The following is a 113,836-nucleotide window of genomic DNA, read 5'->3' as shown; positions in this document are numbered from 1 at the left end:
TCGAACCAGGTCACCCGTGCCGGCTTTCGGGTGCGCGCGAATTCTGCGAGCTGGTCGTGGGAGCTACGTTCCGCATCACTCCGCAGCTCGACGACCTCGTGCCCCTGCTCGCGCAGGCGACCGGAGAACCGGGTCATCGACGCGCGATGCAACACCAGCTTGTGGGAGTGGAACCGGTACTGGCGAAAGAGCAGGTCGTGCTCGATGAACACGAATACGGTTCCGGCGGCGACGTCGAGGTGTTGCTCGAAGAGCTGGTGCGGCAGCACGAGGCGCACACTCGGGCCGGGACTCATACCCTCACGATAGACGGACCCCAGGACCTCAGGTCGCCGGTTCGAGGACTACTACGGCCGTCTGCATCGGCCGCCGGCTGGCGTACCCGTCCAGGTCCGTGTCCAGCAGCCGCCATCGGTCCCACAGTCGCTCCCTTTCCGCCCCCTCCGCGGCGTGGGCGACGACGGCGTGCCCCGTGCGGCCGGCAAGCTGCACCCGCGCCTCCGGATGCGCCTGCAGGTTCAGCCACCACGCGGGCTCGGCCGCACCCCATCCGTTCATCGCCATGGTCACCAGATTGGGACCGTCCTCGTAATACCCGACAATCACCGATCGCTCCTGGCCGCTGCGTCGGCCGACCGTGGTCAGCCGCAGCGTGCCCCAACTCTGATCACGGGGGCGCCACAGCCCGCCGCGCCCGCCGGCGATCCGAACGAACGCCCGGTGCACCTTCCAGAAGAGCACAATGAACCATCGGGGCTGGAGGCGCGGCGTACGTCCGCTCGCTTCCGTCGAACCGCTGCTCGTCTCCACCAGGTACGCCGCCTTTCGCCGGAGTTCCCGAACACTGCTCACCAGGATCGCCAGCGTATTACCGGCGTAGGAGCCTGTCGATGGCCCAAGCTCCGGGGTCTGAGCCGGTGTCGCACGCCGCCGACACGGCACGCCGGAGAATCCGACGCACAGATTGGCTGGTGACTTGTGCGGTCGCCGATAGAATTAGTTCGCGACCTGAGGCGTCCCCCCACGCCTGGGTCACGTTGCGTCCCGCCGCGTCCCCCCACGCGGCGGGACGTTTTTGGATGGACGAATCCATCTCAAAACCGTGAAAAAAGCGCCCCGGCCCCCCAGAATCCTGTCCCCTGGTCCCGGTGCACCTCTGTCCGTGTCCCCCGTTGGACATGTCTAAGCCTACCTCTTTCGGGGCGGAAAACACCACCCGGGGGCCACCCGCTCGGCTGCGCACCCGCCGCGGTGCCGTGCAACGTGCTACCGGTCGGTCTGGTCTGAGCCGCCGGGCAACCCGTCCTCGAGAAGCTTCGTGATCTCTCGGAGAGCTTCTGGCGATGTGTCCCCGAGAGTTCGGGCCGCGAAGTTGATGACTCGCTTGACCCGGATCATCCGGACCAATTCCAGCTGAGAGTCGATGCGCTCCGGCAGGTCGTCATCGGACCCGAGCAGGTACTCCGGTGCGATCCCGAAGAAATTCGCGATCTCAGTCAGAAGCAGGGCATCACTGACCAGCGGGCCTTCGCCCCTGACCATGTACTGCCATCGCGCCCGCGAAAGCGAAACCTTCTTGGCTTTGAGACCGGCGGCGATCTCACGGTAGGTGTACGGGGTGTTTCCTTCGGCCACGACGACGTCGAGCAGCAGATTCAGCTTGCGTGCAAGCTCCATTTGTGGAGTGGGCAGCGGGGACGCTGTCCCATCCGCTTCACCGGGCATTTTGGTACTCATCGGTCCTCGAGTCGTTTGTGGTTCCGCGATATGCATCCGATGCCTGACGAATATGCTCTTCGATTCTCTGGATGAGCTTGGCCTCCCGAGCTGAGAGAGATTGGACGGGGTACAGAAGGAGACAGTCGCGAACCTCGACGTAGCGGCGGTAGAGGTGCACGGCGTGGTTCCCCTGAAGGCAGAGTGCTATGCGTGACATCGGCGCTTCGATGCTGAGCTCAGGCCGGTCGGCAAGCAGCCGCTCCCAGAGTGGCGTGACCTTCCACAGCAGCCGCCGGCTCCTGGCTGCGTCCCTCAGGTTTCGGGAAGCTCCGATCAATAGGCGGAGACCCAGGCCGACCGACAGGAGAACGGGGGCGAGGAGCGTGCATCCCACCGACAAGAAGTTGACTGTGGCGCTGACACCGATGCCGCCCGTTGCCCGGTTGATCGCTACACCCATTTGGATCACGACATAGAGCGACACCAGCACGCACCCGGCAGAGACCATCACGAGCGCGATCTTGAGCGTTGTGTCCGACTGACGCCTGAAGTCCGTCGCACACGCGACGATTGTCGAGATGGCCAGAACGATCAGAGCGATCCAGGTCGTGAAGCTGTAGACCAGCTGACTCCAGTCGCCGGCGCCGATGAACTGGACGTTGTCAATGTCCCAGTTGTTGGCGAAGAAGAGGCAAGCCTGGAGAATGATCAGTCCGGTCGCTCCCCACAAGGCGATTCGCTTTCTCGTCGGAGTGAGCCCGGATTTTGAGACAGCCGTCTGGATGAGGGAGTCGAACAACGCCACACAGATGATCGCGGTCGCGTGGAAGATGAAATACGTTATGCCGACTCCACCCAAGAGTTCATCGACGAGCGCATACGGTCCGTCGGAGATCAACGACATTGTGATGGCGAAGGCCAGCATGAACCAGAAAAGCAGACGTCGTCTTCCGCGGAGCACACTGGGGACAAGGAGCAGAGTCGTGCCCCACAGGGCCGAGAACACCGCGTATTCAACCAGTGTGAACATCAGAGGATCTGCCCGAATCCGGTCTCGGCTTCGCGCCTGCTCAGGGCTGCGTCCTTGCGAAGGATCGTCGCAAGCTCGTCCCCGATAGCTTCCGCGAGTGCTTCTTCTTCATCGGTGAAGCTGCTTCTGGACAGCGCGGAGACGATGGCGTTCATGGGGATGAGGGGGGCGAGAAGTGCGACCCGGTCCGCCGGCATGATCATCTTCTTGTGGTTGAGGATCATGTGTCCGAATTCATGATTCACGAACTGCTGCCGGTGCACGGCCGAGTCTGTTGGTGCGTAGTGGATCCGCTCGAATCCTTCACCCGACACCTCGAGCCAGAGGGCACAAATTCCTCTATCGATCATTCCCTGAGGCGCTTGCATGATGAGAATCTTCTTCTCACGGAGCCGCTCCATGTGGTGGTGAAGGAGTTCTGAATTCAGGGGGCGTGGAAGGTCTATCGCCTCGACAAGTTGTTGAGCGCGGTGTTGCCTGGATGCGTAGTCCACGTGTGTGATCCGATTTTCGTGTAGGTCCGCCGCATCCCCCTAGCCGGATGAAGTGCACCTGAGACATGCATGACTGCCGTCGGCATGTGATTGTTCAAGCTCTCCATGATAGCCACGAGCTACGTCGAGGCGACATCGTGAAGGATCCGCTCGGCCTGTTCGGTGATCGATGTGCGTTCCATGCGGAAACCGTGCCACGAACCACAGACATCGTTTCTCAAGGTCACGTGCCTGGCTGTGGCGACTCGGACACGGACTCTCGGTGGTGCGGTTAAAGAAGAACGCAGCGCAGCCGAAGTGACCGGCTACGCTGCGTTGGTGTCCAGCAAGAACTACACGTTGAAGCGGAACTCCACGACGTCGCCGTCCTGCATGACGTATTCCTTGCCCTCGATGCGGGCCTTGCCCTTGGCGCGAGCTTCGACGACTGAGCCGGCGTCGATGAGGTCCTGGAACGCGAAGACCTCGGCCTTGATGAAGCCCTTCTGGAAGTCGGTGTGGATGACTCCGGCGGCCTGCGGGGCGGTCCAGCCCTTGTGGATGGTCCAGGCCCGCGTTTCCTTGGGGCCGGCGGTGAGGTAGGTCTGCAGGCCGAGGGTGTCGAAGCCGATGCGGGCGAGCTGGTTCAACCCGCTCTCCTCCTGGCCGGTGGAGGCCAGCATCTCGGCGGCGTCTTCTTCGTCGAGTTCGGCGAGTTCGGATTCGAGCTTCGCGTCGAGGAACACGGCCTGCGCCGGGGCGACAAGGGCGGCCAGCACGGCGAGCTTCTCGGCATCCTGCAGCACGGCCTCGTCGACGTTGAAGACGTAGATGAACGGCTTGGTGGTGAGCAGGCCGAGTTCGCGGATGGGCTCGACGTCGATCTTCGACGCCGACAGCGGCTTACCGGTGTCGAGGAAGGTCTGCGCCTCGAGTGCGGTCTTGAGCACGCTCGGGTCGAGCTTGCGACCCTTGGTCTCCTTCTCGTACCGCACGATCGCCTTCTCCAGCGTCTGCAGGTCGGCGAGCACCAGCTCGGTGTTGATGGTCTCCATGTCGCCGGCCGGGTTGACCGCACCGTCGACGTGCACCACGTCGGGGTCGGCGAATCCGCGGATGACCTGCGCGATGGCGTCGGCCTCGCGGATGTTGGCGAGGAACTTGTTGCCCAGGCCCTCACCCTCGCTGGCGCCGCGCACGATGCCGGCGATGTCGACGAACGACACCGGAGCAGGCAGCAGGCGCTCGCTACCGAACACCTCAGCCAGCTTGGCGAGGCGGGAGTCCGGCAGGTTGACGATGCCAACGTTGGGCTCGATGGTGGCGAACGGGTAGTTCGCCGCGAGCACGTTGTTCTTGGTCAACGCGTTGAAGAGGGTGGACTTGCCAACATTGGGCAGTCCGACGATTGCAATAGTAAGAGCCACGAGCATCCATCGTACCGGCTCTGCCTGTGTGCCGTTCTGCCGCATGTTTTCGCGGCACAACCGGTGTGCGGATGCGCCGCCCGGCGCCGAGCGGACGGCACACGTTCCACGGCACCCCGCCCTGCCCGCCCGGCAGCGTCGGTGGCGCGTGAGAACATGAGGCGTGCCTGTCAACTTCACCGCCATCGATTTCGAAACCGCCAACTCCTCGGCCGCCTCGGCCTGCTCCGTGGGGTTGGTGAAGGTGCGCGACGGCGTCGTCGTCGACAAGATCGGCTGGTTCATCCGCCCGCCGCTGGGTCACGACGCGTTCCTGGAGTGGAACATCCGGATCCACGGCATCTACCCCGAGCAGGTCGTGGATGCGCTGAGCTGGTCGGAGCAGCTGCCCGATCTGGTGGACTTCGCCGACGGCGACGTGCTCGTGGCGCACAACGCGGGCTTCGACCTGGGCGTCATCAAGACAGCCTCGACGATCACCGGGATGACGGTGCCCGACTTCCGCTACGTGTGCAGCCTGCAGGTGGCGCGCAAGACCTACCACCTGGACTCCTACCGTTTGCCGGTCGCCGCCATGGCCGCGGGGTTCGAGGACTTCTCGCACCACAACGCGCTCGCGGACTCCGAGGCCTGCGCCGCGATCATGATCCACGCCGCCGACAGGCACGGAGCGGATACCATCGAGGACCTGGCCCGCATCTGCGGCGTCAACATGGGCGTGATCGGCCCGGTCGCCACCCAGGAGCACCGCGCCACGCACGGCCCGATGGCGCTGAACTAGCCTCACCCCGCATCCGCCACCGCACGTCGCCCGGCACGACTCACCCGGCGACGCGCGCACCGCTTCACAGCCGTGTCGGTGGCCGCTGTCAGACTGGCCGCATGGATCCCCTCGCGCTTCTCCTCGGTCTTGTCATCGGTGCGGTTGTCGGCGCCCTGGTCAGCGCCGTGCTCCTCCAGCGCCGCCGGTCGACAACCCCGACGGGCGAGGATCCCGCCGTTCTCGACGCCCGGCACCAGGTGGTGCTCGCCGAGACGCGCGCCCGGGAGGCTGCCGTGCAGTCGCTGCTCCGCGAAGAACTCGCGTCGATGCAGGCCACCGCCGACGGGCTGCGCGACCAGATCGCCGACCAGAAGCGGCAGTACCGTGACATCGTCGACCGGCAGCGCGATGATCAGGCCGCCCGCACCGAACGGGACCGGCAGGAGAGCCAGGTACTACAGGCCCTCGCCCCGGTCAAGGACAGCCTGGTGACCATGCAGCAGAAAGTCGCCGAGCTCGAGCAGCAGCGCAGCCTGCAGCACGGTGAGCTCACCGAGCAGCTGCGCTCTGCCACCGAATCCGAGGAGCGACTGCGCAGCACCGCCGAATCCCTCGCCTCCGCCCTGCGCGCCAACAACACCCGCGGCGTCTGGGGCGAGACCCAGCTGCGCAGCGTGGTCGAGGCGGCCGGGCTCATCGAGCGCGTCGACTTCGATGTGCAGTCGAGCATCCACTCGGATGCCGGCGCCGGCCGGCCCGACATGGTCGTGCACCTGCCCGGCGGCAAGAACATCGCCGTGGACGCGAAGGTGCCCTTCACCGCGTTCCTGGAGGCCAGCCAGATCCCCGCCACGGCCACGGGTTCCGATGGCGCCCAGCGGGCCGTCTTCATGAAGGCGCACGTCAAGGCCGTGCGGGACCACGTCACGGCGCTGGGCAGCAAGGCCTACTGGCAAGGCCTCGATGCCTCCCCCGAACTCGTGATCGCCTTCATTCCCAGCGAATCGCTGGTCTCGTCGGCGCTCGAGGCCGACCCGTCGCTGATGGAGTTCGCGTTCAGCAAGCGCGTCGCCCTGGCTTCCCCCGTCACGCTCTGGTCGGTGCTGAAGACCGTGGCGTTCAGCTGGCAGCAGGATGTGCTCACCCACGACGCGCAGGTGCTCTTCGACCTCAGCCGCGAGCTCTACTCGCGGCTGGCCACCACCGCCACGCACATCGAGAAGCTCGGTCGCGCCATCGAGCGCACCGTGAAGGACTACAACGGCTTCGTCGGCTCGATGGAACGCCAGGTGCTGCCCACCGCCCGCAAGCTCAACGCTCTCGACGAGTCGAAGGTGCTCGCGCCGCTCGTCGGCATCGAGGAGGCGCCCCGGGAGCTCGTGGCCTACGAGTTCGTGGCTGCGCTGGAGACCGACGCCCTGGAAGCGATCCCCACCCGGGACTGAGCCGCTCGACGTCGCGAGTTGCCTCGACGTGCCCTCTCCGCCGCCCGGAAGGGGCACCTTGCCGCGAATCGCCGAGGAACGCCCTCACGAGTCGCCACAAAGCGCCCCTTCAGAAGCCGCGAAGGGGACCTGTGCGGCAACTCGGCGCTGAGCTGTCCCTCGAACGACGGGCCCAGCCCAGAGTTGCGCCGCTACGAGGCCATCACTGGATGAGCCGCTACGGGATGGCGCGCGCGGTGCGCTCGATGTCGGAGACCGGTTGCTCGCGCTGCGTGGCGATCGCGGCGCCGGCCGCGCCGCACACCACGAGGATCGCCAGCTGCTGCTGGAACAGGAGAACCTCGCCGAGCACCAGCACACCGAAGATCGCCGCGACGACGGGACCGAAGCTCGTGATGATCGCGTACAGCCTCGGGGTGATGCGCCGGAGGATGTAGGTGTCCAGCGTGTACGGGAACGCCGACGACAGCAGCCCCACCGCGACGAGCAGCCCGATGATGCCCCAGTTGAGCTTCGCGTAGTCGACGGTGACGAGAGCCACCGGAACGAGCAGCACCAGGCTGACGAGGCTGGCGATGGTGATGCCTTCCAAGCCGGGCAGCTGGGTGGCCACCCGGCGGGTCAGCAGGATGTAGCCGGCCCAGGCCGCGGCGGCGGTGAGTGCCAGGGCGATGCCGAACGGGTCGAGCGTGCCATCCGACCAGGTGAGCAGGAACACCCCGCCGGCGGCGGCCGCGGCGCAGACGAAGTCGAGCGCCCGGCGGGAAGCGGCGAGAGCCACCGCGAACGGGCCGAGGAACTCGATGGTGGCGGCCACGCCGAGGCCGAGCCGGGCGACCGACTCGTAGAAGGTGAGGTTCATCACCGCGAGCACCACACCGAGGGCGAGCGCCGGCCAGAGCCGAGCCCAGGTGAAGGTGACGAACTTCGGCCGGTAGAACGGAAGCACGGCCACGGCCATCACGAGCTGGCGCACGGCCACGACGACCGGGGACCCGACCATGGGGATGAGCAGCCCGGCCAGGGACGAGCCGTAGTTGATGCTCACCTCGGTGACGAGTTGGGCTCCGGCGCCGGTGAGGCGGTCACGCTTGGCTGTCACAGTTCTCCCCCGCCGCCGGATGCGGCACTCTGACGAGAATACCGGCCGGTCGCCGGCACGTGACCGCGTGCCACGCCACGCCAGCAGCGGCGAAGGCCGCCCTGGAGGGGCGGCCTTCGTCGGTGCGGCGTGTCGACAGGTCGACGGCGGTGTCTACGACTCGGTCAGGCCGTGACGGCGACGACGGAACCAGACGAGCGCCCCGCCCGCAGCCAGCAACAGCGCGGCGGCTCCCATCAGCGGAGCCACCTGCGTACCGGTGGCGGCCAGAACTGCGCCGACGGCAGCGGCAACCCCGCCCACCCCACCATTCGTGGAGCCACCGGGCAGGACGGCGGCCGGGGTGGTCGTCGGGGTCGGCGTGGCCGTGGGCGTCGGTGTCGTTCCCGCTGCCGCAACCGTCAACTGGGCCGACACGGATACGCCGGTTTGCGCACCGGTTGCGGTGACGGTGTACTGCCCGGGAGTCGTCGGCGCGGTTCCCGTGATGAGGGCCTGGCCATCGATCACGTCAACCGTGCCCAGTGGGTCGGCGGAACCGGACGTGCTGATCTTGCCGGCGACCCGCCAGTCTGCGTTCAGCCCTGCGCCGGTGCCGGTGAATGCGGCGCCCGGGGCGACGGTGGGCTGGTCCAGGGTGAGTGTGGCTGCGGCGCTCAGCGATCGGAGGTCGGTGTTCAGGGCCAGGGCGTTGGACGACGTGAAGAACAGGTCGGTCTGGTCGGTCAGGCCGAGCACGTTCGCCGCTCCAGGGCCGTAGCCGGCGATCCGCACCTGGGATCCCGTGTGCTGCTGGGACTCACCGGCGTTCGCGGTGCCGTAGCTCACGAGCATGGTCGATCCTTCTTCGGTGGTCAGCGCAACGCTCAGGCCGGGCGGGGTCGATCCCACGATCTGGCTGGTGTGCGCGTGGTCGGCGGTCACCACGACCAGGGTGTTGCCGTCGGCCTTGGCGAACGCGAGGGCCGACTGCACGGCCTCGTCGAGGTCGACGGTCTCACCGATCTGGCCGCAGGCATCCGCGGCGTGGTCCTGCTTGTCGATGCTGGCGCCTTCGACCTGGAGGAAGAAACCCTGGTCGCTGTCGGCGGACAGGAGGTCGATGGCCTTGTCGGTCAGGGAGGCGAGGGAGAGCCCTGTGTTCAGTCGCGCCGGGTTCTCGGTGCACGAGACCGGGGCGAGGTTTCCGCCGCCGACTGTGGCTGCGGGGCCGACCCAGCGGGTGGGGAAGTTGCCCTTGGTGAAGAGTCCGAGCACCGGTGCGCTCTGGTCGGCGGCGGTGACCGTGTCGAGGCCGGCGGCGCTGTCTACCAGTTGGTAGCCGCGGGCGGTGGCCTGTTCGAAGAGCGTCTTGCCGGCCCAGTCGCCCGCCACGGCCTTCTCGGTGAAGGTCGCCGAGCCGCCGCCGAGAACCACATCGGGGCGCAGGTTGAGCAGTTGTTCGGAGATGGAGCCCAGTCCGCCCTTCTCGAGCGACTCGCTGGCGCAGTTCGCCGTGGTCTTCACGGGTCCGTAGCAACCACGGGCCGAGATGTGGGCGATCTGCGCGCCGGGGGTGGCATCCTGAATTTCCGCTGTCGACACGTTTCCGGTGCGGAGGCCGTTGGCCTTGGCCAGTTCGAGAAGCGTCGACTGGGGCTTACCGGAGATGTCCACCGAGAGGGCGCCGTTGCTCGTCTTCGTCCCGGTCGACCAGCCGCTGGCGGTCGACGCCGATTCCGACGCGTAGTTCGGGGTGCCGTCTTTGTTGAGGGCGTAGGTCGTGTACTGGCCGGTCAACGGCAGCGCGTCGATACCGGCGAACTCACCGGCCGCACCCTCCGCATAGTTACGGGCCACGGTGATCTCGCTGTCACCCATGCCGTCGCCGATCAGCAGGATGACGTTCTTCGCCGGCCCATCGACGATGGACTCGCGAATCGCTGAGGTCTTGTCGCCGTTGTTGCGAGCGGCTCCACCGTGATCGTCGGTGGCAGCGTATGCGCCGAGCGGCGCGAGGATGCTGGCGCCGGCGATGAGGCCGGTCGCGGCGGCCATGAGCGCGGTGCGCCCGGGCCGGTGATTGGATGACTTGGACGCACGGAACACGGCGTTTCCCCCTGGACTAGGTGTCTCAGCGTTACTTTCCGGACGGAAGCAACGCCTACAAGAGAACACGGGCGACGGGGACGGGACCTGAACCGACGGTGAACAGCACACGAAGCCCGCTCGTGCGGGAGCCCGGCGAACGACCAGACACGGGTCAGCCGAAGACCGACCGCGCGACCGCGGTCACCTGCACAGGCAGGCCGTCGGGCACGAACAGGGTGAGCACGGGCGGGCGCCACCAGGCTTGCAGGGTGATGGTGGCGCTCTGGCCGTCCACGGTGTCGGCGCGGGTCAGCGTCAAGTCTTCCAGCCCGGGGTGGCGGGCGGCGGCGAGGTATCCGGTCGCGGCAGCCCGGATCTCCGGGGTGGTCAGTGCGGCGTGCAACTGCCCGGAGTCGATCGCGACCGCGTCGAGCCGGAACGATTCAGCTGCGGCGAGCGCCGCGCCATCCGCGAGGGTGAAGAGCTGCTTGCGCTCGAGGTAGAGGCTGGTCGCGGCCACCACGATCAGCACCACCACCAGGGCGAGGAAGCCGTAGAAGATCGTCAGCAGCAGCGTGGAACCCTCGTCGCCGTGCTCACCACGGATGCGTCGTGCCCACGGTCGCCGCACCGGCCTCACCCCTCGTGCCAGAACCGGGACACGGTCTGGGTCGCCGACGACTGCAGCGGGATGCTCCCGCCGTGGGACTGGGTGAGGACCCCGGGCACGAACGGCAGGGCCACCTGCAGCCGAACGGTCACGGTCACCACGCTGCGCCGGCTCAGGCAGGCTCCCCCGCCAGCGCAGGTGATGCTCACCTCGGCGGCGTCGGCGTCAATTCCGTAGTCGGCCAAACCCACCAGGACGGCCCGCTCGGCTCGGGCCTCGGCGTCGGCGGAATTGGGCGCCAGCACGTACACGCGGGCGGCTTGCCGGGCGGCGCCCTCCACCGCGAGCGCGCCGCCCTGCAGCACCGACATGGCCAGAATCAGGTAGACCAGAGGAACGAGCAGGATCAGCCCGACGGTGATGAACTCCAGCGAGGCCGATCCGGTCTCGCCCGTCAGCATCGACCGGCGTTCAGCCCACTGACCCCTCCACGACGGCATGCCCCTCCACCTCCAGCCCGTCGGCCACACCGAACAGCCCGAACAGCGGCAGCGGGGCCACGACCCGCACCCGCACTCCTGGCTGCCCCGCCACCGCCGTGTAGTCGGCCGTCACGTCGGCAGCGTAGGCCGGGCCGAGCGCCGCCGTGATGAGGTCCCGGCTGCGCTCGGCGCCCTGGCCGAGGCCGCTGTCCGCCAGGGCGGCATACCGGGCACCCTCGGCGGCGGCATCCAGCACGGTGTTGCGGATGTGCAGCGCCAACGCCAGCTGCAGCACCGCCAGGGTGAGGCCGGTGAGGAGGGCGGCCACCATCACGAATTCGGCCACCGCCGTGCCACGCTCGGCGTCGCCCCACCGGACTCTGACGACGCTGCCCCGGATGCTGCGGCGCAGGCTCATGACGACGGTCAGATGCCGCTGACCCGGTTGATGGCCTGCTCGAAGATGCCGCTGAGCGCGGGTCCGGCCAGGCCCCAGATGATCATCACGAGGCCTGCCGTCATCAACGTGATCAAGACCCATCCGGGCACATCGCCCCGGTCATCGTGCAGCCCGGCGCGGAAACGGTTGTACAGCTGGGTGGTGAGACTCACGGTGTCCTGCTTTCTCTGGGGTGGTGCACGGTGGAACAGGATGGTTCGGGCAAAAGACCTAGAACCCGGCCTGCAGCACGAACAGGCCGGGGAAGATCGCGAACAGGATGGTCATCGGCAGGATCAGGAAGACCAGCGGCACCATCATGGCCATCTCCTTCTTCCCGGCGGCCTCGAGCAGGGTGCGCTTGGCTTCCTCGCGGCCGTCCTGGGCCTGCGCCCGCAGCACCTCGGCCAGTGGAGACCCCCGGTCGATCGCGCCGACGACCTGGTCCACGAAGCGGGTCAGCGAGGTCAGCCGCATCCGCCGGGACAGTTCGGTGAGCGCGGTCGTGACGGACGCTCCAGCGTGCACGTCGTGGATCAACCCGGCGAACTCCCGCGACAGCTCCCCCGACGTGCTGCCGGACACCCGGCGGAGAGCGTCGAGGATGCCCTCGCCGGCGGCCAGGGACAACATGAGGAACTCGAGGATGGTGGGCAGTTCGCTGTCGATGCGGTCCAGCCGCGCCGTGGCGGCCCGTTTGAGCACCGTGTCGCGCAGCACCACACCGGCCGCCGCTGCCGTGACGGGCGCGGCGACCTGCACGATGAGCGGCCACCCGCGGCCAAGGGGTGTGCCGATCACCACGAGCAGCGCGGTCGCGGCGGCGATCAACGCCCAGGCGAGTTGCTCCGAGCGGAACGCCTCGACCGTGCGGGTGGACCCGGATTGCCGCAGCCGGCGGTCCACGGCCTCGGCGCCGCCCAGCGCGCTGGCGAGGGCCTGCGCGAGCGACTCGAACACGGGCGAGAACAGCGTGCCCAGCACGGGGATGGGGTCGATGGAGCGACGGCCGACGAACACCCGGGCCTCCCCGGAGACGTCCAACAGGTATGGCGCCAACCGGTTCGCCAGCCGGGGCCGGCTCAATCGCGGGGTGAGGCTCACCAATGACCACAGCCCGATGCCGAGCACCGCGCCGAAGAACGCACCCCAGGCCAGCGCGGTCACTGGAACCACCGGCGTTCCTCGGGCAACCGGCCCAGGGCGAGCATCACCCGGTAGGCCAGCACGGAGACCGTGAGGCCGCCGAGGATCACGACGGTGCCCGCCGCGGTGTTGAACGCCTGCGCCGCCTCGGGCCGGGTGCTGATGAGCACGAGCACGATCCAGGGGGCGGCGACCCCGAGGCGGGCGGCGTTGACCACCCAGGACTGTTTGGCCTCCACCTCGGCGCGCACCGCCGCATCCTGCCGCAGCCAACTGGACAGGCTGCGCAACACCACGGTGAGGTCGCTGCCGCCCACCTCCCGCGCCATGCGGAGGGTCTCCAGCAGTCGGTCGGCGAACGGGTCGGCCAGGGAGCTCTTGAGCTTGTCGACGCTGTAACCGAAATTGCCGGTGGCGCGGTAGTCGCGTTCGAACTCGGCGAACGACACCCGGGTCAGCACCGGACCCGACTGCGCCAGGCTGCTCACCGCGTCGGGCAGAGCGAGACCCGAGCGCACGGCGGAGACCAGATGGTCCACGACGTCAGGCCACACCGTGCGATTGAGCCGACGTCGGGCGCGGGCCCGCCACAGCACGATGAGGCTGGGCAGGATCAGCCAGAGCACCCCGGCCACCACGGTCAGCGCCCGTACTCCGAGGATCGCCTCGGCGAGCGCCGCGGCCGCCACCGCCAGCACCCAGGAGACCGTTGCGAACACCGACAGCGGCAGCCCACCCATGCCGGCCTGGGCGAGGCGCGCACGCCAGCCATCCGTCAACCGGCTGCCGCGGCGGCCGGAACGGCTGGACGGCCAGAGGAACGGCGCGCTGAGCAGCACCAGCCCGGCGCCCAGGAGACTGCCCAGCACAAGCGTCATGCCGCTCCCCTCCGCAGCACGTCGGCGGGGTCAAGCCCGGCGGCGCGGAACTTGGCGAGCTTGGTGGGGAAGCCGCCGGTGTGCTCGAGGACGCCGTTGTTCATCAGGAACAGTGGACTGGCCTCGATCGTGGCGCCGGTGAGCTGGCCACTCGGCGCAATGATCTCGGTCACCCGACGCCGGCCGTGCCGATCCATCTCACAGTGCACGACGATGTCGATGCAGCCGGCCACAGTGGGCAGCACGAACGACGAGTCGATGTTGCGGCCCGCAAGCAGCGGCAATGTCGACAGCTTGGCGAGCGCGTCCCTGGCGCTGTTGGCGTGGATGGAGCACATGCCCGGCAGTCCACTGTTCAGTGCGATGAGCAGGTCCAGGCTCTCGGCCTCCCGCACCTCGCCCACCACGAGCCGGTCGGGTCGCATCCGCAGCGACTCCTTGATCAGGCGGCGCAGGGTGATCTCTCCGGTGCCCTCCAGGCTGGGCTGTCGGCACTGCATCGCCACGACGTCCCGGCCGGCCACGCTCAGCTCGAAGGTCTCCTCCACCGTGATGATGCGTTCGGTGCGCGGGGCCGCCGAGAGCAGCGCGTTGAGCAGGGTGGTCTTCCCGGTCTGCGTCGCCCCGCAGACCAGGATGTTCTGCCCGCCCCGCACGCACACCCGCAGGAAGTCGGCGGCCGGCTGGGTGAGCGCCCCGAGCGCCACAAGCTGGGTGAGATCCCGGATGCGCCGGGTGAACTTGCGGATGTTCACCGACCAGAACCGCTGGGTGATGTCGGGGATCACCACGTGCAGTCGCGACCCATCGGGCAGGGAGGCGTCGACGAACGGGGAGGACAGGTCGACACGGCGGCCGGAGGCCTGCAGCATCCGTTCGACGAGGTCGCGCACCTCGCGTTCGGTGAGCACCATGGTCGTCAGCTCCGGCACGCCGTCGCGGGCCACGAACACCCGGCTGGGCGCGTTGATCCAGATCTCCTCGATATCGGGGTCGTCCAGGAACGGCTGCAGCGCCCCGAACCCGGTGAGGGCGGCGACCACCTCGCGGGCGGCCTGGAACTCGTCGGCGAGCAGCGGCGCGGACCCGCCGAGGGCGCGTTCGCTGTACCGGCGCACCTCGTCGCGCACGTACTGGTCGGTCAGGGTGCCGTCGCCGGCCAGGTCGACGCCGTCCCGGCGCACACGCAGCCGCACCTGCTCGGTGATGATCCGCACGGCCTCGCTCATGTAGGCATCCTGCTGCAGAAGCCCCACGGCGCGTGGGAGTTATCCACAGGGGCCGTTTTCGGCACCGAAACAGCGGGCACTCTAGACTGGAGCCGCACCCGCGGGAGTGGTGAAATTGGTATACACGCAGGTTTTAGGTACCTGTGCCGGAAGGCGTGAGGGTTCAAGTCCCTTCTCCCGCACCGACGGGCGTCGGCGTCAGCACACAGAAGCTGACCGACTCCGCTGCCACAGAGAACTTCTCTCAATTCTGGCCACTGGATTCTGCTTAGGTTAGGATTGCCTTACCCGTCCCCCAGCAGATCGGTTCCCATGACCGCGACCCACGGCACCACCCCGCACACCCTGGACCAGCAGCCGAGCCTGGCCGAGTACCTTCGGGCAAGTTCCAGTGGCCAGCACCGCGACACCGAGACCCGGTCCTTCATCACCGAGTTGATGAGCGGCCACCTCTCGCTCGAGGACTACACGCGCTACCTCGGTCAGTACGCCTGGGTTTACGAGGCCCTCGAACAACTCGTCGACCGGGTGTCCCAGATCGACCATCTTGACCTCTTCGATCCCGACCTGGAGCGATTGCCCGCCATCGAGAGCGACCTCGCCGCGCTCGGCGTGCAGGACTGGCGCCACGAGCACCCGCCGCTGCCCGCCACCACCGCGTACATCGAACACCTGCAGTCGCTCACCAACGCCGACAGCGTGCGCTGCCTGGCGCACCATTACACGCGCTACCTCGGCGACCTCTCCGGCGGCCAGGCGATCGCCTCGCTCGTGGCCCGTCACTACGGTGCGGAGCCCGAGCAGCTCGGCTTCTACAGGTTCGACGCGATCAACAACATCGTGCAGTACAAGCGCGCGTACCGGGACCGGCTCAACGCCCTCTCGCTGGCACCCACCGACGTGGACACTCTCGTCGCCGAGGTCGATGCGGCATTCACCTACAACGGTGCAGTCTTCGACGGGTTGGCGAACTAGCCGATGCTGCGCACGGCGGCACTCGACGGCCAGCTCAGCGATTTCCTCGCGAGCACCGGCGTTGTGTTGTTCTACCTGCTGGTCTGGGCGCTCGTGTTCGCGGGCACCGCTCTGTTCCTGGGCGTCTTCATCCCGTTCATCACGGGCGACTCCCTGCTCTTCGGGTCCGGGCTGGTCGCCGCGTCGAGTTCGAACCTCAACATCGTCGTCCTCGCGGTCGGCATCGGCATCGCCGCCTTCCTCGGCGACCAGGTGGGATTCCTGCTCGGCCGCCGCTACGGCCGGGGCTACCTGGACCGGCGCGGCGGACGCCGCACCCAGCTGGCCATCGTGAAAACCGAGTCGTTCTACCTCAAGTACGGCTGGTGGGCCGTTGTCGTGGCCCGGTTCATGCCCTGGGCGCGGGTGTTCGTGCCCGTCGTGGCGGGCGTCGGACGGATGAACTACTACAAGTTCCTCTCCAGCAACGTGGTCGGAGCCCTGGCTTGGGGCGTGGGCATCACCCTGACCGGCTATTACGCCGCCGCGATCCCCGGCGTCAAGAGCGCGGCATACGTGATCGCCGCGTTCTTCATCACTGCGTCGATCGTCTTCGGCCTGCGCACCTGGCTGGCCGACCGCGCCCAGACCCGGCTCGAGGCGCAGACCAGCACCGGTCCTCACAACACTTTGGGGGGTTAGCCCACCCCTTGATCAGGGTTTCCGGCCCGGTTTACGCGATAACCTGTAGCGACGCACGCGATCACCGCCGACTGGCCGATCTAGCCGCCGACGACTGGAGTTTTCTTCGTGATTAACACCGCACTCATCCCGTGGCTCGACCCGGAGATCCTTATCAACGGATTCGGACCCTGGGCTCTGTTGGGCGTCTGCGCGATCGTCTTCGCCGAGACGGGCCTCCTGATCGGATTCCTGCTGCCCGGCGACACCCTGCTGGTGATCACCGGCCTGTTCGTCTTCTTCGACATCATCAAGATCGATATCTGGTGGGTCGCCCTGGCCATCGGGGCCGCCGCCTTCCTCGGCGGCGAGGTGGGCTATCTGATCGGCCACCGCCTCGGCCCGCGAGTGTTCGAACGCAAGGAATCCGGGCTTTTCAGCGTCAAGAACGTGCAACGCACCAACGCCTTCTTCGTGCGCTTCGGCGGCTTCGCCGTGATCGCCGCCCGCTTCGTGCCGATCGTGCGCACCTTCGCCCCGGTCGCCGCCGGCGTCGGGCACATGGACTACCGCAAGTACAGCCTGTACAACTTCATCGGCGCCATGATCTGGGGCGCCGGGCTCACCTTCTTCGGCTACTTCCTGGGGTACATCCCGCCGCTGGCGGACTTCGTACGCGCCTACATCGACCTGATCCTGCTCGGCGCCGTGGTGCTCACCCTGCTGCCCACCATCTACCACTACGTGCAGTCGATGGTGAAGGCCCGCCGCGAGGCCCGCGCCGGGGTCGTCGACGGCAAGAAGCTCGTGCTCGACCCCGAGACCTTTGACACCAACAAGGACGGCAAGCACGAGGCGTAAGGCCCGACGCGCGGGTCAGCGGTGCGAGTGCAGCGTGTGACCGGCATCCGCCGCATGGTCGGCCGGTTCGAGTTGGAACGTGGAGTGCTCCACGTCGAAATGATGCGACAGGCATTCAGACAGCTCACTCAGCAGCTCTCCCGCCCGGCCTGAGGCCAGCAACTCCGGCTCGACGACCACGTGAGCGCTGAAGACGTGCGAGCCCGACGTGATGGCCCAGACGTGCACGTCGTGCACGGCTACGACCCCCGGGGTGTCCTGCAGGTGCTGCCGGATCTCCTGCACGTCCGTGTCGGCGGGCGTCGACTCGCTGAACACACGCACCACGTCGCGTAGCAGGCCGATGGCCCGCGGCACGATCATCGCGGCGATCACGAGCGAGGCGATGGAGTCGGCCTGCGCGAATCCCGTGGTGAGAATGAGCACGGCCGCGACGATCACGGCCACCGAGCCCAACGCATCCCCCAGCACCTCGAGATAGGCGCCGCGCATGTTGATGGAGCCGGCGGCCGCCGGGCGCAGCAGCAGGATGCCCACCACATTGGCGAGCAGGCCGATCACGGCGACGACGAGCATCGGCATCGCCAACACCTCGGGCGGGTCTGCTTGCACCAGCCGGTTCACCGCGCCGAAGACCACGAACCCCGCCACCACGAGCAGGATGAGACCGTTCAGCATGGCCCCGAACACCTCGGCGCGCTGGTAGCCGAACGTCTGCCGGTCGGTCGCCGGGCGGGCCGCGACGACCGTGGCCGTGAGCGCGATGATGAGGCCGGCGAGGTCGGAGAACATGTGCCCGGCATCGGCCAGCAGGGCCAGGGAGCCGGTGATCCACGCGCCGATGACCTCGGCGACGAGAACCACCGCGACGATGCCGATCACGATCGACAGACGCGACCGATTGCGCGTTGACGAGGATGCGTGATCGTGGCCCATGCCTCCACGGTACGAGCCTGCCGGGGCGAAAGCGAGCCCCGCCGCTAGTTGGGAATGAGTGCCGTTCTCAGCTGGCGTGCTGCCGCCGGCACCCTTGAGCCGACTACGGTTCTGATCAGCCCAAAAGCTCCGTCAACACGGGGCCGAGCGCGGCAAACGCGATGGCTCGGTGACTCTGGGCATTCTTCACCTCGGCGGGCAGCTCGGCCGCCGAGACATCGTGCCCGTCGGGCTGGAAGATCGGGTCGTAACCGAACCCGCCGGCGCCGGCCGGGGCGTGCAGGATGCGGCCAGGCCACTCCCCCGTGACGGCGCGTTCCTCGCCGCTCGGCAGGGCCAACGCGGCCACGCAGGTGAAGTGCCCCGCGCGGTGTTCGTCGGCCATATCGCTGATCTGCCAGAGCAGTAGGCGCAGGTTTTCCTCTGAGTCCCGGGCGGGGCCGCCCCAACGCGCGGAGAAGATGCCGGGGGCGCCGCCCAGCACGTCCACGCAGATGCCCGAGTCGTCGGCGATGGCCGGCAACCCCGTGTGCGCGGCGGCGGCCCGCGCCTTGATCAGTGCGTTCTCGGTGAAGGTGGCGCCGTTCTCGACCGGCTCCGGCCCGTCGTAGGCCAGAACCTCCAGGCCCGGCAGCATGGGCGCGAGGATCCGGCGCAGCTCCTCGACCTTGTGGGCGTTGTGGGTGGCGAGAACGACGCGCATCAGCGGCCCAGCGTGGTCTTCTGCAGGTCGGTGAGCGTGATGGCTCCGCCGAGGGCGAGGTCCAGCAGGGAGTCGAGCTCGCTGCGGTCGAACGGAGCGCCCTCGGCGGTGCCCTGCACCTCGATGAACTTGCCCCGGCCGGTGACGACGACGTTCATGTCGGTCTCGGCGCGCACGTCTTCGGTGTACGCCAGGTCGAGCATCGGCACTCCGGCGATGATGCCCACCGAGACGGCGGCGACGCTGTCGGTGAGCGGCTGAGCCTTCTGGGCGATGAACTTCTTCTCGCGGCCCCATTCGAGGGCGTCGGCCAGGGCCACGTACGCTCCGGTGATCGCGGCGGTGCGGGTGCCGCCATCCGCCTGCAGCACGTCGCAGTCGATGACGATGGTGTTCTCGCCGAGGGCCTTCATGTCCACCACGGCGCGGAGGCTGCGACCGATCAGACGGCTGATCTCGTGGGTGCGGCCGCCGATGCGGCCCTTGACCGATTCGCGGTCCATGCGGGAGTTCGTGGAGCGGGGCAGCATCGAGTACTCGGCGGTCACCCAGCCCTTGCCCTTGCCGGCCATCCAGCGGGGCACACCGTTGGTGAACGAGGCCGTGGCGAGCACCTTGGTGCGGCCGAACGAGATGAGGGCGGAGCCTTCGGCTTGCTCGCTCCAGCCGCGTTCGATGGTCACGGGACGCAGCTGGTCGTTGGTACGGCCGTCGGCACGCAGGATGTCGGTCACGGGTTCTCCTTGAAAAGACGCGGGGTGGTGGACGATGCGGCCAGTCTGGCCACCTCGCTGAGACTGATGGTGCCCGTGGCAACCAGGTCGACCCGGGAGATCTCCGGGCCGAGCAGGCGATGGGCGAGCCGCAGGAAGTCGTCGGCGCTGTCGCCGGTGGCTTCGTAGCGGTAGCTGGGGGGTGCGGTTTCGACCCGTTCGAGGTGCTGGCCCACCAGGGTGCGGTAGACATCGTTCGCGGTCTCGGTGTGGCTGGAGACCAGGGTCACTGCGTCGCCCATGACGTAGGAGATCACGCCGCGCAGGAACGGGTAGTGGGTGCAGCCGAGCACGAGCGTGTCCACGTCGGCGGCCTTGAGCGGGGCGAGGTACTCCTCGGCGACCCGCAGCACCTCGGCTCCGGTGGTCACCCCGGATTCGACGAACTCGACGAAGCGCGGGCAGGCCTGCGAGAACAGCTGGATGTCGGTGGCCGCGGCGAACGCGTCGTTGTACGCGCGTGAGTTCACGGTTCCGGCGGTGCCGACCACGCCCACCCTCTTGTTGCGCGTGGTGCCGACCGCACGGCGCACCGCGGGCTGGATCACCTCGATCACGGGGACGCTGTACCGCTCCCGGGCATCGCGCAACACGGCGGCCGAAGCGGTGTTGCAGGCGATTACCAGCAACTTCACATCTTGGGCCACCAGGTCGTCGAGCACCTCGAGCGCGTACTCGCGCACGTCGGCGATCTTCTTCGGCCCGTACGGCGAATGCGCCGTGTCACCGATATACAGAATGGATTCGTTGGGCAGTTGGTCCTTGATGGCCCGGGCGACGGTGAGCCCGCCGACGCCGGAGTCGAAAATCCCAATCGGTGCATCCGTCACAACAATCAAGCCTAACCGGGTTCGGCATTTCACCTGGCGTGACACCGCCATATGCCCAGAACGCTCCAACGTACGTGGGGCTGCATATACCCGTAACTACACTCGGCATATGGGCCAGGCCAACCAGGCAGAGCCGCACCGTAAGACGTCCCTCGTGCCGTCTGAGGAGATGATCGTCATGACTGATCGCGTCGTAATCACCGGACTCGGGGCCCTCACACCGCTCGGTAATTCGTGGACCGAGACCTGGGACGGCCTCACCAACGGCCGCAGCGGAGTGGCTCGCATTACGCAGTTCGACGCCACGGACCTGCCCACTCAGATCGCCGGCGAGGTCAAGGGGTTCGACCCCGTCACCCGCATGTCGGTCAAGCAGGCCAAGCGCGCCTCCCGCGCCTCGCAGATGGCCATCGCCGCGGCCCGCGAGGCCGTCGCCGACGCCGGCTTCGGTCCGTCGATGGAGGGCATCCACACGGCCGTCATCGTCAACAGTGCGGTCTCCGGCTACGCCGAAATCCAAGATGCGACCGAGCACGTCAACGCCGGCAGCCCCCGACGTATCTCTCCCCGCTTCGTGCCGTCATCCCTGATGAACATGGCCGCCTGTGAGATCGCCATTGATCTGGGCGTGCACGGCCCGGTCAACGCGAGCGCCCTGGCCTGCGCCAGCGGCGCATACGCGCTGCTCGAGGCCCGCACCATGCTCGTGATGGGCGACGCCGACGTCGTCATCGCCGGCGGCGTCGAAGCGGCCATCACCCCGGTGATGTTCGCCGGCCTCAACGCCATGCACGCGGCGTCCACCCACAACGAGGTGCCTGCCGAGGCCAGCCGCCCGTTCGACGCCAACCGCAACGGTCTCGTCTTCGGCGAGGGCGCCGTGGTGTTCGTCATGGAGCTGCTCTCGCACGCCAAGGCCCGCGGAGCCCGTGTCTACGCCGAGGTGCTCGGCGGCGCCCTCACCAGCGACGGCTTCAGCATCGTGGCCCCCGACCCGTCCGGCCAGTACGCCAGCCAGGCGATCACCCGGGCCCTCGACCGGAGCAAGCTCAACCCGGCCGACATCGACATGATCGTGGCCCACGGCACGTCCACCCAGGCGAACGACAAGGCTGAGACGCTGGCCATCCGTCAGTCGTTGCGGCACTTCGCCGACAAGATCTCTATCACGGCGCCCAAGTCGATGACCGGGCACATGATCGGTGCGGCTGGGGCGCTGTCCGCCCTGATCGGCGCCCTGTCGATCAAGAACGGCATCGTGCCGCCCACCATCAACCTGCGCACCCCCGACCCGGAGTGCGGCCTGGACTACACGCCGCTCACCGCGCGGATCCAGCCGATCAAGCACGCCCTGGTGAACGCGTTCGGCTTCGGCGGCCAGAACTGCATCGTCGCCTTCGGCGCCCTGTAGGCCTTCCCCGAGTCACCCTGCAGCCGCCCACTCCGGGCGGCCCGGGTGACGCGCGGGCATCTCACCAAACAGTCCGGCCGACCGGCGGACAGCCCGACCGGCAGACAGCTCGGCCTGCGGACCGCGGCCGGACAGGCCGGGCGGCTAGGCTTGCCCGCGTGACCGAGTCTTCTGCGCTACGAACCGACCGCTACGAACTCACCATGGTGGATGCCGCCATCCAGAGCGGCACCGCCAACCGGGAGTGCATGTTCGAGGCCTTCGCCCGGCGGCTGCCCTCGGGCCGGCGCTACGGCATCGTGGCCGGCACCGGCCGGCTGCTCGATCTGATCCGGGACTTCCGCTTCGGCGACGCCGAGCTCGACTGGCTGCGCGCCAATGACGTGGTGCGCCCGCCCACCCTCGACTGGCTGGCGGACTACTCCTTCAGCGGCAACATCTGGGGCTACCGCGAGGGCGACGCGTACTTCCCCGGCTCCCCGCTGATCCAGGTCGACGGCACCTTCGCCGAGTGCGTGGTGCTCGAGACGCTCATCCTCAGCGTGCTCAACTACGACAGTGCCGTCGCCAGCGCCGCCGCCCGGATGGTGTCGGTGAGCCTGGGCCGCCCGCTGGCCGAGATGGGTTCGCGCCGCACCGGCGAATACTCCGCTGTGGCCGCCGCCCGCGCCGCGTACATCGCCGGATTCGCCGCCACCAGCAACCTCGAGGCGGGCCGCAGCTGGGGCATCCCCACCATGGGCACGGCCGCGCACTCCTTCACTCTGCTGCACGACAGCGAAGAGGATGCCTTCCGCGCCCAGGTGGACGCCTTCGGCACGTCCACCACCCTGCTGGTGGACACCTACAACATCGAGCGGGGTATCGAGCTCGCTGTGGCCGTGGCAGGCACCGGCCTGGGCTCGATCCGGATCGACTCCGGCGACCTGCCCACCGTCGCGGCCGCCGCGCGCGCGCAGCTGGACTCTCTGGGCGCCGTGAACACCCGCATCACCGTGACCAGCGACCTCGACGAGTACTCGATTGCCGCCCTGTCGGCGTCCCCCGTCGATGCGTTCGGGGTGGGCACCTCGCTCGTGACCGGATCCGGCGCCCCGGCGGCCGGCATGGTCTACAAGCTCGTGGCGCACAAGGACGACGCGGACCAATGGGTGTCGGTGGCCAAGACATCCGCGTCGAAGGCCTCGGTCGGCGGACGCAAGAACGCCTTGCGCCGCCTGGACGCGGCCGGCATCGCCCAGGAAGAGGTGGTGCTGGTGGACGACGACGGCCCCGCGGTCGCCGCGGCGACGGATGCCGCCGCCCAGCCCGGCAGCGCCACGGAGCGTTCGCTCCTGGTGCCGCTCATGCAGGCCGGAGTGGTGGACGAACGGTACCTGGGCCCATCCGGCACCCGGCTGGCCCGCGAGCAGAACGCTGCCGCCATGCGGGAACTGCCCGTGGACGCATTCCGGCTGGGCCGCGGCGACGCGGTGATCCCGACGGTCTTCGCCTGATCACCAGCTGAGCTGCGGAGGGTCAGTCCTGCTTCATCTTCTCGTAGATGGACTTGCAGGTCGGGCACACCGGGAACTTCTCCGGGTCGCGCCCCGGCAGCCACTTCTTGCCGCACAGCGCCTTGACCGGCTTGCCGGTCATGGCGGACTCGAGGATCTTGTCCTTGGGCACGTAGTGGGAGAACCGTTCGTGGTCACCCGGCTCGATCTGGTCCTGGTTGAGTAGTTCCTCGAGTTCACGGTCGAGGGTGGACGTTCCGCCACCGGTTCCGGGGCCCCGGCCGGGCTCAGCGATGCTCGCTCGAATGTCGTGTGTCATGCCATCAAGTGTATGCAGCTACGCGCGCAAAGCGGAGGAGAGCATCTCCGGTCCACGGCGTTCGAAGGTGCGCGAGCCGAGCCAGATGCCGCCGACGAGCACCACGAAGCCGATACCGAGACCCCAGTACAGGGCGGGCAGGTTCCAGAGCGGGTCGACGAAGATTCCCAGCACCGCGCAGACGATGGCGGGCAACGCGACGATGATCGATCCCACGAAGGTGAACGACTGGATGACCGCGGCCGCCGTGTCCGAGGACTGCGGCTGCGCGAAGGGGCTGTCGCCGGGCTTCGTGGCCGGGTACGGGAACCGGGCGGAGGTGTAGCTGGAGAAGCCAAGACCCGCTAGAAGGATGCAGGTGCTCACGCCGAGCACACCGGGCAGGACCGCCCAGTCACCGTAGACGCTGACGCTGATGGCCGAGCCGAGCCCGATCAACGGGATACCGACGAAGAAGGCGGGTACCAGCCGGCCGACCCGGTCGGCGAATCCGCGGGGTCCGGAGACCACGTGCAGCCAGATCGCGGTGTGGTCGTAGGCGACGTCGTTGTGCAATGTCCAACCGAGGAAGACGCACATGAGCGGCACCGGCACCAGGGCCAAGTACTCGATGGGCATCCCGGCTACCGCGAGCGGCAGGATCACCAGCACCGGCACTATCGGAATCATGATCAGCGACACCCAGTAGCGCGGGTCGCGTCCCCAGTAGGTGATGCTGCGGGCGGCGATGGCTCCGACCGGGTTGTGCGGCATGCGGTCGAACCAGCCCAGACCGCCGTAGGCGCGCGCCTGAGCCTCCCGGCCGGGGCTCACGAGCATCCGGGCCACCAGACCCTGCCAGGCCAGCCAAAGCAGGTACAGGGTGCCTGCGGCGATCAACAGGCGGAGGAATGACGTGCCCCAGTCTCCGGCGGCTGCGTCGCCCGGCACGGCCCAGGCGGCGCCCAGCGGCGTCCAACCCAGGATGGCCGCGAACCCGCCGAGCAGGTCGAGGCCGTACTTGCTCCAGTCCACATTGACCAGCAGCACCACGACGGGCGTGATCATGACGATCAGCAGGATGCCGACGATGCCGGTGAACTCCCGCGAGCGGCGGGTGGAGAGCAGGAAGGCGGCGATGGAGGTGCTCACCCGCGATGCAAGCATGCAGGTGCCCAGCAGCAGTGCCGCCGCGATGATCGCGAACAGGGTCTCCCCCACACCGCGTGACCAGGTGACGATGGTGCCCAGAAGCACCAGCGTCAAGGTGGCCGCGGGCACGCCGACCAGCGACGAGACGGCCAGGCCCAGGCACAGGTCCTTCGTCGGGATGCCCAGGGTGGAGAACTTGCGCGGGTCCATGCTGTCGTCGACGCCGAAGACCAGCGGCACGAGGATGAAGCCGAGCACGACGATCGAGCCCACCACGATGAGCCCGTCACGGATGGTGCCCACATCGTCGACAAAACGGAACGCGATGAGCATGGCCACCAGGGCCGCCGCCACGAGCAATCCGTAGATCAGGCCGAGCACGACCCCCACGACCTGCCACGGGCTACGCCGGAAGAGATTGGCGAGGAGCCTCAGTTTCAGTCCGAGAAATTGTGCAACCACTCCAGGCCCTCCGCAACCTTTCGTCCGCCGGCCAGGTCGACGAAGCGTTCTTCGAGCGACACGTTTCCGCGTACCTCGTCGATCGTTCCCGACGCGAGGACCGAGCCCTGCACGATGATGGCCACGTGGTCACAGACCCGCTGGATGAGGTCCATGCCGTGGCTGGAGAGGATGACCGTGCCCCCTGCGGCGACGTAGCGCTGCAGGATCTCGGTGACGTTGACCGCGGAAACCGGGTCGACCGACTCGAACGGCTCGTCGAGCACCAGCACGCGCGGCGAGTGGATCATCGCGCAGGCCAGGGCGATCTTCTTGGTCATGCCGGCCGAGTAGTCGGCCACCAGACGGTTCAGAGCGCCCTCGAGGCCGAAAGCGGCAGCTAGGTCGGCCGAGCGAGTGCGCACCGTCTCGCTCTCCAGGCCGCGGAGCACGCCGGCGTAGTAGAGCAACTGGGCGCCGGTGAGGCGGTCGAAGAGACGCAAGCGGTCGGGCAGCACGCCGATGGCGCGCTTGGCGGCGACGGGGTCGGCCCACACGTCGATGCCGTGCACGTGGATGGAGCCCGAGTCGGGCCGGAGCAGTCCGGTGATCATCGACAGGGTCGTGGTCTTGCCCGCCCCGTTGGGGCCGACGATGCCGTAGAACGAGCCCGATCGAACCTCGAGGTCGACTCCCGCCACGGCGACGTTCTGGCCGAAGCGCTTGTTGAGGCCATTGACAGCGATCTCCACCGGGGCGGAGTCGCTGACGATCGTGGCACCGGTGCGCGGCGGCAGGGGCTTACGGAGCACGGGCTCGATGCGCGGGGTGGTCGTTGCAGGCTTCGTTGCAGACTTCTCAGCAGGCGTGGTTGCGGCGTCGACCAGGCTCACCGGGGTGGCGCCGGTCGCCGGTGCAGCATCGGCGGCGGCCGAGGGGTCGGCGGCGGCTACGGCGGCGCTGTCGGCCACGGGCGCTGCGGTCGAGGCATTGGCCGCAGCTGCAGATGCCACGGCCGCGCCGGCGACCGATGACTCCGCAGCGTCTCTGCCGCCCAACCGCGGCAGTCGCCAGAACGGACGCCGCGCGGCGGGAGCCGTAGCGGCGACGGGCTTTGGTGCGGCTTCAACGGTTTCTTCGTCGGCCAGGTCGGCCGGGTCGGCCGTGACGGTGAGGACGCGAGTCGCGCCCTCGTCGCCGTCGGTTGCCGGGTCCGTCAGGTCGGAAAGCACGACCGTGGGCGGGTCGGCCTGGGCCAGGTCGGAGACCGGCGGGTCGTCCGTCACGGCCGCGTCGCGCACGGGCGCGGACTGGCCGGCAGCGGGTGCTTCGGATGCGGTGGGTTCAGTGACGACAGGTGCGGACACCTCAGCGGCGGGAACGACAGCGGCAGGCGCGTCGGTGCCTGGTGCGTCGGTGACCGGTGCGGCGGTCGAGGCCTGGCCCGGCACGGTCGGCGCCTGGCCGGAGACAGCGGGATCGGCGGATTCGGCGTCGGCACTGGCAGCGGCAACGGCGGCGGCACGCGCGGCAGCGGCCGCAGCCGTGCGAGCGGAGGTGGCAGCGGCGCGCGCCGCAGCCGACTTCGCCGCGGCGGCCTTGGTCGCCGCGGTGCGGGCAGCCCCGGCCTTGGTCGCCGACTCGGTCTTCGCTGCCGCGGCCTTGGCGGCAGCGGCCTTCGACGCCGCCGTGCGGGCGGAGGTGGTGCGAGCCGGGGTGGTCTTGGGCTTCGTGGCGGCGGACTCCCCCGCCGTGGCGCTGGACGCCGTCGCCGGGTCACCATCGGCGGCTGCGGCCGCGACCGCGACGGCCTCGGCGGTGTCGGCCGTGGACGTGGTGGTTGCCGGCAGCCGGGTGGCCTTGGCGACCGGCGACGTGCGCGCGGCCGGGGTGCGGGTCACGGAGACGCGCTCGGCCGCGGTGGCCGGTGCGGCGGAAGATGCGCCCGTTGCGGAGTCCGTAGTTGCGGAGTCGCTCGTCGTAGAGTCTGCCGTTGCAGCGGCAGGGGTCTTGGGCTGGGCTGCATCCGTCGAGGTCTTCGCGGCGGCCGAGCTGCGAGCGGCCGTGCCGGCTCGCGGGGCGGCCGGCTTACGCGGCGCGCGGGTGGTGCTCCGCACGGGCTTGGCCGGGGCTGCCTCGTCGGACGCTGAGTCGGACGTCGCCGAACCGGACGCCGCCGTCGCGGAATCGGGCGTGCTCGGCTTGCGCACGGGGGCCTTACGGGGTGGCTTCGCTGCGGTCTTCGGCGCGATTTTCGGCGCGCCGCTGGTAGCAGAAGCAGGCTGAGGGGGGCGGTCCGCTGGGGTGCCGCTTTCGACGGCGATACCCTCGCGTTCCGGCTCCGTATCGGGAACGCGCAAGACCGGAGTCTGCTCGTCTGGCTCGGAGTTCGGAGGCACAGGAGTCACCTCGCTAACCTACCAAGGACCATCCGACCTCGCTGAGGCTCACCGCCGTGGGCGGCGGATTCTCACCAAAGTTTTTTCCCCACCACGCCGGTCCGTGCGGGGTCGCCGAAACGGCACGAATCGTCACGATCCGGACACGCATGCGAACGTCCCTTCCCCCGGAACGGGGTGTTCAGCTAGTCTGAAGGTGGCATAACGAAGTGTCTATACGTGAACTTAAGGGTGAACCGCAGGCAAATTCGACTGAATTCAGTGCCACAAGCGGGGCCACCCAGATCTTTCTGAGGAGATATTCGTGACCACCCAGGTAGTAATACTTGCAGCAGGAATGGGCAGCCGACTCGGCCGCTCGCTTCCCAAACCCCTGACCGAGCTCAACGACGGCCGCACGATCATGCAGCAGCAGTTCGACAACATCGAGCACGCCTTCGGCAAGAAGACCAAGGTGACGATCGTCGTCGGTTACAAGCTCGAGCACATCATCGAGGCGTTCCCGCAGGCATCCTTCGTCTACAACGAGCAGTACGACGTGACCAACACGTCCAAGAGCCTGCTCCGCGCCCTGCGCGCCTCCGCCACCGGCGGCGTGCTGTGGATGAACGGCGATGTCGTGTTCGACCCGGCCATCCTCGACCGCGCCGCTTCGATGATGAAGCGCGACCAGTCGTTCGTGACCGTGAACACGTCCAAGGTGTCCGACGAAGAAGTCAAGTACACGACCAGCGCCGAGGGCTACATCAAGGAGCTGTCGAAGACCGTCAAGAACGGTCTCGGCGAGGCCGTCGGCATCAACTACGTGTCCGCCGCCGACAAGGCGATGCTCATCCACCACCTGAGCAAGGTCGAAGACCAGGACTACTTCGAGCGCGGCATCGAGCTCGCGATCGAGAAGAACCGCATGCTCGTCGAGCCCGTGGACATCTCGGACTTCTACGCGGTCGAGGTCGACTTCGCCGAGGACCTCGAGCGCGCGAACCTGTTCGTCTGATCCACCTTCGAGAGCGGGGCACGGTCGCCTGTGGCGCCGTGCCCCGATCTGCTCCCATACGATAGAGCGCGTGAGTAGTTACGCTCAGGTGCGTCCTGAACAGCGCACCCCGTTTGCGCGGTACCGTCATTCGCTGTGGCTGTTGACCCAGCGCGACCTGCGAGTGCGCTACTCGACATCGGTGCTCGGTTACTTCTGGTCGATCCTCGATCCGCTGGTGATGGCCGGCATCTACTGGTTCGTCTTCACGGTCGTGTTCAAGCGGTCCGTCGGCGAAGACCCGTACATCGTCTTCCTCCTCGCGGCCCTGCTGCCGTGGATGTGGTTCAACGGCGCCATCTCGGACTGCACCCGCGCGTTCCTGCGCGAGGCCAAACTCATCCGCTCCACGCGGATTCCCCGCACGATCTGGGTGAACCGGCTCGTGCTGTCCAAGGGCATCGAGTTCCTCGCCGCCATTCCCGTGCTCGTGCTCTTCGCCATTTTCTCCGGCGCAACGATCAATGCGGATGCCGTCTTCTTTCCGCTGGCCATCCTCATCCAGGCCATCCTCACGGCTGGTATCGGCCTCATCGTGGCTCCCCTGGTCGTGTTCTTCCGCGACCTCGAACGTGCCGTCAAGCTGATCCTGCGCTTCCTGTTCTACGCATCGCCCATCATCTACGCCACCAGTGACCTGCCGAAAGAACTGCACTTCTGGGCGGCGTTCAACCCGCTCAGCGGCATCTTCAGCCTGTACCGGGCCGCATTCTTCCCGGGCGAGCTGGACTGGTTCATCGTGGGTGTCGGCGCTGCCATGTCGGTGGCCTTCCTCTTGATCGGTCTCCTGGTCTTCACCCGCACCGAGCGCGCCGTGCTGAAGGAGATCTGATGAGCGAGACTGTCATCTCCCTCGACGACGTGGGCATCCGGTTCCGCCGCAACCGGCGCAGTCGCCGTAACTTCAAGGACCTGTTCGCCGGCAGCCGCCGCCGCAGCCGTCCTGGCGAGTTCTGGGCGTTGCAGCACGTGTCGTTCACGGTTCAGCGCGGCGAGGCCATCGGCGTGGTGGGGCGGAACGGCCAGGGCAAGTCCACCCTGCTCAAACTGGTGACCGGCGTTGTGCTGCCCGACGAGGGCACCGTCGACGTCATCGAGGGTGTCGCGCCGCTGATCGAGATCACCGGCGGCTTCGTCGACGACCTCACCGTTCGCGACAATGTGTACCTCACGGCCGGCCTGCACGGCATGACGCGCAAGCAGATCGACGAGCGCTTCGATGAGATCATCACCTTCGCGGAGATCGCCGACTTCGTCGACACCCCGTACAAGCACCTTTCCAGCGGCATGAAGGTGCGCATCGCGTTCGCCGTGATCTCCCGGCTCGAAGAGCCGATCATCTTGGTCGACGAGGTGCTGGCCGTGGGCGACAAGGCCTTCCGGGAGAAGTGCTACCGGCGCATCGAAGAGCTGTTGGCCGGCGGCCGCACCCTCTTCTTCGTCTCGCACAACGAACGTGACCTGCGCCGGTTCTGCGCCCGGGGGCTCTACCTGGACAAGGGCGCGCTGGTGCTCGATGGTCCCATCGACGAGGTCCTCGACCGGTACAACGCCGAATACGGCGTCAAACCGGCCTGATTCGTGACGTCACCCGACCCCGTTTCGTCACGCCCCGTGGTCTCCGTTCTGCTGGGAATTCCTTCGAGGATGCCCAGTTTCGGCCCGTAAACTCGTGCTTTGCGCACCCGAGGAGGATTGCATCATGGCTAAGAAGAAGCCCACACCGTTGCTCTCACCCACCGGCGGCATGCCACGAGGCGGCCAGCTGCCGCCCAGCGTGGCCACAGGGTTCGACCGGGTCATGGCGATCCACCGCCCCGCGGTGCTCGCGCACATCCGCAGCATCCGCCACCGTCACCCGGAGGCCACCCCCGACCAGATCGTACGCATCCTGGAGCGCCGCTACCTGGCCGCTGTCACGGGCGGCGGCGCGGCGGTCGGCGCCACCGCGGTGATCCCCGGCGTCGGCACCGGAATTACCCTCGCACTCTCCGGCGTGGAAACGGCCGGGTTCCTCGAGGCGACGGCGTTGTTCTCGCAATCCGTGAGCGAGGTGCACGGCATCACGGTCGACGATCCCGAACGGGCCCGCGCGCTGGTGATGACCATGATGCTCGGACACGAGGGTTCCGACCTCGTACGCCAGCTTGCCGGCCAGGTCACCGGCGGCGGCGTCGCCCGCACCGCATACTGGGGCGAGCTCGTGACCACCAGCCTTCCCCGCGCCATCATGGGGCCGCTGACCGACAAGCTCAAGCGGTCGTTCATCAGGCAGTTCGCCGCGAAGGGCGGGGCCAGCCTGATCGGCAAGGCAGTGCCGTTCGGTATCGGCGCCGTGATCGGCGGCATGGGCAACCACATCCTGGGCAAGCGTGTCGTCGGGTCGTCCCGGCTCGCGTTCGGCCAAGCTCCCGCCCAGTTCCGGCCTGAGCTCGACCCGCGGGCCCACACCATCACCCTGCGCGACGGCGCGATCGTTCCGGCCAATCGCCTGACCCAGCTGGGCCACGGCGCACTGCGGGCCCTCCCCCGGCCGCTGCGTCGCCGGCCGGCCAGTGGTGCTGCAGAACCAGAAGTGGTCACACCGGCAGGCGAGTAGACCGCGGGTCGCGCCGTCGAGATCGGCTCACCTGGTCTCGACAGGCTCGACCAACGTATGGGGCACAACACATACACCTAGCTCACGAGGGTCTCGACAGGCTCGACCGTCGGGCGCCTGCGGCCGATCAGACCTCGTCGATCTCGCTGACGTCCTCGAACTCGGCCAGGCCCGCGTCGTCGTCGGCGTGCAACGCGGCGAACCGGTCCCATTCCTCCAGCAGATGACCGATCGCGCCGTGGAAACGGGCCGTGGCCGCTCCGGGGGTGGGATCACCGAAGTACTGCTCGACCCAGCCGCGCAGGCGCACCTCGGCCGTGTCGTCGCTCATGAGCTCGTCGAGGGTCTCCACGATGCCGGCGGTGTCGCCGGTGGCGAGCCACTCGCAATCGGACAGGTAGCCGCTGGTGTCGATGGCAGCCAGGGGGTTCTGCGGACGGGTGACCATGAGCGGTCGGCCCGAGGCGAGCCGGTCGTAGACCATCGCTGAGATGTCGACGATCGCCACATCGGCGGCCGACAGCTGCCAGCCCAGGTCTGCGCCGGTGTCGATGATGTGCTGGGCGCCGGCGTCGCGCTCGTTCGCTGCCGTGATGGCGGCCATGATCTGCTTGTTGGCTTGGCCGTACGCGTGGTCGACCACGCCGCTGCGCGGGTGCGGACGGTAGATCACCCGGTGCCGCGGGCTCTGCAGCAGCGCGGTGACCAGGGAAACTCCGTGGGTGGCGACGGACCCGTAGGCGGCGGCCGCCCGGTCGCCCTCCCAGGTGGGGGCGTAGAGCACGACGGTGCGTTCGTCGGGGGTGTACGGCAGCTGGCCCGAGTAATGGTCGGCCTGAGGCCGGCCGATCGTGATCGCCCGCTTGTCGAAGTCGTAGTCCCAGAGCACCTTGCCCAGCCGGGCCACGGCCGCCCGTCCGGCTACGAACGAGTAGTCGTAGGCCTTGAACTGGTTGGTCGTCATGTACATCTTGTCGCTCTCACCATGGTTGATGAAAACATGCCAGCGGCGCCCGTAGCGCATCATCTGGAAGTTGCGGGAGTTCTGGTTGACGTAGAGGACGATGCGGATGTCCTGCTCGGCGATCAACCGCTCGAGGTCGACGATCTTGCGCACGTAGGCCACCGGCACGGGGCTCTCGTCGAGAAGCTTGAGGGTGCCGCCGGCGGTGCGGCTGAGGACCACGACGGGCCAGGTCTCCGCCAGCTTGGCCAGGGGCTTGTACCACTGGCGCATCTGGTAGAGGTTGACCGGCCCATCCGCGAAGTACACGGCGATCTTGAAACGATGGGCCGGCAGGGGGCCACGCGCCGAGAGGCGCTCGGTCAGTAGGCGCTGGGCCTTGCGAGAGCCGAGCACATCCTTGACCAGCTTTGCTGCGAGTCGGATGTCTTTGCTGCTTACCACTGTTCCAGCCTACCTACCGAGATCGGGGCCACGCCCTGCAGGCGCCATCGAGGTACGCAACGGTAGCCAATCGTTAGGCGCTCAGATGACGGGCGGCCGGCCGGCGAGGGTCATCCGCCAGATGGTGCGGGCGTGCAGGCGGCGTCGTTCACCCGGATCGGTGGCCCAGCCTTCCCGCCAACCCCGGAACCAGGCGGCTAGTGCGGGCCGGTTGCGGGCGCCGCGCAGCACCTGGATGGCCGTCCAGGAGCCGACATAGAACGGCATCAGAACCGCGGGAAGGTTGCGCCGGGCGATCCAGACCCGGTTACGGGCGTTGAGCCGGTAGAAGTCCGCGTGCCTGGTGGGCAGGATCACCGGATGGTTGGCCACCAGGTTGCCCGCGTACCAGGTGCGCAGGCCCTGGTCCCAGACCCGCCAGGCGAGTTCGATACCTTCGTGGGCATAGAAGAACGGTTCGGCCCAGCCGCCGGTGGCGTCGAACACGCGGCGCGGCAGCAGCACGGCGCCCTCCCACACCGAGAAGACGGCGCTGGAGTGCGTGGCTTCGCCCTTGCGGATGCGAGGGATCCAGCGGCGCGGGGCGGTGAGGCCGGCGGGGTCGACGACCTGCGGCTGCAGCAGGCCGATGCTCGGGTCGGCGCGCAGCATGCCGACGGCCTCGATGAGGAAGCGCGGGTCGGGCAGGCTGGCGTCGTCGTCGAGGAAGAAGAGGTAGTCCCCGGTGACATGCTCGACCCCGCGGTTGCGGCCGGCGGGGATGCCCAGGTTCTCGGGCAGCGCGAGCGCGGCGACGCCGTCGGGCAGGCCCGTTGGCTGCCAGCCGTTGCCGACGCAGACGATGTCGAGCCGCACGTCCTGTTGGGCGAGCAGGCTGCGGATGCCGCGGTCGAGGTCGTCGGGACGGCGGCCCTGGGTGAGCACGACGACGCCGATCGTGGGCGGCGTCGAGGCGGATGCTGCGGGCATCGGGCTGTCCGGGCTCAGGAGCGCACGCGCTTCGAGGCCATGATCGCCAGGAAGTGGCCGATGAGCGCGAGGAAGGCCAGCGGCACGAGCACGGCCAGGAAGACCCGGTCGGTGGCGGGCTGGCCGGCGATGAGGCCGATCACCGCGGCGACGAAGATCACCATGGTCATCTCCACCGAGTGGTACAGGCGGTGGAACGGCAGGAACCGGGCGAGGCGGCGCAGGGTGGCGATCAAGCCGGCCTGCGGAACCTTCTCGCCCTTGTTGTCGGCCAGTTTGGGCAGGCCAGCGTTGGCCCGGGCCACGTGCACCATGTCGTTGAGGGCCTTGTTGAGCACGATCAGTAGCGCCAGCGCCAGTCCGAGGGTGGTGAACAGGAAGTCGGCGGGGGCCTCGAACGGGTAGGCGGCCGCACGGATGCCCAGGGCGATCGGGATCAGGGCTTCGGTCGAGTAGTGCCCGACCTTGTCGAGGAACACACCGGCCGGGGAGGAGGTCTTGCGCCACCTGGCGACCTCGCCGTCGCAGCAGTCCACGAGCATCTGCAGCTGGCCGAGGATCAGGGCCAGCAGGGCGCCCCAGATCCCGGGGATCAGCAGGGCGGCGGCCGTGGACCAGCCGACGAGGATCATCAGGCCGGTGACGCCGTTGGCCGAGATCCGGGTCTTCAGGAGCATCCAGGTGAGGTACGGCGACAGGTCGCGCAGGTACAGCGACGCCGTCCAGTGCTCGGCGTTGGCGCGCATCCGCACCTCGGGAGGTTGCGCGACGGCACGAAGCTCGGCGATCGAAGAGGGCCGAGCCGTGTTGGGCGAACCTGACGTCATTGATGTCTTCCCGTGTGTGCCGAGATGTTGGTGGTGAGCTTGAGGTACCCGAGCAGGAAACCAACACCCCAGCAGAAGTGAATGCAGGGCAAGACTACGAGAAACCAGAGCGAGACACGTAACCCGTCGGGCCGCGTCGCCGTCGCGGCGGCAACCAGGACGATCAGCAGGTAGGCCGCCGGGGCGACAAAGCCCAGCAGCAGCCAGCTCGGGGCGCCGAGCAGGGTCTGCACCAGACCGACCAGGCCGAGCAGCGTGCCCACCGTGACGCCGAGCACCATCACCGGCGGTGCGAAGTACCGCAGGCCGTTGGCCGCCGGGTACCGACGGGCGAGCTCGCCGCGCCACAACCCGGTGGAGGTCATCTGCCGGGCCAGCCGGGACAAGCTCGGGCGCGGCCGGTAGATCACCTTGAGCCGGGGCGTGAACCACACCGAACCCCCGCTGTCGCGCAGACGCCGGTTGAGTTCCCAGTCCTGGCCGCGCTTGATGCCCTCGTCGAACATGCCCACGCGCAACAGGCTGTCGCGGCGGAAGCAGCCGAGGTACACGGTCTCGGCCTCGCCCTCGGCGCCACCCACGTGCAGCGGGGTGCCGCCCAGGCCGATCTTGCTGCCATAGGCGCGGGCAACGGCCTGCTGGAACGGGGCGGTGCCCTGCGCATCCATGATGCCGCCGACGTTGTCGGCGCCGGTGCGCTGCAGGGTCTCCACGGCGATGCGGGCGTAGTCGCGGGGCAGCACAGAGTGCGCGTCGACGCGGATCACGACGGGGTAGCGGGAGGCCCGGATGGCGATATTGAGGCCCGCGGGTGTCGACCCGACCTCGTTGGCGACGACGCGGATGCGCGGGTCGACCGCTGCCATCTCTTCCACAAGCTCGGTGGTGCCGTCGATGCTCGGGCCGAGGGCCAGGGTCACCTCGAACGGGCCGTCGTAGTCCTGCTCCAGCAGGCTGTGCACCGCTGCCCGCACATGGCTGGCTTCGTTGAGCACCGGCATGATGTACGAGACACCGATCAGCTCTGTGTCTGCGCTCTCCTGCACTGGGCTGGCCATCTTTCCACTCATTCGGACAATCGCCTGAGCCTAGCAGCCGAGCCTTTTCACCCGGTTCCCGCCCGGCGCTCCCCGGCGTTAAACGACACTGCGCCGCCGGTCTGACAACCGGCGGCGCAGCGGGAAGGAGCAGCGGAGGGCTAGCTGGTGAGCTCGCCGACCGTGACGGACACGGTGACCGACTGGCCGTCGCGCACGTAGGTGAGGTCGGCGGTGTCGCCGGCCGCGAGGGTGCGCACCTGGGCGGTGAGATCGGTGGCGTCGGTGATCGGCACGCCGTTGAAGTTGGTGACGACGTCACCGGCCTTCAGTCCGGCCTTCTGGGCGGCTCCCCCAGAGGAGACCTCGCTGATCAGGGCGCCGACGGTGGCGCTGTCGGTGCTGGTCGCGCTGGTGACGCTGGCGCCGAGCAGGCCGTGTGACGCAGAGCCGCTGTCGATGATCTCGGTGGAGACACGCTTGGCCAGGTTGGCCGGGATCGAGAAGCCGACCCCGATGCTGCCCGCCGCGCTCGACGAGGAACTGCCGCCGGCGTTGGCGATGGCGACGTTGATGCCGATCAGCTCGCCCTTGCTGTTGAGCAGGGCACCGCCGGAGTTGCCGGGGTTGATGGCGGCATCCGTCTGGATCACCGAGAGCGAGATGCTGCTCTTAGCGGCCTGGCTGTCGGGGGTGTTGCCCGGCAGGTCGTAGTTGAAGTAGTTGCCGTCGCCGCCCTCAGGGGTGGTCTCATCGGGCGTCGTGGGCGCCGCGGAGGACGCCACGGTGATGCTGCGGTTGAGGGCGCTGACGATGCCGTTGGTGACGGTGCCGGACAGGCCGAGCGGCGCGCCGATGGCGATGGCGGTGTCGCCGACGTTGAGGTCGCTGGAGTCGGCCCAGGCGATGGGCGTGAGGTCCTGTGCGTCGTCGAGCTTGATCACGGCGAGGTCGGAGACCGGGTCGGTGCCGATCAGCGTGGCAGTGTAGAGCTTGCCGTCGCTGGACTTGACCTGGATCTTTGCGTCGGCCGCAGCACCGTCGAGGGTGACGACGTGGGTGTTGGTGAGGACGTAGCCGTCCTTGCTCAGGATGACACCGGAGCCGGTTCCGCCGGACTCGCCCGAGGCGACCTCGATGGTGACAACGCTGGGCGAGGCCTTGGCGGCCACCGCGGTGATCTCGTTGACGCTGTCTTTGTTGTTGACGACGACGGTGCTCGGACCCTGAGCCTGGCTGGCGGGGGTGCCGTTGTTCTGCGTCGAGTAGAAGTAGGCCGAGGCGCCCGCACCGGATGCGCCGCCGACCAGTGCGCCGATGGCCAGAGCAGCCACCAAGGCCATGCTGCCCTTGCGGCGGTTCGGGTCCTTGGGCGGCTTGGCGCCGCTGATGGGCTGCGCGGGGTAGCCGGCGCCGTTGGCGTAGGCCTGCTGCTGAGCGGGAGTGGGGGCGTAAATCGGGGTGGATCCGTCGGGGCCCGGAATGGGGCGGCCGAAGGCATCCGTGGGGTAGGCCGGGTAGGCGGCGGGCTGACCGTAAGGCTGGGTCGGCTGCGTCTGCTGGGCCTGGTGCGGCTGCTGGGCCTGGTGCGCGGCAGCGGGGTGCGTGGCAGCGCTGTGAGCGGCTGCGCTCGCGGCGGCAGCGCTGTGAGCGGAGTTGTCGGCGGTGCCGGCGGCCACGTTGTGGGCGGTGGTGTCAGCAGCGGGTGCCGGCGGCAGCGGTGCCGTGGCTTCCGGAGCCGAGTTGTCGGTAGGGACGGTGGGGTGCCCGGTCACGGCCTCACCAGTCGAGTTCACCTCGATGGGCGTGGCGTCGTGCGGCTGGTTGGGCTGGTCGGGGGTGTTGCCCGAGTTCTGAGTGCTGTCAGTCATGGTGTGCTCCTTCCAAGCGAAGATAGCTTCTCGCTTGAAGCTGAGCGTTTGATATGCGCAGACTGGGAGCAGTCAATGATGAAGCCGTGACCTTGCCCGGCTCCGATTCGTGCAGGATCCCGGCGGGGCCCGACGGGGACGCTCAGCAGCCGGGACCCCGGGGATTTGCCGAACAGTTGTCGGCGACCAGCACTGTGCCGGCTCGGTCCGCAATCGCACTGATCGGCCCGCTCGGAACGGCCACCAGGCCGAGAACCGGGCGCCAGTCGCCGCCGGCGAAGCGGAATTCGGCAGCGTAGGACACCGTCAATCCGATCGAGAGCGTGCCGGTGTTGTCGAAGACATGGCTTGTCGGGGTTTCTGAGAACTCCACTAGGCCGAGGCTGGCCCAGCTCCCGCCGCCGGTCGCGGAGGTGCGCGATGTTCCATCGCCGTAGTCCCAGCGGAACTCCACGGGCGTGAATCTCACCTCTGCCGGTGCCCCGAGCAACGGCCCCGCATGCACGTGGGACGAAGCCGTTGCAAAGAAGTTGGTCGGCACTCCCACGACGAGCCAGCCGTCGGGTTCCATCCCCTGCGTGGGACGTTCGGCGGGGATGCTGACGAGGTCGCTCACCCGCACGATCAGGTCGGGGTCGCACGGCGTCTGCGGCTGACAGGCCGGGACCACCGGGGCTGTCACCGTTCCCCGCCGCGGCGGGACGAGCGGCGCGGTCGCCGCATCACCTTGGTCCACGGCGACACCGCCGGGAACGAACTTGACCCCGTTCGGCAGACCGCTGCCACCACTTCCGCCGCGTTCGCCGCCAGAACCCGAACCCGAGCCAGAGCCCTGCCGACCCGGCCTCACTTCATCACGTCCCGCCCTGACATCCACACCGCCGTTGCCCGGCGAGGCGCCTACCTGTGAGCAGGTGTCCTGGCGCACATCAAGCCTGCTGCAGGCTTCCATTCGGACTGCGGCACCAGCGCCGAAGGGGGCACCCGCGATCAGAAGACCAACGCAGGCTGCAACGAGCGCCACTGTCCGAAGTGCCCCATACATCAGCAGACACCCGCGCCATCCCAGACATTGGCGGCCGACACGAGCAGCCGGTTCCCCTCAGAATTGAGATCGAAAACAATCAAGAAAGGCGTTCTTGGGTGGCGTTCAGCCGCAAGCGTGGAACGGCCTTCCGCGTCGACAATGTCCGTGCCCGAAACGTCCGAACAAACGTATGCGGTCAGTATCCCTTCACCGTCAGGTGCATCGGGGGTGAAGGCCTGGACGGCAAAGTTGCTGTACGCGCTCTTTCCGGTACCGTGCAGTCCCTGCTGTTGGAGAGACCGATACGACTGCATCTCAGTCTCCGCTAGATCGCCAGATGTGTACTGCACAATGCGTTCTGGATCGATCCCCCCTTCGGTGATGATCAAATCTGCCGTTTCGACGTAATTCGTGTAGGCCTCAGTGGCCGCGGCCAGGGCCTCCTCGTCGGAGGCGAAGATCGGGGCGACCGTGGGCGGGTTCGACGTTGGAGTGGGCGTGGACGGAGCCGTACAGCCCGCCGCACCCAACAGCAGGCTGCCCACGCAGGCCGCCATCACCATCCGCCCGACTGTTCGTCGTCTACCGCCCACGATCCCCATGCCGACACCGTAGAACAGCACACCCCTCCCGTGTGCAAGTTATCCACAGGTCAACCGCCTGCGCGGCGAGCACGAGAAGAAGCGCGCAAAGAGGGGGGTGCTGGATGTCGTAAATTTGGGGGTATGCAGGTCACCACATGACGATCACCGGCGCTTGGCGTCGCACCGCCCAGGGGGCCGGCCTCCTCGGTGCCGACGGCACCATCTCCGCCAGCATCTTCGCCGAGATGACCGCGCTCGCGATGCGCACCGGCGCCATCAACCTCGGGCAGGGCTTCCCCGACGAGGACGGCCCGACCGTAGTACTCGAGGCCGCCCGCGAAGCCATCGCGAACGGCGTCAACCAGTACCCGCCGGGGCGCGGCATGCCGGTGTTGCTCGAAGCCATCGCCCGGCACCAGCAACGGTTCTACGGGCTCACCGTCGACCCGGCCACCGAGGTCCTCGTGACCGCCGGCGCCACCGAAGCGCTCTCGGCGACACTGCTCGCCCTGCTCGAACCCGGCGACGAGGTGGTCACCTTCGAGCCGTTCTACGACGCCTACGGTGGGCTGATCGCCCTGGCGGGAGGTGTGCACCGCACTGTGCGGCTGCGCTCCCCCGACTTCCAGCCCGACCTCGACGAACTCGCGGCCGCCGTGACGGACCGCACCCGGATCATCCTGATCAACAACCCGCACAACCCCACCGGCACCGTCTTCAGCCGTGAAACGCTTGAACAGATCGTGGCCCTGGCTCACAAGCACGACGCCCTGATCGTGACCGACGAAGTGTACGAGCACCTCACCTTCGGCGTCGCGCACCTGCCCGTGGCCACTCTGCCCGGCGCACGCGAACGCACCGTCACCATCTCCTCCGGCGGCAAGACCTTCAGCACCACGGGCTGGAAGATCGGCTGGCTCAGCGCGCCGGCCGCGATCGTCACGGCGATCCTCGCGGTCAAGCAGTTCCTCACCTATGTCAACGGCGCCCCGTTCCAGCCCGCAATGGCTGTGGGACTCGATCTGCCCGACACCTACTACACCGGCATCGCCGACGATCTGCAGGCCAAGCGGGATCTTCTCGCCGGGGGGCTCACGGCGGCGGGGTTCACCCTCACCGCACCGCGGGGCTCGTACTTCATCGTGGCGGATGCCGCCGCTCTCGGGCACCCGGACGCCGCGGAATTCTGCCGGTCGCTGCCCGACCTGGCCGGGGTCGTCGGTATCCCGATCACGGCGTTCTGCCTGCCGGAGCACAAGCCGGAGTACGCCTCGCTCGTGCGGTTCGCGTTCTGCAAGCGGGTCGACGTGCTCGAAGAGGCGGCCAGCCGGCTCGCCCGGCTGTAACGCCACTCGCTGACGCCAGACGCAGAACACCCCCGAGACCTACCGGTCTCGGGGGTGTTCTCAGTTCGGAAGGTTAGTTCGCGTAGGCCGGGTAGTCGGTGTAGCCCACGGCATCCGGACCGTAGAACGTGAGCGGGTTGGGCTCGTTCAGCGGCAGGTTCTCGAGCCAGCGGCGCACGAGGTCAGGGTTGGCGATCGCGGCGCGGCCGACGACGACGCCGTCACCCAGACCGTCATCGAGCAGCGCCAAAGCCTCGGCGCGGGTGGTGACCTCACCGAAACCGGTGTTGACCAGCAGAGGTCCGCCGAATCGCGCGCGCAGGGCGGGCACGAGTTCGCCGGCCGGGTCGCGGTGCAGCACGCTCAGGTAGGCCAGTCCGAGCGGGGCCAGCCCGTCGACGAGCGCGCCGTAGGTGGCCAGCACATCGGCCGGGTCGGTCTCGAGCGCATCCTGGATGTTGTGCTCGGGTGAGATGCGGATGCCCACGCGGTCGGCTCCGATGGCTGCGGCCACGGCCGTGGTGACCTCGATCACGAAGCGGGCCCGGTTCTCGGGCGAACCACCGTAGATGTCGTCGCGCTGGTTGGAGGCCGGCGAGAGGAACTCGTGCAGCAGGTAGCCGTTGGCGGAGTGGATCTCGACGCCGTCGAGGCCGGCCTCGATGGCGTTGCGTGATGCCTGCACGAAGCCATCGATGATGCCCGGGAGGTCGTCGAGCGTAAGGGCGCGCGGCTGCGGGTAGGGCAGCTTGCCCTTGTAGGTGTGGCTCTCGCCGTTGATGGCGATGGCGCTGGGGGCGACGACCTGGAGGCCGCCGTTGGTCTCCTCGTGGGTGACCCGGCCGGCGTGCATGACCTGCGCCACGATGCGTCCGCCCGCGGCGTGCACGGCGTCGGCGACCTTGGTCCAACCGGCGACCTGCTCGTCGGTGACGAGGCCCGGCTGGCCCGGGAAGCCCTGGCCGGCCTTGTCGGGGTAGACGCCCTCGGTGACGATGAGCCCGAGAGTCGCCCGCTGGCTGTAGTGCTCGATGTTCAGTTCGCCGGGGATTCCGTCGACACCGGAACGCATCCGGGTCAGCGGTGCCATCACCAGTCGGTTGGGCAGCTCGAGGGCGCCAAGATTCAGCGGGGTGAAAAGACTCACGTAGTGCTCCTTATTTCTGTTTCGGTGCGAACGCTGCGACCCACCTCTCTGTTGGCGGTGCCGCTCTTGCGTCCCGAGGACGCAACAGTGCGCGGGCGCGGGCTATTCCGGGTCGGCCACCTGCACAGCTGGTGCCCAGCCTCCGGTACGGCCAATCCGTAGGCTCGTCGGCGACGAACCCCTGGCATGACCAACACCCCCGGAGCCGCGACAGTACCCGGCTCCGACCCGCGTTACGCCCCGTTTCCGTTGACGACGGATGAGCAGCGGCTCGGCCTCATCACCAGCCGGATCGACACCGAGCTCGGTATGGTCACCGTGCGGCACGGCCGGCGCACCGGGCCCACGACCGGTGGGCGCGGTGCCACGATCTTGTTGCACGGTGCGGCTGGATCGTGGAGCACCTGGACCCCGTTGATCGCCGCGGCCGACCGCGCAGGGGCTGCCCCGCTGACCGACCTCATCATTCCCGACCTGCCCGGCTGGGGTGACACCCCGTTGGCCACCGATGAATCCGCGGAGACAATCGAGTCCCTCGCGGCCGTCGTGGCCGAGATCGCCCTGGCCCTGGGATACCAGCGCTGGCAAGTGTTCGGGCACTCCCTCGGCGGCGTCGTGGCGCTGGAACTCGCGTCAAGCGAGCCCCGGCGCACGCGTTTCGTCGGCCTGGTTTCGGCGACCACTTTCAGTGTGATCGAGAGCGTGCAGCATCCGCTCACCCGGTTCTCGGTGCTGCCCGGCTTCACCATGCTGCTCGGCGTCATGCGGGTGCTGAGCGGCCTCGGCCGGGCAGGCACGGGACTCGTGCGCACCTTGCATCGGCTGGGTCTGCTGCGCAACCTCGTCACCCCGCTGTTCAGCCGGGTGTCCGAGATCGATGTGAGCGTCGTCGCGGCGCTCGGTGCCGAGGCCCGGCCCCGCTCGTTCGCGTTGGCCGCCGACCGGGCCGGCCGGTACGACGCCGCCGGCGCGTGGGCGGGCATCACCTGCCCGGTGCGCTCTGTGCACGGTGACCGGGATGTCTTCGTCACCGCTATAGACGACGACCGGATGGCCACGGTCATCGCCGATCTCCACGTGACGGTGCTCGACGGCACCGGCCATTTCGCCCACGTGGAGCGCCCTTTCGACACCCTGCTCGCGGTGCTGCCGCGAGCAGGGCAGGACTCAGCTCTTATTGACCGGGATGCCGGCGGTGAGGCCGCCGTCGACCACGAACTCCGAGCCCGTTGAGTAGCTGGAATCGTCGCTGGCCAGGTACAGAACCAGCTGCGACACCTCGGACGGCTGGGCGCTGCGACCGAGCGGAATCTGCAGCATGTGGTGATAGAGGTTCTGTGTCATCGGTGTGACGATGAAGCCCGGGTGGATCGAATTCACCCGGATTCCCATGGCCGCCACATCCAGAGCCACGGACTTGGTCAGTCCACGCACCCCGAATTTGGAGGCCACGTAGGCGTGCAGTCCGGCGCTGCCACGCAGGCCCTCGACCGAGGACACGTTGATGATCGACGGCCCCCTGGCGCTCTTGGCCAACTCGGGCACCGCGGCCTGGATGCCCAGGAAGGTGCCGGTGAGGTTGATCTCCAGGGTCTTGTTCCATACGTTCACCGGGAACTCCGTGATCGGAGCTCCGTTGGCGATGCCGGCGTTGTTCACCAGGACGTCCAATCCGCCGAATTTATCCACGGCGTGAGCCACGGCGGTCGCCCAGTCTTCCGACTTGGTCACGTCGAGATGCGTGTAGCTCGCCGACTCGCCCAGCTCGGCGGCCAGCGCGGCACCCTCGTCATCCAGCAGGTCGCCGAGCACCACCTTCGCGCCCTCCGCCAACAGCAACCGCGCATGCGCGGCGCCCATGCCCCGCGCGCCGCCGCTGATGAGAACAACCTTGTTTTCTACCCGACCCATGATTTCCGTCCTTCGAACGAATTCAACGTGAACTAATAGTTCACTCAAAACTGAGCGTACTCCGCTATGGCGCAAATCCGATCCGGTTTCGTCGCATGAGCAGAGCGACCCAGGTCGCGGGTGCGCAGGCGGGATAATGATCCGGATGACCACCACGCCGAAAGTCAGCGCCGACCGGAACTCCTCGCCTGCGGAGCCCCGACCGGCGGGCCGCCGTGAACGCAGCAAGCACGACAAGAGGGCGCGCATCCACGCCGCAGCGGCGAAACTGTTCGCCGAGCGCGGCTATTCGGCCGTGACCACACAGGACGTCGCCGATGAGGCCGACGTCGCCATCGGAACCCTCTTCCGCTACGCCACGTCGAAGCCGGAACTGCTCACCATGGTCTACAACACAACACTGCGCGACGGCATCGCCCGGGGCGTGTCGACCACCGAAGCCGACGGCGACATCACCGACCAGATCATGCGGCTGCTCGGCCCCCTTCTCGATTCGGGCCTCCAGAACCGGGAGAACCTCGCCGTCTACCAGCGCGAGATTCTCTTCGGTGATCCGGATGGCGCCTTCCGCGCGGAAGCGCTGAGCCTGATCGACCTCCTGGAGGCATCGATCGCCACCGTTCTCGGCCACCTCGCACAGCCTGACGCAGAACTCCGACTTCGCCCCGAAGTAGACGTGACACTGGCCGCGCGAAGCATCTTCTCGGCCCTGCACATGGAGATCATTCGCACCGGACTCGGTCGTGAGATCGCGGCCGATCTCCCCGGCACACTGCGGGCGGAGATCGAGCTCCTGGTGCGAGGACTCACCCTTCCCGCTGGGCAATCCTGACCGCACGCCGAGATGCCGAAACCGCTTGCCCTTTCCCAGAACACCGAGGAGAGTTGAAGATTACTCCGGTTCTTCTGTTAGTGCTCCACTCTCACTTGCACCCGTTTCCGGCTCCACGCGTAGCCAACTGGAAGTGAAAGTGAAAACTCATGGGCACGCTGTCTTATGACCAGGTCGTTGTCGAATTCGACGACCGAATCCTGACGCACCTGCAGATCGTGATCGTGCAGAAGCTGCGCCGAGGCGAGAGTTTCCTGTTCTCCTGGCGAAATGCCATGGAAGTGGGTGACGGGCGCAGTTCGGCGTGGATGAATCCGGCGATCCCGCTGTACTTCAAGTTCACCGGCGGACACACCCCGAGCATCAACCCCGATTGGATCGCGCAACTCACTCGTTCGGCGAACAGTTCCCAGGGGCTCGTCGCCACCAGCGAGGAACGGTGCGTGGCATCCGGGCATTCCGGGGGAATCGATGTGTCGTTCGCAGTGAAGCCCGCGACGGCGCTGCCGAAGTCCTCGGTAGCCACTCCGGAATAGTCGCTGCGGACCAGCCTCAGAGTCGCTTCGCTCCCGTCTCGGACCCACTTCGGACCCGCTTGGAACCCGCTTGGAACCCGCTTGGGACTTGCTTCGCGATGCTGCTTGAGGAGGGCTCGGGAGAGCCAAAAAAGTTCTCCACAACCTTGTTTTTCGGGCACACAAAGGTGCGAGATCGGGCTACTCTCACTGCATGTCCAGCCTCGCAGCAATCTTCGCCCCCGACACCGTCCCGGAGCCGGCCCGTCCGGCCTCCGCGACGGTGCCGCCGGCGCTGGCTGCGGTGCCGGTTCTGGCCGAGGTGCGGCCTTCGGGCCCGGCGGGTTCGTTGGCCGAGGCGGTCGCGGCGGTCGCCCGCTGGGGGTCGTGCAGCGCCGATTACGACGCCTTGTCGGACGCGGATGCTCTCGCGTGCCAACGCGATATCGCCCGGCTGTCGGAGACGGTCGGTACCCGGCAGGTGTGGGTGGCGAAGACCATCGCGCACCGGTCCCGGCCGGAGTTGGGCCAGTCCGGGCTGGCGCAGCAGCAGGGGTATCTGAACCCGGACGGTTTGATCCAGAAGCTCACCGGGTCGACCAAGGCCGACGCGCGTCGGCTCGTGGACGTGGGCCGGATGCTCGCCGACAACGAGGCCGCCGCCGCGCAGGCCGCCGCCGCCGCCGAAGACGAAGCCGCCCGCAGACTCCTCGACGAGCTCGACGGCACTCACGGGACGGACGGTACTGGCGATGCTGATGGCTCCGGCGGCGACCCGGAGTCGACGGGACTCGACGGCCTCGACGGGCTCGATGGCCTGGATGAACTCGATGGCCTGAACGGGCCGGAGGGGCTGGGCGGGGTGGGTGGCCCGGTGATTGATCCGGCGTTGCTGCCGTGGCACCACAAGATCTCCGAGGCCGTGACCTGCGGGGCCCTGTCCGTGGCGGCCGCCCACGCGATCCGCACCGGGCTCGGTGACATCGACACCGTCGTGACGGGGCCGGTCCTCGCGACCGCCGTCGAGGAGTTGCTCCGGGATGCCCGAACGCTGAACGTGGACCAGTTGCTCAAGCGGGCCCGCCGCACCCGGGACTCCCTGGACGCGGCCGGCATCATCGTGCGGGAACAAAAAGCGTGGGACGACCGCTCCCTGCGCGTGTGGACGAACCCGTCCGGCCAGGTGCACCTGCACGGGGTGTTCCCGCCCGAGCAGGGAGCGTTCGTCCTCTCCGCCTACGACAGCCTCACCAGTCCCCGCCGCGGTGGGGTGCGCTTCGTCGACCCGGCCCGCGCGAAGTGGGCGCAAAGCGTGCGCGATGACCCGCGCAGCACGGAGCAGATCGCCGCGGACGGTTTCCTTGCCCTCCTCAAAGCCGGCACCGAGATCAACCCCCACCGCATCCTCGGCGGCCGCCAGCCCTCCATCCGCATCATCACCCACCAGGCCACCCCCGGCACGGCACCCACCCCGACGCCGACCACCCCCGGCACGGCACCCACCCCGACGCCGACCACCCCCGGCACCGGCACTCCTGCCACCACCGAGAACCCCACCAGGACCGCGAATCCTGCCGCCACCGAGCACCCCGGCCGCACCGGCACCCCTTCCGACACCGAAACCCCCGCCACCACGGGGACTCCCGCCCCCGCCGGGAACCGCGTCCCCACCAGAACCGACATTCCCACCAGAACCGACATCCCCACCGGGACCGCCGCCGTCGGCACCCCCACCGGGTCACCCACACCCACGGGGATCCGCACCACAGCCGAAACGCCTAACCAGGCGCCACCGAGGCAACCGGTCCGACCGGCACCAGCCGCCCCGTCGCCCCACCTCGACTGGCCTCTTCGTCCTGATCCGGTCGTCCCGCCGGGGCCGGGACTTCTCCTCCTGCGGGATCTGGACGAGATCCTGGCACCCCCGCCCGACCTCACCGCGCACGGTTACCTCGAGGGCAACCCCGCACCCCTGTCCCAACCCACCCTCGACCGGCTCACCTGCGACAGCGGCAGCCTGCCCATCACCTTCAGCACCGACAACCAACCCCTCAACCTCGGCCGAGATGAGCGCCTCTTCACCCCCGCCCAACGCATCGCCCTCGCCGCCCGCGACGGCGGCTGCCGCTGGGGCGACTGCGACAAACCACCCGCCTTCACCGAAACCCACCACATCGACCACTGGATCCGCGACCACGGCACCACCGACATCCGCCACGGCATCCTGCTCTGCAACCCCCACCACCGCCTCCTGCACAACCAAGGCTGGCAAATCTTCGAAAACCAAGGCCGCTACTGGCTCCGCCCACCCGCCACCATCGACCCCGGACAAACGCTCATCGAAATGCCCAGCAAAACACCCCACCAACACTGACACTGACAGCCGGTCACGAGGTCTCGACAAGCTCGACCAACGCGACGGGCGCGAACCGCAGACAAGGTTGCGAGGCATCGACAAGCTCGACCGGCGAGATGGGCGTGACCGCAGACAAGGTTGCGAGGCCTCGACAAGCTCGACCAACGCGATGGACGCGGACCGTAGACAAGGTTGCGAGGTCTCGACGGGCTCGACCAACGCGATGGGTGCGGACCGCGGACAAGGTTGCGAGGTCTCGACGGGCTCGACCGACGCGATGGGCGGGACAGCAGACAAGGTTGCGAGGTCTCGACGGGCTCGACCAACGGGGTGGGTGCGGACCGCGGACAGGGTTGCGGGGTCTCGACGGGCTCGACCGGCGAGATGGGCGTGACCGCAGACAAGGTCACCAGCCTCGACGGGCTCGACCAACGCGATGGGCGCGGACCGCGGACAAGGGTGCGGGGTCTCGACGGGCTCGACCAACGGGGTGGGTGCGGACCGCGGGCAGGGGTGCGGGCTCTCGACGGGCTCGACCGGCGCGATGGGTGCGGACCGCGGACAAGGTTGCGAGGTCTCGACAAGCTCGACCGGCGAGATGGGCGTGACCGCAGACAAGGTCACCAGCCTCGACGGGCTCGACCAGCGCGATGGGTGCGGACCGCGGACAGTGTTGCTGGGTCTCGACGGGGTCGACCAGCGAAGTGGGCGCGAGCCGCAGACAGGTTGCGGGGTCTCGACGGGCTCGACCGACGGGCGCCGCGGAAGGGGGCGCCGCGGGCGCGGCGGGCTCTCGGGGTCAGCGGGGGGTGACGGTGAAGCGGCGCAGCGCCAGGGCCGGATTGAGCCGGCGCACCTCGGCTAGGCGGGATGGGGAGATCCAAGCGACCGCCACATCCGTCGTCTCACCGATCGTGACCAGCTCGACACCCATCGGGTCAACCACCATGCTCGCGCCCACGCCGCTGGGCGGGGCGTGGTCGGCGGCGGCCAGGTAGATCGTGTTCTCCAGCGCCCGCGCGGTCAGGAGGGTGCGCCAGTGCTGTTCCTTGAGCGGCCCGCGCACCCACTCGGCCGGCACGAGCACCAGGTCGGCTCCGGCGTCGACGAGGCGCCGGCTGACCTCGGGGAATCTCACGTCGTAACAGGTCTGCAGGCCCACGGTGATGCCGGCCACCTGGAAGGTCTCCGGCTCCTCGATGACCCCGGCGAGCACCCGATCTGATTCTCGGGAGCCGAAGGCGTCGTAGAGGTGCAGCTTGCGGTAGCTCGCCACGATCTTCCCGGCCGGGTCGATGGCCACGAGGGTGTTGTGCACCCGGTCTGCGTCATCGGTGGTTTCCAGCATTCCCGCCACGACATGCACGCCGAGTTCGACGGCGAGCCGGCCGAGCGCCTCAACGAACGGGCCGGTCAGGGGTTCGGCGGCGGCGACGGATGCATCACCCAGTCGGGTCTCGAAGAACGACGAGTACTCCGGGAAGACCACGATCCGGGCACCGCGGGTGACTGCGATCTGGGCGAGGGAGCGCATCGTCGCAAGGTTGGCCCCCTGGTCGGAGCCCGGCGCGAACTGCGCCACGGCCACTCCGAGTTCGTCCGTCGACAGCGCATCCACCATGCCGTCAGCCTAGCGGCGGCTTCCCAGCTTCAGAGGCGGCAGGTTGCGAGCGAACCGTGCCGCAACGTGCCAGCATGAGAACCTGAGCGAGCGAAGGGTGACGGCATGAAGATCTTGGTCGTAGAGGACGATGACCAGATGGGTGCACTGATCGAGCGCGGGCTCCAGGCCGAGGGCTACGACACCACGCGGGTGTCCAACGGTATCGACGCACTCATCGCCATCTCCGGAGACGGCTTCAGCCTCGCCGCCATCGACGTGATGCTGCCCCAGATGTCGGGTTTCGAGATCTGCCGGCGCATCCGCGAATCAGGCAGCACCATGCCCGTGCTGCTGCTCACCGCACGGGACACCGTGGACGACCGGGTCTTCGGACTCGACAGCGGCGCCGACGACTACCTCACCAAGCCCTTCGCCTTCGCTGAGCTCTCGGCCCGGGTGCGCGCGCTGATGCGTCGGCGCTCGATGGGCGCCCCGCTCACCCTGGAGATCGGCAACCTGGTGCTGGATTCCCGCGATCTGCGGGTCACCGTGGCCGGCCGAGCCGTCTCGATGAGCCCCAAAGAGGTCGCGCTGCTGCGCCTGCTCTGCAGTCGCGCCGGCACCACCGTTGACCGCACCACGATCCTCGAAGAGATCTGGAACGGCACGAGCCACATCGACCCGAACATCGTGGACCAGTACATCAGCTACCTCCGCCGCAAGATCGACACCGAGGCCGCCGGGGTGCGCATCGTCACCGTGCGCGGCGCAGGGTATGCGGTGGAGCTCGCCGAGTGAGGCGGGGCGCCCGGTGAACCGGCTGCGCCGCATCTGGCTGCCCGCCCTGTCGATCCGGGCCCGCATCACCGTGGGCAGTCTGCTCGTGGCCACGGTCCTGTTCAGCACTGCCGCGTTCTTCTTCCGCCTCGAGGTGCAGTCCATCCTCACCGCGACGAACGAGACCATGCTGCGCAACGACGCGGAGCCGTTGATCGGTGAACTCGCCGCCAATCCCACCGAGGCCATCGAAAGCCCCAGCGAGGGCCAGTTGTTGGCGATCATCGATCCCGACGGCATCGTGCGCAAGTCGTCACTGCCGCGCAGCCTCGATCGGCAGATCACCTCCCTGTCCGACCTGGGGCCCGACCCGCAGACGGTGAACACGCCAGCGGCCACCTATCTGGTCTCGGCGACCACGGTCACGGTGCCCTCGGGCGACTGGCTGGTCATCGCCGCCCGCAGCCAGCAGGCGCCCACGTTGCTGCTCGACGAGCTCACCGGGGTACTGACCCTGGGCACCCTCATTCTCACCATCGGATTCGGGTTGGCCTCCTGGCTGCTCACCGGCGCTGCACTGCGCCCGGTGACCCGACTGCGCGAGGAGGCGGAGAGCCTGAGCGCCACCGGATCGTCGGCCCGGTTGCGCGTTCCCGCCGGCAAGGACGAGGTGAGCAGGCTGGCGCGCACCCTCAACGACTTCATCGAACGGCTCCGGCGCGGTGTGGACCGCGAGAAGCAGATCGTGTCGGATGCGAGCCACGAGCTGCGCACCCCGCTTGCGGTGCTCCAGGCCCAACTCGAACTCGCCCATCTGGATTCCGGTGACGCCCCGGCTCTCGAGCGCGACATCCGCGATGCGTCGGCCACCGCCGGCCGACTCAGCCGCCTGGCGACCAATCTGCTCGAGTTGAGCAAGCTCGAGAGCGAGCAGACACCGCCGGAGACGGACTGGCCCGGCCTCGTCGGCGAGGTCACGGCGTCGGTCGACCGGGCCCGGATCGTGCGGGAGGGCCATGAACTCGAGGTCGTCTACCGCATCGACGGCGACGACCCCGACGGGTACTACGGCATCTCGAGCACCAATATGGGCCAGCTCCTCGACAACCTGATCTCCAATGCCGTCACCGCCATGTCCGGCCACGGCAGCGTCACCGTCTCGCTGAGCCGTGCGGGCGTCGGCGCCCTCATCACGGTCGTCGATACGGGGCCGGGGCTGCCCGACGAGTTCATCCCGCTCGCCTTCGACAGGTTCTCCCGGCCCGACAGCTCCCGGTCCAGCCATTCGGGCGGCTCGGGGTTGGGCCTGGCGATCGTGCACGCGATTGTGGAACGCGCCAACGGCACCGTGCAGCTCCGCAACACCGGCGCCGGGCTGGCCGTCGAAATCCGGCTGCCGCGGCACATCCGCTGATCAGCTGGCAACTCGCCCGCGCCGGTCAAGTCTGTGAGACTTCGCAGGCCACCCCTCCGCCTGCTGAGAGTAAACGTTAACCCGAGGGTTCTACGGTCTGAATGTGACGACAGTTCTCGCTTCTCCCCTCGTCGAGCCGACCCGGCCCGCGCTGACCTCGTCACGCGGCTTCGCACCCGTCGCCGTGCTGCTGGGGCTGTTGGGTTTTCTCGTGTCGGTGACCGGGTCCTGGGTTCCGTCGTACTGGGGTGACGAGGCGGCCAGCGTCATGTCGGCCGAACGTTCCCTCCCCTCGCTGTTTCGCATGCTGGGCAACATCGACGCCGTGCACGGCAGCTACTACCTCTTCCTGCACGGCTGGATCGATGTCTTCGGCGCCTCAGAGCTCGCCACCCGGCTGCCCAGCGCGCTCGCCATCGGTCTGGCAACGGCCGGCACCGCGGTGCTGGCACGGATGCTCGTCAACACCCGGGTGGCCGTGATCGCCGGTCTGGTCTTCGCGGTACTCCCCCGGGTGACGTATATGGGTGCGGAGGCACGCTCCACCGCCCTGGCCACGATGCTCGCGGTCTGGACCGTCATTCTCCTCGTACACATCGTGCGCAACCGGCCGTCCGCCCCGGTTTTGCGTCTAGTGCTCTGGACGGCCTATGCGCTGATGGTCACCCTGAGCGCCTACATGTTCCTCTACACGGCCCTTCTGATTCCGGTGCACGCGCTCGCCGTGGCCCTGTTCTCCCGGCGCCGGCGCGGCGCACTGCTGGCCTGGGCCGGCGCCGCCGCGGCCGGGCTGCTGCTGGCCTCGCCCGTCTTCTACTGGGGAGTCGGCGAGCGCGAACAGATCTCCTTCCTCGCCCGACGTCCGGCCGTCAGCGTTTTCGACGCCGCCGTGCACCAGTGGTTCGGCACCCCGACCCTGGCCGGGCTCGCCTGGGCGCTCATCGCGATCGGCGTCGTGGCCACCTTCGTGCCGCGCTTCCACACCCGGGGCCGGGCACCGCGGGCCGAGCTCCTCGTTGTGTTGGCCTGGGCGCTCGTGCCCAGCGCGGTGCTGCTCGCCGGCACCCAGCTGATCACTCCGATGTACTCGCTGCGCTACCTGTCGATCTGCGCTCCGGCGGCGGCCCTGGCCGTCGCCGTCGGTGTCGCGGCACTGCGGCCGCGGTGGACCCAGGTGGTCTCCGTGCTCCTGGTCGGCGCCCTCGCCACGCCCGGCTACCTGGCGCAGCGCACCGACTTCGCGAAGGACGGGGGCAGCGATTGGCGGCAGGTGTCCGACATCCTGCGCACCGAAGCCCGACCCGGTGACGCCGTGGTGTTCGACGAGAGCACCAAGCCGTCCCAGCGGCCACGCCTGGCCATGCACCTCTACCCCGCCGGCTTCGTCGGGTTGAGCGACGTGATGCTCAACCGTTCCTATCAGGACGTCGACTGGCTGTGGGACACCACGATCCCCCTCGCCGAAGCCACTTCCAGGCTCGCCGGCACCAACCGGGTCTGGGTGCTGCACAACGTCGGAAGCCGGGAAACCGTCGCCGGCACCGACATCGGCGTGCTGCAGCAACTGGGCTTCACCGTGCATTCCTCCCTCACCGTCAACCGCACCATCCTTACCGAACTGACAAGGTAGTTACATGCCATCCACTGTGGTCATCATTCCCACGTACAACGAACGCGACAACCTCGGCAGCATCGTCGGCCGGGTGCGCAGCAGCGTGCCCGACGCCGATGTGCTGATCGTGGACGACGCGTCCCCGGACGGCACCGGCGCCCTGGCCGACGAGCTCGCGGCCGCCGACGACCGGCTGCACGTGCTGCACCGCAGCAAGAAGAACGGACTGGGCGCGGCCTACCTCGAGGCCTTCGACTGGGCTCGCGCTCGCGGCTTCGACTATCTCGTGCAGCTGGATGCCGACGGCTCGCACCAGCCCGAGCAGCTGCCTGCCCTACTGGCCGCAGCGCGCACGGCGGATGTCGTGATGGGCTCCCGCTGGATTCCCGGCGGCGAGGTCAAGAACTGGCCGTGGCACCGCCGGATGCTCTCCCGCGGCGGTTCGCTCTACTCCCGGTTCATGCTGCGCCTGCCCCAGCACGACGTCACCGGCGGCTACCGCGTCTACAGCGCCGATGCGCTCGAACGGATGCAGCTGGAAAGCGTCGACAGCCTCGGCTATTGCTTCCAGATCGACATGCTCCTGCACGCCGTGCGCGCCCGGCTCACGGTGGTGGAGGTGCCTATCACGTTCATCGAACGCACCCTCGGCAACTCCAAGATGAGCGGCAACATCGTGCTCGAGGCCATGGGCCGGGTCACGATCTGGGGCCTGACCGGCCGCGGAGCCCGGCACGCGAACCCGGCTCCCGCCCCGGCCGCCAACACTCGCAAGCTGTGAGGTAAGCACGCCCCCGGGCGTGTGTTGGGGACTTTTCTCAGAGTTCGCGGGAGAGTGTGCCCGGAATTTCACTTCCGGTCATCGTGACTATATGATGGACGTCAGTTAGAGTCACACTAACCTTTAGTCGATGGATGTCCAGATGACCGAGCCCCACCCGCCCGTGCTTGCGGTGTCGACGGTCATCTTCGCCCTCCGGCCGGACGCCGAATCCGGCTTCATGACCCTCTGGCTCCCCCTGGTGCGCCGCACCCGCGAGCCGCACCTCAACCTCTGGGCGCTGCCCGGCGGCTGGCTGCCCGCCGACGAGGAACTCGCCGCCGCAGCCGCACGAACCCTGCGGGAGACCACCGGGCTCACACCCAAGTACCTGGAGCAGCTGTACACCTTCGGCGACCTCGGCCGCTCCCCCGGCAACCGGGTGGTCTCGGTGGTCTACTGGGCGCTCGTGCAGTCCGGCGAGGCCGACGCGGCCGCCGTCGACGACAACGTGCAGTGGTTCCCCGCCGACCGCCTGCCCGACCTGGCCTTCGACCACAACCACATCGTCGAGTACGCCCTGTGGCGCCTGCGTACCAAGGTGGAGTACTCCCGCATCGCGCACGCCTTCCTCGGCGAGACCTTCACCCTGGCCCAACTGCGCGATGTGCACGAGGCCGTCCTCCGCCGCGCGCTCGACCCGGCCAACTTCCGTCGCATGATCGAGTCGTCGGGAACCGTCGTCGACACGGGACTGCGCCTGGCCGGGGTGCCGCACCGCCCACCACGGCTCTACCGTTACAACGACTCCCAGACGCTCGCCGAACAGGGCCCGCTCGGCCCGCTGGTGGGCTGAACCTTGTACCTCCGACCCATCCCGCACTCCCCGAGGAGCACGACATGACCATCGCATCGGTCGACCGCACCATCCGCCTGATCAGCACCGGCAAGGCCGAGGGCAGCACCTGCACCCCCGACCTCGCCGTCGATCCGTGGTACTTCGACGACAAAGCGCCCGGTTACGGGCCAGGCTCCTCGATGGGCGACGTCATCCCCACCGGCTCCCCGCGCCAGGGCGAACTGCCCGCGCGCTACCGCACCGCGTCCAACGGTGAACTCGGAGACTGGATCCGCGCCGCGAAAGCTACCCTCGGCGAGCGCGTCGTGGTGCTCGGCCACTTCTACCAGCGCGAAGAGGTGCTGCAGCACGCCGACTTCGTGGGCGACTCCTTCCAGCTCGCCGTGGCCACCCAGAGCCGGCCCGACGCCGAGGCCATCGTCTTCTGCGGCGTGCACTTCATGGCCGAGACCGCCGACCTGCTGTCGACGCCGGAGCAGGCCGTGATCCTGCCCAACCTCGCCGCGGGCTGTTCGATGGCCGACATGGCCGACATCGACTCCGTCACCGAGTGCTGGGAGCAGCTCGAGGAGCTGTACGGCACCGAACCGGATGCCTCGGGGCGCGTCCCCGTGATCCCGGTCACCTACATGAACTCCTCCGCGGCGCTCAAGGGCTTCTGTGGCGAGCACGGCGGCATCGTCTGCACCTCCTCGAACGCCGAGACCGTGCTCGAGTGGGCCTTCGAACGCGGCCAGCGGGTCCTGTTCTTCCCCGACCAGCACCTGGGCCGCAACACCGCCAAGGCCATGGGCGTACCCCTCGAGCAGATGCCGATGTGGAACCCGCGCAAGCCCCTCGGCGGCAACACCGAGGCCGAGCTCGAGGACTCCCGGGTCATTCTCTGGCACGGCTTCTGCAGCGTGCACCGCCGCTTCACCGTGGACCAGATCGACGCGGCCCGCGCCGAGCACCCCGGCGTGCGCGTGATCGTGCACCCCGAGTGCCCGATGGCTGTCGTCGACGCCGCGGACGAATACGGCTCCACCGACTACATCGCCAAGGCCATCGCCGCTGCCCCGGCCGGCTCGACCTTCGCGATCGGCACCGAGATCAACCTGGTGCAGCGCCTCGCCGCCCAGTACCCGCAGCACACCATCTTCTGCCTCGACCCCGTGGTCTGCCCCTGCTCCACCATGTACCGCATCCACTCGGGCTACCTCGCCTGGGTGCTCGAAGCGCTCGTGGGCGGCGACGGAGTACCCGCCGAGGTGCTCAATCGCATCACGGTGGCCGACGACGTGGCCGATCACGCCAGGGTGGCACTCGAACGGATGCTCGCGGCCAAGCCGCCGGCGGCCGGTCCCGTCGCACCGGTGGCAAGCGTCAGCACCGGAGCCTGACCATGACCCGCGTGCTCGTCGTCGGCAGCGGGCTGGCCGGCCTCCTCGCCGCGGTGCGGGCCACCGACGCCGGCCACCGGGTGACCCTGGTCACCAAGGCCGCCCTCTCGGACAGCAACACCCGCTACGCGCAGGGCGGCATCGCCGCCGCGCTGTTCCCCGACGACTCGGTGGACGCGCACATCCTCGATACCCTGCGTGCCGGTGCCGGCCTGTGCGACCCCGCCGCGGTTCGGGTGCTCTGCGAAGAAGGCCCGGCCCGGGTGCGCGACCTGATCCGGTTCGGGGTCGACTTCGACCGCGACGAGTCCGGCATCACCCGCGGCCTCGAGGCCGCGCACTCCAGGTCTCGCGTGCTGCACGCCGGCGGCGACGCCACGGGCTTCGCCATCGAGGCCGCCCTGGTGGCCACGGTGCAGGAGCGCGCCAACCGCGCCCATGCGCTGGGCGGCGACCAGATCACCATCCACGAGCACACCATGCTCGTCGACCTCACTGTCGACGACGGCCGGGTCACCGGCGCCGTGCTGCTCGGCCCCGACGACACCCGGCACACCGTGACCGCCGACACCGTGATCCTGGCCACCGGTGGTGCCGGTGCCCTGTACCGGCACACCACCAACCCGGCCATCGCCACCGGCGACGGCGTCGCGGCCGCCTGGCGCGCCGGCGCGGCCATCGCCGACGTGGAGTTCTATCAGTTCCACCCCACCGCCCTCGCGGTGCCCGGCACGCCGCTGATCTCCGAGGCCGTGCGCGGCGAGGGCGCCGTGCTGCTCAGCAGCACGGGCGAGCGCTTCATGACCGCCATCCACCCGGATGCCGAGCTCGCGCCCCGCGACATCGTGGCCCGCAGCATCGCCGCCCAGATGAAGGCGCAGGGTGGTGCTCCGGTGCTGCTGGACGCCACGGGCCTCGGCCGGGACCTTCTCGAGAGCCGCTTTCCCACCATCACGGCCGCCTGCCGCGCGAACGGGCTGGACTGGGCCGTTGAACCGATCCCCGTGGCCCCCGCCGCGCATTACTGGATGGGCGGCGTCGCCACCGACGGCTGGGGCCGCACCTCGCTGCCCGGCCTCTACGCCGTGGGCGAGGCCGCCCGCACCGGCGCGCACGGCGCCAACCGGTTGGCGTCGAACTCGCTGCTGGAGGCCGCCGTGTTCGCCGACCGCGCCGTGCGGTCGCTGAGCGAGGCCGAGCAGCCCGCGCCGTACTTCGCGACCGAGACCGACGCCGACTCGGACGCCGGCATCACCGGCTTTCCGGGCGCCGGGCTCGACGATCCGAGCGACGCGGCCGACGCAGCCGACGCAGCCGTCACTGCTTCTGCCCCTGGCCTCGTCGACCGCGGCACCCTGCAGAACCTGCTCTGGGAGGCCGCCGGTGTGCACCGCTCCGGCGCCGACCTCACCGGCGCTGCGGCGACCCTGGCCGGCTGGCACCCCGTGGACCGGGCGCTGGCCACGGCCGCGCAGCTGGAGACCGGCAACCTGCTCGACCTGGGCCGGCTGATCGTGGCCGCCGCCCTCGCCCGCGAGGAGTCCCGCGGGGCGCACCACCGCGCCGACTTCCCGGACACCCGCCTGGAGCTGGCCCGGCCCCGCTTCACCGTGCGGCCCGACACGCGCACCCTGGTATCCGCTTCATCCATCGCTTCGGAGGGCATCGCATGCTGACCACTCACGCCATCGAGACCGTTGTGCGGTCCGCCCTCGACGAGGACGCCCCGTGGGGCGACCTCACCAGCGAGATGCTGATCCCCGCCGACGCCGTCGCCACCGCCCAGCTCGTGGCACGGGAGGCCGGCGTGTTCAGCGGGGGCGCCGTGTTCGCCGCCGCGTTCCGCCTGGTCGACGCCCGCATCACCGTGCACCTGCACGTCGCCGACGGCACCGCCTTCGCCGCGGGCGACCTCCTCGCGGAGGCGTCCGGTCCGGCCCGCGGCATCCTCACCGCCGAGCGCATCGGGCTCAACTTCGTGCAACGGATGAGCGGGATCGCCACGCTCACCGCACAGTACGTGGCCGAGACCGAGGGCACCAGCGCCCGCATCGTCGACACCCGCAAGACCACCCCCGGGCTGCGCGCCGTGGAGCGCCAGGCCGTGCGCGACGGCGGCGGCCACAACCACCGCTTCAGCCTCTCCGACGCCGTGATGGCCAAGGACAACCACCTGGCCGTGCTCAGCGCCGATGGCACCGACCTCACCGACGCGCTGCTCGCCGTGCGGGCCCGGCTCTCGCACACCACCCACTTCGAGGTGGAGGTGGACACCCTCGAGCAGATCGAGCCCGTGCTCGCGGCCGGCATCGACACCATCATGCTCGACAACTTCGATGCCGAGGCCCTCCGCGAGGGTGTGCGACAGGTCGCCGGCCGCGCCATCGTGGAGGCCAGCGGCGGCGTGTCGCTTCAGACCGTGCGGCGCATCGCCGAGTCGGGGGTCGACGTCATCTCGGTGGGCGCCCTCACCCACAGCGTGCGCTCGCTCGACCTCGGGCTGGATGTCGTCATCCTGCCCGAGGCTGTCTTCCCCGAGTAGCGTTCACGCGCCCGGCCGCCCGGCCCCGTTCTCTGGAGAGAAGCCATGATCTACCTCGACAACGCAGCCACCGCGCCGCTCCGCCGCGAGGTGGCCGAGGCCATCTGGCCGATCCTCACACAGGGTTTCGGCAACCCGTCCAGCCACCACCGGGTGGGCGAGGCCGCGGCGGCGACCCTCAAGACCGCGCGCGGGCGCATCGCCCGGGTGCTCGGCTGCCGGCCCGGCGAGATCACCATCACCAGCGGCGGCACCGAGGCCGACAACCTCGCCCTCAAAGGCCTTGCGCTCGGCGCCCCGCGCGGCCGGCACATCATCACCACTGCCCTCGAGCACGAGGCGGTGCTCGATTCCTGCGACTACCTGCGCCGGCTGCACGACTTCGAGATCACCCTGCTGCCCACGGATGCCACCGGCCGCGTCGACCCCGCCGACCTCGCACGGGTCCTCCGGCCCGACAGCACCCTCGTCAGCATCCACTACGCCAACAATGAGATCGGCACCGTGCAGCCCATCCGGGAGCTCGCCGCGATCGCCCGGGCGGCGGGTGTGCCGATGCACACCGACGCCGTGCAGGCCGCCGGCTGGCTGCCGCTGAACGTGGCCGAGCTTGGCGTGGACGCGTTGAGCATCTCCGGGCACAAGCTCGGCGCCCCGCAGGGCGTGGGCGCACTGTACCTGCGCGGCCGCCTGCCGGTGGAGCCGGTGCTGCACGGCGGCGGGCAGGAACGCGGCAAGCGCAGCGGCACCGAGAACGTGGCCGGAGCCGTGGGCCTGGCCACGGCCCTCGACCTGGCCGAGGCCGAGCGGGTCGACCTCGCACCGCGCCTGGCCGCCCTGCGCGACTCCTTCGTGGCCGCGGTGCTCGAGAGCACGCCGGGGGCCGCCCTGACGGGGCATCCCCTGCACCGGCTGCCCGGCCATGCCTCGTTCACCTTCGCCGGCACCGGCGGGGAAGCCGTGCTGCTCGAGCTCGAGCGCTTCGACATCGTCTGCTCGAGCGGATCCGCCTGCGCAGCCGGCAGCGACGAACCGTCGCATGTGCTCACGGCGCTGGGCGTCCCCGCCGACCTCGCCCAGACCGCGGTGCGCTTCACCCTCTCGGCCGGCACCAGTGCCGCCGACCTGGCCGAGGCCGCCACCCGGGTGCGCGAGGCCGTGGCCGCCGTGCGCGGCCTCGCCACCTGACCCGTCCCGCCCGCCCGCCGCGCCGCGCCGCAAACCTCCCGGTATCTGTTCCCGAATCCGACAACTGGTGCCGGCTCACCGGGGTCAAAGGTCTGGTTCGGCACCATTTGTGCTGGTTGAGCGCGATTCGGCACGGGGCTGCCGGGGCGCGACGGCGGGGTTCCGAGCCCGCGGAAATGCCACCCGAGTGGGACCTTTGGCACGTGTTTCGGTCCGTGACGAGTCCTAAGTTTGAACCAGAGACAAAGATCCCAGATCGGGTTGTCCAGGAGGAAAACTATGACGATCACAGACCAACCAGTCGCCACTCCAATCGCCGCGCAGATCGACACCATGGTCTCTGCCGGCGCAGTCGCTTTGAAGGAATACGAGAACTTCACCCAGGAGCAGATTGACTTCATCGTCAAGAAGGCCTCCGTCGCAGCCCTGTCCAAGCACGCCGAACTCGCCGTGCACGCCGTCGCCGAAACCGGCCGAGGCGTCTTCGAAGACAAGGCCGTGAAGAACCTCTTCGCGTGCGAGCACGTCACCAACTCGATGCAGAACCTCAAGACCGTTGGCATCATCAGCCGCGACGAGATCACCGGCATCACCGAGATCGCCGAGCCCGTGGGCGTCATCTGCGGCATCACCCCGGTCACCAACCCCACCTCGACCGCGATCTTCAAGTCGCTCATCGCGCTGAAGACCCGCAACCCCATCATCTTCGGCTTCCACCCGGGAGCCCAGCAGTCCTCCGTCGCCGCAGCCCGCGTCGTACGCGACGCCGCCATCAAGGCCGGCGCCCCGGAGAACTGTATCCAGTGGATCGAAGCCCCCTCGCTTGAGGCCTCCACCCTGCTGATGAACCACCCCGGTGTCGCGACCATCCTCGCCACCGGTGGAAACGCCATGGTCCGCGCCGCGTACTCCTGCGGCAAGCCCGCCCTGGGTGTCGGCGCCGGAAACGTGCCCGCCTTCATCGAGAAGAGCGCCAAGCTCAAGCGTGCCGTCAACGACGTCGTGCTCTCCAAGTCCTTCGACTACGGCATGATCTGCGCCTCGGAGCAGGCCGTCATCATCGAAGAGCCCCTCTACAAGGAGGCGATGGCAGAGTTCAAGATCCTGCACGCCTACCTCACCACCAAGGAAGAGAAGGCACTGCTCGAAGAATTCATCTTCGGCGTCACCGCCAACTCCGAGAACTGCGCCGGCGCCAAGCTGAACCCCACCGTCGTCGGCAAGTCGCCGGTGTGGATCGCCCAGCAGGCCGGTTTCAGCGTTCCCGACGACACGTCGATCATCCTGGTCGAGGTCAGCGGAGTCGGCCCGCACGAGCCCATGACCCGCGAAAAGCTGGCCCCGGTGCTCGCCGTCATGCACGCCAAGGACGCCGAAGAGGGCATCTCGCTCTCCGAGCAGATGGTGGAATTCGACGGACTGGGCCACTCGGGCTCGATCCACAGCGAGAACCCCGCGATCATCGAGGAGTTCGGCAAGCGCGTCAAGGCCGTCCGCATCATCACCAACGCCCCCAGCTCGCTCGGTGGCATCGGTGACATCTACAACGCCTTCATCCCGTCGCTCACGCTCGGCTGTGGCTCGTACGGACACAACTCCGTTTCGAACAACGTCTCGGCGATCAACCTCATCAACGTCAAGCGCATCGGCCGGAGGAACAACAACTTGCAGTGGTTCAAGATCCCCGCGAAGACCTACTTCGAGCCGAACGCCATCCGTTACCTGGCCGACATGCGCGACGTCACCCGGGTCACCATCGTCACCGACTCGACCATGACCCGCCTGGGCTTCGTCGACAAGATCCTCGACGTGCTCAACCGCCGCGAGGGCCGCGTTGCCCTGCAGATCATCGACAACGTGCTCCCCGAGCCCACCGTCTCCGCCGTGGAGAAGGGCGCAGAGGAAATGCGCGCCTTCAAGCCGGACACCATCATCGCCCTCGGTGGCGGCTCCCCCATGGACGCCGCGAAGGTCATGTGGCTGCTGTACGAACACCCCGAAATCGAATTCGCCGACATGAAGGAAAAGTTCTTCGACGTGCGCAAGCGCGCGTTCAAGTTCCCCGACCTCGGTGAGCTCGCCAAGCTCGTCTGCATCCCGACCACCTCGGGCACCGGCAGCGAGATGACCCCGTTCGCCGTCATCACCGACGAGGTCACCGGCGTCAAGTACCCGCTGGCCGACTACGCGCTGATCCCGTCCGTCGCGATCATCGACCCCGTGCTCACGGCCATGATGCCGTCGTTCCTCGCCGCCGACTCCGGCTTCGACGCCCTGACCCACGCCACCGAGGCGTATGTCTCGGTGTACGCGAACGACTTCACCGACGGCCTGTGCCTGCACGCGATCAAGCTGATCTTCGAGAACATCGAACTCAGCGTGAAGGGGTCGATCGGCAGCACCGACGACACCGTGATCAAGGCTCGCGAGAAAATGCACAACGCCGCATCCATCTCGGGCATGGCCTTCGGTAACGCGTTCCTGGGCATAGTCCACGCCATGGCCCACGTCACCGGCGCCCAGCTGCACCTGATCCACGGCCGGGTCAACGCGACCTACCTGCCGCACGTGATCCGGTACAACGGCACCGTGCCGACCAAGCTGACCAGCTGGCCCAAGTACGAGCACTACATCGCCCCGGAGCGTTTCCAGGAGATCGCCAAGCACCTGGGCCTGCCGGCCTCGACTCCCGCCGAGGGCGTCGAGTCCTACGCCCAGGCCGTCGAGCAGCTGCGCGACAAGGTCGGCATCAAGCCGTCCTTCCAGGCGCAGGGCGTGCCGGAGGAAGACTTCATCAGCCGCCTCGACTCGCTCGCCATGGGCGCTTACGGCGACCAGTGCGCACCCGCCAACCCGCGGATGCCGATGCTCGAGGACATGAAGACCCTCATGGAAGCCGCGTACTACGGCACCTCGTTCGCCGAGGTTCGCGCCGGACGCACCGCCGTCGGCGACGCGGCACTCGAGACCGGTGCAGAGGTTGCCGCTACGACCGCGGACGCCAAGAAGCCGGCCCGCAAGGCCGGCAAGTAGGCTCCACGCGTCACAGCAGCACCCGTTCGACCTGCACCACCTTAACGGCCCCGCACTTCTGTGCGGGGCCGTTTTTGGATGTGCTCGGGCACGCCGTCGTGAGGGCGACTCGGTGACAGCCCAGGTAGAGTGCGCATTAGGCCACGCACGGGGGCGCACATCGAGGTGGGGGAACTACACATGCTTCGCAGATCAACGGCGGTTCTGGCCGCCCTATTCATGCTGAGCGGTTGCGCCGCAGGCGTGCAGTCGGGGGCGACTGCACCGTCCACGACCCCGGGCACGTCGGCCGCCCCACCGGCGACCGCAACCCCAACGGTCACACCGACACCTGCTCCGCAGACCGGCGACCTCGCTGTCGATCCGACCTGCGAGAACATGTTGTCCGCACCGGCCCTGGGCGACATCGCCGCGGCGGGCTGGACCCTGCAGACCGACCTGCCCGGAGGCCACAGCGGTCTCATGGCTTCGATGGTCGATCTGGGAGGGCTGAGTTGCTACTGGACCAGCGATGGAGGCGACGTTCCGCTCTGGTACGGCCAGGTTGCGATGGATGAGAGCACGTGGAGCGCGAAACGAGCGGAACTGACCGCGGCCGGTTACACCGAGTCCGACGAGCCGGTCACCGCCACGCTGCTGGGCGAGCGCTCGGGCGATGACAATCCCGCCGTGGTGAACAGGGACGGCGTTACCTTCTACGTCAGCCAGCCGAGCTACCTGGACTCGTTGGCCGGACTGCAGTAACTCCGACCGCCAGGACTCCTCGTAGCACTCGCTTAGCGCTTGGAGTCCACGGGCACGCGCTTGGGCCCGGAGGGCAGCATCAGGGACCCGGGCCGTGTGCGCTCGCGCCGAGGCGATCCTGTGGCGATGACCGCGCAGACGAACTCCTTGACCAGCGCACCGGCCCGGCCGGTGATCCGCAGTGGGCGCGGCTCATCCGCTGCGGTGAGCAGCTGGATCAGCCCCATTTTTCGGCCCATGCTGATGCACTGAGCACCGAACCCCACATCGAGTGTCGTCAGGGTCTCACCGCGCAGAACGGCGAGAACGTTGTCCGCCGCCTGGGCGCCGAGGGGCATGGCGATGGCACAGCCCATGCGCAGGTGGGAGCCGACGGAGGACGGCGGGCGTACCGCGTCCCCCGCACCGAGAATCTCCGGGTACCGGACCGTGCGGAGCTCCTCGTCGACCAGCAACCGGCCGATGGAGTCGACGTCGAGGCCGCTGCGGCGGGCGAGATCAGGCACGGCGAACGAGGCGGTCCAGACGGTGACGTCGCTAGGAATCCGCGTGCCGTCGGAGAGCTCGACGGCGTCGGCCTGCACCCGGCGTACGTCGCTCCACTCCCGCACTTCGACGCCGAGCTTTGCCAGCGACCGGGCAACCGACCGCCGGGACGCCGCGGGGAGGTGCCCGAGAACCGCGCTCCGCGACACCAGGGTGACGGATGCTCTCGGGTGACGTTCCGCGAACTCCGCCGCGGCCTCCACGCCCGTCGCACCTCCGCCGACGACGACGATGCGCTGGTCGGCCGGGCCCGTGGCGATCGCCAGGCGCGCCGATTCCGCACCCTGGACGTTGCTCAGCAGGTGCGCGAAGTGTTCGGCGCCTGGCGCACCGAGCGCGGCGACGCTCCCCACCGCGTAGACGAGGATGTCGTACGGCTCACGGGTCACCCCGCTGTCGGTCGCCACACCGAGAACACGGGCCGGTGCGTCGATACGCAGGACCGTTCCCAGCACAACCTCGACCCGGGCATGGAGCATCTTGGACAGGGGTACCGCCGCGGTCGCGCGCACCCCGGCAGCCACCTCATGCAGGCGCACCCGTTCTATGAAGTGCGGTGCCGGGTTGACCAGCCGCACGCGCACCCGGCGTCCCTCCGCGGGCTTCAGCGAGGCCTGGATGCGGTTGGCCGCCAGGATGCCGGCATAGCCGGCCCCGATGACGACGACCGTCTGGTCGAAACCTGTACTCATTCGTTCTCCTTCTCGAAACTGCGCTCGGCCAGTACTGCGCGTTATCAGTACTGACCGCGACCACCGCGCAAACGTGACACGGCAGCACCCAGGGGCGGAGTACATTGAAAACCGTTCACAATCCCGGCCCAAGCGACGAGGGGATGCCGATGCGAGGCAACCGGAGCGACGCCGCAGCCTCGGAGATCGACGACGTGGCGGACGAGTTCGAGTCCCTGCGTCCCCGGCTCTTCGGCATCGCCTACCGGATGCTCGGCAGCACGGTTGAGGCCGAGGATATCGTCCAGGATGCCTGGGTCCGATGGCAGTGCACCGACCGTACGGGCATCCGCAGCCCCGCCGCCTTCCTGACGACGATGACGACGCGCCTCTCCATCAATGTGGCCACCTCGTCTCGCCTGCGCCGGGAGACCTACATCGGCCCCTGGCTCCCCGAGCCCGTGCTCACCGGTGCTGATCCGGAGCTCGGGGCCGAGAACACCGAGGCACTCGAGGTCGGAATCCTGCTGCTGATGGAGCGGCTCACCCCCATGGAGCGTGCCGTGTACCTGCTGCATGAGGCCTTCGACTATCCGTACCGCGAGATCGGGGAGATCATCGGCACCACCGAGGCCAATGCCCGCCAGCTCTCCCGGCGTGCCCGCCAGCACCTCACCGAGAGCACCGGCACCCGGGTGACCGTCGCCGAGAAGAACAGGCTGCTTCGCTCGTTCCTCGCCGCCGCTCAGAGCGGAGACGTGCAGCGCCTGCAGACTCTCCTCACCGACGACATCGTGCTCTACTCGGATGGCGGCGGGATCGTGTCCGCAGCTCGTCGGCCGGTCGAGGGGCGCGATCATGTCGGGCGGTTCCTGTTGGGTACGCTGCGAAAACTCGAGGACAACGTCGACATGCAGCTCACTTCGGTGAACGGTTCCGACGCGTTCGTCTTCCGCAAGGACGGCGCCCCGTACATCGTCTGCAGCATCGGCGTGAACGAGCACGGCATCAACCGGATCTTCTTCGTCCTGAACCCGCAGAAGCTCGGCGCCCTGCGCTGAGGGGCAAGACGGCGGGCACTGGCTTAACGCAAAAGTCCCGGTCTCTTTCGAGACCGGGACTTTTGTTTCTGTTGCGGGGGCAGGATTTGAACCTACGACCTCTGGGTTATGAGCCCAGCGAGCTACCGAACTGCTCCACCCCGCGCTACAAGAACTAAGTTACCACAGTTCCCCAAGCCCTTCGAATCGAGCACTCCCCCCGGGCGAGTCGCACCCGAGTCGGTCCGGCATCCGCTTCGGCAGGCGCCGGACACAGACAAAACGCGGGCGGTACGACCGGGTTTCCCCGGCGCACCGCCCGCGTCTCGACTCAACCGGTCGTTACTGGCCGATCAGTGTGAGCATGCTCGCGACGGTGTCGGAGAGCTTCTTGTCGGCGACCCCGAAGGCGGCGAGGTCGTTGGCGGCCAGGGCTGCCTGCTTGTCGGCGATGGCCTGCTTGGCCTGAGCCAGCAGCGTCTTCAGCTGGGCGTCGACCTCAGGGTTGCCGGTCTCGGTAGACGGAACCGTGGTGCCGTCGGTGGGCGTCTCGCCCTCCGGCGTGGTGACGGCCGGCACATCGGTGTCGCCGGCATTAGCACCGGACTCGCCACCGAAGAGCACGTTCAGAGCGGTGTCAAGGGTGTCCTCGAACGCGATCTGATCACCGAAGGCCACGAGGACCTTCTGCAGCAGCGGGTAGCTGGTCTCACCGGTGGACTGCACGTACACGGGCTGCACGTAGAGCAGACCGCCACCGACGGGCAGCGTCAGCAGGTTGCCGTTGAGCACCGTGGACTGACCCTGCTTCAACAGGTTGAGCTCGGCGGAGATCGTGGGATCACCGTTGAACTTCGCCTGCACCTGGCCGGGGCCGGGTACCGTGATGTCGTTCGGCAGCGTCAGCAGGCGCAGCTTGCCGTAGCCATCCGCCCGTTCACCATCCGTGGCCCCCGCATCCGCGTCGGCCGCGAGGTAACCGGTCAGGACGTTCCGGCTGGTCTCCCCGGACGCGTTGGGGATGAAGGTCGAGTACAGCGAGAACGACGGTGCTTCCTGGCCGGGCATCTGCATGGTCAGGTAATACGGCGGCTGCAGGGTCGTGTTGGTGCTCGGCGACACGGGGTCGTTCGGCGTGGTCCACGCGTCGTCCTCGGAGTAGAAGGATCCGGGGTCGGTCACGTGGTACTTGCCGAGGATGGCGCGCTGCACCTTGAACATGTCGGCCGGGTAGCGCACGTGGCTCATCAGGTCGCCGGACATCTCGCTCATCGGCTCGACCGTGGACGGGAAGATCTTCTGCCAGGTCTGCAGCAGCGGGTCGTTCTCATCCCAGGCGTAGAGCGTCACCGAGCCGTCGTAGGCATCGACGGTGGCCTTGACCGAGTTCCGCATGTAGTTGATGTTGTCCAGCGCGAACGGCTGCTCGGGCGTCTCGGTGTCGGCGATCGCGTTGCTCAGGCTCACGGCCGTGGAGTACGGGTAGCTGGCACTGGTGGTGTAGCCGTCCACGATCCACTTGATCCGGCCGTTCACCACGGAGGGGTACGGGGCGGAGTCGAGGGTGAGGTACGGGGCGACCTTCTGCACGCGGGTGACCGGGTCGCGGTCGTAGAGGATCTGCGACTCGTCGTTGACGGCGTTGGCCAGGAAGATCTGCTCGGACTGGAACTTGAGCGCGTAGATCAGCTTGTTGAACGGGCCGTTCAGGCTCGGTCCACCATCGCCCGTGAAGGTCGTGTAGGTCTGCTGGGCGCCGTCTTCGCCGGACGGGTAGTCCAGCTCGACGGGGTCGCTGCCCTCGGGGGCGCCGACGATGGAGTACGTGGGCGAGGTCTCGCCGAAGTACACGCGCGGCTCGTACTCGCCGAGCGCACCCGAGGTGGGGATGCCCGATTCGAGGAAGACCGGCTGGCCGTCGGCCGAACGCTGGTTGCCGTAGGCGGCGACCACACCGTAACCGTGGGTGTAGACGACCGAGGAGTTGACCCAGGTCTCACTGCTCAGGCCGTCGAGGTTGAGGTCACGAACCGACACCACGGTGTCCTGGGACTTGCCGTCGATCGTGTACCGGTCCACCGAGAGGTTGGACGGGAACTGGTAGTACTGCTTGAACTGCTCGAGCTGGGCGAACGCGTCGCTGACCAGGGCCGGGTCGAGAATACGGATGTTGGCCGTGGTCTCGGCGTCGGCACGCAGGGCGCCGGGCTCGGCCTCGGTCGTGGCGGTGTATGGGATCTCTTCCACATCCGCCACACCGTAGGCGTCGCGGGTGAGGTCGATGTTGCGCTGGATGTACGGCGCCTCGAGGGTCTTCGCGCTCGGGTCGACCTGGAAGCGCTGCACGACCCAGGGGTAGAGCGAGCCGATCAGCAGGCTCGACACGATGAGCAGCGCGGTGCCGATGACGGGCAGGCGCCAGCGTCCGATGAACGCGGTGACCACGAAGAGGATCGCGACGAAGACGGCGATGCCGGCCAGGATGGCGCGGCCCGGGATGGTCGCGCTGACGTCGGTGTAGCCGGCGCCGGTGATCAGGTCGTTGGCCTGGGTGAGGGTGGAGTACTGGTCGAGCCAGATGCTCACACCCTGCAGGAGCAGGTAGACGGCGGCGGTGACGGCGATCTGAACCCGCGCGGCCTTGGCCACGTAGACCTCACGGCCGGTGATGCGGATGGCGCCGTAGAGGTACGAGGTGGCCAGCGCGACGAGGGCGGAGATCAGCACGACGGCCGAGCTGAACGCGAGCAGCGACTGGTAGAACGGCAGGTCGAAGAGGAAGAACGAGACGTCGAAGCCGAACTGCGGATCCGTGGTGCCCGCATCCGTGCGGTTGAGCCACATCAGAATGGTCTGCCAGTGCGTGGCAGCGGCCACGCCGGCGAAGAGGCCGAGCAGGGCGGGGATGCCGTACATTGCGAGGCGACGCAGCGGCTCGATCACCTGCTGGTAGCGGTCGATCTGCGAATTGAGCTTCGCGTAGACGGGACGCAGGCGGTAGGCCAGCTGGATGCTCACCCAGACCGGGATCGCCATGCCCAGGAAGCCGACCACGAACAACACGGCACCGGCCACCCACTGGGTGGTCAGCACGCTGAGGAAGCCGAGTTGGTCGAACCACAGCACATCCGCGTACAGCCCGGCGAAGATGAAGAACAATATCACCAGCCCTGCGATGATCGCTGCCGTGATGGCTAGCGGGGCACGGCTCCGACGTGGAGCGCTTCCGGCGGATGATGAAGTCACGAATTGGCCTCTTGCTCTGATAGATCGGGGGTCAGACCCTCATTCTATGCAGCGAGTCTCGGGGCAAACCCCCAGTTCGCTGAGGGCTCACCCAGAAGAGGCGCTGCTATCAGCCTGCCGGGCAGGTCGGCAGGTCGCTCGTGTCGGCGCCGGTGCGGATGGCGTCAAGCGCTGCGAGCGAGTCGTCGAGCGTGCTCACGGCGAAGACGGTGAGGCCGTCCGGAATGTGGCCGGTGACCTCGTCGCAGTTGGCTGCCGGGGCCAGGAACCAGTCGGCGCCCGCGTTGCTGGCGCCGAAGAGCTTCTGGCGGATCCCGCCGATGGGCCCGACGGTGCCGGACTGGTCGATGGTTCCCGTCCCCGCGACATCCGCCCCGCCCTGGAGCGAACCCGGGGTGAGTTTGTCGATGATGCCCAGGGCGAACATCATGCCGGCACTCGGGCCGCCGACCTTGTCGAGCTGGATGTCGACGTCGAACGGGAACTGGTAGTCGGACTTGACGTTGATGCCCAGCACCACGTTGCCGCTGATGTCGACCGGGGTGACCTCGACGCTCTGCTCGGCGCCGTCGCGGCTGAGCCCGATGGTGGCAGGGGTGCCGGCGCCGCTTGCTGTGAGCGCGGCGCGCAGCGCGGTGATGTCGGCGACGGCCTGGCCGTTCACCGATTCGATGAGGTCGCCCTCCTTGATCACGCCTGCCGCCGGGGCGTCGTCGGCGAGGGAGACCACGCTCAACTCGGTCGGGTAGTCGTAGCCGAGGTTGGTCAGCGCCGCCGCGATGGCATCCTGCTGGGAGTTCACCATGGCCACCTGGTTCTGCTCGTCGCGTTCCTCGGTGGTGACGTCGGCCGGGAAGACGGACTCGAGCGGAACCACGGCCTGGCTCGGGTCGAGCCAGGCGGAGGCGACCGTGAGCCAGTTCAGGCGGTTGTCCGGGTTGCCCAGCACCGACACCGTGAGGAGGTCGAGGCTGCCTTCGGTGGGGTAGACGGTCTCGTCGGGGATGGTGATGAGGTCCTTCTTCTCACCCTCGTAGTCCGCGGAGCCGAGCGTGTTGTAGACCGGGCCCGGCTTCTCGACCACGTACGGCGACGGGACGACGGCGAGCGTGAGGCCGGTGACCAGCGCGATGCCCAGCACCACCCAGCCGGTGCGGGAACCGCGGCGGCGGGGGGCGGAGCCTAGGGACGAATCATCGGTGAAGAGGGCCACCAGGCTCCTTAAAGGGGTGAACAGGGTCGTGAGCGGTGTTCGCGACAGGCGGACACCGCAAGGACCCAGCGTAGGTCATTTCCCAGTTCTGGCCGGGGTTCTCGGGCTAGCGTAGAGGCAAGCAACTGAGAGGTGCCTGAAGTGGCCGATGACTCCCGACCCGACGAGGGTCAGAACCCCGAAGATGAATTCCGGGACATGCTCCGAGACATCCTCTCGGGTAAATCGTCGATCGACCCCGGCCAGTTGGCCGGCGCGGCCGGTCTTCCCAACGACCCGGCGAGTGTCGCCGCTCTGATGAACCAGCTGCAGGGCGCCCTCCGCGCCGGTGGCGGCGACGGCGGCATCAACTGGGACATCGCCCTGCAGCAGGGCCAGGAACGCGCCGCAGCCGGCGCGCAGAGCACCACGCCGGCCCAGCGCGCCGAGCTCGAGCAGGCCTTCCACATCGCAGCCCTCTGGCTCGACGATGTGATCTCGGTCGCCGAGCTCACGGTGGAGCCACGCCTGATGACCCGCAAGGAATGGGTCACCGCCACGATGCCGCTCTGGAGCCAGCTGGCCGAGCCCGTCGCCACGAGCATCTCCGACTCGCTCACCTCCGTGCTCAGCGAACAGGCACCGGAGGAGCTTAAGGGCATGCTCGCCGGAGCCAGCCAGATGATGCGCAGCCTCGGCGGCACCCTGTTCGCCATGCAGCTGGGCCAGGTCGTCGGCCAGCTCTCCAGCGAGGTCGTCTCCGGCGGCGACATCGGCATCCCGCTGTTCGGCGACCAGCAGGCCGCCCTCCTCCCCCAGAACGTCGCCGAGTTCGGTGAGGGCCTCGACGTGCCCATGGACCAGGTGCAGATCTACCTCGCGGTGCGCGAACTCGCCCACGCGCGGCTGTTCCGGCACTCCCGCTGGCTGCGCCTGCACATGATCACCTCGATCACCGAGTTCGCCCACGGCATCAGCATCGACACCTCCCGCCTCGAGTCCCTGGCCGAGGGCTTCGACCCCTCGAACCCCGAGGAACTGCGCGACGCCATGGTGAACGGGTCGCTGATTCCGCCCAAGACCGACGCCCAGCTGGCCGCCCTCGACCGGCTCGAGACCATGCTCGCCCTCGTCGAGGGCTGGGTCGACGTGGTCACGGTGGAGGCCACCAGCCGCCTGCCGCGCGCCGATGCCATCAACGAGACGGTCAAGCGCCGCCGCGCCTCTGGCGGACCAGCCGAGTCCGCCTTCGCCACCCTGGTGGGTCTGGAGCTGCGCCCTCGGCGCCTGCGCGAGGCCGCCGCGATGTGGCAGGCCGTGACGGATGCCGTGGGCAACGAAGCCAGGGACGGCCTGTGGGCGCACCCGGACATCCTGCCCACCTCGGCCGACCTCGACGACCCGCAGGCCCTCGTGGCGCGCCTCACCAGCACCGCCAAGGGTGAGGCTCCCGTGCTCGACGAAGTGGACCAGGCCCTCGAAGACCTGCTGCGCGACGACAACCCCGACCGCCCGCACGAGGCGTAACCCCCTGCCGTCCACTGTGACCTAGGCCCCGAAAACGCGCGTTTTTCGGGGCTTAGCTCACGGTTCGCGGGCTTAAGAGGGCTTGGGCCGTGTCTTCGTCGGTGATCAGGACGGTGCAGAGGCCGGACAGGACGACGGACCTGGCGATCGCGTGCTTGCGCGGTCCGCCGATCACGGCGATCGCCGTGCGGGACCTGCGCAACTGGTCGAGCGAGATCCCGAAGGTGCGTTCGTCCAACGCGGGGTCGACGATCTGACCGTCGCTGTCGATGAACCGGCCGACGACATCCCCCACGGCGCCCTTGCGCACGAGTTCGGTGATCTGCTCCGGCGTGAGGTAGCCGCTGTCCACGTGAGCGGAATCCTCGTCGGCCTGCCCCGCGCTGAACAGGTACGCGGAGGCTGCCGACCCCATCTCGAGCACCCCCGCCACCGAACGGTCGGAGGCGATGGCCTGTTTGGTCTCCACCCGTTCGAGGATGGCGGGGCTGGGCAGCAGGGTGAACTGCCCTGCACCCTTCTGCGCGATACTCACGGCCGTGGCCGCGGCGGTGCCGGGGCGGGCATTCAGGCTCACCCCGCCGTTGATCTGCACCACGTTCACACCGCTGGCCCAGCCGGGCTTGAGCTGCAGGGAGATGTCGTGCAGCGTGCGGCCCCAGCTGATGCCGAGCGTGCGCGGCACCGGGCGCAGTGCCGTGAGGTAGTCGGCGGCGGCCTGCGCGGTGCGCTTCTGCAGGTCGAGTTCGTCGACGACGCCGGCTGTCGACACGACGACCACATCGGTCAGGCCCGTGGCCTGACGCAGCTGGCGTTCAAGGCCCAGGCGGCGGGCGCGCGGATGCACGATCTCGATGCGGATGAACCCCTTGGCCTTGGCCTGCGCCAACAACCGGCCGACCTTCCACCGGGTGAGCCGGAGGATGGTGCCGATCTCGTCCTGGGTCTTGTCTTCCTCGTAGTACAGCTCCGCGGCCCGGATGGACAGGAGCTCATCGATGTCAGTCATCAGCTTGGTGCCTTCCCACGTCCCCCCAGCGTAAGTCGACCTGATCGGCCGGAACAACTCATGTTGCCGAGGTTGCTCACATGAGCAGCGGCCGCTCAGCGGCCGCGGTGGCGCTCCAGATCGTCCTCCAGCAGATGCGGGCGCGCGATCACGGCGCCGGCCACCGTGACCGCCAGCGCGGTGCAGATGAGGAAGATCAGCGGGGCGGTCCAGCCGCCGGTGAGCTCGTGCAGCAGTCCGACGCTCAGCGGCCCGAGGGCGCCGAGGGTGTAGCCAACGCTCTGCACGAAGCCGCTCAGCGCCACCGACCCTTCGTGGGTGCGGGTGCGCAGGTTGATCAGGACGAGCGCCAGCGGGAAGAACAGCGGGCCGAGCCCCGCCAGCACCACCCAGAGCCAGGTGAGGGTGGCCGGGGCGAGCAGCAGGCCGAGGTCGCCGAGTAGGAAGGCCAGGACGCCCACGTAGACCAGCACGGCGACGTTCTTCATCCGCGCCGTCAGCCAGGGAATCAGCAGTGCGCAGGGGATGCCCATGCCCGCATAGACCGACAGCAGGGTGCCGGCCTGGGCCGGGGTCACCCCGGCGTTGTCGACGAGCAGCTGCGGCAGCCAGGCGAACATGGCATAGGCGTTGAGCGAGGAGGCGGCGAAGACCACAGCGAGCGCCCAGGCGATCGAGGACCGCCAGATCTGGCCGAGCATGGCCGGCTGGGCCTCGTCGATCAGCGCAGCGGGCGTGGACTCCACCCGGTGCCGCACGAACATGCTCACCCACGGCACGAGGGCGATCAGGGCCGGCACCAGCCAGAGGCCGAGCGACACCCGCCAGCCCGCCGCATCCGCCACCGGAACCGCGATCAGCGGCGGGATCAGGGTGCTCAGCGACACCACCGTCACGTACAGGGAGGTGACCAGGCCGACCCGGTCGGGGAAGTACTTCTTGACCAGCGGCGGCAGCAGCACATTGCCAACGCCGAGGCCGGCGAAGGTGATGACGCTGCCCACCACGAGCATCCCGAACGACCCGGCCAGGCCGCGCGTGACATGGCCGGCGAGCATGGCCACCAGGGCCAGCACCAGCACGTTCTCCAGGCCCAGGCGGCGGGTGTAGACCGGGGTGAAGATGCCGAAGACCGCGAAGCAGACCGGCGGCAGCATGCCGAGCACGCCGATGGCGGTGGAGCTCAGTGGGATGTCGGCGTTGATCTGCCCCACGATGGGAGAAAGAGCGGCGACGGCGGTCCGCAGGTTCGCGGCCACCAGCACGATCCCCACGAGTGCCAGGGCACGGCCGGACCAGAGGGGACGGGGCGGGCTCACTGACACCGTGCAAGTCTAGGCTGGACCACATGGCCAACTTCGCGCGCGACCTCCCTCTGAGCCTCCGCAGCGTCGGCAATGAGTCCGGCGTGAACTCGCGCTGGTCCGGGCACCTCGCGGCCACCCTCACGGCCGTCGCCGACCTGCTCGACACCCTCACCCCCGAACAGTGGGAATCGCCGAGCCTGTGCAGCGGCTGGCGGGTGCGGGATGTCGCCGGGCACCTGGTCTGGCGGTTGGGCAGCAGCCGCAGGCAGCTTCTGGGCAGTGCCGCACGCGCGTACCTGGGCCATCACCTGCGCCCTGCCCGCGCCATCGATGACCTGAGCCGGGCGGCGGCCGAGGCCGAACCCGCGGCGCTTGTGGCCCGGCTCCGAGAGATCGCCGCCGAGCGCGCCGCCGGGGTGGGCCGTGGCGGGATCACCGAGCTCACCGAGGCCGTGGCGCACGGCCTCGACGTGGCCGAGCCCCTCGGTCTCCCCCTGCCGATCCACGCGACGGCGGGTGGAGCCGTGGCGCTTCGCCGCAGCCTGATCGCCCCCACCGAGATCAAGGCCGTTCTGCGCATCCGCCGGCTCGAGGCGACGGATGCCGACTGGAGCGTCGGTCACGGCACGCCGTTGCCCGGCACGGCACGCCAACTGCTCCTGTTCCTGTTCGGCCGCGGGCCGCTGCCCCGCACGGCAGACCGGACGCCCGACGGCACGGAGAGCGCCTCAGAAGGCTGAGTCGAACGGGCCGGTCGAACCGGCCAGTCGACTGGGCTCGCCGAACGGGCTAGTCGATCGGGCGGTGCAGGATCGCCCGGGTCTTCACGACGTCGTCCTCGATCTGCCGGATCAATGGTTCGATACCGGTGAAGGCCACCATGCCGCGGATGTGCTCCACGAACGCCACCTCGACGACATGGTCGTACAGGTCGATCTCCTGGTCGAGAACGTAGGCCTCCACCTGCTTCTGCGGCACGCCGTCGAAGGTGGGGTTGTTGCCGATGGAGATGGCGGCCGGGTACCGGGCGCCATGGTCGGTCAGCCAGCCGGCGTAGACACCGTCGGCGGGGATCAAGCCCTCGGACTCCGGGGACAGGTTGGCGGTGGGAAAACCCAGCTCCCGGCCCCGCGCCGCTCCGTGCACGACCACACCGCGGACGGTGGGCAGGTGCCCGAGCAGGCGGGTGGCCGATCGCACATCGCCGGCAGACAACAGTTCGCGGATCCACGTGGAGGACACCCGGCGTTCTCCGTGCGGCATCACGTCATCGATCAGTCGCACATCGAAACCGTACTGCCGGCCGAGCTCGGTGAGCAGGTCGGCGTCGCCGGCGCCCTTGGCGCCGAACCTGAAGTCCCGGCCCACCGACACGTGCTTCGCGTGCAGGAGGTCCACCAGGATGTCGCGGACGAAGTCCTCGGGCGGCAGCGACGACAGCGCGTGGTCGAAGGTGAGCACGACAGTGGCGTCGATGCCGGTCTCGGCGAGCAGGTCGAGCTTCTGGGGCACGCTCACGAGCTCGGTGGGGCACTTCGCGGGGTTCAGCAGGGCCAGCGGATGGCGGTCGAAGGTCACCACGACCGACGCCAGGCCCTCGCGGCGGGCGAGGCTGTTGAGCTCGGCGATCACGGCCCGGTGGCCGGCGTGCACACCGTCGAACTTGCCGATGCTCACGGCAGATTCCGGCCAGTCGGCGGGCACGGCCCCGACGCCGTCGAGCACCTTCATGGGAGTGACCTGGGCGCCGGTCACGCTGCGGCACCGTTCCGGCCGGCCCGCTCCGGGGCGTGCCGGGCGAGCCACCACATGCCCAGGATCGGCAGCACGAGCGGGATGAACACGTAGCCGCGCCCGTAGACCGACCAGACGGTGTCGTGCGGGAAGAGTTGCGGGTCGACCAGGCTCAGGGTGCCGATCACGAGTACGCCGAGAAGCTCGAAGCCAATGGTGATCCAGGCCACGCGGTACCAGAACGCACCGCGCTTGATCAGGGCGACGGTCGCGACGATGTAGACCACGGCCGCGAGGGCGGACAGCGCGTACGCCACGGGTGCCTGGTCGAACTTGCCGACGATCTGCACAAAGGAGCGACCCGTGGCGGCAAGCGCGAGCACCCCGTAGACCATGATCAGCACACGACCGATGCCGGTCACCCGGCGGGGCGTGGTGCCGGTGGCGTTGTCTCCGGAATCGGTCTTGAGCTCATTCATCGCTCAGTAATTATCGCAGCATCTTCGGGTGGCACGGTGCCGGGTGCGGCCGGTGTGATTCAGACGGTCTGCACGGTCCAGATCTGCAGCATGCGGTAGAGCATGACCGCCACCGACAGGCACACCACGCCCAGGATCACGGTGCTCCAGCGGCTGCGCTCGATGAGCGCCCAGACTCCCCCGCCGAGCGGCAGCAGGATGGCGCTGATCAGGTAGGTGTAGAACTCCAGGACGCTGCCGGTGGCCTCGTTGCCGGTGAAGGGCGCCACGATGGCCACCACGAGCTGCACGATCAGGAGCACCTCCACGAGCAGGGTGGCACCCATGCTCAGGTCGGTGGGCTTGCGGCCGGCCAGGCCGAGACCCAGGCAGAGGAGGCCGGCGAGCACGGCGACGGCCAGCTGCAGGTAGGTGAACCAGTCGATCACTTGGCGTCCTCGGATTCTGTGGGCGACTCGGGGACGGGCTCGGGCACCGAGTCGGCGGCGGGCTCGGCAGCGGGCGCCGGCTGTTCGTCCGGCGGGAAGTTCACGATCGACTTGGCGCGCCCGTCGCGGTATTCGACGAGCCCGATCAGCCGGCCGGCCGGGTCCACAGCCGCGACCGGGCCGGCATCGCCCGCTCCGGCCGGCGCATCGATGCGCTTGCCGTGGCCGAGGTCGATGGCCTGCTGGGCGTCGAGGTCGAACCTCTCGAAGAGGCGGGACGCCGCATCCGCCGGCCCGATCAGGGCCCGGCCCACATCGAGCACGTCGAGTGGGTCGGCGTCCATGATGCCGAACGGGCCGATGCGCGTGCGGCGGAGGCTCGTGAGGTGACCACCCACGCCCAGGGCGTCGCCGAGGTCGCGGGCCAGTGCGCGGATGTAGGTGCCCGAGGAGCACACCACGCGAACCTCGAGGTCGAGGAAACCGTCGGCGGCGGTGCTGGACACGAGCTCGAACTCGCTCACGGTGACCGGTCGGGCGGGCAGCTCCACGTCCTCGCCGGCACGCACGCGGGCGTAGGCGCGCTTGCCGTCAACCTTGATGGCGCTCACGGCGCTGGGCCGCTGGCTGATCGCGCCGGTGAGGGCGGCGATGCCGTCGGCGATCGATTCCGCGCTCACGGCGGCAACGGCCTCGGCGGGGGCCCGCGTCAGCTCCTCCCCCTCGGCGTCGTCGGTGGTCGTGGCAGCACCCAGGCGGATGGTGGCCAGATACTCCTTGTCGAGCCCGACCACGTAGGTGAGCAGCCGGGTGGAGCTGTTGATGCCGAGGATCAGCAGGCCGGTGGCCATGGGGTCGAGGGTGCCGGCGTGGCCGACCTTGCGCGTACCGGCCAAACGGCGGGTGCGGGCGACGGCATCGTGGCTGGTCCAGCCCTGGGGCTTGTCGATCAGTACGAGGCCGCTGGTCGTGCTGGCAGGCTTGCGTCTCGGGGCGTTCACGTGCGGTCCTTCGGGCTGGAATCAAGGGCGTTCCCGGCGGCGGTGGCGCCGAGCACAACGTCGAGCTTGCCACGGAATGCGTACCGCATGAGCTCCTCGGCTGCGGGGTCGTCGTCGAAGATGTCCGGCAGCCGGATGGCCAGGAGGGTGTTGAACAGCATGCCATCGGCCAGGAACTCCCGGATCGTGTCGGGCGGGAAGCCCGCCTCGTCGCGCAGCATCCGGTAGATCTCGAGGAAGCCGGCCCTGGCCTTGGCGCCGACGACAGGGTTGTTGCCGCTGATGAAGGCCTGCATGAGCGAGAGCAGGATGCCGCGATCCTCAATGAGGTCCACATAGGCGGCGCCGAGCCTCGCGGCCAGGTCCCCGACCTCGTCGGGTCCGTGTTCGCGGGGTTCGGCGATGATCAGCCGAAAGCTGGTGATCAGGCGCTCGAGGGCCCGGGCCAGGACCTCCAGGAAGAGGTTCTCCTTGGTGCCGAACATCCGCACCACATAGGGCTGGCTGATGCCCGCAGCCTTGGCCACCTGGTCGGTGGTGGCGCCGGAGTATCCCCGCTCGCCGAACACCACACTGGCGGCGGCCAGGATCTGCTCCCGCCGTTCAGCCGCGGGGATGCGCTCAGTGGGCTGCGCTGCCCCTGTCGAGGCCGCCCCGGTCGCGGATGTCTCAGGTTCGGATGTCGTCGTCACACTTGACAGGTTATCAGCCGATAACTAATCTCACATCTTGTAATCATTCGATTACAACATCCGATGAAGGGGTCTGACCATGACTGTTCCACCGCCGGCCGACCTGATCGTGTCCGCCGAGGCCGCCCGCCACCCCGCCGAGCCTGATCCGGGCTCGAGCCGGACGAACCGGCTGCGGCGGGTACCGGTGTGGCTCGCCGTCGTCGCCGCGTCACTGCCCATGTTCATGGCCACCCTCGACAACCTCGTGGTCACCAGTGCCCTGCCCGTGATCAACGCGGACCTCTCGGCGACGATCGAGGAACTGCAGTGGGTGGTGAACGCGTACTCGCTCAGCTTCGCCACGTTCATGCTCATGGCCGTCGCCATCGGCGACCGTTTCGGGCGCCGCACGGTGTTCCTGGCCGGGATCGCCGTGTTCACCGCGGCGTCCGCGCTATGCGCGGTGAGCGTCGAACCGTGGCTGCTCATCACTGCCAGGGCGCTTCAGGGGGTGGGCGCAGCGGCCCTGATGCCGCTCTCGCTCACCCTGCTCGTCGGATCGGTGGCCGACAGGTTCCGGCCCGCGGCCATCGGCATCTGGGGCGGCATCGCCGGACTCGGTGTCGCCCTCGGCCCGCTCATCGGCGGCGCCGTAGTGGAGGGCTGGAACTGGCAGGCGATCTTCTGGCTGAATGTGCCGCTCGGCCTGCTCTCGGTCCCCCTGGCACTGGCCGCCCTGCCCAACACCTTCGGCGCCCGGCTGCGCGCCGACATCGTCGGCCTGGTGCTCGCCGGCCTGGGTGTCTTCGGCATCGTCTACGGAATCGTGCGCGGCAACGAGGCCGGCTGGTCCAGCGTCGAAGTGCTCACGGGGCTCATCGGCGGCTCGGTGCTCCTACTGGCCTTCGTCTGGTGGGAGGGGCGGGCGTCCGCGCCGCTGCTGCCGCTTCGGCTGTTTCGCGACCGGAGCTTCTCGGTGGCGAACCTGGTGGGCATCACCTTCAGCTTCGGGATCTTCGGGTCGATCTTCGTGCTGATCCAGTTCCTGCAGATCGTGCAGGGCCACAGCCCGCTCGAGGCCGGGGTGATGACGATGCCGTGGACGCTCGCGCCCATGGTCGTGGCTCCGCTGACCGGGCTGCTCAGCCCGCGCACCGGAACCCGGCTGCCGATCGTGCTGGGCCTGGTCTTCCTGGCCGCTGCGATGTTCTGGCTCGCGTCGACGATGTCGGCCGACGTCGCCTACGGCGAACTGGTGGGCCCGTTCATCCTGGCCGGGCTGGGCATGGGTCTGGTCTTCGCGCCCAGTTCCACCGCCGTGCTGGCCAACATGGCGCCGCACGATCACGCCAAGGCCTCCGGCACCAACTCCACCTTCCGGGAGATCGGCGTGGCCCTGGGCGTGGCGGTGCTCACGGCCGTGTTCACGGGCAACGGCGGCGAGCTGACACCGACCGGGTACGTGGATGCGGCGATCCCCGCGATCATGGTGGGAGCCGGCGTGCTCGCGGTCGCGGCGGTCATCGCACTGGCGCTGCCGTCCGGCCGCCGCGCGCCCGCCCTTCGCTGACCCGATCCGCAATCGTCCCCATCCCGTCGATCGAGCCTGTCGACTTGTGCGGAGCCAGTAGAAGTAGACCCCGTGAAGTGCCTCGAGATCCGCTCACCGGGTCTCGACAAGCTCGACCAACGCAATGGGTGCGTTCCGCAGACCAGCCCGCTGAGTGACGTGCATGCATGTCGCACCCCCGTCGCCGGTCGAGCATGTCGAGACCACGTGACGTGCGCGCATGTCGCGCCCCCGTCGCTGGTCGAGCATGTCGAGACCACGTGACGTGCGCGCATATCGCGCCCCCGTCGCTGGTCGAGCATGTCGAGACCACGTGACGTGCGCGCATGTCGCGCCCCCGTCGCTGGTCGAGCCTGTCGAGACCTCGTGACTCGCTTCGAGATCCACTCACCGGGTCTCGGCAAGCTCGACCAGCGTCCGACAAGCTCGACCACCGAGGTGGGAACGCCCCACAAGCCGCCTCACGTGAGCGCCCCACCCGGCGAACTTCTAGGCTGAGCTCATGCGAATTGCTGTGATCGGCGCCGGCGCCCTGGGCGGAACCTTCGCCACCCTCCTCGCCCAGGCCGGCCACGATGTCACCGTCACCGCCCGCGGCGCCGGGCTGGCCGCGATCCGGGAGCGCGGCATCCGGCTGGAGGGCGGCTTCGGCAAGGGGCAGTCCCATCCGACGGCGCTCGAGCGACTGACCGAGACGCCCGACCTGGCCCTGGTCTGCACCAAGGCGCAGGATGCCGAGGCTGCGATCGGCGACAACGCAGCCGTGCTCGACGGGGCCGCGGTCATCGTGATCCAGAACGGCCTCGATGGGGTGGACACGGCCCGGCGGCTGCTGCCCGGTTCCGAGTGCTTCGGCGCCCTGTCGATCATCGCCGCGAACTACACCGAGCCGGGCCTGGTCACCGTGACCACGGCGGCGCCCACCTACCTCGGCCGGGGCAGCGGGCCCGCCGACCAGGCGACCCGGCACTGGCAGGCGGTGCTGGCCGAAGCCGTGCCCACCCAGGCGATCGACAATTTCGTCGGCGCCCAGTGGACCAAGCTCGTGGTGAACATGCTCAATGCCCTGCCGGCGATCACCGGGCTGAGCGTGCAGAGCGTCGTGGCACACCGGGGCCTGCGCCGGATCATGACCCTGAGCATGCGCGAGGCCGTGCGGGTGGGCCTGGGCCGCGGCATCCGGTTCGGCTCGATGCAGGCCCTCGGGCACCGGCGGCTGCGGGTCTTCGCCCTGTTGCCGGTCTGGGCCGGTCAGGTGCTGCCGCTCATGATGCGCGCCCGCATGGGCACAGTGCCCAACCTGGGCTCCACCCTGCAGTCGGTGCGGCGCGGCCAACGCACCGAGGTGGACCACCTCAACGGCGTCGTCGTGCGGGAGGCCCGCCTGGCGGGGACCGCGGCACCGGTGAACACCCGGCTCACGGCGCTCGTGCACGAGGTGGAACAGAGGGGCTCGTTCCTCACCGCCACCGAGGTGGTGGAACGGTTCAGCAGGAGTCGCTGAACACCCGGGCGGGCCGGGCGGGATCGCTCAGGTCGATCACGGCCGACACCCACTGCCTGGGGCGTTCCTCCTTCTGGTAGAGGTAGTCGGCCTCGTTGGTCGTCTCGCTCTCGAGCAGAATCCGGTAGTTCCAGCCGTCCCGCAGCTCGGCGCGGTTGAGGAACTCACCGTCGAGCACCAGGATCGCGTCGGCCGGGGCCGTGGTCCAGTCCGGTTCGATCCAGGTGTCCCGCTCCGGGTCGATCACCTGGGTGACGAACGCCGTGCTGCCGCCCAGCCGGAACGGCTCGAGCAGCACCCGGCGCAACGCCGAATAGTCATAGCCGTGCCGATAGAGCCGTTCGGGGGTGTCGGCGCCGAACCGGGCCTGCTCCTGGCGTGACCGCCTGAAATACGGCAGCGAGGCACGGAAGGCGGGCGTCTCGGCCTCGTCGAACACCGCGGCCAGGTCGTCGGCGAAGGCCGTTCGGGCCGCAGCATCGGCGCCGTCGACGGCCACGATCACCCGGCCCCGACCGTTCAGGTTCAGTATCTCGGCCGCGAGGGTACGTAGGTACTCGACGCGCGGTGTGGAAACAAGCTTCATGAATCGAGCCTAGGTTAGAACGGATGAACGCCACAGCCCGAAGCACCACCACCGTCGCCGCCGATGCCGTCGAAACGACTGCCGCCGGGCTGGCCGCCGAGATCAGCACCTGGTTCGGCGAGAATGCGCGCGACCTGCCCTGGCGGCGCGCGGGCTTCAGCGCCTGGGGCACCCTGGTGAGCGAGTTCATGCTGCAGCAGACCCCGGTCAACCGGGTGATCCCGCGTCTGGCGGAATGGCTCGAACGCTGGCCGACCCCCGGCGACCTCGCGTCCGTGCCCCCGGGCGAGGCCGTACGGGCGTGGGCCAGCCTGGGCTACCCCCGTCGAGCGCTCTGGCTGCACGCCGCAGCCGTGGAGATCACCGAACGCCACGGCGGCGTGGTGCCACACGACGTGGACGATCTGCTCGCCCTCACGGGCATCGGCGACTACACCGCCAGAGCCGTCGCCGCGTTCGCCTACGGCCATCGCCATCCGGTCGTCGACACGAACACCCGGCGGGTGATCGCGCGCGCCGTGGCCGGCCAGGCCGAACCGGCGCCGCCGAGCCGGCGGCGTGACCTGGAGGCCATGTCGCAGCTGTTGCCGGAGGAGACCGTGGCCGCCGCGGTCTTCAACGCCGCGATCATGGAGCTGGGCGCCGTGGTGTGCACCAGCCGCAGCCCCCGCTGCGAGGCCTGCCCGATCCGGGATGCCTGCGCCTGGCGCGCCGCCGGCTACCCGGAGTATGCGGGACCGAAGAAGGCCGTGCAGAAGAAGTTCGAGGGCAGCGACCGGCAGGTGCGCGGCCTCATCATGGCGGAGCTGCGGGCAACCCACCACCCTGTCACGGCCGCCGAGATCGAGAGCCTCTGGCCGGACGCCGTGCAGCGCGACCGCGCCCTGGCCGGACTGCTCGCCGACGGCCTCGCCGTGTGCGTGGACACCGGGATGTACGCTCTTTCCCAGGGGTGACTCCCCTGTGCACACCTCACACCTGCGCACCCCTCACAGAAATGGTTTCGATGAAGAACTGGGCTGGCAACGTCGAGTATTCGACCGACGACATCAGGCACCCCACCAGCACCGCCGAGGTATCCGCGATCGTGGCCGCCGCATCCGGCCCGGTGAAGGCACTGGGCTCGCGGCATTCGTTCTCCACCATCGCCGATACCGAGGGCACCCTGGTTGCCCTGGATCTGCTGGCCGGTGAGCCCTCGCTGCAGTCCGGCGACGACGGCGTCCCCGTGAGTGTGCGGGTCGGCGCCGGCAGCACCTACGCCCAGGTGGGCCGCTACCTCGCCGGGCAGGGCCTCGCGCTGCCGAACCTCGCGTCGCTGCCGCACATCTCCGTGGCCGGTGCCATCCAGACCGGCACCCACGGCTCCGGGGTGCGCAACGGCTCGCTGGCCTCCTCGGTGCTGGCCCTCGAGATCGTGCGCGCCGACGGCCAGGTCGTGACCGTGAGCGAGCACGACGCCGACTTCGCCGCATCCGTGGTGGGCCTGGGCGCCGTGGGCATCGTCACCGCGGTCACGCTCCGGGTGCAGCCGCACTTCCAGATCTCGCAGTACGTGCACGAGGGGCTGTCCTGGGCGGCGGCGCTGGCGCACTGGCCGGCCATCATGTCCAGCGGCTACAGCGTGAGCGTGTTCACCACGTTCCAGGGCGAGAACACCCACCAGGTCTGGTCCAAGCGCCGGCTGGATGTGGACGGGCCGGAATTCGACCTCGCTGCCCTGGGCGCCACCGAGGCCACCGTGGCGCTGCATCCGCTGCCCGGCGTCGCCGCCGACAGCGTCACCGAGCAGCTGCGCGAACCCGGACCGTGGAACGAGCGCCTCGCGCACTTCCGCAGCGAGTTCCAGCCCAGCCACGGCGAGGAGATCCAGTCCGAATATCTGATCCCCGCCGAACACGCCGTCGCCGCCATCACCGCGCTGCGGGCGATCGGTGACCGGATCGCGCCCCTGCTGCACATCTCCGAACTGCGCAGCGTCGCCGCAGACACCGCCTGGCTCAGCCCCAGCTACGCCAGGGACTCCCTCGCCATCCACTTCACCTGGAAGCCGCTGCCGGCCGAGATCCTGGCCGTGCTCCCCCTCATCGAACACACCCTGGAGCCTTTCGCACCCCGGCCGCACTGGGGCAAGGTCTCCACGATGTCCCCGGCCGGGCTGCGCCGCGCCTATCCCCGGCTCGGCGACTTCGCCGCCCACGTGCGACGGGTCGACCCCGCCGGCCGCTTCGAGAACGCCTACCTGAAACGAGTCCTCCCCCATGACTGACGCCACCACGACCCAGACCGCTGCAGGCACGGATGCGTCGGTGCTGCCGCTCTCCGGGCTGCAGTTCACGATCGAGCACGACGGTTACTCGGCCACCATCGCAAGCGTCGGCGCGAGCCTGCGGCGTCTCACCTGGAAGGGCCGCGATCTCGTGGTTCCGTTCGCCGCCGACGAGGTGCGCCCCGGCTACCGCGGCGCCGTGCTGGCACCCTGGCCGAACCGGGTCGTCGACGGCAGCTACACCTTCGACGGCGTGGACTACCAGCTGCCGCTCACCGAGCCAAGCCGAGCGCACGCCCTGCACGGCCTGGTCTGCTGGGCGGACTGGTCGCTGCAGGCACGCTCGTCCGACTCCGTGACTCTCGGCACCACCATCGTGCCGAGCGACGGCTACCCGCACCGCATCATTCTCCTGGCCACCTACAGCCTCGCTGACGACGGCCTCACCACCACGGTGACCGCCGAGAACGTGGGCGCGAGCACCGCCCCGTACGGCACCGGCCCGCACCCCTACCTCGTGGCGGGCCCCGGCACCGTCGACGACTGGACCCTGGAGTTCCCCGCCGCGAGCTACCTCACCGTGACGCCGGACCGGCTCAGCCCCGTGGCCGTCGCGCCGGTCGACAGCACCCCGGAGTTCGACTTCCGCACCCCGCGGGTCATCGGCGACACCTTCATCGACCACGCCTTCACCGCCATCGCCCGCGACACGGATGCGGCCGCCACCGTCACGCTGACCAGCCCCGTCGGCACCGGCGTGCGCCTGACCTTCGGCCCGGAACTGCCCTGGCTGCAGGTGCACACGGCAGACCGTCCGGCACCCGAGCGGAGCCGCATCGGCCTGGCCGTCGAGCCGATGACCTGCCCGCCCGACGCCTTCTCCACAGGCGAGGACCTGGTGCGCCTGGCCCCCGGCGCCACCCACTCCGCCGCCTGGACCATCGCCGCCACCGAGGCCTGACCCTCACGCGACGTGCCAGTTGAGGGCCCCTCCGCGCGTCGGAGTGGGCCTCAACTGCCATCTCACCGCTGGCCCACCTCGCCGAGACGCAGCAAAGCACCCCTTCGAGTGCCCCCAGAGTGCACTTTGCGGCAACTCGGCAAGACACAACTCGCCGAGGGACGGCGAAAGGCCCCCTGACACTCAGTCAAGGGGCCTTCTGCTTAACGTCGCGCGGCCTGAACGGCCGAGAGTGCGAGCGCGCTGAGCGCCAACAGTGAGGGCTACAGCGCGTCGGGCTCGGTGTCAGCGACGTGACGGCCGGTGGGCGCCGGAGCGACCTCATCCTCGTCGGTGTCGTCGTCATCCTCGTCGTCGTCAGCGGCGTACTCGCGCGGCTTCACGTACGGGTCTTCGTCGCCGGCGTAGACGGCCGTGCGGGCCATCTCGCCCACCTGGGTGTCGCGCTCGCGCGCTTCACGCAGCAGGTCGTCGATCAGTGCGGCGTTCTCGGGGATCGCGTCGGCGATGAACTCGATCGACGGGGTCAGGCGAGCGGTGATGTTCTTGCCCACCTCGCTGCGGAACATGCCCGTAGCGGCCTTGAGGGCTGCGGCGCTGTCCTTGCGCTCTTCTTCGGAGCCGTAGACCGTGTAGAACACCGAAGCGTGCTGCAGGTCGCCGGTGACCTTGACGTCGGTGATGGTCACGAAGCCCAGTCGCGGGTCGCGGATGCCGCGTTCGAGCCGCTTGGCCACGATGACCTTGATGCGGTCCGCCATCTTCATAGCGCGTGCCGGATCTACCATGTCGAACTCCTAGTTTGTGGGTACTTCAGTAGCTCTTCAGCCCTCCCCCACCATCGAATTGACGCTGGCGTTTCTCGGGAAGTGAGGTCGTAGCTTGATCCCCCTAAAAAGGGAATCGGGGTAGGGGTCCCCGCTCTCTTCCCTTTTTAGGGGGATCGAGCGGAGACCCCGCGCCACCGAGGTATTAACCCCGGGGCTTTTCCTTCAATTCGATCGTCTCGATCTCATCGCCGATCTGGATGTCATTGAACTTACCAAGCCCAATACCAGCCTCGAAGTCCGTACGGACCTCGGTGACGTCATCCTTGAAGCGACGCAGCGACTCGATGGCCAGGTTGTCGCCCACGACGATGCCGTCGCGGATGACCCGTGCCTTGGCGTTTCGCGTGATCGTTCCCGACCGCACGATGACACCGGCGACGTTTCCGAACTTCGAGGAGCTGAAGACCTCGCGGATCTCGGCGATACCACTCTGCACTTCTTCGAACTCGGGCTTGAGCATTCCGGTGAGGGAAGACTCGATGTCCTCGAGCGCGTTGTAGATGACGGAGTAGAAACGCACGTCCACGCCTTCACGAGCCGCACGTTCGCGCGCCTTCGTGTCGGGGCGAACGTTGAAGCCGATGATGATGGCGTTGTCGACGGTGGCGAGATTGACGTCGCTCTCCGTGACAGCACCGACACCGCGGTGGATGATGCGCAGCTGAACGGAGTCGTCGACCTCGATCTTGAGCAGCGACTCTTCCAGGGCCTCAACGGCACCGGAAACGTCACCCTTGATGATGAGGTTGAGCGATTCGACCTTGCCCTCTTCGAGTGCACGGGTGAAGTCCTCGAGGCTGATGCGCTTGCGGGCCTTGGCCAGCAGGGCGTTGCGCTCGGCGGCTTCACGCTTCTCGGCGATCTGACGCGCGGTGCGGTCTTCCTCGATAACGAGGAAGGTGTCACCGGCGCGGGGAACGCTCGAGAGGCCCTGAACCTGGACGGCACGGGACGGAACCGCGGCGAGAACGGCGTTGCCGTTTTCGTCAGCCATCGCACGTACACGGCCGTAGGCGGTACCGGCGACGATCGAGTCACCGACACGCAGCGTTCCGGACTGGATGAGCACGGTGGCAACTGCACCGCGACCCTTGTCGAGCTTGGCCTCGATGGCCACACCGCGGGCGTCCTTGTTCGGGTTGGCGCGCATGTCGAGTCCGGCGTCAGCGGTGAGCAGGACGGCGTCCAGGATCTCCTGGATGCCGACCTTGTTCTTCGCAGACACGTCGACGAACATGACGTCTCCGCCGTACTCTTCGGCGACGAGGCCGAACTCGGTGAGCTGCTGGCGCACCTTCTGCGGGTTCGCACCGGGCTTGTCGATCTTGTTCACCGCGACCACGATCGGCACGTTGGCGGCCTGTGCGTGGTTGAGCGCCTCAATCGTCTGCGGCATGATGCCGTCATCGGCGGCGACCACGAGGATCGCGATGTCGGTGACCTGCGCACCACGAGCACGCATGGCGGTGAACGCCTCGTGACCGGGGGTGTCGATGAAGGTGATGGCACGTTCGATGCCCTCGTGCTCGGTGACGACCTGGTAGGCACCGATGTGCTGGGTGATGCCACCGGCTTCGCCCGCAGCGACCTTGGCGTTACGGATGGCGTCGAGCAGCGCGGTCTTACCGTGGTCGACGTGACCCATGACGGTGACGACGGGAGGACGGACCTCGAGCTCTTCGTCGGTCTCGTCGGCCAGCTCCTGGTCGATGTCGATGTCGAAGGCGAGCAGCAGTTCGCGGTCTTCGTCGTCGGGCGAGACCATCTGGATCTTGTAACCCAGCTCGCTGCCCAGCACGTCGAAGGTGGCCTCGTCGAGCGACTCGGTCGCCGTGGCCATTTCACCGAGGTGGAACAGCACGGTCACCAGGTTGCCCGGGCTCGCGTCGATCTTGTCGGCGAAGTCCGTGATGGAGGCACCGCGGCGCAGACGCACCACGGTTCCGCCGTCGCCACGGGGGACGCTGACGCCACCCAGCGACGGGGCCTCGCGCAGCTCGAACTCGGCCCTCTTCGTCCGCTTGGACTTGCGAGCCTTGTTCTTGCCGCCACCGCGACCGAATGCACCAGCGGTTCCACCACCGGGGCCACGGCCACGACCGCCGGCGCCGCCGCCACCGGCGGGGCGGGGCGGGCCGAAGCCGGGTGCGCCGGCAGGGGCGCCCGGACGGGTGAAGCCGGGGCGAGCGCCACCGGCGCCGCCCGGAGCGCCACCGGGGCGCTGGAATCCACCCGGACGCTGGCCGAAGCCGGTCGGGCGGGGGGCCTGGCCGGGTCCACCGGGGCGCGGGGCGCCGGGGCGGGGTGCGGCAGGGCGGGGGATGTTGCTGGGCGAGGCGGAGGACGGCGGACGCTGTCCCATGCCCTGTGCGCTCGCGAACGGGTTGTTACCCGGACGCGGGGTGGGGGTCTTGCCCATGCCCTGGTTGCTGGCGAAGGGGTTGTTGCCCGGGCGGGCACCCGGACGCGGCACGGTTCCACCCGGCTTGGCGGCCGTGGCGGTCTCGCCGCCGGCGGTTGCCGCAGGGGTGGGAGCCGCGGGGGTGGCTTCGGTGCCCGCTGCTGCGGGTGCCTCGGCTGCGGCCTTCTCGGTCGCTGCGGCCTTCTCGGCTGCTGCGGCCTTTTCGGCGGCCTGAACTTGACGCTCGGCGACGGTCAGCGGCGCGGCCGGCATGGGCGGCGCATCCGCTGCAGGAGCCTCGACGACGGGTGCGGGAGCGGGTGCGGCGGGGCGCGCCGGGCCCGGACGGACGCCGGGCTTGACCGTGGTGGTCGCGGCCGGCTTCGCGGCGGCAGGTGCCGCCGGGGTGGCAGCGGCGCCGCCGGTGGCGACTCCGTCGGCCTCGAGTGCTGCACGCAGACGGCGTGCAACGGGAGGTTCAACACTGGAGGACGGTCCCTTGACGAACTCGCCCATTTCCTTCAATTTCGCAAGGGCTACCTTGCTGTCGACACCGAGCTCAGTTGCGATCTCGTGTACGCGTGGTTTCGCAGCCACAATTCTCCTGTTCCGGGCCTGCACCCGGAAAGGGGCAGACCGTTAGTAACGGACGGTTCTCATTTCGAGCCGCTCATTAGTTATCCATTAGCCAAGTCAGCCTGTTCTCTAGTTGTTTTGCGTCCAGGGGGCTGCTCACACGCAGGGCACGCCCGAAAGCGCGCCGCTTGACGGCCTCCTGAAAGCACGCGATGGTGGGATGAATCCACGCACCGCGCCCAGGCAGGGTGGCGGTCTTGTCGACCACCAGGTCCGAATTCTGGGCGACGACCCTCAGAAGTGAGGAGCGTGAGGCGCGCGAACGGCATCCAATGCACGTTCTAACGGGTTCCATCGTACCCCCTATTCGTCATCCTCCAGAATGCTGTCTGGCTGGATGTCGATTTTTGCGCCGGTCAGCTTCGCGGCGAGGCGGGCATTCTGGCCCTCCTTGCCGATCGCGAGCGACAGCTGGTAGTCGGGCACGAGGGCCCGAACGGCCTTGATCGACTCGTCGATGACATAGGCGCTGGTGACCTTGGCCGGCGACAGTGCGCTGGCCACGAAGGTGGCCAGGTCGGGCGAGTAGTCGACGATGTCGATCTTCTCGTTGTTGAGCTCAGCGGTCACCGCGCGCACGCGCTGGCCGAGCTCGCCGATGCAGGCACCCTTGGCGTTCACGCCGGGTTCGGTGGCGCGCACGGCGATCTTGGTGCGGTGGCCGGCTTCGCGGGCCAGCGACACGATCTCCACGACGCCGCTGGCGATCTCGGGGACCTCGAGCGCGAACAGCCGACGCACGAGCGACGGGTGGGTGCGCGACACGGTGATCTGCGGGCCCTTCATGCCGCGGCCGACGGCCGTGACATACACCCGGATGCGCGAACCGTGCACGTAGCTTTCGCCGGGCACCTGCTCCTCGGGCGGCAGGATCGCTTCGATCGTGCCGAGGTCGACGTGGATCATGCGGGGGTTGGGGCCCTGCTGGATGATGCCCGCGACGATCTCGCCTTCGCGGCCCTTGAATTCGCCCAGCACCGCGTCATCCGCGATGTCGCGCAGACGCTGGTTGATGACCTGCTTGGCCGCGAATGCGGCAATGCGACCGAAGTCGTCGGGGTTGTCAACGGCTTCGCCGATGATGTTGCCCTCTTCGTCGTGCTCAGGAATGTAAATGTCGACGTGACCGGACTTGCGGTCGAGGACGACGCGAGCTCCGGGTTCTTCTTCCGCAGCCTGCTTCAGTGGCTCACCCTGGTGGGTGTGCTTGAGGTAGGCCGTCAAAATTGCTTGCTCGATGATCTGCACGAGTTCCTCGAAGGGAATCTCTTTCTCGCGCTCCATCAGCCGCAACACGCTGAGGTCGATGTCCATGGCCGGCCTCCTCTATTCAGATCTTGCCGCCGCGAAACCGCGCAGCGGGCTTCTCCCTACGGTACCGGACTCCGGGCGTACCCGTCACCCGCACCCCGGCTTCAGGAGGGACTCACCAGGCCGCTTGTGCACAAGGCGCCGTTCCCTCGTTACGATAACCCGATGAATACTCGTTCTTCCGCGAAGTCCGGCGCAGAGTCCGCCGGACGCGCCGCCCAACAGGCCGGCAACAACCCCCATCTCAAAACCCTGGCCAGGGTCGGTTATGCCGTCAACGGCCTCTTGCACGGCCTGATCGGCGCGATCGCGATCGGCCTCGCCGTAGGCGCGGGCGGAGGAAGCGCCGACCAGTCGGGGGCGCTCGGCCAGGTCGCGCAGTCCCCCGGCGGCATCTTTATGCTGTGGACCATCGTGGTGGGGTTGGCGGCGCTGGGCCTGTGGCAGGTGCTGCAGGCGTTCCTGGTGCCCGGCAGCGACCCCAAGAAGGTCTGGGCGCACCGCCTCAAGGAGATCGGCAAGGGTGTCGCCTATCTGTTCGTGGCCGGTACGGCACTCACCGTGGCGCTCAACGGCTCGGCGAACTCATCGCAGAGCACCTCGTCGGCCAGCGCATCCGTGCTCGCCCTGCCCGGCGGGCCCGTCCTGCTGATGATCGCCGGACTCGCGGTGCTCGCGATCGGCGGCTACTTCGTCTACAAGGGTGCGGCCAAGAAGTTCACCGAGGACCTCGCGGTGCCCACAGGCACCGTCGGCCGGGTCACCGTGGGGCTGGGCGTTGCCGGATACGTGGCCAAGGGCATTGCGGTGGGCGTGGTGGGCATCCTGGCGATCGTGGCGGGCTTCACGGTCGACCCGAGCCAGTCCACCGGGCTCGACGGCGCGTTGCATTCGCTGGCCGAGTTGCCGTTCGGCACCGTCATCCTGGTACTGGTGGGTCTCGGCCTCATCGCCTACGGCGTGTACTGCTTCTTCCGAGCCCGCTTCGCCCGCCTCTAGCTCGGCTTCGACGCGTGACAAACACGCCGGTCGAGCTTGTCGAGACCCCGTGAGAGGTCTCGACAAGCTCGACCAACGACGGGGCGCGACAGGCACGCACGTCACCTGGTCTCGACAAGCTCGACCAACGACGGTGACCGTCCCCGAGGCCCGGTCACCAGGTCTCGACAAGCTCGACCAACGACGCCGAGCGTCCCCGAGACCCGGTCACCAGGTCTCGACAAGCTCGACCAACGACGGTGAGCGTCCCCGAGGCCCGGTCACCAGGTCTCGACAAGCTCGACCAACGACGGTGAGCGTCCCCGAGGCCCCGTGACGTCCCTACCGGACGCGACAAGAACGCCGGTCGAGCTTGTCGAGACCCCGTGAGAGGTCTCGACTAGCTCGACCAGCGGGCCGACGGTTAGGCGAAATGGCCGGCCAGCTCGGTGACGGCCACCTGGGTGCGCTCGCCCGAACGGCGGTCCCACAGCTCCACGATGCCGTCGGCCGCGCCGCGGCCCACGATCACGATGGTGGGGATACCGATGAGCTCTGCGTCGCCGAACTTGACGCCCGGCGACACCTTGCGGCGGTCGTCGTAGAGCACGTCGCGGCCGGAGGCCTCGAGCATCGCGGTCACGGCCTCGCTGGTCTCGAAGACCACCTCGTCGCGGCCCGTGGCGATCACGTGCACATCGAACGGGGCCACGGCCTCGGGCCAGATCAGGCCCTTGGCGTCGTTGTTGAGCTCGGCGATCACGGCGAGGGCGCGGGTGACGCCGATGCCGTAGGAGCCCATCGTGACGGTGACGAGCTTGCCGTTCTCGTCGAGCACCTTGAGGCCCAGCGCCTCGGCGTACTTGCGGCCGAGCTGGAACACGTGGCCGATCTCCATGCCGCGGGCAAGTTCCACCGGGCCGGAGCCGTCGGGGGCGGGGTCTCCGGCGCGCACCTCTGCGGCTTCGACGGTACCGTCGGCCGTGAAGTCACGACCGGCGACGAGGCCGAAGACGTGGCGGCCGGCCTCGTTGGCGCCGGTGATCCACTCGGTGCCGTCGACCACGCGCGGGTCGACCAGGTAACGGATGCCGGTGGCCGATTCGGCACCCAGCATCGCGCCGGTCGCGGCCCACGGGCCGATGTAGCCCTTCACCAGGCCCGGGCGGCCGGGAATCTTGTCGAGCTTGGCGAAGTCGCCGTCGTTGGCGGCCTCCACCTCGGCGGGGGCGAAGGCGACCTCGACGCGCTTGAGGTCGACCTCACGGTCACCGGGCACGCCGATCACGACGATCTCGCGGCTGCCGTCGAGCTGCACGAGCGCAAGGACCACGTTCTTGAGCGTGTCCGCCGCGGTCCACTCGCGCCCGTCGGGGCGCGGGTGGTTGGCGTTGGCACTGTCCACCAGGGTCTGGATGGTGGGGGTGTCCGGGGTGTCGTGCACCTCGGCGGCAGGGAACCCGGTGAAGTCGATCGCGGCGGGCGCCACGGTGCGGAAGGCCTCCACGTTGGCCGCGTAGCCGCCGGCCGAGCGCACGAAGGTGTCTTCGCCGACCGGAGTGGGGTGCAGGAACTCTTCGCTCTTCGAGCCGCCCATGGCACCGGCATCTGCCTGCACGACGACGTACTCGAGGCCGAGGCGGGTGAAGATGCGCTCGTAGGCGTCCCGCTGGGCCTGGTAGCTCACGTCGAGGCCGGCATCCGTGTAGTCGAAGGAGTAGGCGTCCTTCATGGTGAACTCGCGGCCGCGCAGCAGTCCACCGCGGGAGCGGGCCTCGTCGCGGTACTTGTCCTGGATCTGGAAGATCGACAGGGGCAGGTCCTTGTAGCTGTTGTAGAGGTCCTTCACCATGAGGGTGAAGACCTCTTCGTGGGTGGGGGCCAGCAGCAGGTCGCTGCCCTTGCGGTCCTGCAGGCGGAACAGGCCGTCGCCGTACTCGTCCCAGCGACCGGTGACCTCGTAGGGCTCGCGCGGCAGCAGGGCCGGGAAGTGCACCTCGAACGCGCCGGCCGCGGCCATCTCCTCGCGGATGATGGTCTCGATCTTCGCCTTGACCTTCAGGCCCAGCGGCAGCCAGGCGAAGATGCCCGGCGCCTGACGACGGATGTAGCCGGCCCGCACAAGCAGGCGGTGGCTGGTGACCTCGGCATCAGAGGGGTCTTCGCGGAGGGTACGGAGAAAGTAGTTCGACATACGAATAGGCACGCCCCTACTTTACGGCGCGCGCAGGCGGCGCGTCGGCGCGGGCACCTCACCGCCGCGACAACTGGTGCCCGTACGGACAATTGCGCCCGGCGTACCGGGCGCAATTGTCAGTTGCGGGAACAGTTGGCCTACGGGGTCTCGACAAGCTCGACCAGCGAGGGGACGCGATCCGCAGATCGGGTGGCTGGATGCGGGCGAGGGGCGGGTTAGCGGGAGCCGACCGTCACGACGGGGGCGCCGAGGGAGTCTTCGCTGGGCGGCATCTCGGCGGCCATACGGTTGGCCTCCTCGATCAGGGTCGCCACGATCTCGGACTCCGGCACGGTCTTGATGACCTCGCCGCGCACGAAGATCTGGCCCTTGCCGTTGCCGGAGGCCACACCGAGGTCGGCGTCACGGGCCTCGCCGGGTCCGTTGACAACACAGCCCATCACCGCGACGCGGAGCGGCACGGTCATGCCCTCGAGGCCGTCGGTGACGTCGTTGGCGAGCTTGTAGACATCCACCTGGGCCCTGCCGCAGCTGGGGCAGGAGACGATCTCGAGCTTGCGCTCGCGCAGGTTGAGCGACTGCAGGATCTGCAGGCCCACCTTGATCTCCTCGGCGGGCGGGGCGGAGAGGGACACCCGGATGGTGTCGCCGATGCCCTCGCCGAGCAGGATGCCGAACGCCGTGGCGCTCTTGATCGTGCCCTGGAAGGACGGGCCGGCCTCGGTCACACCGAGGTGCAGCGGCCAGTCGCCGCGTTCGGCGAGCAGCCGGTAGGCCTTGACCATGATCACCGGGTCGTTGTGCTTGACCGAGATCTTGAAGTCGTGGAAGTCGTGCTCCTCGAACAGGCTGGCTTCCCAGACGGCGCTCTCGACGAGCGCCTCCGGGGTGGCCTTGCCGTACTTCTGCAGCAGGCTGGGCTCGAGGGAACCGGCGTTGACGCCGATACGGATGGAGACGCCGGCGGCCTTCGCCGCGGCGGCGATCTTGCCCACCTGGTCGTCGAACTTGCGGATGTTGCCCGGGTTCACCCGCACGGCCGCGCACCCGGCGTCGATGGCCTGGTAGACGTAGCTCGGCTGGAAGTGAATGTCGGCGATCACGGGGATCTGACTCTTCTTGGCGATGATCGGCAGCGCCTCGGCGTCATCACGGCTGGGCACGGCGACCCGCACGATGTCACAGCCGGAGGCGGTGAGCTCGGCGATCTGCTGCAGCGTCGCGTTGATGTTCGTCGTCGGTGTCGTTGTCATCGACTGCACGCTGACGCGAGCGTCACCGCCGACGAGGACCTTGCCGACCTTGATCTGGCGGGACTTGCGTCGGGGTGCGAGGATTTCGGGGACTTTGGGCATACCCAGGTTTATTGCGGCCACGAATGTAGCTTACGCGTGCCTGGCTCAGATCCGCCTGAACGCCCAGCCGGGCCCGCCCGCCGGCGTCGGCGGACGGGCCGGCCGGACTGCTCCCGGTCAGCCGGCTGGCGGTGCGCCGTCCCGGTTCGCGCGGAGCACCTCGAGGCGGGCGCGGTACTCGACCTCGTCGATGTCGCCCTGGGCGAATCGTTCGGCCAGTGTCTTCTCGGCGCTGCGCGCAGCCGCCGGGCCGGCGCCATAAGGGCCGTTCGGGTAGGCGTAGGGGCGTTGGCCGTCCCAGCCCCGGCGCCAGCGGCGGCCGAAGATGGCGAAGAGCGCCACGACCACGACGATCCAGAACAGCGGGATCAGCAGGAACAGCCACCCGAATCCGCCGCCGCCCATGCCCCAGCCCGGGTGGGCGGCGAGCCCGGTGAGAACTGCAGTGGTCAGCATGATGTCTCCATTTCGTCGGGGGTTCTGGTGTGAACCGGTGCCTCCAGCGTGCCCAGTCCGGGCGGCGGGCGAATCTGCCCGCAGGAGTCACCTGCCGTACACCCGCGGGAGCACCCGACGCTGTCGTTACCGGCCGGGAGCGACCAGGCCGGCCTCGTAGGCGGCGATGACCAACTGCACCCGGTCGCGGGCGGCGAGCTTGCCCATGATGCGGGACACGTGGGTCTTCGCGGTGAGCGGGCTGAGGAACAGGCGCTGGCCGATCTCCGCGTTGGTCAGCCCGCGGCCGACGAGGCCGAGCACCTCCTTCTCCCGTTCGGTGAGCGCTATGAGGGCGCTGTCGTCGCGCGGCTCGGTCTGCCCCGACGCCATCCGGGCCAGCAGCCGCCGGGTGACGCTCGGCGAGAGCAGGCCCTCCCCCGCCGCCACGACCCGCACGGCGCGGATCAGCTCGGTCGGTTCGGTGTCTTTCACCAGGAACCCGCTCGCGCCGGCATGGATGGCCCGCGCCACGTACTCGTCGAGTTCGAAGGTGGTGACGACCACGATCCGGGTGTCCCTGAGGTCTGCGTCCCGCACGATCTGTTCGGTCGCCCAGAGTCCGTCGCCGTCCGGCATGCGGATGTCCATCAGCACGACGTCCGGACGCAGCCGCGTCACCGCAGCGACGGCGTCGCGGCCCGTTCCGGCCTCTGCCACCACGTCGAGGTCGGGTTCGGACTCGAGCAGCGACCTGAACCCGGCGCGGATCAGCTGCTGGTCGTCGGCGACGACCACCCGGATCATCCGTTGCCCCGATCGCTCTGCCCTGCGCGACCGGCGGGCAACGGGAGCCTCGCTTCGACCAGGAAACCTCCGGCTGCGGTCGGCCCGGCGCGCAGGGTGCCACCGAGCAGTTCGGCGCGTTCCCGCATGCCGAGCAGCCCACCGCCCGGTTCGACGGGCGGGAGGGGTTCCTCAGGGACGCCGCTGTCGGTCACGGTCAGCAGGTAGGCGCCCCGGTCGATGCCGAGGTACACGGATGCATCGTGCGACCGGGCATGGCGCAGCACGTTGGTGAGCGCCTCCTGGCAGATCCGGTAGAGCGCGAGCTGGGTCGCCGCCGGTGCGGCGCTCTCCACCTCGAGCACGTTGGCGTAGGCGATGCCGAGGCCCTGCGCACGGAAGGACTCGATCAGCGCCGGGAGTCCGGCCAGGTCAGGCTCCGGTGTCAGCGGCGCGCTGGGAGCCTCTGCGGGGTCGGAACGAAGGATTCCGAGCACCGTGCGCACCTCGTCGAGTGCGTTCTTGCTTGCGCTCTTGATGTTCGCGAGAGCGTCCGCGGCCTTCTGCGGCTGGCTGTCGATGAGGTGCAGGCCCACCCCGGCCTGCACGTTGATCAGGGACAGCGAATGCGCCAGCACGTCGTGCAGCTCGCGGGCGATGCGCATCCGCTCCCGCTGTTCGGCCGACAGCCGGCGGGCGTCTGCGCTGCGCCGGTGCTCGAGGATGGTCTCCCGGCGGCGTCGGAGCGCTTCGCCGGCGGCCATCAGCAGCACCAGCACGAACGTGGTGCCGGCGATCCGGAACGGATTGAAGCTGATCCCCCAGAGTCCGGCCAGCGCGATGGTGGCCACCCAGGTCAGCGCGACGGATGCGTACACCCAGATCCGCGCGCCCCGCACGATTCCCAGGACGACGGCGAAGGCCACAGCGGCGAACGGGGTGACCACGGTGGGCAGGATCAGGATCGGTGCCGCGGCGGCGACGGCACAGATCATGGCCACCGGGCCGGGAAACCGGCGAGCCATGATCAGCGCAAGCGGACCGACGAAGGCCAGCGCGAAGACCAGCAGAGCGGCCGCGGTGAAGCCGGGCTCGCCCGGGCCTGGAAGCGACTCCGCCCAGCGCCGGTTGCCGAACGGTTCCCCACCCGCAGGAAGGTTCCACCGGCCCCGCCAGAGCTGGAACGCCGTCGCCGGCACCTGGACGAGCAGCGAGACCACGACAGGCAGCCAGAGCCGTGCGGACGGCGGAAGCCGCTCGCCCGGCCAGCCCCGGCGGCGCTCCGGCCAGCCCGAGCCGTACCCGGTCGGCTCTGCGGACGATGACATGCTCCGATGCTACGTCCGCTCGCGCCGGGGAGAGGTCGCCCCGGGGATCGCATTGCCGCAGCCGGGTACTCCGGTGGGAGTAGGCCGGGGCTGCTCAGCCGAACAGGTTGATCGGCTTGACGATGTCGGCGTAGACCAGCAGCAGCGTCATGCCGCCGAGCACCACGGCCACCGCCAGGGTCAGCGGCATCAGCTTGGCCGTGTCGACGGGACCGGGGTCGCGGCGCTTGAACAGCTTCGCGAACCACCGGCGGATGCCTTCCCAGAGCGCTCCGGCCACGTGGCCTCCGTCCAGCGGCATGAGCGGCACCAGGTTGAAGACGAACAGGGCGATGTTCAGCGACGCGAGCAGCCCGATCAGGCTTGCGGCCTTGCTGGCCAGCGGGATCGTGTCGACGCTGGCGATCTCACCGGCGACCCGGCCGACGCCGACCACGCTGATCGGGCCGTTCGGGTCGCGCTCCCCCGGGCCGAACGCGGCGTTGGCCACGTCGATCAGCCGCTGCGGCAGGTTGAGAATCATGTGGAAGACGCCGGAGATGTTCTCGCCGACGGCGGGCAGCACCGCGGTTGCCGGCTGCGGCACGAGTTCGCCGGCCGGGCCGATGCCGACAAAGCCGACCTCGGTGGTTTCCTGGGCGCCGCTGGCGTCGGTGACGACGTTGCCGTCGGCATCCGTCACGTAGCGTTCGGTGAGCTTGGGGGTGATCACGAGCGTCTGCTGGGCGCCGTCGCGTTCGACGACCACCTGCAGCGGTGTGCCGGAGGACTCGCGGATGATCGCGGTGGACTGGTCCCAGCTGGTGATCGCGGTGCCGTCGATGCTCACCAGTCGGTCGCCGGGCTTGAGGCCGGCCGCGGCGCCCGGAGCGGCTTCGTCGCCCTCCGCGCAGGCCTGCCGGTCGCTGGTGGCCGGCAGCACGCAGGCGCTGACGCTGCCCACGGTGGTGCTGGCCTGGGTGGTGCCGAAGCCCATCAGCAGCACCGCGAAGAGCACCACGGCGATGAGCAGGTTCATCGTGGGCCCGCCGAGCATGATGATGACGCGCTTGTAGACCGGGAGGCGGTAGAAGGCGCGGTGATCCTCGCCCTCGCCGATGGTGTCGGCGCTGGCCTGCCGGGCCTCAGCGGCCATGCTGCTGCGGGCGGCGGGGGCCGGTTCGCCCTCCTGCACCAACTGGTTGAAGAAGCCGGTGCTGTTGTTGCGCGCTGAGCCGTCCTTGGCGGGCGGGAACATGCCGATCATCGAGATGTAGCCGCCGAGAGGGATGGCCTTGACGCCGTACTCGGTCTCGCCCTTTTTCTTCGACCACATAGTGGGGCCGAAGCCGATCATGTACTGGGTGACCTTGACCCCGAACAGCTTGGCCGGCACCAGGTGCCCGATCTCGTGCAGGCCGATGGAGAGCGCGAGGCCCACGACGACCACGGCTACGCCCAAGATGTATAACAGCACGGTTTCCACATCCGTACATTAGCCTTTTCTAGCTGCAAGGCGGCTGGCCGTTGACTGGCACCGCACCATGCGTCAAGAATTGCTCAGTATCCGCTGCTCCCCGCCCTTTTGGAGGCCTTCCCTGTCTGCACCGACCGAGCCGCTTCGTGACGAGTCACGATCCGACAGCCTGATCGGGGTGACCCTGGCGGACAGGTTCACCCTCGACAGGCTGATCGGCACCGGCGGCATGGCCACGGTCTACCAGGCCACCGACGCCTCCCTGGGCCGCACCGTGGCGGTCAAGCTGTTCCGGATGGACACCGCTGACGGCTCGGGCCCGCAACGGCAGAGCGGCGAGGTGATGGTGCTGGCCAGTCTCAACCACTTCGCGTTGGTCACCCTGTTCGACGCGGGCACCGAACAGCTCGACGGTGTCACCCGGTCGTTCATCGTGATGGAGTACGTCGACGGCTTCGACCTGCGCAGCCGCATCATCGATGGCAAGCTCCCCGCGGCCGAGGTCGCCCGGATGGGCGCCGACCTGGCCGAGGCGCTGCACTATGTGCACGCCAGGGGCATCATCCACCGCGACATCAAACCCGCCAACGTGCTCCTGGCCCCGTCCGACTTTCCCGGCCGCGTCTCGCACGCCAAGCTGGCCGACTTCGGCATTGCCCGGCTCATCGACGCCACCCACCTCACCAGCACCGGAGCCGTGCTGGGTACCGCCGGTTACCTCAGCCCGGAGCAGGCGATGGGCCACCCGATCGGGCCGCCCAGCGACGTGTACTCGCTGGGCCTGGTGCTGCTCGAGGCCGTCACCGGTGTGCGCAGCTACCCGGGCACGGCCATCGAGTCGGCCATGGCCCGGTTGCAGCGTCAACCCGAGATCCCCGCCGAGCTCGGCGCCGCGTGGCACGACGTCCTGACCGGTATGACGGCCCGCGAGCCCGGTGACCGCCTCACGTCGGCGGATGCCGCGGTGCGTTTGCGCGAATTGGTCCCGCTGGAAACCTTCGAGGCCGGAGAGTCCACCTGGGTCCCGGCGCCGATCGGTGCGACCACGGACGGAGCGACTGAGGTGCAGACGGATCTCCTGGAACGTACCGAGGCCCTGGAACGCACCCGGGCCCAGGATGCGCCCACCCGCCGCCTGCCGGCCTCCGGAGGCGACGACGTCACCCGGGCGTTCACCACGGCCGGCGAGGTCGGCTCTGCCGACACCGGGGCGACAACGGTCGCGTTCAGGCCCCAGAACGCCGGGCAGCGGTCCCAGCCGTCCGGCCCGACGCCTCGAACGTCAACCTGGCCGCGTGCCGCACTCCGGAACGCCGCCCGCCGCCCCCGCCTGGTGATCATCGGCGCCGCGGTGGCGCTGGCCGCGATTCTCGCCCTGGTCTTCCTGGTGCAGCCGGGGGACCCGGCACCCGAACCGCCCGCCTACCCCGCTGTCGACGGCGACCTCGGCACCCACCTGCAGCAGCTTCAAGAGAGCGTGACCCCATGAGCGCCACCCGGAAGTTCTTCCCCAGGGTCGTCGTCGCGCTGGCCGGCGTCGGCCTGGCCTGCGGCATGCTGGCCGGTTGCGCCGGGACGACGGCGTTGCACGCCGACGCCGCGAGCGAGTTGCAGAGCGGCGTTCTGGCCGTCAGCACGGCAGCCGCCGCGGGCGACTACACCTCGGCGCAGACCGCCCTCGACACTCTGCGCGAGAGCCTGGCCGAAGCCTCGGCCGCAGACACCGTCACGGCGGCGCGGGCCGCCGAGATCCAGGCCGCCATCGACCTCGTCGCGGCCGACCTTGCCTCGTCCATCGCCGCGAGCACCCCCGTCGAGACCACCCCGGTCGAGACCACTCCCGTCGAGACCACCGCGCCGGAGCCCGTGAGCACCGACGACGATCCCGAGGAGGCGCCTGAGGGGCCCAAGGGACCGGACAAATCCGGCGACTCCGGCCCGGACAAGCCTGGGAAAGGGGCCTGCGAAAAGAAGGGCAAGTGCGACTAGAAGACGCCTGCACCTGCTAGACAGTCCTCAGCACCTGATCGTGGTCCACGCCCCGCATGTCCGACCCCACAGCCAGGAGGATCCTCATGACCCAGCACCTTGTCGTCGGAGCCGGTTGGGTCGGCAGCGAGTTGGCTCGCCAGTTGGTGGCCCGTGGCGATGACGTGACTGTCGCCACCCGCTCCGGCACAGCCCTCGCCGGTGCCACGGCACGCTCCCTCGACGCCTCCGATCCGGTGGCCTTCTGCCTGGCGGCCGAGCGCGCACACACCATCTTCCTGTGCACCAACCCGCCATACCCCGACTGGGCCCGGCGCTGGCCGCCGGTGTTCGCAGCCGCGATCGCCGCGGCATCCGTGTCGGGCGCGAACCTCGTGGTGATGGGCAACCTCTACCCCTATGGCTCGCCAGCGGGTGCGATGACCGAGCACTCCCCCGAGACCACGACCGAGTCCAAGGGCATCATCCGCCGAGACGGCTGGCACCGCGTGCTCGACGCGCACGACCGGGGCGAAATCCGGGCCGTCGAGGTGCGCGCGAGCGACTACTTCGGCGCCGGGGTGAGCGGCACAGCCCATCTCGGCAAGGCGTTCTTCAGCGCAGTGCTGGCCTCGAAGACCGCCAGGGGCGTCGGCCGGCCAGACCTCGTGCATAGCTGGAGCTTCATCCCGGATATCGCCGCCACGATGATCGCCGCGGCCGTCTACCCGGGCTCGTGGGGACGCGTCTGGCATGTACCGAGCGGGGCATACAGCCGTACCGATATCGCCGCCCAACTCAACGCACGCTACGGCACCCACGGCACGGTCGCCGGGTACCCGCAGTGGATGCTGCGCTCGCTCGGCGCGGTGAGCCCGCTGATGCGTGAGGTTTACCAGTCCAGCTATCAGTTCCTGGTTCCGTACGTGATCGATTCGGCCGAGACCGAGCGGGAACTCGGCATCCACGCCACACCCTGGGATGAGGCGCTGGTCACCGTGGCGGAGAGCTACCGCACCCGGTAGCCGAGGTCAGCCGCCGGGCTCGCTCAGTGGCCGATGGCGTCGATGATGGTGTCGGCTGAGGCGCGGGCCCACCGCTCGGCCTCGGCGAGCGAGTCCAGGGTCAGCTCGCCCTGGGTCTCGTGGGCCTCGACGACACGCTGCACGGTGTCGACGATGTCGAGGTAGCCGATCCGCCCGGCGTGGAAGGCCAGCACGGCCTGCTCGTTCGACGCGTTGAACACCGCCGGGTAGGTGCCGCGGGCCCGGCCGACCTGCTTGGCCAGCTCCACCGCGGGGAACGCGGTGTCGTCGAGCGGCTCGAATGTCCAGGTGTGCGGAGTGGTCCAGTCGATCGGCACGCCCACCGCGGCCACCCGGTTCGGCCAGTCCAGGCCCAACGAGATGGGCAGGCGCATGTTCGGCGGCGACGCCTGGGCGATGGTGGAGCCGTCGATGAACTCGACCATCGAGTGGATGAGCGACTGCGGGTGCACGACGACGTCGATCCGGTCGTAGGGCACGTCGAAGAGCAGGTGGGCCTCGATGATCTCGAGTCCCTTGTTGACCAGGGTGGCCGAGTTGGTGGTGATGACCAGGCCCATGTCCCAGGTGGGGTGGGCGAGGGCTTCTCGCGGGGTCACGTTCGCCATCTCGGCGCGGGAGCGGCCGCGGAACGGTCCGCCGGAGGCCGTGAGCACCAGGCGGCGCACCTCGTCGGCGGTGCCGGAGCGCAGGGCCTGCGCGATGGCGGAGTGCTCGGAGTCGACCGGCACGATCTGGCCGGGCGCGGCGAGCGCCTTGACCAGGTCGCCGCCCACGATGAGCGATTCCTTGTTCGCCAGCGCCAGCGTGCGGCCGGCCGTGAGCGCGGCGAGGGTCGGGCCCAGCCCCACCGATCCGGTGATGCCGTTGAGCACGACGTCGGCGTCGACATCCCGCACCAGCTGTTCGGCCTCGGCGGCGCCCACCGCGGTGTCGTCCACGTTGTACTCCGCGGCCTGTTCGGCCAGGAGCTCCCGGTTGCTGCCGGCCGACAGGCCGACCACCTCGAACCGGGTGGGATTGGCCTTGATGACGTCGAGCGCCTGGGTTCCGATCGAGCCCGTGGACCCGAGAATGATGATTCGCTGCACGAGCCCATGCTAGGCGCACCGCTCACATATGCCGGGCCGCGACTGACCCGCGCTGTAGGGTCGTTGAGTGACCGGAGCAAAGCACGACCCAGCATCCGAGCCCGAAACCGCGCCGGATGCCCCCGTCGAACAGGTGCCGGCCTCCGACGAGATAGTCGAGCTGCCCGCCAAGCCCAAGCGGCCCGGGTTCGTCTACTTCCTCGGCTACGGCATCATGGCGCCCATCGCGCGCCTGGTCTTCCGGCCCCGCATCACCGGCAAGGAGAACATCCCCCGCGAGGGCCGCGTGATCCTGGCCAGCAACCACCTGTCGTTCATCGACAGCATCGTCATCCCGCTCACCGCGCCCCGCCGGGTGCAGTTCCTGGCCAAGTCCACATACTTCACCGGCACCGGGTTCAAGGGCTGGGTGTCACGCCAGTTCTTCACCTCGATCGGCGCCATCGGCGTGGAACGCGGCGCCGGCCAGGCCGCCCAGGTGGCCCTCGACGCCGGCAAGGAGGTGCTCGACGTGGACGGCGCCTTCGCGATCTACCCGGAGGGCACACGCTCTCTCGACGGCCGGCTCTACCGCGGCCGCACCGGCGTGGCATGGCTGGCCCTCACCACCGGCGCCGTGGTCGTGCCCGTCGGACTGATCGGCACGCAAGAGATCATGCCGGTGGGCTCGAAGATGCCGCGCATCCGCCGCATCAGCGTGAAGTTCGGCGAGCCGATCGACGTGAGCGTGCACGGCACCGCCGACTCCGGCCGGGCCCGCCGCAAGGCCACCGACGACATCATGGCCGCGATCCACGGGCTGACCGGGCAGGAACTGGCGCACAGCTACAACGAGTCGCCGCCGACCACGGTCGTGCAGCGCGTCAAGCGCGCCATCTGGTGGCGCGAACTGCGCTAGCCGCGGCCCCGCCGGCTCCACACTTAGCCCTTGCGCTCAGTGTTAGGCCTGGGATAACTTAGCCGTATGGTTCAGCATTCCTCCACGCTCGACGGCGTCTTCCAGGCCATTTCCGACCCGACCCGCCGGGCAGTTCTGGGCCGGCTCGGCTCCGGGCCGGCCAGCATCGGTGAGCTGGCCGCGCCCTTCGACATGGCCCTGCCGTCGTTCATGAAGCACATCGGTTACCTCGAGCGGGCCGGCCTGATCCGCACCCGCAAGACCGGGCGGGTGCGCATCTGCACGATCGAGCGCGACACATTCATCGTGATGGAGAGCTGGCTCAACGAGCAGCGCCGCATCTGGGAGGGCCGCACCGATCGCCTCGAGCGGTTCGCCACCTCCCCCACCACCGACCCCAGCCGCGACAAGGAGACCCCCGCATGACCACATCCGCTCACCCCGAACTCGACCTCACCGTCTCCCGCATCATCCGGGCCCCGCGCGCAGCAGTGTGGAACGCCTGGGCCGACCCGGCCAGCTTCGAACAATGGTGGGTTCCGGCACCCACGATATGCCGCGTGCGCGAGATGGACCTGCGCCCCGGCGGCTCCTTCCGCACCGAGATCAGCGACGACGGTCTCGAATTCGGCCCACACATCACCGGCTGTTTCCTCGCCGTTGACGAGCTCCAGCGCATCGTGTTCACGGATGCACTGGTCGCGGGTTGGCGCCCCGCCGACGCCTCATTCGTGACCGCCGTGATGACCATGACCGACCACCCCGACGGCACCGAGTACACCGCCACTGCGATGCACCGCAACCGAGCGGACCGCGACCAGCACGAGGAACTCGGCTTCCACGACGGCTGGGGCACCGTCATCCGCCAACTCGCCGAACTCGCGGAGCACGACGCACGTTTGGAAGGACAAAGTGGGCAAGAAAGGACCGATTCCGGGATTTCGTCCTTCTAAGGTTCCGACATCCTTTTCTCGTGACGTGACCTCAGGGGTGTGACTCGCGCTCCACATCGACCCATTCATGTCCGATGGCCTCCAGCTCGGTTGCCCCGGCGGTGACCTGGGCGACGATCGCGCCCAGCTTCTCGGCGTCGTCGCCGGCAATACTCAGCACGGCATTCTCTCCGTAGGTCGTGCCGAGGATGAGCACCCCGCGCTGGCGCAGTTCCGCCTCGATACGACCGGCGTCCGCATGGGACAGTGCGAGTCTGAAGAGTTCACGACGCTCGCGCGCCACGAGGAGGCCCCGGGACTCGGCCAGGTCGATCGTGGTGAGAACGGCGTCGGAGTAGGCGCGCACGAGACCGCCCGCGCCGAGGAGTGTGCCGCCGAAATAGCGTGTGACGACGGCAACGCAGTCGACGAGGCCGCGACCCGCAAGGGCCTCCAGCATGGGTCGGCCCGCCGTTCCCGACGGTTCACCGTCGTCGTTGGACCGGCGCACCTGATCGGGAGTGCCGCTCGGTCCGACCATGAACGCCGAGCAGTGGTGGCGCGCACCCCAGTGTTCGACGCGCGCGGCGTCGATGGCGGCACGCGCGGCATCCTCGGTGTCGACCCTGACGATACGGCAGAGGAATCTGGATCGTTTGACGTCGATCTCGGCCGAGACCCGGCTGCCGACGCCGCCGCGCAACGTGAGATCGGGCATGAGCCCAGTCTGGCGCACGCGGCTACGGTGTCGGCGTCACCATCCAGGTGCCGTTGGTCTGGATCGCCATGACTCCCGGCAGGTCCACGTCGTACACCTCGGAGAACGCTTCGGTGTTTCCGAACAACTTGGGCGAGTCGGAGGTCGTGAACACGCGTCCGGAGAACGAGTCGTCGGCGGAGGCGGGGGCGTAATCGACCGTGAGGCGGGGCACGTCGTCGGAGAGGAACAACACTGCGGGCCCGATACCCGACTGCGCGCCGGACACCGAGGGGATGTCATTCCAACTCTGCAGCGTCACCGTCCACGGCCCTTCGGCGAGCACAATGAGCGTCTGGTTGACGGGGTCGTTCTTGAAGACGTCCTTCAGGAACGAGCCGCTCATCGGCGCCGCCATTTCACCGAAGGGTGACATGCGCCCGGGCTCCGTCACGGTCGTTGTGCCGGTGCAGGCCGAGCAGTCGATATTCATGACGACAGCGAACTCACCCTGACGCTGATAGGCGACGTTCGAGGGCCCGCTCCCGGAGGCCGACGCGGAGGTGCCCTCCGCCACGACACCGGCGTCGACGGTCTGCGCCACCGGCTCCGCCGTGGCCGGCACCGTGGCGGTCGGCGTCGGGGTCGGCGTGATGAGGTCCTCGATGCGTGGCGGCGTCGTGTGCGTCGGGCTCGGAGTGGCCTCGGGCGCCGACCCCGCACATCCGCTCACGAGCAGCACCGCCGCCACGATAGTTCCCGCCAGTCCCCAACCACGTCGAATCCCCATTGCCCCACCTTTTCCTGTCTGATTACCGCATCTGTTCTGGCAACCACGTCGCGTGGTCGACAGGAATGGCTACACCTGTCGCGCCACCCCGGTGCGATACAGCACGGGAGCGAAGGCCGCGAAAACGATCGCACCGATCCAACCGCTGATCGCGCCGATTTCGGGGACAACGAAGATACCCACGGTTCCGACCAGCAGGAGTGCCGCGGCCAGAACCGCGAAAACCCTCATTCCGTACAGGGACATGAAGACCAGGTAGTGCGCGCCCACGATGATCAGCGACGCGGGAAAGAACAGGATGGGCTCGTAGGACCCGAGCGCTATGGCGATGAGAAGTCCCAGGGGAACCGTGAAGGCCGATTGCATGGCCAAGGCCGTCGACGGATGTCCTTTCGGCAGCATCGCGGACCCCGAGGTGAGCCTGAGGATCACCGCGGACAGCGGAAATATCAGCATGCCCCCGAAGAAGAGGACGGCCATTGCCGCTCCAGGCGACACAAGAAAGTAAACCGTGTTCGCCCCCGCCCACAGGATTGCGGAGACGAGCGGACCGCTATAGCCGCCGCGAAAGATGCGGCGCACGTCCGCTTGGGCGCCTGCGATGCTCATCAGTTCTGGCGACTCCACCTCATCCACCGGTGAAGCTTTCGACGGCCAGCTCGGAGCCGGCATCTGCGCACGCGGCAGACAGCGCATCCTGGCCGGTGTACCACTCCGCCGAGCCGATACCCGTCGTGCTCATGGCGCCCAGGGTGACCGACGGTGCGATGGTCTTCAACCCGGCGAGCGCGTCACTGACAGCGCCCTCCCCTCGGATGGGCACACCGTCCAGCACCCGGGTGGCCAGTCGGTACCAGCCCTGTTGCTCCTGTGCAGCCATCCGACCATCGCGCACACCGGCATCCGCGTTCACGATGATCGTGGCGGTGTCATTGAAGCCGCTGCAGCTCATCGCGTCCGTCGTCGATCCTGCGGATGCCGCCGACTCGGTCGACTCCGCGGATGCCGTCGATTCGGTCGGAGCCGCTTCGGCGCTCGCGGTGCAACCGGACAGCGTCAGAGCTCCGACCACTGCCAACGACGCAAGAATGATGGACTGTCTACTCACTGGGCCCCCCTCAGGACGTACACATCAAGGACACAGTATCGACCTTTCGGAGGCGTGCGCCCTTCTAGGCGCGAATCGTCTGGTGCGGAGGACTTGGCCGGTGCTACTATTTCGCTATGTCACGAAATAACGAAGAGGGGATCTTTGATGCCTTGGCGAACAGCAACCGCCGCCGCATTCTGCAGTTTCTTCGTGACAAAGACTTCGTTCGCGCCGGCGACATCGCCCGTGATCTGGAGATCGGACACTCAACACTTTCCGCCCACCTCAAGGTGCTTCGTCACGCCGACCTGGTGGTCTCCCGACGGCAAGGAACTGAAATTCAATACCGAGCAAACCTGACGGTCATTGAAGAAGCGATCGTTGCCCTGTCGAGATTGCGTCGTGATGACGGACCACAGGATCCACCGACCCGAGGAAAAGAGAGCTGACTCATGCCAAATCTGAGACTGTCACCAGACCTGAAAGTGCTGCGACCGGCACTCGTCACTGTCGGTGTCGCCTGCGTGACGATGGCCGTCGCCTCGGTCGTGTTCTGGCCGGACATGGCGGAGTCCCTCGTGACCAGGGCCGCGAACGGTCGGCACGGCGAAAGCGTGGTCCAGCGCTGGTTCGCCGCCGGAGCATTCCCCATCATCCTTCTTCTCCTCACCGCATTGTTCGCCGTGACACCCGAACTCGATCGAAAGCTGCGCAGGGTGATCGGACAGAAGTCCGCCCTGAATTCCGCGAACGGGGTGCGCGTGATGGGGTACTTGATCTCGGGCGTGGCGATCGCGATGACGGTGTCGCATTTTGGACTTGTGAGCGCATTCGCCGGCACGAACTTCCCAATGGCCGAGTCGATGGCGGCAAGCCTGGGGCTAATCGTCATTCTGCTCGGCAACGCTCTTCCCCTGTCCCGGTCCCAAGACCTGTCTCTGCCGCCCTACCTCCAGCGCTTGCAGGATGCCGTCGGGCCGATCTATCGGCCGGCGGCCCGTGTCCTGGTCCTAATCGGTGGCGCAACCATCGCCCTGGCGTTCGTGTCGGCCTGGGCGGCATTGCTTCTGGCAACCCTCGGCACCATCACCCTGATTCTCGGGATCTACGCGGTCGGGTTGGCGCGGATGCGAAGCCAGGCCAAGGCCTGACCTCTGCCGACGACGCTCGGCGTGCGACACAGAGCGCCACCGCGACCTCCTCGGCCACCGTCCCCTCCCGCGGCGCGCATCCGTGCAGCCCGGCGGGGCCAGCCCCCAGCCGACGTCCGTAAGCTGGAGCCATGTCTTCTTCCTTCTCGGTCAGCCAGGAGCGCAAGCTCGTCACCGCCCTCCCGGGCCCACGGTCAATCGCGCTGCAGGAACGACGCGTTCGCGCCGTGTCTGCCGGCGCAGGCACCCTCGCGAACATCTACATGGACCACGGCGCGGGAGCGATCCTGGTCGACGTCGACGGCAACCAGATCATCGACCTGGGCTGCGGCATCGGCGTGACCACCATCGGCCACGCCCACCCCGAGGTGGCCGCGGCCGCCGCCGCGCAGGCCGGCAAGCTCACCCACACGCTCTTCACCGTCACCCCGTACGAGAACTACGTGCGCGTGGCCGAGAAGCTCGCCGAGATCACCCCCGGTGACTTCGAGAAGCACTCGATCCTGGTCAACACCGGAGCCGAAGCCGTGGAGAACGCGGTGAAGATCGCCCGCAAGTACACCGGCCGCCGCGCCATCGTGAGCCTGGACCACGCCTTCCACGGCCGCACCAACCTCACCATGGCGATGACCTACCGCCCGTGGCCGGAGCGCGTGGGCATGGGCCCGTTCCCCGGTGAGATCTACAGCGTTCCCACCAGCTACCCGTACCAGGACGGCCTGTCCGGCGAGGAAGCGGCCGAGAAGACCATCGACTACATCCAGACGCACATCGGCGCCTCGGAGATCGCGGCGTTCTTCGTCGAGCCGATCCAGGGCGACGGCGGCATCGTCATCCCCGCCCCCGGCTACTTCAAGCGACTGAGCGAGTTCTGCACCGAGAACGGCATCGTCTTCGTCTCCGACGAGATCCAGGCCGGCATCGCCCGCACCGGAGCCTGGTACGGCATCGAGCACCACGGTGTGGTGCCCGACCTGGTCACCACGGCCAAGGGCATCGCCGGCGGTTTCCCGCTGGCCGCCGTCACCGGCCGCGCCGAGATCATGGACGCCGTGCAGCCCGGCGGCATCGGCGGCACCTTCGGCGGCAACCCGGTCTCGACCGCGGCGGCCCTGGCGGTGTTCGACATCATCGAGCGCGACAACCTGATCGACGAGGCCAAGCGCGTGGAGAAGGCCCTCTGGGCCCGCATCGGCGACTGGGCAGACAAATTCGACATCGTCGGCGACGTGCGCGGCAAGGGCGCCATGTTCGGCGTGGAGCTCGTGCACCCCGGCACCAAGAAGCCGTTCCCCGAGGCGCTCGCGTTCGTGCTCAAGCACGCCACCACCAACGGCGTCATCGCACTGGATGCCGGCAGCTGGGACTCCGTGCTGCGGATCATGCCGTCTGTGGTCATCTCCGAAGCCCTCATCGACGACGCCGCCTCGGTGCTCGAAGAGGCCTTCACGCTGTTCCAGGCCGCCCAGCAGTAGGGTCAGTTCGCTGGTTGAGCTTGTCGAAACCGGGTCACCGGGTCTCGACAAGCTCGACCGACGAGATGGTCATCAACCGCAAACCGGGTCACCGGGTCTACTTCGACAGGCTCAGCACAAGTCCACAAGCTCGACCGACGAGATGGGAACCGACCGCAGACCGGGCTACGCGGCCTAGAGCACCGAGGCCGGTGCGGCCACGATGGTGACCGCTTCGTGGCCCACCGGGAAGTTGACCGACGCCGCGATGAAACAGGCCTTGGCCGCCTCGGCGTGCAGGGACTCGGCGAGTTCGGCCTGGTCCGGGTCGGCGATGGTGACCCGGGGGCGCAGGGTTGCGGCGGTGAAGTGACCGCCACCATCCGCCGTCTGCGCCATGGTGCCGATCGCATCGTCGGAGTAGTCGACCACGATCACCCCGTGGTTCACGGCCACGTGCAGGTAGGACAGCATGTGGCACTGGCTGAGGGCGGCCAGGAGCAGCTCCTCGGGGTTCCACCGGTCGGCGTTGCCGTGGAAGGTGCGATCGGCCGAACCGGCGATCGGCTCCTTACCGGCGGAGGTGAGGGTGTGCTCCCGGCCATAGGTGCGGTAGCTGCTCGTGCCGGTGCCCCGGTTGCCGGTCCACTGGGTCTGCACGGCGTAGTGATGTGCACCGATCATGGTGACTCCTTCGGGATAAACGCGTCACTGTTAATTCTCGCAGGGAATCATCGTGGCCGCGGGGGAACCGGCCGGTAAACTGGCCCCATCATGACTGACACGTTGACTGACTCCGCTGCCTCCTCCTCCACCCCGGCTCCCGTGTATTCGGTGAGCCAGGAACGCAAGATCGTCACTGCGATCCCGGGTCCGCGTTCCACGGAGATGCACCAGCGACGCCTGGCTGCGGTGTCCACGGGCGTCAGCTCCGCCCTGCCCGTGTACATCAAGAAAGCCAGCGGCGCCATCGTCGTCGACCTCGACGACAACCAGTTCATCGACCTCGGCGCCGGAATCGGTGTGACCACCGTCGGACACTCCGAGACCAGCGTCGTCGCCGCCGCGACCGACCAGCTGGGTGATTTCGTGCACACCCTCTTCACCATCACCCCGTACGAGGAATACGTGCGCGTCGCCGAACTGCTCGCGGCCCACACCCCCGGCAGCTTCGCCAAGAAGAGCGTGCTGATCAACTCCGGCGCTGAGGCCGTGGAGAACGGCGTGAAGATCGCCCGCAAGTACACCGGCCGCCGCGCGGTTGCCGTGCTCGACCACGCCTACCACGGCCGCACCGTGCTCACCATGGCGATGAACTACAAGGCGGCGCCCTACGCCACCGGCTACGGCCCGCTCGCCAGCGACGTGTACCACGCCCCCAATTCCTACCCGTACCACGACGGCCTCACCGGTGAGCAGGCCGCGGCCCGCACCATCGCGTACCTCGAGAAGGTCATCGGCGCCAGCGACCTGGCCTGCCTCGTGGTCGAACCGATCCAGGGCGAGGGCGGCTTCATGGTTCCCGCCGAGGGCTACCTGCCGCTGCTGCAGGAATGGTGCACCGCCAACGGCGTCGTCATGATCGCCGACGAGATCCAGAGCGGCATGGCCCGCACCGGCGCCTACTTCGCCAGCGAGCACTTCGGCTGGGAACCCGACCTGGTGCTCGTGGCCAAGGGCATCGCCGGCGGCATGCCGCTGGCCGCCGTGACCGGCCGCGCCGAGATCCTCGACGCGTCCCAGCCCGGCGGCCTCGGCGGCACCTTCGGTGGCAACCCCGTCGCCTGCGCCGCCGCGATCGCCGTGTTCGACGCGATCGAGCGCAACAATCTCCTGGCCGAGGGCCAGCGCATCGAGAAGACCCTCCGCGCCGGTCTGACCGCACTGGCCGACAAGCACGACATCATCGGCGACATCCGCGGCCGCGGCGCCATGATCGCCATCGAGCTCGTGCAGCCCGGCACCCAGACGACGACCAAGGCGCCCAACGCCGCCGCCGTCACCGCGATCGCCGCTTACGCGGCTCAGCACGGTGTGCTGCTGCTCACCGCGGGCACCTACGGCAACGTGCTGCGGTTCCTGCCCAGCCTGGCCGTCACGGATGCCCTGCTGGCCGACGCCCTGTCGGTCATCGACGACGCGATGGCGACACTGTAACCGTGACGAGCACCACGAGTTCCGCCGCATTCGGTGCGGCCGGCCCCTCCGGCAGCGCGGGAACCATCGAGGTGATCGACTCGGTTGAGCTCGCCGTCGTCGAACGGTCCGGTTTCATCGAATCCCGGCACGCCGGCGCGGCCGTACTTCTCGGCAGTGACGGCGCCGTGCTGCGCGCGCTCGGCGACGTCAACGCGCCGGTGTTCCCGCGCTCGTCGATGAAGCCGTTCCAGGCCATCGCGGTCATGGCCAGCGGCGTCGTGCTGCGCGGGGAGGATGCCGCGATCGCGACGTCCAGCCACTCCGGCACCCAGAAGCACACCGACCTGGTGCGTGGGCTGCTCGCCCGCGCCGGTCTCTCCGAGGCCGACCTCGGCTGCACGCCCACCTGGCCGGGAGACTCCGCCACCCGGGACGGCCTCGTGCGCCAGGGCGCCGGCCCCGCCCCGATCTACTCCGACTGCTCGGGCAAGCACGCGGCGATGCTCGTCGCCTGCGTGCAGAACCACTGGCCGATCGTGGGCTACCTCGACCCGGAGCATCCGCTGCAGAAGCGCATTCTCGACGTCGTGGAGCGCTTCACCGGCGAACGTCCGACTGCCTCGGGCGTCGACGGATGCGGCGCCCCCGTGCACGCACTCTCCCTCACGGCACTGGCCCGCGGCATCGCCCGCATTGCCACGTCCAAGTCGACTTCGCCCTTCGCCATCTACCGTGAGGCCGGCTTCCTGGCCGAGGCCGTGCGGGAGAACGGCTGGGTCATTGCCGGCCCCGGGCTGCCGGACTCGATCGCGATCGAGCGTCTGGGCCTGTTCGTCAAGGGCGGCGCAGAGGGCATCATGGTGGCCTCGGCCGACAACGGCATGACCGTGGCGCTGAAGATCCTCGACGGCAACCTGCGGGCGGCCACCATCGTGGCGCTGAGCCTGCTGGCGGATGCCGGCGCGGTGCCCCGCTCCGAGGTCGACGCCATCATCCCCGAGCTCAAGCTCGCGGTCTTCGGCGGCGGCCAGCCCATCGGGCAGATCCGCGCCAGCTACGTCTGACCGACTCGGGACTCACGCACCGCAGATCGACCCGCGCACACGTCACCAGGTCTCGACTGGCTCGACCACCGACCGCCTCACGGTCACGCGTTAGCCCTGGCGGGCCTGACGCTTGGCCCGGGCGGCCGCGGATACCTGCGCGGTCACCACGATCACCAGGGCCAGGATGAACACCGCCGACGCGATCACATTCGCCTCGGCGGGGATACCGCGTGACGCCGAAATGTAGATGTACTTGGGGAACGTGGTCACCGCCCCCGAGTTGAAGTTCGTGATGATGAAATCGTCGAAGCTCAGCGCGAACGACAGCAGCGCGGCGGCGAGGATGCCGGGCAGCAGCAGCGGGAAGGTGATCCGGGCGAACACCTGGGCGGGCGAGCCGTACAGGTCGCGCCCCGCCTCCTCCAGCGCCGGGTCGAGTCCGGCCACGCGGGCCTTCACGGTCACCACGACGAAGCTGATGCAGAACATCGTGTGCGCCAGGATGATCGTGAGCATGTCCTTGGGCACCCCCAGCGACAGGAACTGTGCGGCCAGACCGGCGCCGAGCACCACCTCGGGGGTCGCCATCGGCAGGAACAGGAGCAGGCTGGTGCCGGCCCGGAACCGGAACCGGTAACGCACCAGGGCGATCGCGATCATGGTGCCCAGCGTCGTGGCGATCACGGTGGCCACCACCCCGATGATCAGGCTGTTTCCGAAGGCCTCGCAGACCGCGCCGTTCTGCACCGCGCAGACGTTGAGCCACTTGTCGAAGGTGAAGCCGCGCCAGGTGATGTTGGACTTGAGCGAGTCATTGAACGAGAAGACGAAGGTGTAGACGATCGGGATCATCAGGAAGATCAGCGCGAGCGCCGAATAGACCGGCAGTAGCCACTTGCCCAGCGAGAATCGGGTCACAGCAGTTCCTCCGTTCCGCTTCTCTTCACGTA

At 68.5% G+C, this 113,836-nt stretch carries 108 protein-coding genes and 2 tRNA genes (2 of these 110 cut by a window edge); 48 read left to right on the top strand and 62 right to left on the bottom strand.

Annotation, left to right across the window (positions count from 1 at the left end; translation table 11 throughout):
• The 6 genes from PA27867_RS04875 to ychF form a co-directional block, all read right to left on the bottom strand.
• Positions 1-296, bottom strand: partial view of a cryptochrome/photolyase family protein gene (locus tag PA27867_RS04875; protein WP_066594004.1) — the beginning only. The gene continues 1,267 nt to the left of window position 1, outside the view; the window shows 296 of its 1,563 coding nt (coding positions 1-296); it begins with the start codon at positions 294-296; the stop codon falls past the left edge of the window.
• 28 nt (positions 297-324) lie between these two features.
• Positions 325-810 (bottom strand): nitroreductase/quinone reductase family protein, encoded by a 486-nt coding sequence (locus PA27867_RS04870; protein WP_066594002.1) that lies wholly within the window; start codon positions 808-810, stop codon positions 325-327.
• Positions 811-1,266: 456 nt separating this feature from the next.
• A complete protein-coding gene (locus PA27867_RS04865) occupies positions 1,267-1,677 on the bottom strand; it encodes a hypothetical protein (protein ID WP_066594000.1) in 411 nt (136 codons plus the stop codon).
• Positions 1,678-1,714: 37 nt separating this feature from the next.
• Positions 1,715-2,749: a DUF6545 domain-containing protein gene (locus tag PA27867_RS04860; RefSeq protein ID WP_066593998.1), complete on the bottom strand. Its 1,035-nt coding sequence runs from the start codon at positions 2,747-2,749 to the stop codon at positions 1,715-1,717.
• On the bottom strand, positions 2,749-3,243 hold the full coding sequence (locus tag PA27867_RS04855) for a hypothetical protein (protein ID WP_157109124.1): 495 nt from the start codon (positions 3,241-3,243) through the stop codon (positions 2,749-2,751). Before PA27867_RS04855 ends, PA27867_RS04860 begins: the two co-directional genes overlap by 1 nt.
• A 332-nt stretch (positions 3,244-3,575) precedes the next feature.
• Positions 3,576-4,649 carry a redox-regulated ATPase YchF gene (ychF, locus tag PA27867_RS04850; protein ID WP_066599136.1) on the bottom strand — a complete coding sequence of 358 codons (1,074 nt, stop codon included), beginning with the start codon at positions 4,647-4,649 and terminating at the stop codon, positions 3,576-3,578.
• A 163-nt stretch (positions 4,650-4,812) separates the two neighbouring features.
• Here ychF and PA27867_RS04845 point away from each other — a divergent pair, with 163 nt between their 5' ends.
• Both PA27867_RS04845 and rmuC read left to right on the top strand, forming a co-directional pair.
• Positions 4,813-5,430 carry an exonuclease domain-containing protein gene (locus PA27867_RS04845; protein WP_066593994.1) on the top strand — a complete coding sequence of 206 codons (618 nt, stop codon included), beginning with the start codon at positions 4,813-4,815 and terminating at the stop codon, positions 5,428-5,430.
• A 101-nt stretch (positions 5,431-5,531) separates the two neighbouring features.
• Positions 5,532-6,857: a DNA recombination protein RmuC gene (gene rmuC, locus PA27867_RS04840; RefSeq protein ID WP_066593992.1), complete on the top strand. Its 1,326-nt coding sequence runs from the start codon at positions 5,532-5,534 to the stop codon at positions 6,855-6,857.
• Between the two features lie 217 nt (positions 6,858-7,074).
• On the opposite strand, the gene PA27867_RS04835 is transcribed toward rmuC, so the two are convergent.
• The 9 genes from PA27867_RS04835 to PA27867_RS04795 form a co-directional block, all read right to left on the bottom strand.
• Positions 7,075-7,959 (bottom strand): EamA family transporter, encoded by an 885-nt coding sequence (locus PA27867_RS04835; protein ID WP_066593990.1) that lies wholly within the window; start codon positions 7,957-7,959, stop codon positions 7,075-7,077.
• 153 nt (positions 7,960-8,112) lie between these two features.
• On the bottom strand, positions 8,113-10,047 hold the full coding sequence (gene phoA / locus PA27867_RS04830; protein ID WP_066593988.1) for an alkaline phosphatase: 1,935 nt from the start codon (positions 10,045-10,047) through the stop codon (positions 8,113-8,115).
• Between the two features lie 154 nt (positions 10,048-10,201).
• Positions 10,202-10,660 (bottom strand): pilus assembly protein TadG-related protein, encoded by a 459-nt coding sequence (locus tag PA27867_RS04825; RefSeq protein ID WP_066599134.1) that lies wholly within the window; start codon positions 10,658-10,660, stop codon positions 10,202-10,204.
• Between the two features lie 5 nt (positions 10,661-10,665).
• Entirely contained in the window at positions 10,666-11,139 is a 474-nt protein-coding gene (locus tag PA27867_RS04820) for a hypothetical protein (RefSeq protein ID WP_066593983.1), read from the bottom strand.
• A complete protein-coding gene (locus tag PA27867_RS04815; RefSeq protein WP_066593981.1) occupies positions 11,111-11,539 on the bottom strand; it encodes a TadE/TadG family type IV pilus assembly protein in 429 nt (142 codons plus the stop codon). The genes PA27867_RS04820 and PA27867_RS04815 overlap by 29 nt, the downstream gene beginning before the upstream one ends.
• An 8-nt stretch (positions 11,540-11,547) precedes the next feature.
• Positions 11,548-11,733: a hypothetical protein gene (locus PA27867_RS04810; protein ID WP_066593976.1), complete on the bottom strand. Its 186-nt coding sequence runs from the start codon at positions 11,731-11,733 to the stop codon at positions 11,548-11,550.
• 58 nt (positions 11,734-11,791) lie between these two features.
• The gene (locus PA27867_RS04805; RefSeq protein WP_236900839.1) at positions 11,792-12,736 is read right to left on the bottom strand and encodes a type II secretion system F family protein; all 945 of its coding nucleotides are present in this window, start codon (positions 12,734-12,736) and stop codon (positions 11,792-11,794) included.
• The gene (locus PA27867_RS04800; protein WP_066593972.1) at positions 12,724-13,584 is read right to left on the bottom strand and encodes a type II secretion system F family protein; all 861 of its coding nucleotides are present in this window, start codon (positions 13,582-13,584) and stop codon (positions 12,724-12,726) included. The genes PA27867_RS04805 and PA27867_RS04800 overlap by 13 nt, the downstream gene beginning before the upstream one ends.
• Positions 13,581-14,813: a CpaF family protein gene (locus tag PA27867_RS04795; protein ID WP_066593968.1), complete on the bottom strand. Its 1,233-nt coding sequence runs from the start codon at positions 14,811-14,813 to the stop codon at positions 13,581-13,583. Before PA27867_RS04795 ends, PA27867_RS04800 begins: the two co-directional genes overlap by 4 nt.
• Positions 14,814-14,913: 100 nt before the next feature.
• On the opposite strand from PA27867_RS04795, the gene PA27867_RS04790 reads away from it, so the two are divergent.
• From PA27867_RS04790 to PA27867_RS04775, 4 genes are all read left to right on the top strand, one after another.
• Positions 14,914-14,995: transfer RNA gene (locus PA27867_RS04790), tRNA-Leu, on the top strand.
• A 130-nt stretch (positions 14,996-15,125) separates the two neighbouring features.
• On the top strand, positions 15,126-15,788 hold the full coding sequence (locus PA27867_RS04785; RefSeq protein ID WP_066593967.1) for a heme oxygenase (biliverdin-producing): 663 nt from the start codon (positions 15,126-15,128) through the stop codon (positions 15,786-15,788).
• Between the two features lie 3 nt (positions 15,789-15,791).
• Entirely contained in the window at positions 15,792-16,469 is a 678-nt protein-coding gene (locus PA27867_RS04780) for a DedA family protein (protein ID WP_066593966.1), read from the top strand.
• A 108-nt stretch (positions 16,470-16,577) separates the two neighbouring features.
• A complete protein-coding gene (locus PA27867_RS04775) occupies positions 16,578-17,309 on the top strand; it encodes a DedA family protein (protein WP_066593965.1) in 732 nt (243 codons plus the stop codon).
• 15 nt (positions 17,310-17,324) lie between these two features.
• Here the strand turns inward: PA27867_RS04775 and PA27867_RS04770 are convergent, their stop codons facing one another.
• From PA27867_RS04770 to murI, 4 genes are all read right to left on the bottom strand, one after another.
• Positions 17,325-18,245, bottom strand: a complete 921-nt coding sequence (locus PA27867_RS04770; RefSeq protein WP_066593964.1) for a cation diffusion facilitator family transporter — start codon at positions 18,243-18,245, stop codon at positions 17,325-17,327.
• Between the two features lie 115 nt (positions 18,246-18,360).
• Complete coding sequence (rdgB, locus tag PA27867_RS04765; RefSeq protein WP_066599129.1) at positions 18,361-18,951, bottom strand: RdgB/HAM1 family non-canonical purine NTP pyrophosphatase; 591 nt, start codon at positions 18,949-18,951, stop codon at positions 18,361-18,363.
• Complete coding sequence (rph, locus tag PA27867_RS04760; RefSeq protein ID WP_066593960.1) at positions 18,948-19,682, bottom strand: ribonuclease PH; 735 nt, start codon at positions 19,680-19,682, stop codon at positions 18,948-18,950. The genes rdgB and rph overlap by 4 nt, the downstream gene beginning before the upstream one ends.
• A complete protein-coding gene (murI, locus tag PA27867_RS04755) occupies positions 19,679-20,551 on the bottom strand; it encodes a glutamate racemase (RefSeq protein WP_066593959.1) in 873 nt (290 codons plus the stop codon). Before murI ends, rph begins: the two co-directional genes overlap by 4 nt.
• Positions 20,552-20,729: 178 nt before the next feature.
• Between murI and PA27867_RS04750 the strand changes: the two genes are divergently transcribed.
• Positions 20,730-21,962, top strand: coding sequence for a beta-ketoacyl-[acyl-carrier-protein] synthase family protein (locus tag PA27867_RS04750; RefSeq protein WP_066599126.1), 1,233 nt, complete (start codon positions 20,730-20,732; stop codon positions 21,960-21,962).
• 158 nt (positions 21,963-22,120) lie between these two features.
• Complete coding sequence (locus tag PA27867_RS04745) at positions 22,121-23,458, top strand: nicotinate phosphoribosyltransferase (RefSeq protein ID WP_084020700.1); 1,338 nt, start codon at positions 22,121-22,123, stop codon at positions 23,456-23,458.
• 22 nt (positions 23,459-23,480) lie between these two features.
• Here the strand turns inward: PA27867_RS04745 and PA27867_RS04740 are convergent, their stop codons facing one another.
• The 3 genes from PA27867_RS04740 to PA27867_RS21350 are packed head-to-tail and all read right to left on the bottom strand — an operon-like array spanning position 23,481 to position 27,559.
• Entirely contained in the window at positions 23,481-23,777 is a 297-nt protein-coding gene (locus PA27867_RS04740; RefSeq protein WP_066593958.1) for a DUF3039 domain-containing protein, read from the bottom strand.
• A gap of 18 nt (positions 23,778-23,795) precedes the next feature.
• Complete coding sequence (locus tag PA27867_RS04735) at positions 23,796-25,370, bottom strand: hypothetical protein (RefSeq protein WP_066593956.1); 1,575 nt, start codon at positions 25,368-25,370, stop codon at positions 23,796-23,798.
• Positions 25,346-27,559 carry an ABC transporter ATP-binding protein gene (locus PA27867_RS21350; RefSeq protein ID WP_335582779.1) on the bottom strand — a complete coding sequence of 738 codons (2,214 nt, stop codon included), beginning with the start codon at positions 27,557-27,559 and terminating at the stop codon, positions 25,346-25,348. The genes PA27867_RS04735 and PA27867_RS21350 overlap by 25 nt, the downstream gene beginning before the upstream one ends.
• Before the next feature lie 493 nt (positions 27,560-28,052).
• On the opposite strand from PA27867_RS21350, the gene PA27867_RS04720 reads away from it, so the two are divergent.
• The 4 genes from PA27867_RS04720 to PA27867_RS04705 all read left to right on the top strand — a co-directional run bounded on the left by PA27867_RS04720 (position 28,053) and on the right by PA27867_RS04705 (position 31,383).
• The gene (locus tag PA27867_RS04720; RefSeq protein ID WP_066593948.1) at positions 28,053-28,745 is read left to right on the top strand and encodes an NTP transferase domain-containing protein; all 693 of its coding nucleotides are present in this window, start codon (positions 28,053-28,055) and stop codon (positions 28,743-28,745) included.
• Positions 28,746-28,815: 70 nt separating this feature from the next.
• Positions 28,816-29,616, top strand: a complete 801-nt coding sequence (locus PA27867_RS04715) for an ABC transporter permease (RefSeq protein WP_236900838.1) — start codon at positions 28,816-28,818, stop codon at positions 29,614-29,616.
• On the top strand, positions 29,616-30,362 hold the full coding sequence (locus PA27867_RS04710; protein ID WP_066593940.1) for an ABC transporter ATP-binding protein: 747 nt from the start codon (positions 29,616-29,618) through the stop codon (positions 30,360-30,362). Before PA27867_RS04715 ends, PA27867_RS04710 begins: the two co-directional genes overlap by 1 nt.
• A 124-nt stretch (positions 30,363-30,486) precedes the next feature.
• The gene (locus PA27867_RS04705; RefSeq protein ID WP_420480689.1) at positions 30,487-31,383 is read left to right on the top strand and encodes a hypothetical protein; all 897 of its coding nucleotides are present in this window, start codon (positions 30,487-30,489) and stop codon (positions 31,381-31,383) included.
• Positions 31,384-31,510: 127 nt separating this feature from the next.
• Here PA27867_RS04705 and PA27867_RS04700 read toward each other — a convergent pair whose 3' ends face one another.
• The 7 genes from PA27867_RS04700 to PA27867_RS04670 form a co-directional block, all read right to left on the bottom strand.
• Positions 31,511-32,791 carry a CDP-glycerol glycerophosphotransferase family protein gene (locus PA27867_RS04700; protein ID WP_066593938.1) on the bottom strand — a complete coding sequence of 427 codons (1,281 nt, stop codon included), beginning with the start codon at positions 32,789-32,791 and terminating at the stop codon, positions 31,511-31,513.
• Positions 32,792-32,872: 81 nt separating this feature from the next.
• Positions 32,873-33,760 carry a glycosyltransferase family 2 protein gene (locus PA27867_RS04695; RefSeq protein WP_066593936.1) on the bottom strand — a complete coding sequence of 296 codons (888 nt, stop codon included), beginning with the start codon at positions 33,758-33,760 and terminating at the stop codon, positions 32,873-32,875.
• 14 nt (positions 33,761-33,774) lie between these two features.
• Positions 33,775-34,587 (bottom strand): CDP-alcohol phosphatidyltransferase family protein, encoded by an 813-nt coding sequence (locus PA27867_RS04690; RefSeq protein WP_066593934.1) that lies wholly within the window; start codon positions 34,585-34,587, stop codon positions 33,775-33,777.
• Entirely contained in the window at positions 34,584-35,645 is a 1,062-nt protein-coding gene (locus PA27867_RS04685) for a glycosyltransferase family 2 protein (protein WP_066593932.1), read from the bottom strand. Before PA27867_RS04685 ends, PA27867_RS04690 begins: the two co-directional genes overlap by 4 nt.
• Positions 35,646-35,785: 140 nt before the next feature.
• Positions 35,786-37,495, bottom strand: a complete 1,710-nt coding sequence (locus PA27867_RS04680) for a S1C family serine protease (protein WP_066593930.1) — start codon at positions 37,493-37,495, stop codon at positions 35,786-35,788.
• Between the two features lie 142 nt (positions 37,496-37,637).
• Positions 37,638-38,423 (bottom strand): hypothetical protein, encoded by a 786-nt coding sequence (locus PA27867_RS04675; RefSeq protein WP_157109123.1) that lies wholly within the window; start codon positions 38,421-38,423, stop codon positions 37,638-37,640.
• Positions 38,424-38,539: 116 nt separating this feature from the next.
• The gene (locus PA27867_RS04670) at positions 38,540-39,085 is read right to left on the bottom strand and encodes a hypothetical protein (protein WP_066593926.1); all 546 of its coding nucleotides are present in this window, start codon (positions 39,083-39,085) and stop codon (positions 38,540-38,542) included.
• Between the two features lie 176 nt (positions 39,086-39,261).
• Here PA27867_RS04670 and PA27867_RS04665 point away from each other — a divergent pair, with 176 nt between their 5' ends.
• Entirely contained in the window at positions 39,262-40,452 is a 1,191-nt protein-coding gene (locus tag PA27867_RS04665) for an aminotransferase class I/II-fold pyridoxal phosphate-dependent enzyme (protein ID WP_066593923.1), read from the top strand.
• A gap of 73 nt (positions 40,453-40,525) precedes the next feature.
• Here PA27867_RS04665 and PA27867_RS04660 read toward each other — a convergent pair whose 3' ends face one another.
• The gene (locus PA27867_RS04660) at positions 40,526-41,599 is read right to left on the bottom strand and encodes an alkene reductase (protein WP_066593922.1); all 1,074 of its coding nucleotides are present in this window, start codon (positions 41,597-41,599) and stop codon (positions 40,526-40,528) included.
• 186 nt (positions 41,600-41,785) lie between these two features.
• Between PA27867_RS04660 and PA27867_RS04655 the strand changes: the two genes are divergently transcribed.
• Positions 41,786-42,832 (top strand): alpha/beta fold hydrolase, encoded by a 1,047-nt coding sequence (locus PA27867_RS04655; RefSeq protein ID WP_066593921.1) that lies wholly within the window; start codon positions 41,786-41,788, stop codon positions 42,830-42,832.
• On the opposite strand, the gene PA27867_RS04650 is transcribed toward PA27867_RS04655, so the two are convergent.
• Complete coding sequence (locus PA27867_RS04650; RefSeq protein ID WP_066593920.1) at positions 42,767-43,510, bottom strand: SDR family oxidoreductase; 744 nt, start codon at positions 43,508-43,510, stop codon at positions 42,767-42,769. The genes PA27867_RS04655 and PA27867_RS04650 overlap by 66 nt on opposite strands.
• 145 nt (positions 43,511-43,655) lie before the next feature.
• Between PA27867_RS04650 and PA27867_RS04645 the strand changes: the two genes are divergently transcribed.
• The 3 genes from PA27867_RS04645 (at position 43,656) to PA27867_RS04635 (ending at position 47,231) form a co-directional block, all read left to right on the top strand.
• On the top strand, positions 43,656-44,342 hold the full coding sequence (locus PA27867_RS04645) for a TetR/AcrR family transcriptional regulator (RefSeq protein WP_066599112.1): 687 nt from the start codon (positions 43,656-43,658) through the stop codon (positions 44,340-44,342).
• A 149-nt stretch (positions 44,343-44,491) separates the two neighbouring features.
• Positions 44,492-44,878 (top strand): hypothetical protein, encoded by a 387-nt coding sequence (locus PA27867_RS04640; protein ID WP_066593916.1) that lies wholly within the window; start codon positions 44,492-44,494, stop codon positions 44,876-44,878.
• Between the two features lie 193 nt (positions 44,879-45,071).
• Entirely contained in the window at positions 45,072-47,231 is a 2,160-nt protein-coding gene (locus tag PA27867_RS04635) for an HNH endonuclease signature motif containing protein (protein WP_066593913.1), read from the top strand.
• 781 nt (positions 47,232-48,012) lie between these two features.
• Here PA27867_RS04635 and PA27867_RS04630 read toward each other — a convergent pair.
• Complete coding sequence (locus PA27867_RS04630; RefSeq protein WP_066593911.1) at positions 48,013-48,834, bottom strand: carbon-nitrogen hydrolase family protein; 822 nt, start codon at positions 48,832-48,834, stop codon at positions 48,013-48,015.
• Between the two features lie 105 nt (positions 48,835-48,939).
• On the opposite strand from PA27867_RS04630, the gene PA27867_RS04625 reads away from it, so the two are divergent.
• The 11 genes from PA27867_RS04625 (at position 48,940) to PA27867_RS20540 (ending at position 63,127) form a co-directional block, all read left to right on the top strand.
• Entirely contained in the window at positions 48,940-49,614 is a 675-nt protein-coding gene (locus tag PA27867_RS04625; protein ID WP_066593910.1) for a response regulator transcription factor, read from the top strand.
• A gap of 13 nt (positions 49,615-49,627) precedes the next feature.
• Positions 49,628-51,007, top strand: a complete 1,380-nt coding sequence (locus tag PA27867_RS04620) for a HAMP domain-containing sensor histidine kinase (RefSeq protein ID WP_066593909.1) — start codon at positions 49,628-49,630, stop codon at positions 51,005-51,007.
• A 103-nt stretch (positions 51,008-51,110) separates the two neighbouring features.
• A complete protein-coding gene (locus PA27867_RS04615) occupies positions 51,111-52,637 on the top strand; it encodes a glycosyltransferase family 39 protein (protein WP_066593908.1) in 1,527 nt (508 codons plus the stop codon).
• Between the two features lie 4 nt (positions 52,638-52,641).
• Positions 52,642-53,400, top strand: coding sequence for a polyprenol monophosphomannose synthase (locus PA27867_RS04610; protein WP_066593907.1), 759 nt, complete (start codon positions 52,642-52,644; stop codon positions 53,398-53,400).
• 142 nt (positions 53,401-53,542) lie between these two features.
• The gene (locus PA27867_RS04605; protein ID WP_066593905.1) at positions 53,543-54,235 is read left to right on the top strand and encodes an NUDIX hydrolase; all 693 of its coding nucleotides are present in this window, start codon (positions 53,543-53,545) and stop codon (positions 54,233-54,235) included.
• A 44-nt stretch (positions 54,236-54,279) separates the two neighbouring features.
• Positions 54,280-55,620: a quinolinate synthase NadA gene (gene nadA, locus PA27867_RS04600; protein WP_066593903.1), complete on the top strand. Its 1,341-nt coding sequence runs from the start codon at positions 54,280-54,282 to the stop codon at positions 55,618-55,620.
• A gap of 2 nt (positions 55,621-55,622) precedes the next feature.
• Complete coding sequence (gene nadB / locus PA27867_RS04595) at positions 55,623-57,296, top strand: L-aspartate oxidase (protein WP_066593901.1); 1,674 nt, start codon at positions 55,623-55,625, stop codon at positions 57,294-57,296.
• Positions 57,290-58,162, top strand: a complete 873-nt coding sequence (gene nadC, locus PA27867_RS04590; protein ID WP_066593899.1) for a carboxylating nicotinate-nucleotide diphosphorylase — start codon at positions 57,290-57,292, stop codon at positions 58,160-58,162. Before nadB ends, nadC begins: the two co-directional genes overlap by 7 nt.
• 45 nt (positions 58,163-58,207) lie before the next feature.
• Positions 58,208-59,350 carry a cysteine desulfurase family protein gene (locus tag PA27867_RS04585; protein ID WP_066593896.1) on the top strand — a complete coding sequence of 381 codons (1,143 nt, stop codon included), beginning with the start codon at positions 58,208-58,210 and terminating at the stop codon, positions 59,348-59,350.
• A gap of 333 nt (positions 59,351-59,683) precedes the next feature.
• A complete protein-coding gene (gene adhE, locus PA27867_RS04580) occupies positions 59,684-62,383 on the top strand; it encodes a bifunctional acetaldehyde-CoA/alcohol dehydrogenase (protein ID WP_420480697.1) in 2,700 nt (899 codons plus the stop codon).
• Between the two features lie 180 nt (positions 62,384-62,563).
• Positions 62,564-63,127 carry a hypothetical protein gene (locus PA27867_RS20540; RefSeq protein WP_157109121.1) on the top strand — a complete coding sequence of 188 codons (564 nt, stop codon included), beginning with the start codon at positions 62,564-62,566 and terminating at the stop codon, positions 63,125-63,127.
• Between the two features lie 32 nt (positions 63,128-63,159).
• On the opposite strand, the gene PA27867_RS04570 is transcribed toward PA27867_RS20540, so the two are convergent.
• A complete protein-coding gene (locus PA27867_RS04570) occupies positions 63,160-64,365 on the bottom strand; it encodes an NAD(P)/FAD-dependent oxidoreductase (protein ID WP_084020696.1) in 1,206 nt (401 codons plus the stop codon).
• 149 nt (positions 64,366-64,514) lie between these two features.
• Between PA27867_RS04570 and PA27867_RS04565 the strand changes: the two genes are divergently transcribed.
• Positions 64,515-65,405, top strand: a complete 891-nt coding sequence (locus tag PA27867_RS04565; protein ID WP_066599104.1) for an RNA polymerase sigma-70 factor — start codon at positions 64,515-64,517, stop codon at positions 65,403-65,405.
• A gap of 71 nt (positions 65,406-65,476) precedes the next feature.
• Here the strand turns inward: PA27867_RS04565 and PA27867_RS04560 are convergent.
• The 3 genes from PA27867_RS04560 to PA27867_RS04550 all read right to left on the bottom strand — a co-directional run bounded on the left by PA27867_RS04560 (position 65,477) and on the right by PA27867_RS04550 (position 69,843).
• Positions 65,477-65,550 (bottom strand) — tRNA-Met (locus PA27867_RS04560).
• 176 nt (positions 65,551-65,726) lie between these two features.
• Positions 65,727-68,630: a UPF0182 family protein gene (locus PA27867_RS04555; protein ID WP_208857301.1), complete on the bottom strand. Its 2,904-nt coding sequence runs from the start codon at positions 68,628-68,630 to the stop codon at positions 65,727-65,729.
• A 109-nt stretch (positions 68,631-68,739) separates the two neighbouring features.
• Positions 68,740-69,843 (bottom strand): PDZ domain-containing protein, encoded by a 1,104-nt coding sequence (locus tag PA27867_RS04550; RefSeq protein WP_066593889.1) that lies wholly within the window; start codon positions 69,841-69,843, stop codon positions 68,740-68,742.
• 141 nt (positions 69,844-69,984) lie between these two features.
• Here PA27867_RS04550 and PA27867_RS04545 point away from each other — a divergent pair, with 141 nt between their 5' ends.
• Positions 69,985-71,349 carry a zinc-dependent metalloprotease gene (locus PA27867_RS04545; protein WP_420480688.1) on the top strand — a complete coding sequence of 455 codons (1,365 nt, stop codon included), beginning with the start codon at positions 69,985-69,987 and terminating at the stop codon, positions 71,347-71,349.
• Between the two features lie 52 nt (positions 71,350-71,401).
• Here the strand turns inward: PA27867_RS04545 and PA27867_RS04540 are convergent, their stop codons facing one another.
• Positions 71,402-72,358, bottom strand: a complete 957-nt coding sequence (locus tag PA27867_RS04540; protein ID WP_066593886.1) for a sugar-binding transcriptional regulator — start codon at positions 72,356-72,358, stop codon at positions 71,402-71,404.
• Positions 72,359-72,453: 95 nt separating this feature from the next.
• A complete protein-coding gene (locus PA27867_RS04535; protein ID WP_066593880.1) occupies positions 72,454-73,683 on the bottom strand; it encodes an MFS transporter in 1,230 nt (409 codons plus the stop codon).
• A 23-nt stretch (positions 73,684-73,706) separates the two neighbouring features.
• Here PA27867_RS04535 and PA27867_RS04530 point away from each other — a divergent pair, with 23 nt between their 5' ends.
• Complete coding sequence (locus tag PA27867_RS04530) at positions 73,707-74,405, top strand: maleylpyruvate isomerase family mycothiol-dependent enzyme (protein ID WP_066593879.1); 699 nt, start codon at positions 73,707-73,709, stop codon at positions 74,403-74,405.
• 49 nt (positions 74,406-74,454) lie between these two features.
• Here PA27867_RS04530 and PA27867_RS04525 read toward each other — a convergent pair whose 3' ends face one another.
• The 5 genes from PA27867_RS04525 to PA27867_RS04505 are packed head-to-tail and all read right to left on the bottom strand — an operon-like array spanning position 74,455 to position 77,999.
• On the bottom strand, positions 74,455-75,396 hold the full coding sequence (locus PA27867_RS04525; RefSeq protein ID WP_066599074.1) for a bifunctional riboflavin kinase/FAD synthetase: 942 nt from the start codon (positions 75,394-75,396) through the stop codon (positions 74,455-74,457).
• Positions 75,397-75,416: 20 nt separating this feature from the next.
• The gene (locus PA27867_RS04520) at positions 75,417-75,878 is read right to left on the bottom strand and encodes a hypothetical protein (protein ID WP_066593877.1); all 462 of its coding nucleotides are present in this window, start codon (positions 75,876-75,878) and stop codon (positions 75,417-75,419) included.
• A 59-nt stretch (positions 75,879-75,937) separates the two neighbouring features.
• Positions 75,938-76,306, bottom strand: coding sequence for a hypothetical protein (locus PA27867_RS04515; RefSeq protein ID WP_066593875.1), 369 nt, complete (start codon positions 76,304-76,306; stop codon positions 75,938-75,940).
• Entirely contained in the window at positions 76,303-77,307 is a 1,005-nt protein-coding gene (truB, locus tag PA27867_RS04510; RefSeq protein WP_066593873.1) for a tRNA pseudouridine(55) synthase TruB, read from the bottom strand. Before truB ends, PA27867_RS04515 begins: the two co-directional genes overlap by 4 nt.
• Positions 77,304-77,999, bottom strand: a complete 696-nt coding sequence (locus PA27867_RS04505; RefSeq protein WP_066593871.1) for a TetR/AcrR family transcriptional regulator — start codon at positions 77,997-77,999, stop codon at positions 77,304-77,306. The genes truB and PA27867_RS04505 overlap by 4 nt, the downstream gene beginning before the upstream one ends.
• Before the next feature lie 79 nt (positions 78,000-78,078).
• Here PA27867_RS04505 and PA27867_RS04500 point away from each other — a divergent pair, with 79 nt between their 5' ends.
• Both PA27867_RS04500 and PA27867_RS04495 read left to right on the top strand, forming a co-directional pair.
• Entirely contained in the window at positions 78,079-79,551 is a 1,473-nt protein-coding gene (locus PA27867_RS04500; protein ID WP_157109119.1) for an MFS transporter, read from the top strand.
• Between the two features lie 502 nt (positions 79,552-80,053).
• The gene (locus PA27867_RS04495) at positions 80,054-81,055 is read left to right on the top strand and encodes a ketopantoate reductase family protein (protein WP_066593866.1); all 1,002 of its coding nucleotides are present in this window, start codon (positions 80,054-80,056) and stop codon (positions 81,053-81,055) included.
• On the opposite strand, the gene PA27867_RS04490 is transcribed toward PA27867_RS04495, so the two are convergent.
• Positions 81,039-81,641 (bottom strand): hypothetical protein, encoded by a 603-nt coding sequence (locus PA27867_RS04490; protein WP_066593864.1) that lies wholly within the window; start codon positions 81,639-81,641, stop codon positions 81,039-81,041. The two genes, PA27867_RS04495 and PA27867_RS04490, sit on opposite strands and share 17 nt — an antisense overlap.
• A 23-nt stretch (positions 81,642-81,664) precedes the next feature.
• Here PA27867_RS04490 and PA27867_RS04485 point away from each other — a divergent pair, with 23 nt between their 5' ends.
• The 3 genes from PA27867_RS04485 to PA27867_RS04475 are packed head-to-tail and all read left to right on the top strand — an operon-like array spanning position 81,665 to position 84,871.
• Entirely contained in the window at positions 81,665-82,597 is a 933-nt protein-coding gene (locus tag PA27867_RS04485) for an A/G-specific adenine glycosylase (RefSeq protein ID WP_084020692.1), read from the top strand.
• A 50-nt stretch (positions 82,598-82,647) separates the two neighbouring features.
• Positions 82,648-83,910, top strand: coding sequence for a D-arabinono-1,4-lactone oxidase (locus tag PA27867_RS04480; RefSeq protein WP_066593862.1), 1,263 nt, complete (start codon positions 82,648-82,650; stop codon positions 83,908-83,910).
• Positions 83,903-84,871 (top strand): aldose 1-epimerase family protein, encoded by a 969-nt coding sequence (locus PA27867_RS04475; protein WP_066593860.1) that lies wholly within the window; start codon positions 83,903-83,905, stop codon positions 84,869-84,871. The genes PA27867_RS04480 and PA27867_RS04475 overlap by 8 nt, the downstream gene beginning before the upstream one ends.
• 263 nt (positions 84,872-85,134) lie before the next feature.
• Here PA27867_RS04475 and rbfA read toward each other — a convergent pair whose 3' ends face one another.
• The 4 genes from rbfA to nusA form a co-directional block, all read right to left on the bottom strand.
• A complete protein-coding gene (gene rbfA / locus PA27867_RS04470; RefSeq protein ID WP_066593858.1) occupies positions 85,135-85,659 on the bottom strand; it encodes a 30S ribosome-binding factor RbfA in 525 nt (174 codons plus the stop codon).
• Positions 85,660-85,843: 184 nt separating this feature from the next.
• Positions 85,844-88,699 (bottom strand): translation initiation factor IF-2, encoded by a 2,856-nt coding sequence (gene infB, locus PA27867_RS04465; RefSeq protein WP_066593856.1) that lies wholly within the window; start codon positions 88,697-88,699, stop codon positions 85,844-85,846.
• 76 nt (positions 88,700-88,775) lie between these two features.
• Positions 88,776-89,033, bottom strand: a complete 258-nt coding sequence (locus PA27867_RS04460) for a YlxR family protein (protein WP_066593854.1) — start codon at positions 89,031-89,033, stop codon at positions 88,776-88,778.
• Positions 89,034-89,041: 8 nt separating this feature from the next.
• On the bottom strand, positions 89,042-90,052 hold the full coding sequence (gene nusA / locus PA27867_RS04455; protein WP_066593852.1) for a transcription termination factor NusA: 1,011 nt from the start codon (positions 90,050-90,052) through the stop codon (positions 89,042-89,044).
• Positions 90,053-90,214: 162 nt separating this feature from the next.
• Between nusA and PA27867_RS04450 the strand changes: the two genes are divergently transcribed.
• Positions 90,215-91,048, top strand: a complete 834-nt coding sequence (locus tag PA27867_RS04450) for a DUF1206 domain-containing protein (RefSeq protein ID WP_084020690.1) — start codon at positions 90,215-90,217, stop codon at positions 91,046-91,048.
• A gap of 403 nt (positions 91,049-91,451) precedes the next feature.
• Here the strand turns inward: PA27867_RS04450 and PA27867_RS04445 are convergent, their stop codons facing one another.
• The 6 genes from PA27867_RS04445 to PA27867_RS04420 all read right to left on the bottom strand — a co-directional run bounded on the left by PA27867_RS04445 (position 91,452) and on the right by PA27867_RS04420 (position 98,593).
• Complete coding sequence (locus tag PA27867_RS04445; protein WP_066593850.1) at positions 91,452-93,221, bottom strand: proline--tRNA ligase; 1,770 nt, start codon at positions 93,219-93,221, stop codon at positions 91,452-91,454.
• Between the two features lie 218 nt (positions 93,222-93,439).
• Positions 93,440-94,600 carry a flavodoxin-dependent (E)-4-hydroxy-3-methylbut-2-enyl-diphosphate synthase gene (gene ispG, locus PA27867_RS04440; protein ID WP_181445866.1) on the bottom strand — a complete coding sequence of 387 codons (1,161 nt, stop codon included), beginning with the start codon at positions 94,598-94,600 and terminating at the stop codon, positions 93,440-93,442.
• 96 nt (positions 94,601-94,696) lie between these two features.
• Positions 94,697-95,035 (bottom strand): SHOCT domain-containing protein, encoded by a 339-nt coding sequence (locus tag PA27867_RS04435; RefSeq protein ID WP_236900837.1) that lies wholly within the window; start codon positions 95,033-95,035, stop codon positions 94,697-94,699.
• 126 nt (positions 95,036-95,161) lie between these two features.
• The gene (locus PA27867_RS04430) at positions 95,162-95,821 is read right to left on the bottom strand and encodes a response regulator (protein ID WP_066593846.1); all 660 of its coding nucleotides are present in this window, start codon (positions 95,819-95,821) and stop codon (positions 95,162-95,164) included.
• The gene (locus tag PA27867_RS04425; RefSeq protein WP_066593843.1) at positions 95,818-97,128 is read right to left on the bottom strand and encodes a sensor histidine kinase; all 1,311 of its coding nucleotides are present in this window, start codon (positions 97,126-97,128) and stop codon (positions 95,818-95,820) included. Before PA27867_RS04425 ends, PA27867_RS04430 begins: the two co-directional genes overlap by 4 nt.
• A 94-nt stretch (positions 97,129-97,222) precedes the next feature.
• Complete coding sequence (locus PA27867_RS04420; protein WP_208857299.1) at positions 97,223-98,593, bottom strand: M50 family metallopeptidase; 1,371 nt, start codon at positions 98,591-98,593, stop codon at positions 97,223-97,225.
• Positions 98,594-98,762: 169 nt separating this feature from the next.
• Between PA27867_RS04420 and PA27867_RS04415 the strand changes: the two genes are divergently transcribed.
• The 3 genes from PA27867_RS04415 to PA27867_RS04405 all read left to right on the top strand — a co-directional run bounded on the left by PA27867_RS04415 (position 98,763) and on the right by PA27867_RS04405 (position 101,577).
• A complete protein-coding gene (locus PA27867_RS04415; RefSeq protein ID WP_236900836.1) occupies positions 98,763-100,073 on the top strand; it encodes a serine/threonine-protein kinase in 1,311 nt (436 codons plus the stop codon).
• The gene (locus tag PA27867_RS04410; RefSeq protein ID WP_066593841.1) at positions 100,070-100,573 is read left to right on the top strand and encodes a hypothetical protein; all 504 of its coding nucleotides are present in this window, start codon (positions 100,070-100,072) and stop codon (positions 100,571-100,573) included. Before PA27867_RS04415 ends, PA27867_RS04410 begins: the two co-directional genes overlap by 4 nt.
• A gap of 86 nt (positions 100,574-100,659) precedes the next feature.
• Entirely contained in the window at positions 100,660-101,577 is a 918-nt protein-coding gene (locus PA27867_RS04405) for an NAD(P)-binding domain-containing protein (RefSeq protein ID WP_066593839.1), read from the top strand.
• Positions 101,578-101,600: 23 nt separating this feature from the next.
• Here the strand turns inward: PA27867_RS04405 and PA27867_RS04400 are convergent, their stop codons facing one another.
• Positions 101,601-102,689: a 1-deoxy-D-xylulose-5-phosphate reductoisomerase gene (locus PA27867_RS04400; protein WP_066593837.1), complete on the bottom strand. Its 1,089-nt coding sequence runs from the start codon at positions 102,687-102,689 to the stop codon at positions 101,601-101,603.
• Positions 102,690-102,756: 67 nt separating this feature from the next.
• On the opposite strand from PA27867_RS04400, the gene PA27867_RS04395 reads away from it, so the two are divergent.
• The 3 genes from PA27867_RS04395 (at position 102,757) to PA27867_RS04385 (ending at position 104,540) form a co-directional block, all read left to right on the top strand.
• Positions 102,757-103,587 (top strand): lysophospholipid acyltransferase family protein, encoded by an 831-nt coding sequence (locus PA27867_RS04395; protein WP_420480687.1) that lies wholly within the window; start codon positions 102,757-102,759, stop codon positions 103,585-103,587.
• A gap of 66 nt (positions 103,588-103,653) precedes the next feature.
• Positions 103,654-104,013: an ArsR/SmtB family transcription factor gene (locus tag PA27867_RS04390; RefSeq protein WP_066593834.1), complete on the top strand. Its 360-nt coding sequence runs from the start codon at positions 103,654-103,656 to the stop codon at positions 104,011-104,013.
• Positions 104,010-104,540 (top strand): SRPBCC family protein, encoded by a 531-nt coding sequence (locus tag PA27867_RS04385; RefSeq protein ID WP_084020686.1) that lies wholly within the window; start codon positions 104,010-104,012, stop codon positions 104,538-104,540. The genes PA27867_RS04390 and PA27867_RS04385 overlap by 4 nt, the downstream gene beginning before the upstream one ends.
• 31 nt (positions 104,541-104,571) lie before the next feature.
• On the opposite strand, the gene PA27867_RS04380 is transcribed toward PA27867_RS04385, so the two are convergent.
• The 4 genes from PA27867_RS04380 to PA27867_RS04365 all read right to left on the bottom strand — a co-directional run bounded on the left by PA27867_RS04380 (position 104,572) and on the right by PA27867_RS04365 (position 107,114).
• Positions 104,572-105,237: an IMPACT family protein gene (locus PA27867_RS04380; RefSeq protein ID WP_066593832.1), complete on the bottom strand. Its 666-nt coding sequence runs from the start codon at positions 105,235-105,237 to the stop codon at positions 104,572-104,574.
• A gap of 22 nt (positions 105,238-105,259) precedes the next feature.
• Positions 105,260-106,006: a hypothetical protein gene (locus PA27867_RS04375; RefSeq protein WP_157109117.1), complete on the bottom strand. Its 747-nt coding sequence runs from the start codon at positions 106,004-106,006 to the stop codon at positions 105,260-105,262.
• Between the two features lie 69 nt (positions 106,007-106,075).
• Positions 106,076-106,642 (bottom strand): DUF7010 family protein, encoded by a 567-nt coding sequence (locus tag PA27867_RS04370; protein WP_066593828.1) that lies wholly within the window; start codon positions 106,640-106,642, stop codon positions 106,076-106,078.
• On the bottom strand, positions 106,635-107,114 hold the full coding sequence (locus PA27867_RS04365) for a hypothetical protein (protein WP_157109116.1): 480 nt from the start codon (positions 107,112-107,114) through the stop codon (positions 106,635-106,637). Before PA27867_RS04365 ends, PA27867_RS04370 begins: the two co-directional genes overlap by 8 nt.
• A gap of 116 nt (positions 107,115-107,230) precedes the next feature.
• Here PA27867_RS04365 and PA27867_RS20165 point away from each other — a divergent pair, with 116 nt between their 5' ends.
• The 3 genes from PA27867_RS20165 to PA27867_RS04355 all read left to right on the top strand — a co-directional run bounded on the left by PA27867_RS20165 (position 107,231) and on the right by PA27867_RS04355 (position 109,722).
• Entirely contained in the window at positions 107,231-107,545 is a 315-nt protein-coding gene (locus PA27867_RS20165; RefSeq protein ID WP_084020684.1) for a metalloregulator ArsR/SmtB family transcription factor, read from the top strand.
• 3 nt (positions 107,546-107,548) lie between these two features.
• Positions 107,549-108,247 carry a hypothetical protein gene (locus tag PA27867_RS04360; protein ID WP_157109115.1) on the top strand — a complete coding sequence of 233 codons (699 nt, stop codon included), beginning with the start codon at positions 107,549-107,551 and terminating at the stop codon, positions 108,245-108,247.
• Between the two features lie 131 nt (positions 108,248-108,378).
• Positions 108,379-109,722 carry an aminotransferase class III-fold pyridoxal phosphate-dependent enzyme gene (locus tag PA27867_RS04355; RefSeq protein WP_066593815.1) on the top strand — a complete coding sequence of 448 codons (1,344 nt, stop codon included), beginning with the start codon at positions 108,379-108,381 and terminating at the stop codon, positions 109,720-109,722.
• Positions 109,723-109,896: 174 nt separating this feature from the next.
• Here PA27867_RS04355 and PA27867_RS04350 read toward each other — a convergent pair whose 3' ends face one another.
• Complete coding sequence (locus PA27867_RS04350) at positions 109,897-110,385, bottom strand: OsmC family protein (protein ID WP_066593813.1); 489 nt, start codon at positions 110,383-110,385, stop codon at positions 109,897-109,899.
• A 90-nt stretch (positions 110,386-110,475) separates the two neighbouring features.
• Between PA27867_RS04350 and gabT the strand changes: the two genes are divergently transcribed.
• A complete protein-coding gene (gene gabT, locus PA27867_RS04345) occupies positions 110,476-111,858 on the top strand; it encodes a 4-aminobutyrate--2-oxoglutarate transaminase (protein ID WP_066593806.1) in 1,383 nt (460 codons plus the stop codon).
• Positions 111,859-111,860: 2 nt separating this feature from the next.
• A complete protein-coding gene (locus PA27867_RS04340; protein ID WP_084020682.1) occupies positions 111,861-112,904 on the top strand; it encodes an asparaginase in 1,044 nt (347 codons plus the stop codon).
• 90 nt (positions 112,905-112,994) lie between these two features.
• On the opposite strand, the gene PA27867_RS04335 is transcribed toward PA27867_RS04340, so the two are convergent.
• Together PA27867_RS04335 and PA27867_RS04330 are read right to left on the bottom strand one after the other, a co-directional pair.
• Positions 112,995-113,804 carry an ABC transporter permease gene (locus PA27867_RS04335; RefSeq protein WP_066593800.1) on the bottom strand — a complete coding sequence of 270 codons (810 nt, stop codon included), beginning with the start codon at positions 113,802-113,804 and terminating at the stop codon, positions 112,995-112,997.
• Positions 113,801-113,836, bottom strand: partial view of an ABC transporter permease gene (locus PA27867_RS04330; protein WP_066593794.1) — the 3' portion only. The gene runs 882 nt beyond the window's last position; only the last 36 of its 918 coding nucleotides appear in the window; the start codon falls outside the window, past its right edge — the gene reads right to left on this strand; its stop codon occupies positions 113,801-113,803. The genes PA27867_RS04335 and PA27867_RS04330 overlap by 4 nt, the downstream gene beginning before the upstream one ends.

This window comes from Cryobacterium arcticum (assembly GCF_001679725.1).
Classification (GTDB): domain Bacteria; phylum Actinomycetota; class Actinomycetes; order Actinomycetales; family Microbacteriaceae; genus Cryobacterium; species Cryobacterium arcticum_A.
Note: the sequence above shows the minus strand (reverse complement) of the source record. Positions and strands in the feature narration are given on the sequence as shown.

What these genes read in the sequence shown, in the direction of transcription:
- PA27867_RS04795 (WP_066593968.1), bottom strand. Translation starts at nt 14,813, where the DNA reads ATGAGCGAGGCCGTGCGGATCATCACCGAGCAGGTGCGGCTGCGTGTG.
- PA27867_RS04490 (WP_066593864.1), bottom strand. Translation starts at nt 81,641, where the DNA reads ATGAAGCTTGTTTCCACACCGCGCGTCGAGTACCTACGTACCCTCGCG.
- PA27867_RS04770 (WP_066593964.1), bottom strand. Translation starts at nt 18,245, where the DNA reads ATGGGCCACGATCACGCATCCTCGTCAACGCGCAATCGGTCGCGTCTG.
- nadA (WP_066593903.1), top strand. Translation starts at nt 54,280, where the DNA reads ATGACCATCGCATCGGTCGACCGCACCATCCGCCTGATCAGCACCGGC.
- PA27867_RS04430 (WP_066593846.1), bottom strand. Translation starts at nt 95,821, where the DNA reads ATGATCCGGGTGGTCGTCGCCGACGACCAGCAGCTGATCCGCGCCGGG.
- PA27867_RS04685 (WP_066593932.1), bottom strand. Translation starts at nt 35,645, where the DNA reads ATGGCCAGCCCAGTGCAGGAGAGCGCAGACACAGAGCTGATCGGTGTC.
- nusA (WP_066593852.1), bottom strand. Translation starts at nt 90,052, where the DNA reads ATGGACATCGACCTCAGCGTGTTGCGGCTGATGGAGCGCGAGAAAGAG.
- PA27867_RS04485 (WP_084020692.1), top strand. Translation starts at nt 81,665, where the DNA reads ATGAACGCCACAGCCCGAAGCACCACCACCGTCGCCGCCGATGCCGTC.
- PA27867_RS04625 (WP_066593910.1), top strand. Translation starts at nt 48,940, where the DNA reads ATGAAGATCTTGGTCGTAGAGGACGATGACCAGATGGGTGCACTGATC.
- PA27867_RS04475 (WP_066593860.1), top strand. Translation starts at nt 83,903, where the DNA reads ATGACTGACGCCACCACGACCCAGACCGCTGCAGGCACGGATGCGTCG.
- PA27867_RS04380 (WP_066593832.1), bottom strand. Translation starts at nt 105,237, where the DNA reads ATGCCCGATCTCACGTTGCGCGGCGGCGTCGGCAGCCGGGTCTCGGCC.
- nadB (WP_066593901.1), top strand. Translation starts at nt 55,623, where the DNA reads ATGACCCGCGTGCTCGTCGTCGGCAGCGGGCTGGCCGGCCTCCTCGCC.
- PA27867_RS04500 (WP_157109119.1), top strand. Translation starts at nt 78,079, where the DNA reads ATGACTGTTCCACCGCCGGCCGACCTGATCGTGTCCGCCGAGGCCGCC.
- PA27867_RS04405 (WP_066593839.1), top strand. Translation starts at nt 100,660, where the DNA reads ATGACCCAGCACCTTGTCGTCGGAGCCGGTTGGGTCGGCAGCGAGTTG.
- PA27867_RS04640 (WP_066593916.1), top strand. Translation starts at nt 44,492, where the DNA reads ATGGGCACGCTGTCTTATGACCAGGTCGTTGTCGAATTCGACGACCGA.
- PA27867_RS04630 (WP_066593911.1), bottom strand. Translation starts at nt 48,834, where the DNA reads ATGGTGGATGCGCTGTCGACGGACGAACTCGGAGTGGCCGTGGCGCAG.
- PA27867_RS04460 (WP_066593854.1), bottom strand. Translation starts at nt 89,033, where the DNA reads ATGGAACCCGTTAGAACGTGCATTGGATGCCGTTCGCGCGCCTCACGC.
- PA27867_RS04435 (WP_236900837.1), bottom strand. Translation starts at nt 95,035, where the DNA reads ATGCTGACCACTGCAGTTCTCACCGGGCTCGCCGCCCACCCGGGCTGG.
- PA27867_RS04360 (WP_157109115.1), top strand. Translation starts at nt 107,549, where the DNA reads ATGCCAAATCTGAGACTGTCACCAGACCTGAAAGTGCTGCGACCGGCA.
- PA27867_RS04495 (WP_066593866.1), top strand. Translation starts at nt 80,054, where the DNA reads ATGCGAATTGCTGTGATCGGCGCCGGCGCCCTGGGCGGAACCTTCGCC.
- PA27867_RS04645 (WP_066599112.1), top strand. Translation starts at nt 43,656, where the DNA reads ATGACCACCACGCCGAAAGTCAGCGCCGACCGGAACTCCTCGCCTGCG.
- PA27867_RS04785 (WP_066593967.1), top strand. Translation starts at nt 15,126, where the DNA reads ATGACCGCGACCCACGGCACCACCCCGCACACCCTGGACCAGCAGCCG.
- PA27867_RS04650 (WP_066593920.1), bottom strand. Translation starts at nt 43,510, where the DNA reads ATGGGTCGGGTAGAAAACAAGGTTGTTCTCATCAGCGGCGGCGCGCGG.
- PA27867_RS04655 (WP_066593921.1), top strand. Translation starts at nt 41,786, where the DNA reads ATGACCAACACCCCCGGAGCCGCGACAGTACCCGGCTCCGACCCGCGT.
- PA27867_RS04605 (WP_066593905.1), top strand. Translation starts at nt 53,543, where the DNA reads ATGACCGAGCCCCACCCGCCCGTGCTTGCGGTGTCGACGGTCATCTTC.
- PA27867_RS04610 (WP_066593907.1), top strand. Translation starts at nt 52,642, where the DNA reads ATGCCATCCACTGTGGTCATCATTCCCACGTACAACGAACGCGACAAC.
- PA27867_RS04680 (WP_066593930.1), bottom strand. Translation starts at nt 37,495, where the DNA reads ATGACTGACAGCACTCAGAACTCGGGCAACACCCCCGACCAGCCCAAC.
- PA27867_RS04780 (WP_066593966.1), top strand. Translation starts at nt 15,792, where the DNA reads ATGCTGCGCACGGCGGCACTCGACGGCCAGCTCAGCGATTTCCTCGCG.
- PA27867_RS20540 (WP_157109121.1), top strand. Translation starts at nt 62,564, where the DNA reads ATGCTTCGCAGATCAACGGCGGTTCTGGCCGCCCTATTCATGCTGAGC.
- gabT (WP_066593806.1), top strand. Translation starts at nt 110,476, where the DNA reads ATGACTGACACGTTGACTGACTCCGCTGCCTCCTCCTCCACCCCGGCT.
- PA27867_RS04705 (WP_420480689.1), top strand. Translation starts at nt 30,487, where the DNA reads ATGGCTAAGAAGAAGCCCACACCGTTGCTCTCACCCACCGGCGGCATG.
- PA27867_RS04525 (WP_066599074.1), bottom strand. Translation starts at nt 75,396, where the DNA reads ATGAAGGTGCTCGACGGCGTCGGGGCCGTGCCCGCCGACTGGCCGGAA.
- PA27867_RS04385 (WP_084020686.1), top strand. Translation starts at nt 104,010, where the DNA reads ATGACCACATCCGCTCACCCCGAACTCGACCTCACCGTCTCCCGCATC.
- PA27867_RS04540 (WP_066593886.1), bottom strand. Translation starts at nt 72,358, where the DNA reads ATGACTGACATCGATGAGCTCCTGTCCATCCGGGCCGCGGAGCTGTAC.
- PA27867_RS04425 (WP_066593843.1), bottom strand. Translation starts at nt 97,128, where the DNA reads ATGTCATCGTCCGCAGAGCCGACCGGGTACGGCTCGGGCTGGCCGGAG.
- PA27867_RS04800 (WP_066593972.1), bottom strand. Translation starts at nt 13,584, where the DNA reads ATGACGCTTGTGCTGGGCAGTCTCCTGGGCGCCGGGCTGGTGCTGCTC.
- rmuC (WP_066593992.1), top strand. Translation starts at nt 5,532, where the DNA reads ATGGATCCCCTCGCGCTTCTCCTCGGTCTTGTCATCGGTGCGGTTGTC.
- PA27867_RS04450 (WP_084020690.1), top strand. Translation starts at nt 90,215, where the DNA reads ATGAATACTCGTTCTTCCGCGAAGTCCGGCGCAGAGTCCGCCGGACGC.
- PA27867_RS04390 (WP_066593834.1), top strand. Translation starts at nt 103,654, where the DNA reads ATGGTTCAGCATTCCTCCACGCTCGACGGCGTCTTCCAGGCCATTTCC.
- PA27867_RS04860 (WP_066593998.1), bottom strand. Translation starts at nt 2,749, where the DNA reads ATGTTCACACTGGTTGAATACGCGGTGTTCTCGGCCCTGTGGGGCACG.
- PA27867_RS04695 (WP_066593936.1), bottom strand. Translation starts at nt 33,760, where the DNA reads ATGCCCGCAGCATCCGCCTCGACGCCGCCCACGATCGGCGTCGTCGTG.
- PA27867_RS04710 (WP_066593940.1), top strand. Translation starts at nt 29,616, where the DNA reads ATGAGCGAGACTGTCATCTCCCTCGACGACGTGGGCATCCGGTTCCGC.
- PA27867_RS04690 (WP_066593934.1), bottom strand. Translation starts at nt 34,587, where the DNA reads ATGACGTCAGGTTCGCCCAACACGGCTCGGCCCTCTTCGATCGCCGAG.
- PA27867_RS04375 (WP_157109117.1), bottom strand. Translation starts at nt 106,006, where the DNA reads ATGGGGATTCGACGTGGTTGGGGACTGGCGGGAACTATCGTGGCGGCG.
- PA27867_RS04750 (WP_066599126.1), top strand. Translation starts at nt 20,730, where the DNA reads ATGACTGATCGCGTCGTAATCACCGGACTCGGGGCCCTCACACCGCTC.
- PA27867_RS04520 (WP_066593877.1), bottom strand. Translation starts at nt 75,878, where the DNA reads ATGAATGAGCTCAAGACCGATTCCGGAGACAACGCCACCGGCACCACG.
- PA27867_RS04355 (WP_066593815.1), top strand. Translation starts at nt 108,379, where the DNA reads ATGTCTTCTTCCTTCTCGGTCAGCCAGGAGCGCAAGCTCGTCACCGCC.
- PA27867_RS04815 (WP_066593981.1), bottom strand. Translation starts at nt 11,539, where the DNA reads ATGAGCCTGCGCCGCAGCATCCGGGGCAGCGTCGTCAGAGTCCGGTGG.
- PA27867_RS04820 (WP_066593983.1), bottom strand. Translation starts at nt 11,139, where the DNA reads ATGCCGTCGTGGAGGGGTCAGTGGGCTGAACGCCGGTCGATGCTGACG.
- PA27867_RS04740 (WP_066593958.1), bottom strand. Translation starts at nt 23,777, where the DNA reads ATGACACACGACATTCGAGCGAGCATCGCTGAGCCCGGCCGGGGCCCC.
- PA27867_RS04670 (WP_066593926.1), bottom strand. Translation starts at nt 39,085, where the DNA reads ATGGTGATGGCGGCCTGCGTGGGCAGCCTGCTGTTGGGTGCGGCGGGC.
- PA27867_RS04445 (WP_066593850.1), bottom strand. Translation starts at nt 93,221, where the DNA reads ATGTCGAACTACTTTCTCCGTACCCTCCGCGAAGACCCCTCTGATGCC.
- PA27867_RS04585 (WP_066593896.1), top strand. Translation starts at nt 58,208, where the DNA reads ATGATCTACCTCGACAACGCAGCCACCGCGCCGCTCCGCCGCGAGGTG.
- rbfA (WP_066593858.1), bottom strand. Translation starts at nt 85,659, where the DNA reads ATGGTAGATCCGGCACGCGCTATGAAGATGGCGGACCGCATCAAGGTC.
- PA27867_RS04865 (WP_066594000.1), bottom strand. Translation starts at nt 1,677, where the DNA reads ATGGAGCTTGCACGCAAGCTGAATCTGCTGCTCGACGTCGTCGTGGCC.
- adhE (WP_420480697.1), top strand. Translation starts at nt 59,684, where the DNA reads ATGGTCTCTGCCGGCGCAGTCGCTTTGAAGGAATACGAGAACTTCACC.
- PA27867_RS04570 (WP_084020696.1), bottom strand. Translation starts at nt 64,365, where the DNA reads ATGAGTACAGGTTTCGACCAGACGGTCGTCGTCATCGGGGCCGGCTAT.
- PA27867_RS04665 (WP_066593923.1), top strand. Translation starts at nt 39,262, where the DNA reads ATGACGATCACCGGCGCTTGGCGTCGCACCGCCCAGGGGGCCGGCCTC.
- PA27867_RS04350 (WP_066593813.1), bottom strand. Translation starts at nt 110,385, where the DNA reads ATGATCGGTGCACATCACTACGCCGTGCAGACCCAGTGGACCGGCAAC.
- nadC (WP_066593899.1), top strand. Translation starts at nt 57,290, where the DNA reads ATGCTGACCACTCACGCCATCGAGACCGTTGTGCGGTCCGCCCTCGAC.
- PA27867_RS04480 (WP_066593862.1), top strand. Translation starts at nt 82,648, where the DNA reads ATGAAGAACTGGGCTGGCAACGTCGAGTATTCGACCGACGACATCAGG.
- PA27867_RS04635 (WP_066593913.1), top strand. Translation starts at nt 45,072, where the DNA reads ATGTCCAGCCTCGCAGCAATCTTCGCCCCCGACACCGTCCCGGAGCCG.
- PA27867_RS04530 (WP_066593879.1), top strand. Translation starts at nt 73,707, where the DNA reads ATGGCCAACTTCGCGCGCGACCTCCCTCTGAGCCTCCGCAGCGTCGGC.
- PA27867_RS04565 (WP_066599104.1), top strand. Translation starts at nt 64,515, where the DNA reads ATGCGAGGCAACCGGAGCGACGCCGCAGCCTCGGAGATCGACGACGTG.
- PA27867_RS04410 (WP_066593841.1), top strand. Translation starts at nt 100,070, where the DNA reads ATGAGCGCCACCCGGAAGTTCTTCCCCAGGGTCGTCGTCGCGCTGGCC.
- PA27867_RS20165 (WP_084020684.1), top strand. Translation starts at nt 107,231, where the DNA reads ATGTCACGAAATAACGAAGAGGGGATCTTTGATGCCTTGGCGAACAGC.